The organism is Acidimicrobiales bacterium (genome assembly GCA_035536915.1).
Taxonomy (GTDB): Bacteria; Actinomycetota; Acidimicrobiia; order Acidimicrobiales; family JAHWLA01; genus JAHWLA01.
Genome location: DATLNE010000001.1, coordinates 1 through 111611 on the forward strand (window position 1 = coordinate 1; position 111611 = coordinate 111611).

General features: G+C 70.7%; 121 protein-coding genes and 1 tRNA gene (1 of these 122 running past the window's edge). 43 read left to right on the forward strand and 79 right to left on the reverse strand.

The window, feature by feature from the left end:
- The 4 genes from VM938_00005 to VM938_00020 all read left to right on the forward strand — a co-directional run.
- A partial coding sequence (locus tag VM938_00005) for a hypothetical protein (GenBank protein ID HVF73398.1) occupies positions 1–217 on the forward strand: 217 nt, incomplete at its 5' end.
- Between the two features lie 473 nt (positions 218–690).
- Positions 691–1605 (forward strand): ATP-binding cassette domain-containing protein, encoded by a 915-nt coding sequence (locus VM938_00010; GenBank protein HVF73399.1) that lies wholly within the window; start codon positions 691–693, stop codon positions 1603–1605.
- Positions 1589–2332 carry a hypothetical protein gene (locus VM938_00015; GenBank protein HVF73400.1) on the forward strand — a complete coding sequence of 248 codons (744 nt, stop codon included), beginning with the start codon at positions 1589–1591 and terminating at the stop codon, positions 2330–2332. The genes VM938_00010 and VM938_00015 overlap by 17 nt, the downstream gene beginning before the upstream one ends.
- A gap of 26 nt (positions 2333–2358) precedes the next feature.
- Complete coding sequence (locus VM938_00020) at positions 2359–3123, forward strand: hypothetical protein (GenBank protein ID HVF73401.1); 765 nt, start codon at positions 2359–2361, stop codon at positions 3121–3123.
- A 137-nt stretch (positions 3124–3260) separates the two neighbouring features.
- Here VM938_00020 and VM938_00025 read toward each other — a convergent pair whose 3' ends face one another.
- Positions 3261–3530, reverse strand: a complete 270-nt coding sequence (locus VM938_00025; GenBank protein HVF73402.1) for a hypothetical protein — start codon at positions 3528–3530, stop codon at positions 3261–3263.
- Between the two features lie 111 nt (positions 3531–3641).
- Here VM938_00025 and VM938_00030 point away from each other — a divergent pair, with 111 nt between their 5' ends.
- Complete coding sequence (locus VM938_00030) at positions 3642–3983, forward strand: cupin domain-containing protein (GenBank protein ID HVF73403.1); 342 nt, start codon at positions 3642–3644, stop codon at positions 3981–3983.
- Between the two features lie 573 nt (positions 3984–4556).
- Positions 4557–5765 (forward strand): tyrosine-type recombinase/integrase, encoded by a 1209-nt coding sequence (locus VM938_00035; GenBank protein ID HVF73404.1) that lies wholly within the window; start codon positions 4557–4559, stop codon positions 5763–5765.
- Positions 5766–5831: 66 nt separating this feature from the next.
- Here VM938_00035 and VM938_00040 read toward each other — a convergent pair.
- A tRNA-Met gene (locus VM938_00040) sits at positions 5832–5905 on the reverse strand.
- Positions 5906–6026: 121 nt separating this feature from the next.
- On the opposite strand from VM938_00040, the gene VM938_00045 reads away from it, so the two are divergent.
- A complete protein-coding gene (locus VM938_00045; protein HVF73405.1) occupies positions 6027–7163 on the forward strand; it encodes a DUF222 domain-containing protein in 1137 nt (378 codons plus the stop codon).
- Positions 7164–7210: 47 nt separating this feature from the next.
- Here VM938_00045 and VM938_00050 read toward each other — a convergent pair whose 3' ends face one another.
- The 6 genes from VM938_00050 to VM938_00075 form a co-directional block, all read right to left on the reverse strand.
- Positions 7211–10105: a UPF0182 family protein gene (locus VM938_00050; protein ID HVF73406.1), complete on the reverse strand. Its 2895-nt coding sequence runs from the start codon at positions 10103–10105 to the stop codon at positions 7211–7213.
- 9 nt (positions 10106–10114) lie between these two features.
- Positions 10115–12103: a DivIVA domain-containing protein gene (locus VM938_00055; protein HVF73407.1), complete on the reverse strand. Its 1989-nt coding sequence runs from the start codon at positions 12101–12103 to the stop codon at positions 10115–10117.
- A gap of 38 nt (positions 12104–12141) precedes the next feature.
- On the reverse strand, positions 12142–13323 hold the full coding sequence (locus tag VM938_00060; GenBank protein HVF73408.1) for a hypothetical protein: 1182 nt from the start codon (positions 13321–13323) through the stop codon (positions 12142–12144).
- Positions 13320–15875: an ATP-binding protein gene (locus VM938_00065; GenBank protein ID HVF73409.1), complete on the reverse strand. Its 2556-nt coding sequence runs from the start codon at positions 15873–15875 to the stop codon at positions 13320–13322. Before VM938_00065 ends, VM938_00060 begins: the two co-directional genes overlap by 4 nt.
- A 45-nt stretch (positions 15876–15920) precedes the next feature.
- Positions 15921–17015, reverse strand: coding sequence for a PDZ domain-containing protein (locus tag VM938_00070; protein ID HVF73410.1), 1095 nt, complete (start codon positions 17013–17015; stop codon positions 15921–15923).
- Positions 17016–17344: 329 nt separating this feature from the next.
- Positions 17345–17587: a hypothetical protein gene (locus tag VM938_00075; protein HVF73411.1), complete on the reverse strand. Its 243-nt coding sequence runs from the start codon at positions 17585–17587 to the stop codon at positions 17345–17347.
- 514 nt (positions 17588–18101) lie between these two features.
- On the opposite strand from VM938_00075, the gene VM938_00080 reads away from it, so the two are divergent.
- On the forward strand, positions 18102–18365 hold the full coding sequence (locus tag VM938_00080; GenBank protein ID HVF73412.1) for a hypothetical protein: 264 nt from the start codon (positions 18102–18104) through the stop codon (positions 18363–18365).
- 39 nt (positions 18366–18404) lie between these two features.
- Here VM938_00080 and VM938_00085 read toward each other — a convergent pair whose 3' ends face one another.
- A complete protein-coding gene (locus VM938_00085) occupies positions 18405–18722 on the reverse strand; it encodes a hypothetical protein (protein ID HVF73413.1) in 318 nt (105 codons plus the stop codon).
- 108 nt (positions 18723–18830) lie between these two features.
- Between VM938_00085 and VM938_00090 the strand changes: the two genes are divergently transcribed.
- Both VM938_00090 and VM938_00095 read left to right on the forward strand, forming a co-directional pair.
- On the forward strand, positions 18831–19070 hold the full coding sequence (locus VM938_00090; protein HVF73414.1) for a hypothetical protein: 240 nt from the start codon (positions 18831–18833) through the stop codon (positions 19068–19070).
- Positions 19067–19405 (forward strand): type II toxin-antitoxin system PemK/MazF family toxin, encoded by a 339-nt coding sequence (locus tag VM938_00095; GenBank protein ID HVF73415.1) that lies wholly within the window; start codon positions 19067–19069, stop codon positions 19403–19405. Before VM938_00090 ends, VM938_00095 begins: the two co-directional genes overlap by 4 nt.
- Positions 19406–19410: 5 nt before the next feature.
- Here the strand turns inward: VM938_00095 and VM938_00100 are convergent, their stop codons facing one another.
- Together VM938_00100 and VM938_00105 are read right to left on the reverse strand one after the other, a co-directional pair.
- Positions 19411–20031, reverse strand: coding sequence for a class E sortase (locus VM938_00100; protein HVF73416.1), 621 nt, complete (start codon positions 20029–20031; stop codon positions 19411–19413).
- Positions 20004–20615 carry a TetR/AcrR family transcriptional regulator gene (locus tag VM938_00105; GenBank protein ID HVF73417.1) on the reverse strand — a complete coding sequence of 204 codons (612 nt, stop codon included), beginning with the start codon at positions 20613–20615 and terminating at the stop codon, positions 20004–20006. Before VM938_00105 ends, VM938_00100 begins: the two co-directional genes overlap by 28 nt.
- Positions 20616–20641: 26 nt before the next feature.
- On the opposite strand from VM938_00105, the gene VM938_00110 reads away from it, so the two are divergent.
- Entirely contained in the window at positions 20642–21250 is a 609-nt protein-coding gene (locus VM938_00110) for a HEAT repeat domain-containing protein (GenBank protein HVF73418.1), read from the forward strand.
- Between the two features lie 50 nt (positions 21251–21300).
- Here VM938_00110 and VM938_00115 read toward each other — a convergent pair whose 3' ends face one another.
- From VM938_00115 to VM938_00155, 9 genes are all read right to left on the reverse strand, one after another.
- On the reverse strand, positions 21301–22584 hold the full coding sequence (locus VM938_00115; GenBank protein ID HVF73419.1) for an ABC transporter substrate-binding protein: 1284 nt from the start codon (positions 22582–22584) through the stop codon (positions 21301–21303).
- 37 nt (positions 22585–22621) lie between these two features.
- Positions 22622–23716, reverse strand: coding sequence for a branched-chain amino acid ABC transporter permease (locus VM938_00120; protein ID HVF73420.1), 1095 nt, complete (start codon positions 23714–23716; stop codon positions 22622–22624).
- Positions 23716–24612: a branched-chain amino acid ABC transporter permease gene (locus tag VM938_00125; protein ID HVF73421.1), complete on the reverse strand. Its 897-nt coding sequence runs from the start codon at positions 24610–24612 to the stop codon at positions 23716–23718. The genes VM938_00120 and VM938_00125 overlap by 1 nt, the downstream gene beginning before the upstream one ends.
- Positions 24609–26432: an AMP-binding protein gene (locus tag VM938_00130; protein ID HVF73422.1), complete on the reverse strand. Its 1824-nt coding sequence runs from the start codon at positions 26430–26432 to the stop codon at positions 24609–24611. Before VM938_00130 ends, VM938_00125 begins: the two co-directional genes overlap by 4 nt.
- Positions 26429–27214: an ABC transporter ATP-binding protein gene (locus VM938_00135; GenBank protein HVF73423.1), complete on the reverse strand. Its 786-nt coding sequence runs from the start codon at positions 27212–27214 to the stop codon at positions 26429–26431. The genes VM938_00130 and VM938_00135 overlap by 4 nt, the downstream gene beginning before the upstream one ends.
- On the reverse strand, positions 27214–28002 hold the full coding sequence (locus tag VM938_00140; GenBank protein ID HVF73424.1) for an ABC transporter ATP-binding protein: 789 nt from the start codon (positions 28000–28002) through the stop codon (positions 27214–27216). The genes VM938_00135 and VM938_00140 overlap by 1 nt, the downstream gene beginning before the upstream one ends.
- Before the next feature lie 88 nt (positions 28003–28090).
- Positions 28091–29095, reverse strand: a complete 1005-nt coding sequence (locus tag VM938_00145) for a rod shape-determining protein (GenBank protein HVF73425.1) — start codon at positions 29093–29095, stop codon at positions 28091–28093.
- Positions 29088–29258 (reverse strand): hypothetical protein, encoded by a 171-nt coding sequence (locus VM938_00150; GenBank protein HVF73426.1) that lies wholly within the window; start codon positions 29256–29258, stop codon positions 29088–29090. The genes VM938_00145 and VM938_00150 overlap by 8 nt, the downstream gene beginning before the upstream one ends.
- The gene (locus VM938_00155; GenBank protein ID HVF73427.1) at positions 29255–29722 is read right to left on the reverse strand and encodes a molybdenum cofactor biosynthesis protein MoaE; all 468 of its coding nucleotides are present in this window, start codon (positions 29720–29722) and stop codon (positions 29255–29257) included. The genes VM938_00150 and VM938_00155 overlap by 4 nt, the downstream gene beginning before the upstream one ends.
- Before the next feature lie 65 nt (positions 29723–29787).
- Between VM938_00155 and VM938_00160 the strand changes: the two genes are divergently transcribed.
- The gene (locus tag VM938_00160; GenBank protein HVF73428.1) at positions 29788–30924 is read left to right on the forward strand and encodes a trypsin-like peptidase domain-containing protein; all 1137 of its coding nucleotides are present in this window, start codon (positions 29788–29790) and stop codon (positions 30922–30924) included.
- On the opposite strand, the gene VM938_00165 is transcribed toward VM938_00160, so the two are convergent.
- On the reverse strand, positions 30921–31859 hold the full coding sequence (locus VM938_00165) for an NAD-dependent epimerase/dehydratase family protein (protein ID HVF73429.1): 939 nt from the start codon (positions 31857–31859) through the stop codon (positions 30921–30923). The two genes, VM938_00160 and VM938_00165, sit on opposite strands and share 4 nt — an antisense overlap.
- Before the next feature lie 18 nt (positions 31860–31877).
- On the opposite strand from VM938_00165, the gene VM938_00170 reads away from it, so the two are divergent.
- The gene (locus VM938_00170; protein ID HVF73430.1) at positions 31878–33038 is read left to right on the forward strand and encodes a zinc-dependent metalloprotease; all 1161 of its coding nucleotides are present in this window, start codon (positions 31878–31880) and stop codon (positions 33036–33038) included.
- Here the strand turns inward: VM938_00170 and VM938_00175 are convergent.
- A complete protein-coding gene (locus tag VM938_00175) occupies positions 33019–33525 on the reverse strand; it encodes a metallophosphoesterase family protein (protein ID HVF73431.1) in 507 nt (168 codons plus the stop codon). The genes VM938_00170 and VM938_00175 overlap by 20 nt on opposite strands.
- Positions 33522–34721, reverse strand: a complete 1200-nt coding sequence (locus VM938_00180) for an MFS transporter (GenBank protein ID HVF73432.1) — start codon at positions 34719–34721, stop codon at positions 33522–33524. The genes VM938_00175 and VM938_00180 overlap by 4 nt, the downstream gene beginning before the upstream one ends.
- A 51-nt stretch (positions 34722–34772) precedes the next feature.
- On the opposite strand from VM938_00180, the gene VM938_00185 reads away from it, so the two are divergent.
- The gene (locus VM938_00185) at positions 34773–35174 is read left to right on the forward strand and encodes a hypothetical protein (GenBank protein HVF73433.1); all 402 of its coding nucleotides are present in this window, start codon (positions 34773–34775) and stop codon (positions 35172–35174) included.
- Positions 35175–35177: 3 nt separating this feature from the next.
- On the opposite strand, the gene VM938_00190 is transcribed toward VM938_00185, so the two are convergent.
- The 3 genes from VM938_00190 to VM938_00200 are packed head-to-tail and all read right to left on the reverse strand — an operon-like array spanning position 35178 to position 38094.
- The gene (locus tag VM938_00190; GenBank protein ID HVF73434.1) at positions 35178–36449 is read right to left on the reverse strand and encodes an ATP-binding protein; all 1272 of its coding nucleotides are present in this window, start codon (positions 36447–36449) and stop codon (positions 35178–35180) included.
- Between the two features lie 51 nt (positions 36450–36500).
- Positions 36501–36782, reverse strand: a complete 282-nt coding sequence (locus VM938_00195; GenBank protein ID HVF73435.1) for a hypothetical protein — start codon at positions 36780–36782, stop codon at positions 36501–36503.
- A gap of 10 nt (positions 36783–36792) precedes the next feature.
- Positions 36793–38094: a trypsin-like peptidase domain-containing protein gene (locus VM938_00200; protein ID HVF73436.1), complete on the reverse strand. Its 1302-nt coding sequence runs from the start codon at positions 38092–38094 to the stop codon at positions 36793–36795.
- Positions 38095–38189: 95 nt separating this feature from the next.
- Between VM938_00200 and VM938_00205 the strand changes: the two genes are divergently transcribed.
- On the forward strand, positions 38190–38423 hold the full coding sequence (locus VM938_00205) for a WhiB family transcriptional regulator (protein HVF73437.1): 234 nt from the start codon (positions 38190–38192) through the stop codon (positions 38421–38423).
- Here VM938_00205 and VM938_00210 read toward each other — a convergent pair.
- From VM938_00210 to VM938_00230, 5 genes are read right to left on the reverse strand one after another with little or no spacing between them, the layout of a single operon-like run.
- Positions 38415–39317, reverse strand: coding sequence for a hypothetical protein (locus tag VM938_00210; protein ID HVF73438.1), 903 nt, complete (start codon positions 39315–39317; stop codon positions 38415–38417). The genes VM938_00205 and VM938_00210 overlap by 9 nt on opposite strands.
- A complete protein-coding gene (locus tag VM938_00215; GenBank protein ID HVF73439.1) occupies positions 39314–39727 on the reverse strand; it encodes a zf-HC2 domain-containing protein in 414 nt (137 codons plus the stop codon). The genes VM938_00210 and VM938_00215 overlap by 4 nt, the downstream gene beginning before the upstream one ends.
- On the reverse strand, positions 39724–40236 hold the full coding sequence (locus tag VM938_00220) for a sigma-70 family RNA polymerase sigma factor (GenBank protein HVF73440.1): 513 nt from the start codon (positions 40234–40236) through the stop codon (positions 39724–39726). Before VM938_00220 ends, VM938_00215 begins: the two co-directional genes overlap by 4 nt.
- Before the next feature lie 39 nt (positions 40237–40275).
- Positions 40276–40452, reverse strand: a complete 177-nt coding sequence (locus VM938_00225; protein ID HVF73441.1) for a twin-arginine translocase TatA/TatE family subunit — start codon at positions 40450–40452, stop codon at positions 40276–40278.
- 1 nt (position 40453) lies between these two features.
- The gene (locus VM938_00230) at positions 40454–41416 is read right to left on the reverse strand and encodes an LLM class flavin-dependent oxidoreductase (protein ID HVF73442.1); all 963 of its coding nucleotides are present in this window, start codon (positions 41414–41416) and stop codon (positions 40454–40456) included.
- A 20-nt stretch (positions 41417–41436) separates the two neighbouring features.
- On the opposite strand from VM938_00230, the gene VM938_00235 reads away from it, so the two are divergent.
- Entirely contained in the window at positions 41437–42243 is an 807-nt protein-coding gene (locus VM938_00235; protein HVF73443.1) for a hypothetical protein, read from the forward strand.
- A 34-nt stretch (positions 42244–42277) separates the two neighbouring features.
- On the opposite strand, the gene VM938_00240 is transcribed toward VM938_00235, so the two are convergent.
- Positions 42278–42568: a WhiB family transcriptional regulator gene (locus VM938_00240; GenBank protein ID HVF73444.1), complete on the reverse strand. Its 291-nt coding sequence runs from the start codon at positions 42566–42568 to the stop codon at positions 42278–42280.
- A 122-nt stretch (positions 42569–42690) separates the two neighbouring features.
- On the opposite strand from VM938_00240, the gene VM938_00245 reads away from it, so the two are divergent.
- Together VM938_00245 and VM938_00250 are read left to right on the forward strand one after the other, a co-directional pair.
- On the forward strand, positions 42691–43503 hold the full coding sequence (locus VM938_00245) for a hypothetical protein (GenBank protein HVF73445.1): 813 nt from the start codon (positions 42691–42693) through the stop codon (positions 43501–43503).
- 125 nt (positions 43504–43628) lie between these two features.
- Positions 43629–44300, forward strand: coding sequence for a hypothetical protein (locus VM938_00250; GenBank protein HVF73446.1), 672 nt, complete (start codon positions 43629–43631; stop codon positions 44298–44300).
- Between the two features lie 30 nt (positions 44301–44330).
- Here the strand turns inward: VM938_00250 and VM938_00255 are convergent, their stop codons facing one another.
- Positions 44331–46352, reverse strand: a complete 2022-nt coding sequence (locus VM938_00255) for a hypothetical protein (protein HVF73447.1) — start codon at positions 46350–46352, stop codon at positions 44331–44333.
- A 98-nt stretch (positions 46353–46450) separates the two neighbouring features.
- Here VM938_00255 and VM938_00260 point away from each other — a divergent pair, with 98 nt between their 5' ends.
- From VM938_00260 to VM938_00275, 4 genes are read left to right on the forward strand one after another with little or no spacing between them, the layout of a single operon-like run.
- The gene (locus VM938_00260) at positions 46451–47116 is read left to right on the forward strand and encodes a hypothetical protein (GenBank protein HVF73448.1); all 666 of its coding nucleotides are present in this window, start codon (positions 46451–46453) and stop codon (positions 47114–47116) included.
- Between the two features lie 52 nt (positions 47117–47168).
- Entirely contained in the window at positions 47169–47702 is a 534-nt protein-coding gene (locus tag VM938_00265) for a sigma-70 family RNA polymerase sigma factor (protein HVF73449.1), read from the forward strand.
- Positions 47680–48555: a hypothetical protein gene (locus VM938_00270; protein HVF73450.1), complete on the forward strand. Its 876-nt coding sequence runs from the start codon at positions 47680–47682 to the stop codon at positions 48553–48555. Before VM938_00265 ends, VM938_00270 begins: the two co-directional genes overlap by 23 nt.
- A complete protein-coding gene (locus VM938_00275; GenBank protein ID HVF73451.1) occupies positions 48555–49271 on the forward strand; it encodes a helix-turn-helix domain-containing protein in 717 nt (238 codons plus the stop codon). Before VM938_00270 ends, VM938_00275 begins: the two co-directional genes overlap by 1 nt.
- Before the next feature lies 1 nt (position 49272).
- Here VM938_00275 and VM938_00280 read toward each other — a convergent pair whose 3' ends face one another.
- Positions 49273–50673: a sigma 54-interacting transcriptional regulator gene (locus tag VM938_00280; GenBank protein HVF73452.1), complete on the reverse strand. Its 1401-nt coding sequence runs from the start codon at positions 50671–50673 to the stop codon at positions 49273–49275.
- Positions 50670–50849, reverse strand: a complete 180-nt coding sequence (locus tag VM938_00285; GenBank protein ID HVF73453.1) for a hypothetical protein — start codon at positions 50847–50849, stop codon at positions 50670–50672. The genes VM938_00280 and VM938_00285 overlap by 4 nt, the downstream gene beginning before the upstream one ends.
- A gap of 48 nt (positions 50850–50897) precedes the next feature.
- Between VM938_00285 and VM938_00290 the strand changes: the two genes are divergently transcribed.
- Complete coding sequence (locus tag VM938_00290) at positions 50898–53027, forward strand: hypothetical protein (protein HVF73454.1); 2130 nt, start codon at positions 50898–50900, stop codon at positions 53025–53027.
- A gap of 53 nt (positions 53028–53080) precedes the next feature.
- On the opposite strand, the gene VM938_00295 is transcribed toward VM938_00290, so the two are convergent.
- Entirely contained in the window at positions 53081–53908 is an 828-nt protein-coding gene (locus VM938_00295) for a methyltransferase domain-containing protein (GenBank protein ID HVF73455.1), read from the reverse strand.
- Between the two features lie 59 nt (positions 53909–53967).
- Here VM938_00295 and sdhA point away from each other — a divergent pair, with 59 nt between their 5' ends.
- From sdhA to VM938_00325, 6 genes are all read left to right on the forward strand, one after another.
- Complete coding sequence (sdhA, locus tag VM938_00300; GenBank protein ID HVF73456.1) at positions 53968–55707, forward strand: succinate dehydrogenase flavoprotein subunit; 1740 nt, start codon at positions 53968–53970, stop codon at positions 55705–55707.
- Positions 55707–56435, forward strand: a complete 729-nt coding sequence (locus VM938_00305) for a succinate dehydrogenase iron-sulfur subunit (GenBank protein ID HVF73457.1) — start codon at positions 55707–55709, stop codon at positions 56433–56435. Before sdhA ends, VM938_00305 begins: the two co-directional genes overlap by 1 nt.
- Before the next feature lie 183 nt (positions 56436–56618).
- Positions 56619–58193 (forward strand): peptidoglycan-binding domain-containing protein, encoded by a 1575-nt coding sequence (locus VM938_00310; protein HVF73458.1) that lies wholly within the window; start codon positions 56619–56621, stop codon positions 58191–58193.
- Positions 58194–58206: 13 nt separating this feature from the next.
- Complete coding sequence (locus VM938_00315; protein HVF73459.1) at positions 58207–58884, forward strand: substrate-binding domain-containing protein; 678 nt, start codon at positions 58207–58209, stop codon at positions 58882–58884.
- Entirely contained in the window at positions 58881–59636 is a 756-nt protein-coding gene (locus tag VM938_00320; protein ID HVF73460.1) for an ABC transporter permease subunit, read from the forward strand. Before VM938_00315 ends, VM938_00320 begins: the two co-directional genes overlap by 4 nt.
- Positions 59633–60526, forward strand: coding sequence for an ABC transporter ATP-binding protein (locus VM938_00325; protein ID HVF73461.1), 894 nt, complete (start codon positions 59633–59635; stop codon positions 60524–60526). The genes VM938_00320 and VM938_00325 overlap by 4 nt, the downstream gene beginning before the upstream one ends.
- 8 nt (positions 60527–60534) lie before the next feature.
- Here VM938_00325 and VM938_00330 read toward each other — a convergent pair whose 3' ends face one another.
- Together VM938_00330 and VM938_00335 are read right to left on the reverse strand one after the other, a co-directional pair.
- A complete protein-coding gene (locus VM938_00330) occupies positions 60535–61236 on the reverse strand; it encodes a hypothetical protein (GenBank protein HVF73462.1) in 702 nt (233 codons plus the stop codon).
- Positions 61229–61558 carry a PEP-utilizing enzyme gene (locus tag VM938_00335; GenBank protein ID HVF73463.1) on the reverse strand — a complete coding sequence of 110 codons (330 nt, stop codon included), beginning with the start codon at positions 61556–61558 and terminating at the stop codon, positions 61229–61231. Before VM938_00335 ends, VM938_00330 begins: the two co-directional genes overlap by 8 nt.
- A gap of 66 nt (positions 61559–61624) precedes the next feature.
- On the opposite strand from VM938_00335, the gene VM938_00340 reads away from it, so the two are divergent.
- The 3 genes from VM938_00340 to VM938_00350 are packed head-to-tail and all read left to right on the forward strand — an operon-like array spanning position 61625 to position 63101.
- Complete coding sequence (locus VM938_00340) at positions 61625–62014, forward strand: SCP2 sterol-binding domain-containing protein (protein ID HVF73464.1); 390 nt, start codon at positions 61625–61627, stop codon at positions 62012–62014.
- Positions 62014–62688, forward strand: coding sequence for a DUF2510 domain-containing protein (locus tag VM938_00345; protein ID HVF73465.1), 675 nt, complete (start codon positions 62014–62016; stop codon positions 62686–62688). Before VM938_00340 ends, VM938_00345 begins: the two co-directional genes overlap by 1 nt.
- A gap of 5 nt (positions 62689–62693) precedes the next feature.
- Positions 62694–63101: a VOC family protein gene (locus VM938_00350; GenBank protein HVF73466.1), complete on the forward strand. Its 408-nt coding sequence runs from the start codon at positions 62694–62696 to the stop codon at positions 63099–63101.
- On the opposite strand, the gene VM938_00355 is transcribed toward VM938_00350, so the two are convergent.
- From VM938_00355 to VM938_00370, 4 genes are read right to left on the reverse strand one after another with little or no spacing between them, the layout of a single operon-like run.
- Positions 63073–63783 (reverse strand): hypothetical protein, encoded by a 711-nt coding sequence (locus tag VM938_00355; GenBank protein ID HVF73467.1) that lies wholly within the window; start codon positions 63781–63783, stop codon positions 63073–63075. The genes VM938_00350 and VM938_00355 overlap by 29 nt on opposite strands.
- A complete protein-coding gene (locus VM938_00360) occupies positions 63780–64238 on the reverse strand; it encodes a sigma-70 family RNA polymerase sigma factor (GenBank protein HVF73468.1) in 459 nt (152 codons plus the stop codon). The genes VM938_00355 and VM938_00360 overlap by 4 nt, the downstream gene beginning before the upstream one ends.
- 45 nt (positions 64239–64283) lie before the next feature.
- On the reverse strand, positions 64284–64838 hold the full coding sequence (locus tag VM938_00365) for a DUF2087 domain-containing protein (GenBank protein ID HVF73469.1): 555 nt from the start codon (positions 64836–64838) through the stop codon (positions 64284–64286).
- Between the two features lie 4 nt (positions 64839–64842).
- Positions 64843–65091 (reverse strand): hypothetical protein, encoded by a 249-nt coding sequence (locus VM938_00370; GenBank protein HVF73470.1) that lies wholly within the window; start codon positions 65089–65091, stop codon positions 64843–64845.
- A 56-nt stretch (positions 65092–65147) separates the two neighbouring features.
- Here VM938_00370 and VM938_00375 point away from each other — a divergent pair, with 56 nt between their 5' ends.
- Positions 65148–65366: a hypothetical protein gene (locus tag VM938_00375; protein ID HVF73471.1), complete on the forward strand. Its 219-nt coding sequence runs from the start codon at positions 65148–65150 to the stop codon at positions 65364–65366.
- Between the two features lie 59 nt (positions 65367–65425).
- Here the strand turns inward: VM938_00375 and VM938_00380 are convergent, their stop codons facing one another.
- Complete coding sequence (locus VM938_00380) at positions 65426–66421, reverse strand: malate dehydrogenase (GenBank protein ID HVF73472.1); 996 nt, start codon at positions 66419–66421, stop codon at positions 65426–65428.
- Positions 66422–66447: 26 nt separating this feature from the next.
- Here VM938_00380 and VM938_00385 point away from each other — a divergent pair, with 26 nt between their 5' ends.
- Entirely contained in the window at positions 66448–66873 is a 426-nt protein-coding gene (locus VM938_00385; GenBank protein HVF73473.1) for an SRPBCC family protein, read from the forward strand.
- 3 nt (positions 66874–66876) lie between these two features.
- Here the strand turns inward: VM938_00385 and icd are convergent, their stop codons facing one another.
- The gene (gene icd / locus VM938_00390; protein HVF73474.1) at positions 66877–68073 is read right to left on the reverse strand and encodes an NADP-dependent isocitrate dehydrogenase; all 1197 of its coding nucleotides are present in this window, start codon (positions 68071–68073) and stop codon (positions 66877–66879) included.
- A gap of 37 nt (positions 68074–68110) precedes the next feature.
- Here icd and VM938_00395 point away from each other — a divergent pair, with 37 nt between their 5' ends.
- Positions 68111–68665 (forward strand): hypothetical protein, encoded by a 555-nt coding sequence (locus VM938_00395; protein HVF73475.1) that lies wholly within the window; start codon positions 68111–68113, stop codon positions 68663–68665.
- Here VM938_00395 and metF read toward each other — a convergent pair.
- From metF to purN, 5 genes are read right to left on the reverse strand one after another with little or no spacing between them, the layout of a single operon-like run.
- Positions 68662–69537 carry a methylenetetrahydrofolate reductase [NAD(P)H] gene (metF, locus tag VM938_00400; GenBank protein ID HVF73476.1) on the reverse strand — a complete coding sequence of 292 codons (876 nt, stop codon included), beginning with the start codon at positions 69535–69537 and terminating at the stop codon, positions 68662–68664. The two genes, VM938_00395 and metF, sit on opposite strands and share 4 nt — an antisense overlap.
- A gap of 4 nt (positions 69538–69541) precedes the next feature.
- Complete coding sequence (locus tag VM938_00405; GenBank protein ID HVF73477.1) at positions 69542–70507, reverse strand: winged helix DNA-binding domain-containing protein; 966 nt, start codon at positions 70505–70507, stop codon at positions 69542–69544.
- 11 nt (positions 70508–70518) lie between these two features.
- A complete protein-coding gene (locus VM938_00410) occupies positions 70519–71364 on the reverse strand; it encodes a tetrahydrofolate dehydrogenase/cyclohydrolase catalytic domain-containing protein (protein ID HVF73478.1) in 846 nt (281 codons plus the stop codon).
- Entirely contained in the window at positions 71364–72860 is a 1497-nt protein-coding gene (gene purH / locus VM938_00415; GenBank protein ID HVF73479.1) for a bifunctional phosphoribosylaminoimidazolecarboxamide formyltransferase/IMP cyclohydrolase, read from the reverse strand. The genes VM938_00410 and purH overlap by 1 nt, the downstream gene beginning before the upstream one ends.
- On the reverse strand, positions 72860–73408 hold the full coding sequence (purN, locus tag VM938_00420; GenBank protein HVF73480.1) for a phosphoribosylglycinamide formyltransferase: 549 nt from the start codon (positions 73406–73408) through the stop codon (positions 72860–72862). The genes purH and purN overlap by 1 nt, the downstream gene beginning before the upstream one ends.
- A 26-nt stretch (positions 73409–73434) precedes the next feature.
- Between purN and VM938_00425 the strand changes: the two genes are divergently transcribed.
- Positions 73435–73989: a VOC family protein gene (locus VM938_00425; GenBank protein HVF73481.1), complete on the forward strand. Its 555-nt coding sequence runs from the start codon at positions 73435–73437 to the stop codon at positions 73987–73989.
- A 5-nt stretch (positions 73990–73994) separates the two neighbouring features.
- Here VM938_00425 and VM938_00430 read toward each other — a convergent pair whose 3' ends face one another.
- The 4 genes from VM938_00430 to VM938_00445 all read right to left on the reverse strand — a co-directional run bounded on the left by VM938_00430 (position 73995) and on the right by VM938_00445 (position 77521).
- Positions 73995–75014: an N-acetylmuramoyl-L-alanine amidase gene (locus VM938_00430; protein ID HVF73482.1), complete on the reverse strand. Its 1020-nt coding sequence runs from the start codon at positions 75012–75014 to the stop codon at positions 73995–73997.
- A gap of 66 nt (positions 75015–75080) precedes the next feature.
- The gene (sucD, locus tag VM938_00435; protein HVF73483.1) at positions 75081–75965 is read right to left on the reverse strand and encodes a succinate--CoA ligase subunit alpha; all 885 of its coding nucleotides are present in this window, start codon (positions 75963–75965) and stop codon (positions 75081–75083) included.
- On the reverse strand, positions 75962–77113 hold the full coding sequence (sucC, locus tag VM938_00440; GenBank protein ID HVF73484.1) for an ADP-forming succinate--CoA ligase subunit beta: 1152 nt from the start codon (positions 77111–77113) through the stop codon (positions 75962–75964). Before sucC ends, sucD begins: the two co-directional genes overlap by 4 nt.
- Entirely contained in the window at positions 77114–77521 is a 408-nt protein-coding gene (locus tag VM938_00445; GenBank protein ID HVF73485.1) for a cobalamin B12-binding domain-containing protein, read from the reverse strand.
- Positions 77522–77540: 19 nt separating this feature from the next.
- Between VM938_00445 and VM938_00450 the strand changes: the two genes are divergently transcribed.
- From VM938_00450 to VM938_00460, 3 genes are all read left to right on the forward strand, one after another.
- Positions 77541–78893, forward strand: a complete 1353-nt coding sequence (locus VM938_00450) for a carboxyl transferase domain-containing protein (GenBank protein ID HVF73486.1) — start codon at positions 77541–77543, stop codon at positions 78891–78893.
- Positions 78890–79330, forward strand: a complete 441-nt coding sequence (locus VM938_00455; protein ID HVF73487.1) for a hypothetical protein — start codon at positions 78890–78892, stop codon at positions 79328–79330. Before VM938_00450 ends, VM938_00455 begins: the two co-directional genes overlap by 4 nt.
- A 73-nt stretch (positions 79331–79403) precedes the next feature.
- Positions 79404–80201, forward strand: a complete 798-nt coding sequence (locus VM938_00460) for an alpha/beta fold hydrolase (GenBank protein HVF73488.1) — start codon at positions 79404–79406, stop codon at positions 80199–80201.
- A 5-nt stretch (positions 80202–80206) separates the two neighbouring features.
- Here VM938_00460 and VM938_00465 read toward each other — a convergent pair whose 3' ends face one another.
- From VM938_00465 to VM938_00515, 11 genes are all read right to left on the reverse strand, one after another.
- Entirely contained in the window at positions 80207–83263 is a 3057-nt protein-coding gene (locus VM938_00465) for a PQQ-dependent sugar dehydrogenase (protein ID HVF73489.1), read from the reverse strand.
- A 50-nt stretch (positions 83264–83313) separates the two neighbouring features.
- Entirely contained in the window at positions 83314–84000 is a 687-nt protein-coding gene (locus VM938_00470; protein HVF73490.1) for an MgtC/SapB family protein, read from the reverse strand.
- Positions 84001–84006: 6 nt separating this feature from the next.
- Entirely contained in the window at positions 84007–86196 is a 2190-nt protein-coding gene (gene pcrA / locus VM938_00475) for a DNA helicase PcrA (protein ID HVF73491.1), read from the reverse strand.
- Between the two features lie 12 nt (positions 86197–86208).
- Positions 86209–87075 (reverse strand): sucrase ferredoxin, encoded by an 867-nt coding sequence (locus tag VM938_00480; GenBank protein HVF73492.1) that lies wholly within the window; start codon positions 87073–87075, stop codon positions 86209–86211.
- Positions 87072–88058, reverse strand: coding sequence for a cell division protein ZapE (gene zapE / locus VM938_00485; protein ID HVF73493.1), 987 nt, complete (start codon positions 88056–88058; stop codon positions 87072–87074). Before zapE ends, VM938_00480 begins: the two co-directional genes overlap by 4 nt.
- Before the next feature lie 11 nt (positions 88059–88069).
- Entirely contained in the window at positions 88070–89623 is a 1554-nt protein-coding gene (gene guaA / locus VM938_00490; protein ID HVF73494.1) for a glutamine-hydrolyzing GMP synthase, read from the reverse strand.
- Positions 89620–90783, reverse strand: coding sequence for a GuaB3 family IMP dehydrogenase-related protein (locus VM938_00495; GenBank protein ID HVF73495.1), 1164 nt, complete (start codon positions 90781–90783; stop codon positions 89620–89622). The genes guaA and VM938_00495 overlap by 4 nt, the downstream gene beginning before the upstream one ends.
- A gap of 76 nt (positions 90784–90859) precedes the next feature.
- Entirely contained in the window at positions 90860–91384 is a 525-nt protein-coding gene (locus VM938_00500; GenBank protein ID HVF73496.1) for a hypothetical protein, read from the reverse strand.
- A 69-nt stretch (positions 91385–91453) separates the two neighbouring features.
- Positions 91454–92290, reverse strand: coding sequence for a thioesterase family protein (locus tag VM938_00505; GenBank protein HVF73497.1), 837 nt, complete (start codon positions 92288–92290; stop codon positions 91454–91456).
- 102 nt (positions 92291–92392) lie between these two features.
- Positions 92393–92824 (reverse strand): hypothetical protein, encoded by a 432-nt coding sequence (locus VM938_00510; protein ID HVF73498.1) that lies wholly within the window; start codon positions 92822–92824, stop codon positions 92393–92395.
- A gap of 3 nt (positions 92825–92827) precedes the next feature.
- Positions 92828–93289 (reverse strand): hypothetical protein, encoded by a 462-nt coding sequence (locus tag VM938_00515; protein HVF73499.1) that lies wholly within the window; start codon positions 93287–93289, stop codon positions 92828–92830.
- 93 nt (positions 93290–93382) lie between these two features.
- Between VM938_00515 and VM938_00520 the strand changes: the two genes are divergently transcribed.
- A complete protein-coding gene (locus VM938_00520) occupies positions 93383–94072 on the forward strand; it encodes a DUF554 domain-containing protein (GenBank protein ID HVF73500.1) in 690 nt (229 codons plus the stop codon).
- Here the strand turns inward: VM938_00520 and VM938_00525 are convergent.
- The 8 genes from VM938_00525 to VM938_00560 form a co-directional block, all read right to left on the reverse strand.
- Positions 94035–94631: a CoA pyrophosphatase gene (locus tag VM938_00525; protein ID HVF73501.1), complete on the reverse strand. Its 597-nt coding sequence runs from the start codon at positions 94629–94631 to the stop codon at positions 94035–94037. The two genes, VM938_00520 and VM938_00525, sit on opposite strands and share 38 nt — an antisense overlap.
- A 110-nt stretch (positions 94632–94741) precedes the next feature.
- Positions 94742–94918, reverse strand: coding sequence for a hypothetical protein (locus VM938_00530; protein HVF73502.1), 177 nt, complete (start codon positions 94916–94918; stop codon positions 94742–94744).
- Positions 94919–94996: 78 nt separating this feature from the next.
- Positions 94997–96028: a tRNA (adenosine(37)-N6)-threonylcarbamoyltransferase complex transferase subunit TsaD gene (tsaD, locus tag VM938_00535; GenBank protein ID HVF73503.1), complete on the reverse strand. Its 1032-nt coding sequence runs from the start codon at positions 96026–96028 to the stop codon at positions 94997–94999.
- 19 nt (positions 96029–96047) lie between these two features.
- Entirely contained in the window at positions 96048–96626 is a 579-nt protein-coding gene (gene rimI / locus VM938_00540; protein ID HVF73504.1) for a ribosomal protein S18-alanine N-acetyltransferase, read from the reverse strand.
- Between the two features lies 1 nt (position 96627).
- A complete protein-coding gene (gene tsaB, locus VM938_00545; GenBank protein HVF73505.1) occupies positions 96628–97326 on the reverse strand; it encodes a tRNA (adenosine(37)-N6)-threonylcarbamoyltransferase complex dimerization subunit type 1 TsaB in 699 nt (232 codons plus the stop codon).
- Positions 97311–97799, reverse strand: a complete 489-nt coding sequence (gene tsaE, locus VM938_00550; GenBank protein ID HVF73506.1) for a tRNA (adenosine(37)-N6)-threonylcarbamoyltransferase complex ATPase subunit type 1 TsaE — start codon at positions 97797–97799, stop codon at positions 97311–97313. The genes tsaB and tsaE overlap by 16 nt, the downstream gene beginning before the upstream one ends.
- Positions 97796–98353, reverse strand: a complete 558-nt coding sequence (locus tag VM938_00555; protein HVF73507.1) for a uracil-DNA glycosylase — start codon at positions 98351–98353, stop codon at positions 97796–97798. The genes tsaE and VM938_00555 overlap by 4 nt, the downstream gene beginning before the upstream one ends.
- A 27-nt stretch (positions 98354–98380) precedes the next feature.
- A complete protein-coding gene (locus VM938_00560) occupies positions 98381–99325 on the reverse strand; it encodes a fatty acid desaturase (protein ID HVF73508.1) in 945 nt (314 codons plus the stop codon).
- Between the two features lie 69 nt (positions 99326–99394).
- On the opposite strand from VM938_00560, the gene VM938_00565 reads away from it, so the two are divergent.
- Together VM938_00565 and VM938_00570 are read left to right on the forward strand one after the other, a co-directional pair.
- A complete protein-coding gene (locus tag VM938_00565) occupies positions 99395–100138 on the forward strand; it encodes a PaaX family transcriptional regulator C-terminal domain-containing protein (protein ID HVF73509.1) in 744 nt (247 codons plus the stop codon).
- Positions 100126–101640: an FAD-dependent oxidoreductase gene (locus VM938_00570; GenBank protein HVF73510.1), complete on the forward strand. Its 1515-nt coding sequence runs from the start codon at positions 100126–100128 to the stop codon at positions 101638–101640. The genes VM938_00565 and VM938_00570 overlap by 13 nt, the downstream gene beginning before the upstream one ends.
- Here the strand turns inward: VM938_00570 and VM938_00575 are convergent.
- The 7 genes from VM938_00575 to rplM are packed head-to-tail and all read right to left on the reverse strand — an operon-like array spanning position 101621 to position 110374.
- Positions 101621–102439: a P1 family peptidase gene (locus tag VM938_00575; protein ID HVF73511.1), complete on the reverse strand. Its 819-nt coding sequence runs from the start codon at positions 102437–102439 to the stop codon at positions 101621–101623. The two genes, VM938_00570 and VM938_00575, sit on opposite strands and share 20 nt — an antisense overlap.
- Positions 102436–103548, reverse strand: a complete 1113-nt coding sequence (gene alr / locus VM938_00580) for an alanine racemase (GenBank protein HVF73512.1) — start codon at positions 103546–103548, stop codon at positions 102436–102438. Before alr ends, VM938_00575 begins: the two co-directional genes overlap by 4 nt.
- Positions 103541–104836 (reverse strand): NAD(P)H-hydrate dehydratase, encoded by a 1296-nt coding sequence (locus VM938_00585; protein ID HVF73513.1) that lies wholly within the window; start codon positions 104834–104836, stop codon positions 103541–103543. The genes alr and VM938_00585 overlap by 8 nt, the downstream gene beginning before the upstream one ends.
- Complete coding sequence (locus VM938_00590; GenBank protein HVF73514.1) at positions 104833–108186, reverse strand: SIS domain-containing protein; 3354 nt, start codon at positions 108184–108186, stop codon at positions 104833–104835. Before VM938_00590 ends, VM938_00585 begins: the two co-directional genes overlap by 4 nt.
- A 9-nt stretch (positions 108187–108195) precedes the next feature.
- Positions 108196–109518, reverse strand: a complete 1323-nt coding sequence (gene glmM, locus VM938_00595) for a phosphoglucosamine mutase (GenBank protein HVF73515.1) — start codon at positions 109516–109518, stop codon at positions 108196–108198.
- Entirely contained in the window at positions 109518–109910 is a 393-nt protein-coding gene (gene rpsI / locus VM938_00600; GenBank protein HVF73516.1) for a 30S ribosomal protein S9, read from the reverse strand. Before rpsI ends, glmM begins: the two co-directional genes overlap by 1 nt.
- Positions 109911–109918: 8 nt before the next feature.
- Positions 109919–110374, reverse strand: a complete 456-nt coding sequence (gene rplM / locus VM938_00605; GenBank protein ID HVF73517.1) for a 50S ribosomal protein L13 — start codon at positions 110372–110374, stop codon at positions 109919–109921.
- Between the two features lie 71 nt (positions 110375–110445).
- Here rplM and ilvA point away from each other — a divergent pair, with 71 nt between their 5' ends.
- Positions 110446–111611, forward strand: partial view of a threonine ammonia-lyase gene (gene ilvA / locus VM938_00610; protein ID HVF73518.1) — the 5' portion only. It continues 28 nt past the right edge of the window; only the first 1166 of its 1194 coding nucleotides appear in the window; the start codon lies at positions 110446–110448; the stop codon falls past the right edge of the window.

Consider the following 111611-nt stretch of genomic DNA (forward strand, 5'->3'; position numbering starts at 1 on the left):
GGCCTCAGACCTTGCCTACCTCCACGTGCATCCTCTGGAGGGTCGGGTGGGCCCGGGCCAGGTGCCCTTCGCAGTCGAGGCTCCCTCGGCGGGCACCTACCGTCTGTTCTTCGATTTCAGCCACCAGGGAACGGTGCGGACGGCGGCTTTCACGGTCGAGGTCGCTGACGGCCAGGACGGCACGTCGAGGACCGCCGGCCACGGCGGGGGCCACTGACGTGGCCGTGGACCGCGGGCAGCTGGGCCACCCGCTCGAGCAGGGTGAGCTGGACGCGCCGGCCGATGATGGGGGCCACGGGTGAGCACGGTGGCGGTCTGGGGGGCAGGCGCTCGAGGCGGCGCCGGCCTCAGCCAGCTCGCCCCCGGCCGCCTCGGGGCTCGCCCCGGTGGTGAGGATGAAGCCGGGAAGCGTCGGCAGACCGGCGGCGCCGGCGCGGACCAGGGCGACGGCTTGGCCCCGGTGGGAGCCGGGTTGAGGGTGTCCAGTTGGTCGAGGGCGATCAGGGCGGGCCGTACATCGCTCTGCTGGCTTGGCGTTGCTCGCACCAGCGTCGTTCGGGTCATGACCCGCATCTTCAGCCCTGCGACTTGCCCTCGGCTTCCAGATGACGACCGGCGCCCTGCAAGCGGGCGGCAAGAGTCCGGCAAGTGCGCCCCCGTACCGTCCCCACCAGAAAGGAGGTGGGCACGATGGACAAAGCAGTGATCGAGGCCCGGGGGCTGAGGAAGGCGTTCGGGCGGCACCTGGCGGTAGAGGATCTCAGCTTCGAGGTCCGAGGTGGCGGGGTGACGGGGTTCCTCGGCCCGAACGGGGCCGGGAAGACCACGACCTTGCGGATGCTGCTCGGGCTGGCCGCCCCGACATCGGGCACCGCCACGGTGTGGGGGCGGCCCTACGGCGAGCTTGAGAATCCCTCTCGCATGGTCGGCGTCATGCTCGACGCCGCGTCGTTCCACCCCCGGCGGAGTGCTCGTGACCACCTGCGTTGGATGGCGGCCGCCGCCGACATCTCGAGCCATCGCATCGACGACGTCCTCGCCGCCGTCGACCTCACCGGAGCCGCCGACCGCCGGGTGGGGGAGTTCTCCCTCGGCATGCGCCAGCGCCTGGGGCTGGCCGCAGCTCTGCTGGGCGACCCCAAGCTGCTCGTCCTCGACGAGCCGGCCAACGGGCTGGACCCCGCCGGTATCCGCTGGCTGCGCGAATCGCTGCGCTCCTTCGCGAAAAGCGGAGGGACGGTGTTCGTCTCCAGCCATCAGCTGGGTGAGGTGACCCACATGGCCGACGAGGTCGTCGTCCTCCGGGCCGGACGCCTCGTCGCCCACACAAGCGTGGCGGACCTCACCGGCGGTTCCACCGCCGCTGCCCGGGTCCGTTCGCAAGAGCCGGAGCGGCTGGCGGAGGTGCTCATTGGTGCGGGAGCGGAGGTGCGAAGCGGAGAGCGGGGTGCGATGCACGTGCGGGGGCTGCGGCCCGAGCAGGTCGGCGAGCTGGCCGCCGCCGCGGGCGTGGTGCTGCACGAGCTGGTGGGAGAGATCAACAGCCTCGAGGACGTTTTCTTCGAGCTGACAGAGAAGGAGGAAAGCCATGCCGGGATTGGTTAGGGCCGAGCTCATAAAGCTGACGACGACCAAGACGGCGCTAGGTCTGGTCGTGGGGGGGAGCGCGGTGGCCGCCCTCGGCGCCTTCTCCACCATCATGAGCGCCAGTACCGAGGACCTGGCGCGGCCCGTTCACGACCAGCACTTCTTCATGCTGGCCTCGATCAACCTGGCGCTGTTCGCCCTGGTGCTCGGGATCCGGTCCGTCACCGACGAGTTCCGCCACGGCTCGATCGTGCCCACCCTGCTCGTGGCACCCAAACGGTCGCGGGTGGTCGTGGCCAAGGTGGCGATGTCTGGCGCCGCCGGCGCTGCCATGTCCGCCGTGGCCCAGACGGCGATGCTGGCCCTCGCCGTTCCCCTTATCGCCGCCAAGGGGAGCGGCCCCTCCTTCGAGGCGGCAGACCTCGCCGCCGTTGGCGGCCTCGTCGTGGCCGGAGCGCTGTGGGCGGCAATTGGCGCGGCCGTCGGCGCCATCGTGCGCTACCAGGTGGCCGCCGTGGTGGGGGCGTTGGTGTGGGTCCTGGTGTTGGAGAACCTGGGATCGGTCTTCCTCGGCGATGCCGGCAGATTCCTCCCCGGGCAGGCGGCGCACGCCGTGGCTCAGGCCACACAAGCCGGGTCGCTCCTCGCCCCGGCGACCGGTGCGGTCGTCCGCGTCGCCTACGTCCTGGCCGCCAGCGCCGCGGCCGCGCTGCGAACCACCCGGTCCGACATCGCCTTGACCTGACCAGCACTGGAGAAAGCAGAGAACAGATGAGACGACTCCTTGTCCTCGTGTCCGTGGTCCTCGTCCTCGCCGGTGCCTGCGGCACCAGCACCGACGACGAGCGGGCCTCGAACGGCGCCGGCGACGACGTTGGGGGTCCGGCGACGACCGTCACGACGGCCCTCTCGGGCTCGACCACCACCACGCCGCCCAGCTCCCACCTACCCCCTCGTCCCGGTCCGACCACGGTCGCCACGACCACCACCGCCCCACCGAGCGCGGCGCCGGCGCTGGACTGGAGGACCCGACGAGCGGTGGCGGCAGGCGCGGGATGGGACGTCAGGGCCTGCGAGGGCGATGCCCCCCTCTACTGCGCCTACGACCGGGCCGTCCTCGTAGGCGCCGTCGAGTTGGTGTCCTTCCCGCTCGACAGCTTCGAGTCCTTGCGAGGGCTGTCAAGATCCGACGCCCTGGGCCGGCTGGCTGCCGACGCCGACCGCTCGGCCCGCGAGGACCGGGAGAAGGGCTGCCCCCCCGGCTCGCGTTACGCCTCGATCCCGGCCCGGCGCCTTCCTGTAGCCGGGGACCAAGGCATCCGCTATGGCTTCACCATCACCTCACCACGGGGCGCTGCCGCCGAGCGCTCCGTCACCTACGCCACCATTGCCGGCGACACCATCTTCCTGACCGTCGCCGCTGCCTTCGGCGAGGGCAGCTGCGTCGGCGTGGAGGGCACGCAGTTCCAGCCGGCCACGCTCGAGCGCTTCGAGCCCGTCCTCGACCGGCTCGTTGCCCGCATGGTGCTGCCGTGAGCGCCGCCCGCCTGACCGCACGCCCGCAACACGTCGCTCCAGTCTCTGCCCGGAGATCACAGGAGGTGAATTCACCATGATCATCGACGACCGCATGCTCATCGCCTGGTCGCCGGGCGGGCCTGGCCATCATCGATTCAGGTATCGACACGGTCGATGGCGGGGTCGGGGGCCTCGCCGAGGAACTCGACCCAGGCGCGCTTGACGCACGGGTAGTGGGTCGATGCCTCGACCAGGACCAAGAAGTTGGCGATCGTGTCGTCGAAGCGGCCGCGGAGCCGTTTGTCGGCGATGTCGCCAGTGTCGTCGAGCGGGGGCTTGGGCGAAGGAGAACATGTCGGGATAGATGCGGGCGCCGAGGTGCTCGAGCGGGACCCGTAGCGACCACAGGCCCCGATTGCGCCCACCATCGACGGAGACGCGGCTAAGGAGCGTCGACGACTTCTTCCCGCAGGTACCACTGGACGATGGCCAGGCCTCCTGACAGCCTTTTCCCAGAGTCGACAAGGGGGTGGCAGGTGGCTGGTGTCGAAGTTCGATCGTCCGATGCGTCTGATGAGGAATTCACGGCCGAGAAGGCCCGTGCGCACCGCGTCGACGTGGGCAGCCACAGCGTCTGGAGGTGCACCTTCGAGCCCGGCTGGCGGTACACGGAGCACTTCGAGCCGGAACTGTGTAAGGCACCCCATCTCGCCTTCGTGGCATCGGGCAGGCTGCACATCGTGATGAAGGATGGGACAGAAGCCGAGGCCGGCCCGGGATCGGTCGTCGTGATCGAGCCAGGGCACGACGCGTGGACGGTCGGCGACGAGCCCTGCGTGTTCATCGACTTCGGAGAGAGCCTCGCCGCGGCCGAATGAAAGAGCCTTGAGCATGCAGGTAGCCGCTGGCCGGTGAGTGCACGGCTCGGTCGATGGGGCCGGACCAGGCGGCGGCCGGCGTCGCGCCCCGCTCGTGGATGCTGCTACTACCACCACGAACCGCCCAAGCCGCCACCATCGCCGAGTAGCGAACCGGCGATCACGCGGTGCGCCGACCGTCCCATAACCACGACGCCGGCGAGCTGCGAGAGCATCCTCGATGTGCCGTTCAGGGACGCTACATATCATTCGCTCGATATCGCGGTTGCCCGCCCGTCCCTGACGCTCTGGTCGGCGCGTAGCCGAGCGGGACGGCGCCACCTATCGCTCGGGGCGCAGCGGGGCTGACCCCACCGCCGCCTACGCCACACCGTGTGTCGTCGAACCGCCGAGGAAAGAAGGCGTCCCCCGTGCTCATGGCTGGGGACTGCGCCGCCCGCGTTCCCCCGAGTCGGCTTCCGCGTGCCCGACCCCCGGCTACCTGGACATTTGCTCCTCGGCCACTCGACAAGCGTCTGGCGACTTGCGTGGTCTACCGATTGTTCCCCCGGGTTTCGACGAGCGGGACCCGCGATGAAGGAGGACACGATGAAGGGGCACGTCAAGAAGCGAGGGGACCGCTACTACGCAGTGATCTACGAAGGTCGAGACCCCGTGACCGGCAAGGAGCGCCGCAGCTGGCACCCGGCAGGCACCGTCCGGGCCGAGGCCGAGCGCCTCGCCGCCAAGCTCGCCGCGACCGAGACGAGCCGGGTCGACTCGGTGCGGTCGCTGACCTTCGGCGCGTACCTGACCAGCCAGTGGCTACCAGCAAAGAAACTGCACCTGGCCATCAGCACTTACCACGGCTACGAACGAAACGTACAAATCCACATCCTGCCTGTGTTGGGCAGGGTTGGCATCCGGCGCTTGCGCTACCAGCAGATCGAGGCGCTCTACGACACGCTGCTCCACCCCACCGAGGGCAAGGGCCTATCACCGAAGACCGTCTATGAGGTCCATCTCATCATCAAGGGTGCGCTCGCTGACGCTCTGCGGCGCGGCCTGGTATCCCGCAACGTCGCCGTGGTCGCGCGAGCCCCCAAACAGCGGTCGCTCCAGCGGATCGAGGGCGCCTCGCTCACCGAGGACGAGCTGCGCCAGCTCATGCGTAGCGCGGTCGGCCACCGGCTCTTCCCGCTCTACTGGTTGACGGCAATGACCGGGATGCGCCGCAACGAGGTACTCGGCCTCAAGTGGCCCGACATCGACTTCACCAAGCGGTGTCTGCACCTCAACAGGGGGCTCGTCGCCGTCGGCTACGAAATCCACCAGACACGCGGCAAGACCAAGAACGCTCGCCGCGCCATCGCCCTCGACGACACCACCCTCACCATCCTCGCCGGCTGGCGGGACTTCCAGGCCGCCGAGTTCGCCGCGGTCGGCATCACCAACGACGACCGATGGGTTTTCACCGACGGCGCCGGCAAGCCCGTACATCCCCACTCGGTCTACGAGGCATTCCGCCGAATCGTTCACAACGCCGGCGTGTCGACCATCCGCTTTCATGATCTCCGGCACACCCACGGCAGCCTGCTCATCCAGGACGGGATCCCCGTGAAGGTCGTCAGCGAACGTCTCGGCCAGGCCAACATCGGGTTCACGATGCAGACCTACCAGCACGTCCTGCCCGGTATGCAGGCCGACGCAGCCCGATCGGCCGAGCGGCTCGCCAAGCCCACTCCCCCGACCGCGAGAAGGACGGGGGAACGTCGGGGGAACGGCCGGAGGAAGAGCGCCTGAACCGGGGGACACCAGCGCAACGAGCAAGGCTCAGGTCGCTGACCTGGGCCTTCTCACTGCTTTTCGTGGCGGGGGTGGGATTTGAACCCACGACCTTCGGGTTATGAGCCCGACGAGCTACCAGACTGCTCCACCCCGCGGCGAGACCGGTCACGATAGCACCCGCAACCAGACGCGCAAAAGTGAGCGCCGGAGGCCCGTTTCAGTGCATTCCAGTGATTTTTAATTGACTCCATGATCGAACATGTGTACGGTCGGAGCGTGATCGGAGCACTGCGGAAAGCCATCGAGGACCTGGAGGTGCCGCTCGACGGCGACGCCTTGGCGGAAGTCCTGAAGGTGGTCGACCTGCTGAACGCCAAGGTGGCGGCGGCGATCGGTGCCTTCGACGCCGAGGCCCTGTGGGAGCTCGACGGAGCCACGTCGATGACGGCGTGGCTGCGACATCACGCACGCATGACGGCGAGCACTGCCAAGTCGACGGCTTCGACCGCGAAGAAGCTGCGCGGCTTGCCGCTGACCGAGGACTACTGGCTGTCCGGAAGGCTGTCCGGCGGCCAGGTGCAGGCCATCGTGCGCAACGCCACGGCGGAGTTCCCCGAGCACGAGGCGGCGGTAGTGCCCGCGTTGGTCGACCTGTCGGTGGCCGGCACGGCCTTGGCCATGCAGCAGTGGAAGGCCATGCTCGACATCGAGCCCACGTTCCAACGAGGCGTCCACCTGTCCCAGACGCTGGAGGGCCAGTGGGATCTGACCGGCTCGCTCGACCCGCTGGGCGGCGAGACGGTGGCCACTGCGTTGCGCCTGGCCATGGTCGACGAGCCCGAGGTGCCGCCTGCCCGCAGGCGGGCCGACGCGCTGATCGACGTGTGCAGGTTCTTCCTCGACCACCATGCAGGTAGCTTGGGTGGACGGCACCGCCCGCACCTCAACGTGGTGGTCGACTACGAAGCCTTGCGCGCCGGCCGCGGCGGCAGCTTCGTGGGCGGTGGGCTGATCGACGGTGCGTCGATGCAGGCGCTGGCCTGCGACGCGGCCATTCACCGAGTCGTGACCGACGGACGCAGCACGATCCTCGACTACGGCACCTCGACGCGCACGATCCCGGCGCCCTTGTGGTCGGCGCTGGTGCTGCGCGACCGGCACTGCCGCTTCGATGGATGCGACCGGCCGTCGCACTGGTGCGAGGCCCATCACGTGGTCCCGTGGCAAAACGGCGGGAGGACGAGCCTCGCCAACCTGGTCCTCAAGTGCAGCCGGCACCACCACTTGGGGCACCAACCGGGCTGGTCCGAGAAGCTCCAGCCCGACGGCACGCTGGTCATCACCGATCCAAGGGGCCGCACCCGCACGACCCGACCACCGGGCTCGCTCAGCGACCTGCAGCGCGCGAGTTGATACCCGGTTGAGAGTTACTCGTGGGCGCTGCTCGTTGAGCTGGCGCCCTACGCGGTGCCGCCGGCTGACCGGTTGGCTTCGTTGGCCCGGCGCACGAGCTCGCCGACCTCGTTGACCCGGCGTTGGTACTCGGCCAGGTCGCCGCGCCGCAGCGCCTCTTGGGCAGCGTCGTACGCTGTCTGAGCCTGGGCCAGCAGCGCCTGCACGTCGGCTGAAGGCGGTTGCCCGCCGGGCTGCGTCGGCGTGGTGGGCGGGGCGGGCGCGCCTTGCGGCCCCCGTTCCAGGGTGGCGGGCGCCGAGCCGAAGATCTTGGTCAGCGCCTGCTGCAGGGTGGTGCCCATCTCGGCCCGCTCGCCGAACACCACAATGACCCGCTTGAGCTCGGGCACTGGGTTGTTCTGCGACTGCACGTACAGGGGCCGTACGTAGACAATCGAGTTCTCGATGGGCAGCACCACCAGGTTCCCTTGCAACGCCTGCGAGCCCTGCTGGTTCAACAGGGTTATCTCGCTGGTGATCGTGGTGTTGGCCTTGATGCGGGCATCGACCAAAGCGGGCCCGTCGACCTGGCGGCCACGGGGCATCTCGAACACCTCAAGCTTCCCGTACGACCCCGGGTCGCTCTTGGCCGTCATGAAGGCGGTCAGGTTCTGCTGCTTGTCGGCCTGCGAGGCGGCCACGAAGGGTCGCAGGATCAGGAACGACTCACGGGGGTCGCCGGGCAGCCGCAGCAACAGGTACGTCGGGTCCATGCGCTTGGTCTTGCGCCGCACCAGGTTGCCCTCGGCGTCGAGCACCTGGACCTCCTGGGCGGGCGCCGACGGGTTGCCCGAGCCGGGGTCCTGCGACACGTTCCAGGCGTCGGTGGCCCGGTAGAACTCCACCGGATCGGTGATGTGATAGCGCCCGTACATGTTCGTCTGCACCCGGAAGATGTCCTCGGCGTAGCGCAGGTGCTCGACCATCTCGGGGTCCATGGCCGAGAACGGCGTGAACAGCTTGGGGAAGGCCTTGGCGTAGGCCTGCACGATCCGGTCATCGGGGTCGACGATGTAGAACGTCATCGTGCCGTCGTAGGCATCGGTGACGACCTTGACCGAGTTGCGCACGTAGTTGAACGAGGTGTTGAGCCCGCTGCCCGGCGGCAGCTCCTCCACGTTGGCGTGCTGTGCGTACGGGTACCGCGACGTTGTCGTGTAGGCGTCTTGCACCCACTGGATGCGGCCCTTGACAATCACGGGATAGGGGTCGGCGTCGTAGCGGAGGAACGGCGCCGCCTGCTTCACCCGGCTCTCGATGTCGCGGTAGAAGACAGCTCGGGACTGCGGCGTCACCTGGTCGGAGATCAACACGTTCTGGTCGCCGAAGCGAATGGCGAACGCCAGCCGCCGCAGGAACGACCCCATGGGCACGCCGCCCTTGCCTGCGTACGTGCTCTCCTCGGTCTCGCCCGACTCCGTCTGGAAGTCGATCTCCTTCTGCTTGCTGTTGACGATGGCGTAGCTGCTCAGGTTTTCGCCGAAGTAGATGCGCGGCTCGGTGATGGCCGGTGTGCCCGCCGGTGGCACGTCCTTGACCAGGAACTCAGGCTTGCCGTCACTGCTCACCGCGTTGGCGGGCGACACCACGGCGCCGTAGCCGTGGGTGTACTGCAACCGCTGGTTCACCCACGACTGCGACGGCAGGTCGCCGCTGTTGAGCTCACGAGCCGACACGATCGTCTGCAACAGCTCGCCGCCGATGGTGTAGCGGTCGATGTCGACGTCGTTGAACCGGTAGTACTGCCGGATCTCCTGCAGCCGCTGGTAGGTGCCCTTGACGTAGGTGGGGTCCCACAGCCGGACGTTGCGCACCGTGGTGGCGTTCTCGCTCAGGTCCTGGGCGGTGAGGCTCTCGTCGTAGTCGAAGGAACGCTCCTGCACGTCGCTGATGTTCATCGCCACGCGGGTCGCCTTGATGTTGCGGTCGATGTACTTGCTCTCCCGCTGGAGCTCGGACGGCTCCACGCGGAACTTCTGGATGAAGGCGGGGTAGGCGGCGCCCACGATCACCGAGATGAACGCCCACAGGCCGACGCCGATGACGGGCAGCACCCAGCCCTGCCAGCGGATGTTGAGCAGGAACAGCACGCACGCCGCCAACGAGATGACCACCAGCAGTTGCAGGGCGGGCAACTGGGCGTTCACGTCGGTGTAGGTGGCGCCGTGCACCGCGCCCCGGGTGGAAAAGTTCAGCTCGTAGCGCGACAGGTAGTAGCCCGCCGCCTTGAGCAGGGCGAGCACGGCCAGCAGCACCGAGATGTGCGCCTTCACGTGGCGGGTGACCCGCGGGGCGGGCGGCTGCACCCGGATGCCGCCGTTGAGGTAGTGGGCCACCAGCGAGACCACGGCCACGATGAACACGGCGAGGAAGAGCCAGTCGACGACGAACGACATGAACGGCAGTCGGAACACGTAAAAGCTGACGTCTTCGCCGAACTGAGGGTCGTTCACGCCGAAGTCAACGCTGTTGCGGAACAACAGCCAGTTGTTCCACTGGCTCGCCGTGTTGCCCCCCGCCATCAGGGCGAACAGGGCGGCGATGACGAGGCGGACCTTGCCGGCGTGGCGGCCTACGGCGTCGCGGTAACGCTGCACCAGCTCGTCGTCGGGGCCGGGCGTGCGGAACTTGGGCGCCAGCCGGTCGGCGATGAGCAGGTTGAGGTACAGCAGGACGAAGAAGCCCGCCGTGAAGCCCGCGACGAGCGCCAGCTTGGTGCCCAGCACCCCCTGCCACACGTCGCCGAAGCCCAGTTCGTCGAACCACAAGTACGTCGTGTAGAAGCCCGCGATCCCCCGCAGCGACGTGAGGCCGAAGAACAGCACGACACCCGCGGCGATCAGGATCGTGCGGCCGCGGTTGCCGCGACGAGCCGGCCGGGGGAGGTCGGTGGGAGCACGCATGGGCGGAGCCTAGGGCGCGGCAGGGACGAGCAAGCAGCGGCACCCGGCGTGCGCGGGCGGATGCAGCCTGCCGGTGGGGTACTCCTCGCCGCGAGGGGTGGGGCCGGCCAGGGCGTTGTCGTCGCAGTCGGGGCAGGGGCCGCCTACGTCGTCGACGATCCAGCGCAGCGGCGCCCCTTCGGGGGTGGCGCTGAACGTGCCCCGGGAGAAGGCGGCGATCACGTGGTCGGTGGCCAGTTGCTCGATGCGCTTGCCCTTGGTCTCGCGGTAGGCGGCGCCGATGCGCTCGACCACCAACGACGCCTCTTCTTCGGCGCCTTCCTCCAGGCCTCGCTCGAGCCGCTTGCGCAGGGGGCCGACGAGGTCGGCGGCCAGGCTTTCGGCCAGGTCGTCGACGTCGACGGCCGTGTCGCCGCCGTCGACGAAGGACACCCCTGCCGTTGACGCCTCGGCCAGCAGTTCGGCAGCCACGGCCCGATAGCGGGCGGGGTGGTCGTCCGCGCTGGGCAGGACGGCATCCGCCGTCGGGCGGCCGCGGTGGCTGCGGAACCGGTCGAGCACGTCGTTCTGCTCGTCCTGCAAGGCCCGCTTCAGCCGGCGCGAGAGGCGGTGCTCGATGTCTTCCACCGCGCCGTCACGCCGCTGGAGCAGGGCTTCGTCCTCGTCGGAGAGAGGTGCTTCTTCGGCCGGCTCCGATGCAGGCGCTGCGGCGGCGGGTTCGGGCGCGGCGTCGCCCTCGGCGTCAGCGTCGGCCCCGCTGTCGAGCACCTCGCGGGCGCGGGCCACGGCTTGGGCGCGGTCGGCACGTATGCGGGCGAACAGGTCGTCGACGGCGTCGGGGGCTTCGTCGCCTGTCGTGGGCACTTCTTCGGCGTTGCCGCTCGACGCTTCCTCGGGCAGCGGCGGGTCGGCTGGGCGCGAGGCTGCCTTCGCTGCTTCTTCTTCGGGCAGCAGCGGGTCGACGGGACGCGGAGGCTCCTCGACTGCCCGCGGCGGCTTGGGCTCGGGCTCGGGCGGCGCCTCCTGGCTCGGCTCCGGCTTGATGATGCGCACGCCTTCGCCTGCCATGGGTGGGGCGACGGGCGTGAACGCCGCGGCCCGCTCCGCCTCGGCTGCCTCTTCGTCCTTGGGGCGGCGCAGGATGCGCACCGACGACCGACGCCGTTCCTCGGGCTCGGGCTCAGGTTCCGGTGCAGGTGCAGGTGCGGGCTCCGGCTCCGGCTCCGGCTCGGCCGCAGGTTCGGCGGCGGGCTCTGCGACCTCGTCAAGCTGCTCCTCGGGCACCCGGCGTGCGGCCGCCTCCGCTGCCGACCGCGCCTCGGCTTCGGCCTTGACCAGTTCCTCGGTGACCTCGTCGAGTGTGGTGCGCACCATGCGGTACGCCTCCAGCAGCCGGTCGCGCCCGGCCCGCAACTGCTCGACCTGGGTGTGCGCCAGCTTGCGCCGCCGGGCCAGGTCACCGAGCACCTTGGCCCGGCGGCCTTCGGCCTCTTCGACCATGGCGCGGGCCTTGCCCTCCACGTCCTCCAGCAGGCGTTCGGCCTCCTGCCGCGCCCGCCCGAGGGCAGCCTCGGCGTCGGCTTCGGCCGCCGTGCGGATCTCGGCGGCGGCCGCTTCGGCCTCTTCGGTCTCTCGGGCCAACAAGCCTTCGGCCTCGGCCCGCATCCGGCCCGCCTCTTCGTAGGCCTCCCGCAGCAGCTGGGCCACGTTGTCTTCGGCCTTGCCCCGGATGTCGGCCGCTGCGTCCTGGGCCGAGCGCAGGATGCGGGCCGTCTCCTCACCGAGCGCGCTGGTCAGCGTGTCGACGTCCATCTGGGGGTGCGCCGCCCGTTCCTCGGCCTCGGCCAAGCGGCGGCGCAGCGCCTCCGCTTCGTCCTGCGCGGCGCGCAGCTGCTCGGCCACGCGGGCCAGGAACCTCTTGACCTCGGTGGGGTCGAGGCCGCGGAACGACGTCGGGAACGCGTGCGCGGCCACCTCGTCCGGCGACAACTCGGGCATGGCCGAAGCCTACGAGCCGCAGCCCGGGATTTGGCGGACTACGGCAGCGGGTCGAGCAGGCCGTTCAAGGTGTCGACGACGGGGGCCACCAGCGGGTCGATCGGCGTCTGGGTTGTCACCGGCGGGACGGGCTCGTCGGGGTCGTCGGGCTGCGTCGTCGGGGTGGTGCCGCCGTTGCGAGGCCGGGTCGTGGTCGTCGTCGACCCGCCGGAGCCGCCAGGACCGGGCCGCGTCGGCGTCGGCGTGGTCGGGGAAGGTCCGGCCGCCACCGTCGCAGGGCCGGAAAAGCCCAGTGGCGCCCGTCCGATGGCGAGGTCGAGGTCACGTACCAACGCAGGGGCGTCGGCTACTGCCTGGTCGAGGGCCACGAGCCCCCATGCCGCACCTTCGTCGCGGAACCGGAAGACCGACTGCCACCGTTCGCCGAACGACGACTGCTTGCCTGCCACGGTGATCACGGCGCCGACCAGCGTCTCGCCGGGCGGGCGGGCGCCGTCGAGCAACGAGGCCGCGAACGACGGCTCGTTGTCGAGCGCGGGCAGCACCTGCTTGTAGAACCCGGGGGTGCGGCCTTCGCCGGCGCGCACGTTGGGGCCGAAGGCGCGGCTGCGTGCCTCCAGTTCGCGGCCGAAGGCCATGGCGGCGCCGAGGTGGCGGCGGTCCCACTCGTCGGTGTCGTTGTAGGCCACGGGCGCCGCCGAGGTGGGCAGCACGCCGATCGCAGGGATCGATGCCTGGCGCAAGGCGGGCACGGTGAAGGCCGGGCCGCCGGAGCGGAGCACGACGTGGCCGCGGTAGGCGGCGGCGGAGACGGCCAGCGACCGCGACACTCGCGCCGCGCCCGTGACTTCCACTTCGGAGCCCGCCGTGCGCACCACGACGGGGGCGCCTTCGGTGGCGACCAACAGGTCGCCGGTCATCAGGTTGGGGCTGGCCGCCAGCTCGAACTCGGTACAGGAGTCGGCCGCGCAGCGCAGGTCGTAGCTGCGGCCGTCGCCGGACACGACCCGAGCCGTGCCCTGCTCCAGCTTCACCCGGTCGCCGAAGTGGAGCCGTTGCGAGCGCTCCACGACCTTGGCCGCCTTGCCCGCCACGCTGACCAGCGCCCGTCCTTCGACGTCGAGGCGCGCCTCACCGGAGCGCAGCTTGTCGCGGCTGCACCCAGCGGCGCCGACGGCCAGGAGGCCGGCGACCAAGACCATCGAAAGCGAACGCTTCATCGCCTTCCTTGTATCGGCGTAGCGGGCAGGAAGATGGAGAAACGGGAGCCTTTGCCCGGTTCGGACAAAAGCGACACCGAGCCGCCGTGGGCCTCGGCCACCCGCTGCACGAGCGAGAGTCCGAGCCCCAAGCCGCCGAAGCTCCGGGTGTCAGAGGTATCACCTTGCACGAAGTCAGCGAACGCCAGTTCCTGCTCCTGCGGCGTCATCCCCTTGCCTCGGTCGACCACGCTTACCTCGAGGCCGCCGTCGACGGGCGCAGCGGTCACCGTGATCTTGCCCCCGTCGCCCGAGAACTTCACGGCGTTGTCGACCAGCTCGTCGAGGCTCAGGGTCAGCCACCGCCGGTCGACCTGCACCTTGGGCACGCCGCGGCTCACCCGGCGCACGATCGACCGGGTGCCGTTAACCCGTTCGTCCCACCGCTTCACCACTTCGTCGACCAGGGCTCGCACCTCGACCACCTCGGGGCGGAGGATGACGCGACCGGCGCCCGCCGAGGCGAAGAACTCCAGCATCTGCACGATGCGGAACAACGCCTTGGACTGCTTGAGGATCTCGCCGTGCCACTGGCGGGCCCGCTCGGGCGGCACGTCCTTGCGGGTAAGCAGGTCGGCGTAGCCCATGATCCCGGTCAGCGGGGTGCGCAACTCGTGGCCGATGCGCGAGAGAAACTCCGTCTTCATCTGCTCGACCTCGCGCTCGCGGCGCAGGTCGCGCAGCACGAACACCGCACCGGCCAGCTCCCCCGCCAAGTCGCGCAGCGGACCGCCCAGGACCGACACGGGGATGCGGCTGCCGTCCTGGTGGTCGACCCAGCCTTCGGCGTGCCAGCGGGTGGGCGACAGCCGGGTGAGGCGGCCGCCGATGTCGGTGCCGTCGTCGGCGCTGAGGCTGACCACTTCGTCGGCCCGTTGCTCACGCGCCGAGGCGGCGCCGATGCCGAGCAACTCCTCAGCGGCCTGGTTGAAGTCGGTGATGCGGCCGGTGGCGTCGACGGCGATGAGCGCCTCGCCCATGCCCGCCACGACCGCTTCCAAGCGGCTGCGCAGGCGGCTTTCCGCTTCGGTCTTCTCCTGGATCGACAAGGCCATCGAGTCGAAGGCGCTGCCCAACACGCCGACCTCGTCGTCGCTGGCGATCTCGGCCCGCACGTTGAGCTCGCCGCGCTGGATGCCCTCGGCCACTCGGGTCAGGCGGCGCAGGCCTGCGCCGATGCGCTCGCCCACGATCGACGCCAGCAGCAGGGCGAGCAGGGTGCCACCCAGGGCGATGACGAACAGGGTGCGGAACAAGCGATCGCGCGAGTCGCCCACGATGGCGGTCGGGGTGGAAGCGGCCATGGCGAGGATGGGGCGCTCGTCCTCCATGCGCACCGGGCGGATGGCCACGAAACGGGTAGGCGTGATGGTCGACTCGGCCCGGCCGGTGTCGATCACCGTCTTGGCCAACGACAGCACGGTGCCCGCAGGCGGGCGGGGGCCGAACGACGCCACGAAGCGGTCACGATCCGCCAAGGCCAGCGAGAGCGACTCGTCGTCGCTGGAGCGCACGTTGAGGTAGTCGTCGTTGAGCCGGGAGACGGCGATGGCCACGCCGAGCAGGACGGGCGAGGCCCCTTGCTGCTGCATGCGCGCCGGTGAGGCGGCCACCGCGAAGGCCTGGCCCGCCAGCACGTCGACCGAGTTGCGGGCCGACAGCGTCTGGATCGACTGGCGCACGATCTCCGAGCCGGCCAAGGCCACGGCTGTGGCGTTGTCGATGCCGGTGACGCCGAGGACCTCGCCGGTCGGGGCCACAAAGGCCAGGGGCGTGCCGAGGAAGTAGGTCGACGACAACGCCGCCAGTTCGGGGTTGAGGTTGCCCTCGCCCGGGCCGGTGAAGTCGAGGATGGCCTGGGCCCGCTGGCTGCCGAGGTTGGCGGCCACGATCTTGGCTTCGGCCAGGCGGGCCGCCCCTTCCCGGCGGGCGAAGGTCGCTTCCGAGCGGGCACGGGCGTCGAGGCGGGTGAGCTCCTGGTCCTCCACGGTGTTGGCCAGGACTGCCGACAGCGCCACCGACAGCACGAGCACGACCAGCAGGAGGGCGCCCGCCGCGCTGGCCGCCACCCGGGCGGCGATGGACCGGCGGCTGGCGGTGAGCACCGACGAGCCGATGCCCGCGGCACCGATGACGAGCAAGGCGGCGGGGACGTTGCTGGTCGTGGTCGTGGCCGCCGCCACGGTGGCTGCCGCGGTGCCGGCCATGCCCACCCACATGAGGCGGCGCGATGTGCGCCCGCCGCACCACGGGACGGAGCCGAACAACAAGGCGGCCACGCCCGCGCCGCGCAGGCTGAGCAGGAGGGGGTCGTCGCCGCTTTCGATGAGGCTGGAGCCGTGGAAGAAGGCGGCGGCGGAGAGGGAGAGGAAGCCGACGGCCAACAGGGCACGGGAGCCGAGCGGGCGCGCCACCAGCTCCCCGCGCAGGACGACGAGGGCCAGCCCCGCTGCCGAGGCGAGGAACAGCACGAATTCGGCGGCGAACTGGAACTGGGCGGCCGAAGCGGACATACGTCTACTTATCGGCGGGAAGCGGGGCGATCCCAGGAATTCGGGTCACCGGCTCCCCCCTGCTGTGGCCGCCGTGATGTCGCCGCCGAGACGGCCCAACGCCTGGATGGCCTCCTCCAAGGTGGCCACCTTCACGATCTGCAGCTTGCTGCCCGCGTGCGACAGCGCCACCTCGTACTCGCCCGGCGGCACGAGGAAGACGTCTGCTCCTTGGTTGCGGACGGCCGCCGTCTTCTGGGCGACCCCGCCGACTTCGCCGACTTCGCCGTTCATGTCGATGGTGCCGGTGACCGCCACCTTCTTGCCCCCGGTGAGCTCGCCCGCCGAGAGCTGCTCGATGAGGCCGAGGGCGAAGGCCAGGCCCGCCGAGGGGCCGCCGATGCGACCGCTGTCGATGTTCACCTCGAAGGGCTTGTCGAAGCGGCGGTCCTTGGTCTGCATGACCACGCCGAGGAAGGCGTTGCCCTCTCGCTCGCCCAGGGTAACCTCTTCGATGCGGGTGGTGCCGTTGCTGTCGGTCACCTCGATGCGGGCGACTTCGCCGGGCCGGTGAGAGCGGATGCGGTCGACGGCGGCCTGCGACACGGTCGTCGGAACGCCGTCGACGGCGGTGATGGCGTCGCCCGGGGCGAGGCGCCCGGAGGCCGGTGAGCCGTCGCTGACCTGGACGACGAGGGCGCCCTTGCCGGTCTCGGGCACGTTGTGGCCGAGCTGGCGCAGGGCGACGACGATGGCCGTCTCCTTGGAGTCGTCCATGAGCTGGAGGTTCTGCTGGCGGTACTGCGCCGGCGGGGTGCGGCCCAGGATCTGCTCTTCGGGCACGACGTCGACCTCGTCGTCGAGCCAGCCCTGCACGGCGCCCAGCGCCTTGACCCGCTGGAGGGAGACGGTGGCCAGGTAGACCTCGCCGCGGCTCGGGTAGAGGCGACCCTCGGGCGCCCGGATGAGCTCGTCGACCTCACGGGCGTCGCCGGGTGCGATGGCGTAGTACGGGAGATCGGTGTTGAGAGAGACGGCGAGGGTGAGAAGGCCGATGACCACGTGCGGCACCCACCAGAAGTGCAGCCACAGGGGGCGTTCGGGCGCCGGTTGGAGGCCGCTCCCCGATGGCACACCCGTCCCGGAGTCGGGCACTACCATCGGGTCGATCGTGTCCACGTCCGTGACTTGCCTCTTCGGGATGCCGGCGGGTGGGCCGGGCGGCCGCAATAAGTGTGCGGGACAGCCTGCCATGGAACCGGCCGCTATCGGCGCCGTCCTGGTCGGCGCGCCATGACGGAGCCCGAGGAGGGACCGGAGGCGCCCAAGGCGCCCGACCTGAGCACCAAGCCGGTGCTCGAGTGGACGGCCGACGAATGGCGGGCGTGGATCGAGACCACGCGCGTGCCCGAGCAGTCGGCCGCCTCGCCCGCGGCAGAGGCGGCGCCGACCAAGGACTGGTGGGACCGCTTGGCCGGCGACCAGCCCCGTCAGGCGCCCGCTCCGGGCCCGTCGACCGCTCCCCCGCGGCCTGAGCCGGGGTCCGCGCCACCGAATGTGCCTGCGCGTCCGGAGGCGACCGATGCGCCGTCGCCGCCCGAGCCGGCTTCATGGCCGCGGCCTGCGCCCGCCGCGGCGGCGCCGACTTCGCCCGCCGCACCTCCGCGGCCTGAGGCCCCCTCTGCGACGCCGGGCTCGCCGCCCGCTCCGTCGCGGCCCGAGGTTGCTACCACGGGTTCGACGGGTTCGCCGGTGAATCCTCAGCGGCCCGAGCCGTCGCCCGCAGGTGCGCCTCCTGCACCGCTGCGGCCCGAGCCCACGGCCCCGGCACCGGCTCCACCCGCCGCTTCCCCGCGACCCGAGGCCACCTCCGGGTTCCCGGGTTCACCCGCTCCGTCGCCACGGCCTGAGACCGCATCTGCGGCGACGGGTACGCCGACTGCTTCTCCGCGTCCCGAATCAGGTTCTGCGTCGCCGAGTCCGACACGGCCCGAGCCGACGTCGCCGGCATCGACTTCCCCGCCTGGGCCCGCACCCGGTCCTCCGTCGGCCCCGCCGCGACCGCCCTCGTTCTCGCCGCCGCCCGGTGCGCCCGCGCCCCCCCGTCCCGAGACGGCGGTGCCACCGAGCCCGACGACGCACGCCCCCGCGGCCGCCGGTCCGCAATCGGCTGGGCCGTCGACCGTCCCGCGTCCGGTCCCGCCGTTGCCCGGTGCGCCCGGTGCGCCCGGTGCGCCCGGTGCGCCGATGCCCACGCCGGCCCCGCCGCTTCCCCGACCGGTGGACGCGCCGCCCACGGCCACAACGCCGGCCCCGCCTGGTCGGGCCACGCCGCCGGGCCCACCGGCGGAACAGCGTCGCCAACGTGCCATCGCCGACCCCGCCCAGCATCGCGTGCGCTCAGGCGTGGCCCTGCTGATCGTGTCGGTCGTGGTCGGAGTACTCAGCGCGGGCTTGGTGGCCGTGGCCATCGCTTTGGCGCTGGTCGCGCTGAAGCGCGCCGTCGGCTGACCGACGACGCGCTTCTAGACGACCTGCACTACAGAGCGATCAGCGGTTGAAGCGGTTGAACCGGCCCGCGGCGGCGCCGTTGCCCGACATGGGCTCGACGACGACCGGGTCGTCCATCATGCCAACGGCGCGCTCGGCCTCTTCGACCACAGGCGCAGCGTCGGCCGAGGCAGCAACCTCGACGCGGTAGTAGGTGCGGACTTCAAGCGGGATCTCCTGCATGTGGAACAGCCGGGTGTCGGTGACACCCTCCTGGTTCCGCAGGTGCTCCACGAACCGAACCGCTTCATCGAGGGATTCGGCTTGGTGGTAGCCCGGCTTCCCGTCAGCGCTCCGGAAGACGACCATGTGCGACATGACCACTCCTTTCCGGGACTAGCCATCGACCCCCGCTGGCCGGCACTTGAGCAACGTTCCTCCGAACGGAGGTCTACGAAAAAGTAGACGAAGCAGTAGACTGTTGGTGTGAGCACGACGATCAGAGTCCCGATACGAACGCGTGACCGGCTCGCCGCGCTGGCCAACGCCACCGGCCGGCCCATGACGGCTGTGGTCGAGGACGCGCTCGACGCGCTCGAGCGGCGCATCTTCTTCGAGAGCCTCAACGCCCGCTACGAGGACCTGCGGAACGACGGGGCCGCGTGGGCCGCCGTCGAGGCTGAACGGGCGGCGGAAGAAGGCGCCACCCGCGACCACTCGAAGTGAGGCCACGCAGGGGTGAACTGTGGTTGGTCGACTTCGGGGAGCCCGTCGGGCGTGAACAGGCTGGGCGCCGTCCTGCGCTCGTCGTCTCCGCCGATGCGCTGAACGAAGGCCCCGCCGGCGTGGTGGTCGTCGTCCCTCTCACCACCGCACGCCGGGGACTGCCGTCGCACATCGAGATAGAGCCACGCGACTCCGGCTTGTCGGAAGTGAGCTACGCCAAGTGCGAAGACGTGAAGTCGATCTCGGACCGGCGCCTGGTGGCGCGACTGGGGAGCACGGACCCCGGCGTCATGTTCTCGGTCGGCCGCACCCTGACCTATCTGCTCGACCTCTGACCGACCTACGGCCGGAGCGCCAGGCGCACCACGTAGCGCTGCTTGGCCGAGCCGGGCGGATGGCAGGCGAACAACGTTGCCGTCGGCGTGGGCGTGGGATCGGCGATGTCGACCCGCCGCGGTGTGACCACGAACGACTCGGTCACCAGGTACACGGTGCGCACGCCACCTAGGTCGAAGACGACCTCGTCGCCGGCGACCAGCTTGTCGATGTTGCGGAACGGGCGCGAGTGGGTCACCCGGTGCCCGGCGATGACGACGTTGCCGTTCTCTCCCGGCATGGCCGTGCCCGGCCAGTGGCTCGGGCCCTTGTCGATGTTGCGCAGGCTGATGCCGTGGTAGAGCCGGTGCACCAACCCGATCTTGGGGATCTCGATGGTGCCGATCTCCACGATGGGCTCGGCCGCGTAGGGGTCGGCGGGTGGCGTGACCGGCCCGCGCACGGTGGTGGTGGTCGACGACCCGGCCGGCGCCGCCACCGTCGTCGACACCGGCACCTCGGCCACCGGGTTGTCGACGGCGACCGCAGGCGCCTCGGTCGTCCGCTCCACCACGACGGCGCCGAGGCCCGACAGCAGCAGGCCGACGACGAGGACCGTCAGGAGGCGGCGGGTGTCGGGACGCATCCCGCCAGTGTGGCGCCGCCGTACACCGCGTGCAGCCACAGGTCGGCCAACGTCTCGGCCAGCGCCTCGCCCGAGGGCGGTTCGCCGAACTCCACGTGGGCGATGGCCGACCACTCGACCATGGCCACAAGCGCGTAGGCGGTCGACGAGGGGTCGAGCGCCCGCACCTCTCCGCGCTCCACCAACAGCGCCAACAGCCGCTCCACCCGCTGGATGAAGGGGCGGCGCAAGTCGGTCCACATGCGCTCCAGCGCCGCGCTCGAGTGCATGCCTTCGAGCAGGCACCGCCACAGCCCCTTGTGGGCGGCGAACACGCCGAAGGCGCCGGTCACCGCTCGCCGCACCGTCGAGGCCAGGTCGCCGCTCCACGGCTCCTCCGCCTGCCGGTGGATGTCGCCCGCCACGTCGGCCATGACGTTGGCGAAGGCGTCCTCCTTGTTGCGGAAGTACAGGTAGAACGTGCCGTGCGACATGTTCGCCGCTTCGGTGATGGCACCGACCGACGCGCCTTGGTAGCCGCGTTCTTCGAAGACCTGACGGGCGGCAACCAGCAGCTGCTCACCCGTCCTCTGGCGTTTGCTCACAAGCTCGGCCAACCTCTCGTTCACCGATGACCGGGGACGACCACGTTACCGAGCACGCCCGCCGCCGACGCCAGGTGGCCCTTGCGGGCCACGCAGGCGACGAACGCAGCGCCCGCGCCGGCTTGGGCGACGGCCACCCCGGCACCCGGGCCACCGCCCTCGGTGCCCTGGCCCGCGCCGATGCCCTCACCGACGACGACCTGCGGGCGGGCCTGGCCGACCCCGACCCCGCGGTGCGCCGCCGCGCCTGCGAACTGGCCGCCATTCACCCCGGCGTCGAGCTCGTCGACTCGCTGGCCGACGGCGACACCACCGTGGTGGAAGCGGCGGCGTGGGCGCTGGGTGAACAAGGCCACGACGACGACGGCACCGTCGCCGCCCTCAGTGCCATCGCCCTCCACCACAAGGACCCGCTGTGCCGCGAGGCGGCGGTGGCCGCACTGGGCGCCATCGGCGCCGAGGGCGGGTTGGCCGCCATCCTCGTCGCCACCGAGGACAAGCCCGCCGTGCGCCGACGCGCCGTGCTCGCCCTTGCCCCCTTCGAGGGCCCCGAGGTCGACGCCGCCCTGCAACGAGCACTCGTCGACCGCGACTGGCAGGTCCGCCAAGCAGCCGAGGACCTGCTCCGAGAATGAGAAAGGCCCGCCCCCAGTGGGGGCGGGCCTTTCTCGACAACGTTCGGTGCTTACTTCGCCTCGGCGAATGTGTACTTCTTGGCGGCGTCCGAGGTGTAGTCGTACTTCACCCGCTCGATGCCGATGGGCTTGTCCGGGTTGATCTTGAAGAGGGTGCTCGTGCGGGGCGGCTCGCGCTCGGCGGCCGGGCCGTACTTGTAGTCACCGCTCAACCCGTCGAATGTCAGCGTGCCCACCTGCTCCATGGCCCGCTTGATGCCCTCCCGGCCCAGGTCGCCGAGCTCGACGGCCTTCTCCAGCACCTGGGTCACGGCCCGGGCCTGGTTGTAGCCGAAGGCGAAGTAGTAGTCGGGCTGCTGGCTCGGCTGGTAGTCGCGCAGGCGGTCGAGCATGGGCTTCATGCCGGGCACCGCGGGATCGCCCCACTCGGAGCCCTCACCGGCCAGGTAGAAGGTGCGGGCCAGGTAGTCCTTCAGCGCCGACTGGGCCAACGCTCCGATGTAGCTGGGCGACTGGCCGATCCACTGCGGCGCGAAGCCCTGCTGGGCCGCTGTGCCCAAGGCCTTGCCGGTGTCGGTCGGGGTCGACACGAGGAACACGACCTGGCACCCGGCGCCCTTGAGCTGCTGGACCTGGGCGGTGAAGTCGGGGGCCGACCCCTTGAACTTGGCCTGCGTCTTCACGGTGAAGTTGAGCTCCTTCGCCGCGAAGTCGACGCCCTGCTGGCCTGCCTGGCCGTAGACGTCGTCCTGGGTCATGGTGCAGATGGTCTTACCCTGGCCCCCGCCTTCCTTCATGAGCCAGTCGGCGGCGTTGATCATCTGGATCTGGTACGGCCCGCCGATGGGCAGGAGGTTGGGCTGACGCACCCACTCGGCGTCGAGCGACGCAGGAGACGCCACGATGTTGTCGGTCTTGAGCTGCGGCAGCACCGCGTTCGTCGACGGCGTGCCCAGAAGCTGGGCGAACATCACGACGTTGTTCTTGATCTCGTTGTAGCGCTGGATGGCGTTCTGGGGGATGTACTGGCTGTCCTTGGCGTCAAGCTCGATCTTGTACTTGCCGGCGATGCCGCCCTGGGCGTTGATGTGGTCGAACCACACCCGGTTGCCCGCCGTCAGGGGCACGCCGATAGCCGCCACCGGCCCCGTGAGCGGGCTGATGACACCGAGACGGATGACGCCTGCGGCCGGGTCGAAGCCCGGGGCCGCCTGCAACGTCTTGTTGCCGTTGTCGCCGCCGGCATCGTCGTCGTCGGACCCGCCACACGCGGCGCCCAGCAGCGCCACGACCGACAGGACCGCCGACAGCCACCGCAGGTTCTTTCGTTTCATCAGCTCTCCTTTTGCTTGGTCAATACGAGTTGCATGGTCAATACGAGAATGGCCAGGCCCGAAAGTAGGCCTTGATGCGAAGCCACACGGCGGCCAACCCGCGCGGCTCGAGGATCAGGAACAGGATGATGAGCACCCCGAAGGCGATCTGGTTGACCTGGAACACGGTCAACCCACCCGCTCCTGGTTGTTGCTCAATGAAGGGGATGCTGCCGCCGTACTTGCTCACCAACGCGGGGAGCAGGCCTGCGAACAGGGCGCCGATCACCGAGCCGAAGACGGTGCCGATGCCCCCGACGATGATCATGAACACGAACTGGATCGACAGGAAGAGGTTGAACGAGTCGGGTGCGATGAACTGCTGGTACGTGGCGAACAAGGCGCCGGCCATGGCCGCAAGCGCGCTCGACACCACGAACGCACCGACCTTGTAGCGCCCCAGGCTCACGCCGATCACCTGGGCGGCGACGTCACGATCGCGGATAGCCTGCATGGCCCGCCCCGGTCGGCTGCGCACGATGTTCTTGGCGATCAGCAGCGACAGGAACACGAGCGCCCACACCAGCCAGAAGAAGCTCTGGTTGCGGGTGTAGGCCCGTCCGCCCACCGCCAGGGCGTTGAAGTCGAGGAACCCGAGCGACAGCGGTGCGGTGGAGCCGTTGCCGCCGGGGCCGCCGGTCAGCGACTCCCAGTTCTCGAAGACGTGCTGGCCGAGGAACACGAGGCCCAGCGAGATGACGGCGAGGTAGTTGCCGCGCAGCCGCAAGGCGAAGGGCCCGACGATGCCGCCGACGAGCCCGCCCACCACGGCCGATGCCAGCAGCCATACCGGGAGGGGAAGCTCGTGCCTGGTGCCGAGCATCATCGTGGTGTACGCCCCGCACGCCATGAAGAAGGCGTGCCCGAGCGACACCTGTCCCGTGTAACCGCTCAGCAGGTTGAGGCCGATGGCACCGATGGCGAAGATCCCGGCGTAGACCAGCACGCTCAGCCAGAAGTCGTCGGGCAACAGCACCGGCAGTAACAGCGCCAAGGCGAGCACGGCGACGATCGACGCCTTCGACTGGCGCGTGCGGAACAGCTTGAGGTCGTCTGCGTAGTCGCGGGTCATGTTGAGGTTGCGCAGGCGCATCAGACCCTCCGAACCTCAGGCGTACCGAACAACCCGTAGGGCCGCACCATCAGGATCACGATCATCACCAGGTAGGGCATGACGCCGTTGAAGCCGTTGCCCAGCCACGGCGCGTACTCGGGCTGGTAGCCCGCCGTGAGCGTCTGCGTAAGGCCGATGATGATGCCGCCGACCACGGCGCCCGCGGGCGAGTCGAGGCCGCCGAGGATGATGGCCGGAAAGGCGATCAGGGCGATGTACTGGATGTCGGGACGCACGCCGCCGGCGCCGGCGGCCAGCATCACGCCCGCCAGCGTCGCCACTGCGCCGGCGATGGCCCACGACAGGGCGAACACCCGCCGGGCCGAGATCCCCTGGGCGATGGCCGCCTCTTGGTCGAAGGCGGTTGCTCGCATGGCCACGCCCATGCTGGAGTACCGGAAGAACAGGAAGAAGGCGAGCAGGACGACGGCCGCCAGCACGATGGTCCAGATGTCCTTCACGGCGAAGACCACCTCGCCCGACTTGAGCACCTCGATCCCCCACGGGTCACCGAGGTTCAGGCGGTCGAAGCCCCACACCGCGGTGACCGCCGGGTCGATGATCGACAGCAGGCCGATGGTGAGCATGAGCACGGCGAAGGTGGGCTGGCCCACCATCCACCGCAGCACGAAACGTTCGATGGCGGCGCCGAACAAGGCGCACGCCACCATGGCCAGCAGGATGCTGAGGTAGAAGGGCACGCCCCAGGTCTGATGGATGTTGTAGGTGAGGTAGCACCCCAGCAGCACCAGACCGCCCTGGGCGAAGTTGATGACGCCGGTGGCCTTGTAGATGACCACGAACCCCAGCGCCACCAACGCGTACAGCGCACCGATGGCGACGCCCGCGAAACAGAGCTGGAGGAAGTTCGTCACCGGTACATGGCCTCGATGAGGTCGTCGAACTCCTTGGCGATGGCGGAGCGCTTGACCTTCTGCGTCGCCGTCAGCTCGCCTTCTTCGTGGTCGAGCTCCTTGGGGATGAGCTCGAAGCGCTTGATCGTCTCGACCTGCGCCAGCTCCTTGTTCACCTCGTCGACCACCTCCTGCACCAGCGCCCGCACCTCGGGCTTGGTGGTGAGGTCGCGATAGGTCGTGAACGACAAGCGGCGGCGGGTGGCCCAGTCGCCCACGGTGTCGGGCTCCACGCCGATGAGCGCGGTGAGGTACTTGCGCCGGTCGCCGATGACGACGGCCTCGCGGATGTAGGGCGACACCTTCAGCCGGTTCTCGATCTCCGACGGCGAGATGTTCTTGCCGCCCGCGGTGATGATGATGTCCTTCTTGCGGTCGGTGATCTTGAGGAAGCCGTCGTCGTCGAGCACGCCCACGTCGCCGGTGTGGAGCCAGCCTTCGGCATCGACGGTCTCGCGGGTGGCGGCCTCGTTCTTGAAGTAGCCGATGAAGACGCCCGCACCCCGCACCAGGATCTCGCCGTCGTCCGCGATCTTGAGCTCGACGCCGGGAAGGGCCTTGCCCACGGTGCCGATCTTCACCCGGTCGTCGGGGGTGTAGGTGGCGAGCGCCGTGCCCTCGGTCTGGCCGTAGCCCTCGCGCACGGGAACGCCGAGGGCCCAGAAGAACTCCAGCACCTGCGGCGCGATCGGCGCCGCACCCGACAGCGCCACGCGCACCCGGCCCAGCCCGAGCTTCTGGCGCAACGACCGGAACAGCAGCAGCCACCCCAGCCCGTAGACGAGCTTGTCGAGCGGGTTGAGCTTGCCGTTCATGCGCTTGCGGGCCAGGCGCGACCCTTGCTTGATCCAGAACCTGTAGTTGGCCCGCTTGAGCCAACTGGCGTCGTTCATGCGGATCTGGATGCCGGCCAGCATCTTCTCCCACACCCGGGGCACGCCCAGGAAGAACGTGGGCTGCACCTCTTGCAGGTCGCTCATGAACGACTCGCCGCCCTCGCCGAAGTTCACGATGTAGCCCGCAGCCAAGGCGTCGATGGCCGACGTGAGGCGCTCGGCGATGTGGCACAGCGGCAGGTACGACAGCACTTCGTCGTCGGTTCGAGGCTCGTAGACCTTCGAGACCACCTCGGCCGCGGCCATGAGGTTGGCGTGCGAGATCAATGCGCCCTTGGGCGGGCCGGTGGTGCCCGAGGTGTAGACGATGACGGCAGGCTCGGTGGGGTCGAGGGCGCTGACCCGGTCGAGCCATTCGCTCGTCTCGCGCCGGCCCCCCAACTGCTCGACCTCGGCGAACGTCATGAGCATGGGGTCGTCGAGCTCGCGCACGCCGCGGGTGTCGATCACCACGATCTTGCGGAGGTCGGGCAGGTTCTTGCGGACCGCCAGCGCCTTGTCGAGCTGCTCTTCGTCCTCGGCGATGAGCACCACCGACTCGGAATGGCTCAGCAGGTACTCCACCTCGGCGGCCGGGCTGGTGGGGTACACGCCGACGGTGACGGCGCCGATGCCTTGGATGCCCATGTCGGCCAGCATCCAGGCCGGGCGGTTCTCACTGTGGATGGCCACCCGGTCGCCGGGCTGCACGCCGAGCTCCAGCAGGCCGAGGCCGACGCGGGCGGCGCGGGTGAGGTACTCGTCCCACGTGTACTCCCGCCAGCGGCCCAGGTCCTTCTTGCGCAAGGCAACGGCGGTGGGCCGTTCGCCCGCCCGCTGCACGAGGAGGCCGGGCAGCGACGTGGCGGTGGCGAGCGTGCGGGGCGTGTCGACGGTCGCAGTCAATTGAGGTCCGCTCCTTCCGCACCGGCGCCGAGGTAGGCCTCGATGACCCGGGGGTCGGCCTGTACTTCGGCGGGCGAGCCCGAGGCGATGACGAGGCCGAAGTCGAGCACCATCACCCGGTCGGCGATGTCCATGACCATGTGCATGTCGTGCTCGACCAGGACCATGGAGGTGCCCAGCTCCTCTTTCACCTCGAGGATGTAGCGGGCCATGTCCTCGGTCTCTTCCAGGTTCATGCCCGCCACCGGCTCGTCGAGCAGCAGCAGCTTGGGGTCCATGGCCAGTGCCCGGCCCAGCTCGATGCGCTTCTGGATGCCGTAGGGCAGCGACCCCACGTGGCTGCGCCGATAGGGCGCCAACTCCAGCAGGTCGATGATCTCCTCCACCCGGCGGCGGTGGGCGACCTCTTCCCGTCTCGCCCGGCCCAGCCACAACGCGCCGGAGAAGAAGCCGGTGCGCATGAGGATGTGGCGGCCCAGCATGAGGTTGTCGACCACGTCGAGGTTCACGAACAGGCCGAGGTTCTGGAAGGTGCGGGCGATGCCGAGGGCGGCGGTGGCGGCGGGCCGCTTGCCCATGAGCTCGGTGCCCTCCAGCCGAATGGAGCCCTCCTGCGGGCGGTACACCTGGTTGAGGCAGTTGAAGATCGACGTCTTGCCTGCGCCGTTGGGGCCGATGACGGCGAAGAGCTCGCCGGGGTCGACGGTGAAGCTCACGTCGGCCAAGGCGGTGACGCCGCCGAAGCGCAGGGTGAGGTGCTCGACCTCCAGCAGCGGAGTCACTACGCGCTCCACTTCTTCTTGCGGCGGTAGCTCTTGACGTCGCGGAACGACTTGCGGCCTGCCTCGCCGACGCCCAGGTAGAACTCCTGGATGTCCTTGTCGGCCAACAGTTCCTCGGCGCGCCCGTCCTTGACGACCTTGCCGTGTTCCATGACGTAGCCGTAGTCGGCGATGTTGAGAGCCATGGTGGCGTTCTGCTCGACGAGCAGCACGCTCGTGCCCGAGGCGTTGATGTCGCGGATGATGCCGCTGATCTGCTCCACGATCCGGGGAGCCAAGCCGAGCGACGGCTCGTCGAAGAGGATGAGGCGGGGCGACGCCATCAGGGCTCGGCCGATGGCCAGCATCTGCTGCTCGCCGCCCGACAAGTAGCCCGCCGTCGACTTCCGCCGCTGCGCCAGCACCGGGAACAACTCCATGACCCGCTCGTACGAGGCCTTCAGTTCGCTCTTGTCGCGCCGGGTGAAGCCACCCGCTTTGAGGTTCTCGTCGACGGTGAGCTCGGCGAAGATGCGCCGCCCCTCCATCACCTGGCTCACGCCCTTGCGCACGATGGTGGCGGGGTCGAGGTCGCGGATGTCGGCGCCGTCGAGCTCGATGCTTCCTTTGGTGACCACGCCCCGGTGCACCTTGAGCAAGCCCGAGATCGAGCGCAACAAGGTGGTCTTGCCCGCACCGTTGGCGCCCAGCAGCGCCACGATCGAACCGTGGGGCACCTCCAGGCTGACGCCCCGCAACACGAGGATCACGTCGTTGTAGACGACCTCGACGTTGCTGACTCGGAGGATGGGGGGACTGCCCTCAGCCGGCGTCATCCAATGGGCATCCTTGCACGCGTCGAGCGATTTCTTGTGTCGCCCGTCACACTTTCTTACCTCAGCGGTGCGCCCCCATGAACATCACCTTCAGGGACTCGAACGCCTCGAGGCATTTGCCCGCTCCGAGCACCACGCACTCCAGCGGGGCGTCGACCAAGTGGACGGGGATGGCCGTCTCCTGCGCCAACCGACGATCGAGGCCTCGCAGCATGCCGCCACCCCCGACCAGGTGGATGCCCTGCACGATCAAGTCCTGGGCCAGCTCCGGCGGGGCTTGGCCGAGGCACTGGATGACCGAGTCGACGATGGCGCCCACTTGTTCCTCGATGGCCAGGCGCACTTCCTCGGGCGACAGGATCACGTTCTTGGGCAGGCCGGTCATGAGGTCGCGGCCCCGCACCTCGGCCTTCACCTCGTCCTCGGTCGGGTAGGCGCTGCCGATGGCGACCTTGATCTCCTCGGCCGTGCGCTCGCCGATGGCGATGCCGTACTCGCGGCGCACGTATGTCTGGATCGACGCATCGATGTCGAAGCTGCCCACCCGGATGGCCTGCAGGGCCACGATGCCGCCGAGGGAGATGACCGCGGTCTCGCTGGTGCCGCCGCCGATGTCGACGACCATGTTGCCGAGCGGCTCGTGGATGGGCAGGCCCGCGCCGATGGCGGCCGCCATGGGCTGGCCGATGAGCTGGGCGTCGGCCGCGCCCGCCCGCCGCGCTGCTTCCTCGACGGCGCGGCGCTCCACCTCGGTGATGGCCGACGGCACGCAGATGACGACGCGGGGCCGGTTGAACCGGTTGACGCCGCTGCGCTTGAGCAGCAGGCGGATCATGCGCTGCGTGATGTCGAAGTCGGTGATAGCGCCCTTGCGCAAGGGGCGGACGGCCTGGATGTAGCCCGGCGTGCGGCCGATCATCTGCCAGGCCTCGTGGCCCATGGCCAGCACGTCCTGGGTCTTGGTGTTGAGGGCGATGACGGTGGGCTCGTTGAGCACGATGCCCTGCCCGCGCGCGTACACGAGCGTGTTGGCGGTGCCCAGGTCGATGGCGAGGTCCCTAGCCAGGCTTCGACTCCCGTTCCCCCTCGGGCGCCAGCGCCCGTAGTTCGCGGCTGAACTCGGTGATGCCCGACTCGAGCGAGCGGGGCTTGCTGTGGCGGTACCACAGGATCACCGAGCCCAAGATGCTGAGCCCCAGGGCGATGAGCAGGTAGAGCAGGTTGCTCATCGGGTCGAGACCTCTTCGACGTCGTTGGCGCCGGTCCCCCAGTCGGCGCCGCCTTCCCACGTTTCCTTCTTCCAGATGGGGACGGTGTGCTTGAGCGTGTCGATGCACCAGCGGCCTGCCTCGAACGCCTCCCCCCGATGGGGGGTGCTGACGGCGACCACGACCGACACGTCGGTCAGGTGGAGGAGGCCGGTGCGGTGCAACAGGGCGATGCGGCCCACGTCGGGCCAGCGGGTGCGGGCCTCCGCGGCGATGGCCTGCATGCGGGCTTCGGCCTCCTCCGCGTAGGCCTCGTACTCCAGCGACGTGACCCCTGAGCGGCCCTCGGCGTGGTCGCGCACGGTGCCTGCGAACACGACGTAGGCGCCGCAGTAAGGCTTGGGCACCCAGGCCGCGACGGCGGCGACGGGAAGTTCGTGGGCCGTCAGCCCGATCCAGTCGTCCGCCTGCCGAGGTGCATCCACACCCCTCATGGTACGAGGGTTGCCCGACCCTTCGTGGGAGGAAGCGGTCGGTATCCTTCGTCGCCATGGAGCTCGACGACGGACTCGGCGACGACGAGCCCGTACCCCCGCTGCTCCCGCCCGACGACCGGCTGTGGCGGCACCCCTCGGAGATTGCCTCCCATCCGCCCGTTCGGCGGCGGTCTCGACGGGAGGCCCGCATGTGGCCGTCCACCCTGTTGGCCGGGGTCATCGGGGCGTTGTTGGCCACCGGCGTGCTGACCGTGACGGGCTTGCTGGGCGCTCGCACGTCGACCATCCGCACCGTCGTGCAGCGGGAGTCGACGCAGGTGCTGGGAGTCACGCCCGGCGCCGGGATCGTGGAGATCGCCGATCGCACCCGCCCCGCGGTGGTCGAGCTGCGCAAGGTGGGCGAGGCGGCTGTCCTCGGCGCAGGTGTCGTGTACCGCAGCGACGGGTGGGTGGTCACCAACCACCAAGTGGTCGAAGGGCTGCCCGAGGTGGCGGTGGTACTGGGCGACGGGCAGGTGCAGACCTCGCCGGTCGTCGGCCGCGACCCCGAGACCAACATCGCCGTGATCAAGGTGCCGCGCACGGGCATGGCCACGGCGACGATGGGCTCGGTGGCCACGCTGAAGCCCGGGCAGGTGACCGTGGTCGTCGGCAACTCGCTGTCGGTGGGGGTCATCTCGGCGCTGGGACGAGAGGTGCGGGTACCCAACGGCGCCTTGCTGCTCGACATGATCCAGACCGACGTGCGGGTCGACCCCGCCTCTGCGGGCGGGCCGCTGGTCGACTCCTCGGGCGCGGTGATCGGCGTGACCGCTCGCCTCGACGGCGGTTATGCCACGCCCGTCGACGTTGCCCGCGACGTGGCCGAGCAACTTATGTCGACAGGCCGGGTCGTACACGCCTGGCTCGGGGTCGACGGTGACGACATGTCGGCGGGCGACGCGGCCAAGGTCGGCATCGACGGCGGCGCGCTGGTGCGGCGAGTGCGGGCGGGCAGTCCCGCCGCCGCCGTGGGGTTGCGGCCTGGCGACGTGATCGTGTCGGTCGACGGCACCACCATCGAGTCGATGAGCGCCTTGAAGGTGCTGCTGCGCTCACGCCGGCCGGGACAAGCCGTCGACATCACCTACATCCGCGACAAGTCCCACCACCGGGCCGTCGCCACCCTCACGCCGCGGCCGACTGCTTAACGGCGGCGAGCCTTGCGGCGCAGCAGGGCGACGACGCCGGCCACCAAGCCGACGCCGGCGGCGGCCGTCACGCCCAACGCCACCTCTTGGCGACGGCGGGGGCTGATCTCCAGCTTCGACCCTTCGCCCGTCAGGACGTAGGCCTCCTCGTTGGTGTGCTCGGCCTTCCAGCCTGCGGCCACCAACCGGTCGTTGGCCACCACCCACGGGTGGCGTGTGTAGGGCTCCACGCCCGGCACCGGCCGGGCCGCCGACAATGCTCGCCACGCCGCGTGCAGCGGCCGCGACACCCGTTCGGGCAACGCCAGCCGGGCCGTCCCGCCCGCCAGCGCCCGCGCCGTCTCGTCGGGCACCCACCCGTCGGGCGCCACGTTGTAGGCGCCGTCGAGCCCGGTGCGCAGGGCGAACAGCACGGCGGAGCACAGGTCGTCGATGTGCAGGAACTGCACCGGACGCGCTGCTTCGGCGGGCCGGAACCCGACGGTGCCCGCCAACGCCCGCGACAGCGACAGGTCGGCGCCCGGGCCCACGCACACGGTCGGCCGCAGCACGCAGACGACGGTGCCGGGATGGTCGTCCTTCCACTCGGCCGCCAGCCGCTCGGCCTCGGCCGTTGTCACCGCGGGCTCGAAGCCGGGATTGGGCCGCAACGGCGCGTCCTCCGACAACGGCACCGGGTTGTCGGGCCAGGCTCCGTAGACGGTGGCGCTCGACAGGAAGACCAGCACCCGCACCGATGCGTCGCCTGCCGCGTCGAGCACGGGCCGCAGGTCGCCCGACAGGTGGACGACCGCATCGACGCCGTGGAGGCGCTGTTTCAAGTCGTCGGCCTCGTCGATCGACACCACGGCGCTCACGCCGGGGTCGTCCTGCAGCTCGGCGGCCACTCGCCGCCCCAATCCGGTGCCCGCCCCCGTGACGGCAATCGTGCGCATGCGACCTACCATGCCCCTGTGAGCACCCCCGGTCCACTCGGCGGCGGCAATCCGTTCGAGGGCCTTCCCATCTTCGGCGACCTGGCCAGGCTCTTCATCAGCTCCGGGCCCGTGCACTGGGAGATCGCCCGGCAGATGGCGCAGTACCTCGCCGTGGGCACCGAGCCCGAGGCCAACGTCGAGCCACTCCAGCGCATTCGGCTGGAAGAACTGGTGCGGGTGGCCGACCTGCACGTGGCCACCACCACGGGGCTGACCGACGGCATCCTCAAGGCCGAGGTGGTGGGCAAGGCCGAGTGGGCCTCTCGCACGCTGCGCGACTACACCACGCTGCTGGAACGGCTGGCCTCCGGCTTGGCGGCGGTGCCCGACGGCGAGCCGACCGACGCCACGCCCGACTTCCTCGGCAACCTGGGCCAGGTGCTCGGCCCGGTGATGATGGGCTTCCAGGCGGGCTCCATGGTGGGCCACCTGGCCCAACGAGCCTTCGGCCAATACGACCTGCCCATCCCCCGCCCGGCGTCGGCCACCATCGTGTTGGTGCCCGCCAACATCGACGCCTTCGCGGCCGACTGGAGCCTGCCCGTCGACGACTTGCGGCTGTGGGTCTGCCTCAACGAGGTGGCCCACCACGCCGTGCTCAACCGCCCCCACGTGCGGGCTCGGCTGGAAGAGCTGCTGACCGCCTACGTATCGGGCTTCCGCCCCGAGGCCGCCGCTTTCGACGACCGCTTCGGCGCCTTCGACCCCACCGACCCGAGCTCGTTCCAAGCGGCCATGGCCGACCCGGAATCGGTGCTCGGCGCCATCCAGAGCGACGAGCAGCGCCGGCTCCTGCCCCGCATCGAGGCGGTGACTGCAGCCGTCGAGGGCTACGTCGACCACGTCATGGACAGCGTCGGCCGTGGCCTGGTGGGGTCCTACGGATCGCTCAGCGAAGCGCTCAAACGACGGCGGGTGGAACGGGGCGAAGGCGACCGCTTCGTCGAGCACCTCTTCGGCCTGGAGTTGGGCCAGCCCCAGTACGACCGGGGCGCGGCCTTCGTGCGCGGCGTGCTGGAACGGGCGGGCGACGAGGGGCTCTCGCGCTTGTGGGAGTCGGAGCGCACGCTGCCCACCCCGGCCGAGGTCGACGCCCCCGGCCTGTGGCTGGAGCGGATCAGCTTCCCCGAGGAATGACCACGATGCGATGGGCGGCCACCCGGCCGTCGTCGAGCTCCAACACCCCGTAGGTGTGGTCGGGCTGGGCCCGCCGCTCGGTGGCCGAACCCGGGTTGAACAGCAACTGCCCGTCGATGCCGGGCCGGTCCCACGGGATGTGGCTGTGGCCGAACACGACGACGTCGGCGTCCGGGAACAGCCGCCGCATGCGGCCCTCACGGCCGGTGGACGGCCCGCTGTCGTGCACCATCGCCACCCGCACGTCGTCGAGGTCGAGCACCGTGCGCTCGGGCAGGTGCGACAAGGCGGGGTCGAGGTCGTTGTTGCCGAGCACGGCGTGCACGGGCGCGAACCCCGACAACTCGTGCACCAGGTCGGCCGTGACGATGTCGCCTGCGTGCAGCACGGCGTCGGCCCGCGCCAACTCGTCGTAGACCTCGTCGGGCAGCCGCTTGCGCAGGCCGGGGCGCAGGTGGGTGTCGGACAGGACGAGGACGCGCATCATCGTTGCTGCATCCCGTACCCACCGGCACACACCAGGCCAACCGCGGCCAGCACGTAGAAGCCGCCGGTCAAGGGGATGGGGAGCACCACCGGCAGCAAGGCGCCGCCGACCCATGCCAGTTGGAACAACGCTTCGAAGCGGGCGAACGACCGCCCCCGCACGGCGTGCGGGGCGTCGCGCTGCACCAGGGAGTCGAAGGCCAGCTTGCCTCCGCCTGCCGCCAGCCCGACGACGGCGGCCAGCAGCGCCGCACCCACCCGGTCCGACACGAACGTCGCCACCAGGCCGCCCACCCCGAGCACCCCCAAGGCGGCGGTCAGCAACCGCTCCTCGCTCATCGCTCGCCGCAGCGGCCCGGCCGTGACCGAGCCCACGAACGAACCCACCATGCTGGCCAACAAGGCGGCGCCGAACACCCACGACGGCGCGCCGTCACGGCGCAGGGCGAAGGCCAAGAGGAACGTCAGGAACCCCACCGACGCTCGCAGCGCACCCATGGCCACGCCGGCGGTGGCGATGCCTGCGTCGCTCACCGGCACCGCCGGCGCCTCCCCGCTCTCACGTCCGTCGGCGCGCACGGTCACGATCCGGGTGGCAGCCACGGCGGCGAGCAGGAACACCACGCCCGCCACCCGCACCACCCATTCCGCACCGGCCAGCTTGAGGATGGCCACGCCCGGCGCCGCAGCCAGCAGCCCCACCACCACGCCGGACAGGGCGAGCTTGGCGTTGGCCTCGACCAGTCCCTCCTCCGAGGAGACCACGCTGGGCACCAGCGAGCTCTTGGTCACCGAGTGCGTCTTGCCCAGCACCAAGGCAGCGAAGGCGGCGGGGAACAACCACAACTGGTTGAGCACCCCCGCCATGAACAGGCAGGTGACGGCCCGGGCCAAGGCGACCGCCGCCATCATGAACCGCCGCCCGCCTCGCACCCGGTCGACGGCGGGGCCGAGGAAGGGCGCCACCACGGCGAAGGGCGCCATCGACAGCACCAACGACAGCGTGACCCGGCCCCGTGCTGCGTTGGGCGAGATGTCGAAGAACAGCGACCCGGCCAAGGCGATGGTGATCAGGGCGTCGCCCGCCACGGTCAGGGCGTGGGCCACTGCCAAGCGGCCGAACGGGGAGGCGCCGAGGTTGACCGGATGCCCCTGCGCCGGCCCGGAAAGAGGCCGCCACCCGTCGTCGCCGCGCACGCCGGCCATCGTAGGGTCAAGCCCGGCGGCTCAAAGGCCGACATACATGGCATGGATCTCTCGAAGGTGCTCGGTGACGTGTACGCCGGCAGTGCCCCCGCTCCCGCTCCCACCACCACGCCCGAATGGGCCGACGAGGCCCATCTCGACCAGGCGTTCGCCAACTGGACCCCCGGTCCCCCCGCCGACGCCCCCGCCGCTGAGCGGGAGATGGCGGCGCACGTCGACCCCACGTCACGGCGGCGCATCGACGACGACCTCGCCTCCGCCCTGACCGAGGCGCTGTCGGCCGCCCCGGCCGAGCCGGAGCCCGACTTGGCCGAACTGATCGCCGAGATCCCCGCTGCGCCCGTGGCACCCGAGCCGGTGCGCTCGTGGAGCCGAGGCGACGACGACGTACTGCCCAGCCGCGCCGGTACCCCCGGCCGCAAGTCGCGCTTCAGCCGCCGCTGAGCTTCAGCCCGCGCGGGCGCTGATCGTCACCGCTCGCGGCCCGGCAGGCAGCCGCAGGGTGAACTTCGAGCCCTGTCCCTCCGTCGACTTCACCGACACATGCCCGCCGTGGTGCCCGGCAACGTGGCGCACGATGGCCAAGCCCAACCCGGTCCCCGGCACCTCGCGCCCCTTGGGCCGCTCCACCCGGTAGAACCGCTCGAAGATCCGTTCCAGGTCACGCGCCGGAATCCCCGGGCCGCGGTCGCGCACGGCGATCTCCAGGTCGGGCCCGTCGGTCGTCACCGTTACGTCGATCACCCCGCCCGCCTCGGAGAACTTCACTGCGTTCTCCACCAAGTGGTGCACGGCGGTCAGCAGTTGGCGCCGGTCGCCCAACACGGTGAGGCGCCGGGGCGGGTCGTCGACCTCCAACCGCACGTTGCGTTCGGTGGCCGTGCCCCGCACCCGTTCGACAGCTTGGGCCACCACCAGGTGTACCGGCACGGCCTCGCGCACCGGCGACTCCTGGGCCTCGACCCGGCTCAGCTCCAGCAGGTCGTCGATGAGCCGGCTGACCCGCCCGGCCTCGGTGCGCAGCCGGTCGCACAAGCGGGCGAACACCGCAGGGTCGCGCTCGGGTGCCAGCGTTTCCACCAGCACGGCCAAGGCGCTGACGGGGGCCTTGAGCTCCTGGCCCACGTTGGCCACGAAGTCACGGCGCACCGACTCCAAGCGACGGCGGTCGGAGACGTCTTCCACCACCAGCACCGCCCCGATGCTGCGGGCGCCGTCGTCGAGCGGCTCGGCCCGGAGCACGAAGCTCTGCCGGGGCGGCCCGAACAGGTCGAGGGTGCGGACCTCGCCGCGGCCTGCGAGGGCGCCCTCGATCAGGTTGCGCACCAGTTCTTCGGCTTGGGGCTCGCGGTCGCGCACCGCTTCGAAACGCGACGCCGCCTCGTTGACGAACACCGGCTCGGCGTGCTCGTCCCACACCATCACGCCCTCGGGCACTCGCCCCAGGGCGATGCCCAGGCGGACCGCGGCGGCCTCGGCTTCGGTGACGGCACCTACGCGCCCTTCGGCGGCCTGCTCCAAGCGGGCGAGCATGCGCTCGACGCCGCCCTTGGTGTCGACGCCCACGCCGGGACCTGTTTCCAGGCGGGTGGCGACCGAGGCCAGGCGCCGAGCCAGCGCCCGCCGACGTGCCCATGCCCGCCACAGCAGGAGGAGCACCAGCAGGACCAGCACGCCGGCCCCCGCCAGCACGGCCTGGTCGACCTCCGACAGCTCCATTGCCCCCAACGCTAGGCCACCCCCGCCCGCAGGCGAGGGACTGGCCCGTTCCTAGACTTCGTCTTCCTCTTCCGGGATGCCCAGGTCCCACTCCAGGATCAGGTTCTCGCGCTCGGCGTCACGGGCGACGCGCTCGCGGTTGCGGCGGAACTGGGGGTCGTGCGGCGGCAGCAGTACCAAGCGGGCCAGCGCCCGCTGGCGGAACTCCTCGATCAGGGCACGGTCGCCGAACTGCGACTGGATGTCCCAGTGGGGGGCGACGGGGCCCATGTAGACGACGCGAACATGCCCCTTGGGCGGTTCCTGGGCGAGTTCCTCGGGGGCTTGCGACATGGCTTCCACCCTAGCGGCCGACCTGTCGGGACCCCAGGGTGACAGTGACCCGCCGTTCCTGGCTGCCACGGTGGAACACCATCTCCACCTGGTCGCCGGGCTTCTTGGCCCGCACTGCTGTCACCAGTTCTTCGGCCGTCGTGATCTTCTTGCCGTCGAACGAGGTGATGACGTCGGACCGACGCAGCCCCACGTTCTCGGCGGGCGAGCCCGGCGTCACGGTGGCCACGACCGCGCCTTCGTCGACCTCGAAGCCCGACTGCTCTTTGAACTCCGGCGTCAGGGTGGCGGTCGACACGCCGAGGAACGCAGTGCTGCTGATGCCGCCGCCGCCTTGCTTCAACGTCTCCAGCATGGGCTTCACCGTGTTGATGGCGATGGCGAAGCCGATGTTCTGGGCGTCGCCCCGGATGGCGGTGTTCATGCCGATGACCTCGCCGTCGGAGTTGACCAGCGGCCCCCCCGAGTTGCCGGGGTTGATGGCCGCGTCGGTCTGGATGAGGCTCTCCAACTGCACGTCGTCGGCTTCCAGCACACGGTCCTTGGCCGACACGATGCCGAGGGTGACCGAGGGCCCGCCGGGCAGGGCCAAGGCGTTGCCGATGGCCACCACCTGGTCGCCCACCTGGATGCGGCTGGAGTCGCCCAGCGTCACCGCGGGCAGGCCCGAGGCGTTGCGGATCTTGAGCACGGCCACGTCGGAGGCCGGGTTGCTGCCCAGCAGGTCGGCGTCGCGGGCTTCGGCCTCGCCGCCGATGGTGACCTTGATCGACGTGGCCCCGTTGACCACGTGAGCGTTGGTGAGCACGTCGCCGTCGGCGCTGATGATCATGCCCGTGCCCGCCCCGCGCACCGGCTGCAGCCCGAAGAGGTCGCCGCCCTGGAAGGTGGAGGTGCGGATGGAGACCACGCCCGGCTGCACCTTGGCGAGGATCCCTTGGATGTCGCGGGGCTGGGTGATGGGGGCGCTGTTGTTCTCGTAGCGGACGGTCGTGGTGGCGCCGTCCTCGTCGAGCAGCACGGCTGCGCCGCCGCCGGCCAAGGCGCCTACGAGAGCGGCGACCAGGGCCACGACCGGCCATGCCGGGCTGCGCCGAGGGGCCGCCCCCGCAGCCGCGGGCGGCGGGGGCAACGGCCCGTCGACCGGGGGTTCGTCGGCGAGGGGCTGGGGCGGTTCGTCGGTGACGACGGTTTCCGTGGGCGGCTCGTCGGGCACGACGTCAGTGGTGGGCGGCGCGTCATCGGCCGCCTGCTCGTCAGTCGTACCCCATGACCACCTGCCTTGCGGGGTGGAATCGTCCGTATCGTCCACGTTGGCCTCCTACAGCCTTACAGTGCAGTAACCGGGAACCAACACCAGTCGTCGCTCGTTCCAAGAGGACGGAGGTGTCGATGGACACTCAATGGATGGCCGAGGGCAACTGTCGCACAGAGCCGCCCTCCACCTTTTTCCCGAGCGACGGCGTAGGCGTTGAGGTAGCTCGGCGCATCTGTGCCACCTGCCCTGTGCAGGCGCCGTGCCTGGAGTATGCCCTTTTGCACCGAATTGATCACGGTGTGTGGGGCGGTGCTTCCGAACGGGAGCGCCGGCGCATCGCCCGCCAGCGACGGCTGGCCCGCGCCACCGCCCGCTCACGCTGACCCCCCGAGCACCGTCTCGGCCAAGGCCCGGGCGCGCTGGCGCACGCGCGTGCCCACCGACGGCGGGGCGGGCGCAGGCATCGAGGCGGCGGCGCTGAGCACGTCGTCGACGGTGCCGTCGCCCACCGCGGTGTAGACGACCCCGCCTGCCTCCCACGTCACCGTCACGCCGCCGGGCCACGTATGGACGGCCGCCGTGCGCGTGCCCAGCGCCACCCACATGACGTTGCCGGGCATGGCGTCGATGTCGAGGCGGCCGGCCTGGAGGAACACCGACAGCCCGTGGAGGCCGTCGCTGTAGACCGCTTGGACGACATCGCCGCGGCGGTAGGCCGCCACCCGCTGGTAGCCGGCCGCCAACGCCTGCGGCGCCCGGTACCGGGAGGGCAGGTCGGTCGGAGCGTCGGCCGGGCCGGGCACCACCACGTCGTCGGGCGGCAACAGCAACAACGACTCGATGCGTACCACCCGCACCGGCCGGCCCGTGCCGTCGAACTGGGCCCGCTCGAGCACCAGGCTGGTCTCGGCGTCGAGGGCGAGGCGCTCGCGCAGCCTGCCGCTCACGAAGACGTCGACCGCGGTGGTGGAGCGGCCTGCCACGACCGTGCCCGGACGGGTGCGCAGGTCGTACTTGGGGCCGGGGGCAGGCGGCTGGAGCAGCGCCCCGTTCGACCATTGGAGGCCGCCCACCCGCACGGTGCCCTGGTCGGAGTGGACCTCGACGAGCTCGTCGTGCACGCCGTCGGCGTCGGCCCACTGCACCGAGACGGCAGCCCGGAAACGCAGGGTGGTGGCGGCGTCGCGGGCGCCCTGGAGCGGGTCGTCGGCGGCCGCGGCGGGGACCACGAGGGTCGTGGCCACGGCCAGCACGGCGACGAGGGTGCGACGCATCACTCGCCGAACCTCACGGGCACGGCGGCGGGGGTGAGCACCGACACCGGGTCCGTGCCTGGACCCGAGGTGGCGTGCACGTCGACCAGTTGCGCCACCCGGGGCCGCACGGGACGAGGGTCGGGCGTCGCCACGGCGAACAACATGGCCGCGGCAGCAGCCAGCACCGCGCCCGCAGCCGCCGCCCCCCTCGTTCTGGTGGGGGAATCCCGCGCCCCAGCGCTGGATTCCCCCACCAGAACGGCGGGAGGGTCGAGCCAAGGCAGGTCGCGGACTGCACGGCGCACCCGTTGGAGGTCGGCCAGTTCGGCGGCGCAGTCGGCGCAGCCCGCCAGATGGGCCAGCACCTCGGACTCCTCGGCGGGCGACAGCTCGCCGTCGGCCAGCGCGCTCAGCAGTTCGCCGTCGATCATCCCAGCGCCTCACGCAACAGGGCGCGGCCCCGGTGGATGCGGCTGCGCACGGTCCCCACCGGCACGTCGAGGGCCTCGCTGATCTCGGCGTACGACAGGCCCGCCACGTCGCACAGCACGACGGCCGCCCGGTAGTCGTCGGGCAGGCGCAGCAGAGCGGCCTGCACATGGTCGGACAGCCGAGCGGCATCGAGCGCCTCGTCGGGCGCGGGCGCAGCAGGCAGCACCCGGTCGGGATCGTCCGGGAGCGCGTCGGCAGGTCGCCGCTTGCGGCGCCGCACGTCGTCGAGGAACACGTTCGTCGTGATCCTGCTCAACCACCCTTCCATCGACCCCGGCCGGTAACTCGCGAGCCCGCGTCGGACCCGGAGGAGCACGTCCTGCACCAGGTCCTGCGCGTCGTCCTGGTTGCCGGTCAGTCGATAGGCGACCGTGAAGAGGAACCGACCGTAACGCCGGGCCACCTCTTCCCAGTCGGGGACCGACTGCTCGTCCTCCGTCTCCGTCATGCGGAACGACGGCGGGGAGCGGTCGGTTCCAGGTACCGCCTACTTCTTCTTGGTGGCGTCGTCGTCGGCGTCGTCCTGGGCACCCTCGGCCACGCCGTGCTTGAACTCCTTGGAGGCCTGGCCAAGCGACCGGGCGACCTTGGGCAGCCGGCTGCCGAACAGCAACAGCACGATGGCCAGCACGATGATCAGCTCGACCGGTCCGATGTTCGGCATATCAGGCTCCTTTGCGAACGGCTGCCAACAGCGACAGGTCGTCGACGTCCGTCACTGCAAACGGTAGCGCTCCCAAGCACGCGATCAGATGTGCCACCCCGACCTCCGCCCAGGCGCCCAGTTGTTCGCGCACCTGCTCGACGGTGCCGACCAGGGCGCCTTTGCGCCATTCCTCCAGCGGGGTGGCGTCGATCACGCCGGGCGGCGTGAGGGCCTGGAGGCGCTCGTACCGGCGGCGCACGTCGGCTTCGTCCTCCCCCACCAGCGTGTAGAGGTTGAGGCTGCGCTCGACGGTGGCCGGGTCGCGCCCGGCCCGTTCGCAAGCGGCGTCGAGGACGGCGGCGCGGACGCGGTAGCTCTCGGGGGTGTGGCGCCAGCCGGTGTTCCAGCCGTCGGCGTGACGGGCGACGACGTTGAGCAGGCGGTCGCCGCGTCCGCCAACGAAAACCGGGGGCCGAGGCTCCTGCACCGGGCGCGGCCGGCAGGGAGCGTCGTTCCAGCCGCCGGTGAACATGGCCTTGTAGACCTCGACCGCCTCGGCCAACTGCTGCAGCCGCACGCCGGGCCGTTCGAACGGCACCCCTGCCGCTTCGAACTCGGGCTCGTACCAGCCCGCCCCGAGGCCGACGGAGAGGCGCCCGCCGGAGAGCACGTCGACGGTGACGAGCGCCTTGGCGGCAACGGTGGGGGGGCGCAGTTGCGCGCACAGGACGAGGGTGCCGAGGCCCACGGTGGTGGTGGCGCGGGCCAGGCCGGCGAGGGCCGCAATGGGGTCGAGGGCGCTGGAGCGGCCGGGCGGGCCGCCGTACTTCTCGATCGACCAGAACAGGTGGTCGGCCAGCCACACCGAGTCGAGGCCGGAGGCCTCAGCGGCCGTGGCCCACTCCACCACGGCGTCCCACGGCAGCGGCGAGCGGCCGGGGACGGAGAAGTCGAACTGCGGGAGCGCGAGGCCGACGTCCATCGCTGTGCGAGCGTAGGCGGGTGCTCGAATGCGTGGTGAACGTGAGCGAGGGGCGGCGGCCCGAGGTGATCGAGGCCGTCGGGGCGGCGGCGGGCGCCGCCTTGCTCGACGTGCACTCCGACGTGTCGCACCACCGCTCGGTGTTCACGCTGGCGGGGACCGACGTGGAGGACGCGACGAGGGCGCTCGCCCGGGAGGCGGTGGCCCGCATCGACCTGCGGGCGCACGAGGGGGTGCACCCCCGGCTGGGAGTGGTCGACGTGGTGCCGTTCGTCCCACTGGACGACGACGACGCCGTGGGGGCACGGGACCGTTTCGCGGCGTGGGCGGCCGCTGAGTTGGACGTCCCGTGCTTCCTCTACGGGTCGGAGCGGTCGCTGCCCGAGGTGCGGCGGCGGGCGTTCGTCGACCTGGTGCCCGATGTCGGGGCGTCAGTGCCGCACCCGACCGCGGGCGCGGTGGCCGTGGGGGCCAGGCCGGTGCTGGTGGCCTACAACCTGTGGCTGGCGTCGGCCGACGTGGCCGTGGCCCGAGCGATCGCCCGGTCGTTGCGCAGCGAGCACGTGCGGGCGCTGGGGCTCGACGTGGACGGGCAGGCGCAGGTGTCGTGCAACCTCATCGCGCCACTCGTCGTGGGCCCCGATGTTGTCTACGACGCGGTGGCGGCGACCACCGAGGTCGCACGGGCGGAACTCGTCGGGCTGGCGCCCCACGCCGTGGTGGACGCCATCCCCCGCCACCGGTGGCCCGAGCTCGACCTGGACTCATCGAGAACGATCGAGGCCCGCCTGGAGCAGGCGGGCCTCGACGGGGGAAGGTTTTCTTGACGTGCCGGTCGTGGGAGGCACGTTTCTCAACGGGTCAGGAGGCGGATGCCGCCCCGTTGGCCCGGCGGGCCAAGGCCCTTGCTCGGCGGATGCGGCGGCGTTCGCGTTCGCTCATGCCGCCCCAGATGCCGAACTTCTCGCCGTTGGCGAGGGCGTACTCGAGGCAGTCCTCACGGACGACGCAGCCCCGGCACACCTCCTTCGCCTCTCGCGTCGATGCACCACGCTCGGGGAAGAACAGGTCTGGGTCAACGCCCATGCAGTTGGCTTGGTCCTGCCAGCTCCGCTCTTCGCTGTCGGTCAACACGTGCAGCAATCCATCCATCGGACAACCTCCCCTCTGACTGCCGTAACCCGCCGGGTGATGCCCTCGTAGCATCCCACCGATGTAATTACAACAATGTCATCATCCCCCGTTCGCTCGCGATGCGCAAGGGGGGATTTGGAATGGCCGAGAAGGAGCAGGTCGGGTCGGCCGCGCTGCAGGAAGCCGCCAAGCTGCTGCTGCCTCTCGGTGCTGTCGTCGTCGGCGCCGTCTTCCTGGTCGCAGGGGCGGCCAACCTCGGCTTCTACGACGCCTTCGGCATCCAGGACCTCCGCGTGGTCGGCATCGACAAGTCGGCCATCGTCGACCATGCCATCCTTCCGAGCGTCATCCTCACGCCGATGGTGGGAGGCCTCGTCGGGTACGCGTTGTGGGCCGCCCGGGTGAGCACCAAGGAGGTACCACCGCCTCCCGAGCTGCCCTCCCCCTCCCGCAAGCGACGGCACCTCGTGTTCGGCGTGGCAGTGGTCGTCTGCGGACTCGCCGCCATGGCTTGGCAGATCAAAGCCCGCCCCGGGATAGGCGTCGCGGGGTTCATCCTCGCGGGGTTCGCTCTCGCGGTGGTGAAGAACGCCCCCCGCACCGTGCGGTGGACCGTGACGCATCCTTGGCAGTTCATCGGCGCATGCGTGGCCGTCACTGCGCTGGTTGCCTTCATGGCCTTCTTGCAAGGTGCGGCCTGGGGGAAGGCGGTGGCGGAGCGGCGGAGAGCCGACCCACCCGCGCTGGCGTACGTGGTCCTCGTGCAGTGGCCCAGAGGCGCCGTGCTGGACGAGCGCGCCGACCTGTGCACCAGCGACATCCTGCTCGGGCGCGCCGGTGGCACCTACGTGCTCTTCAACGTGCGCACCCGCTTGGTTCACGAAGTTCCGGCGAACCAACCGCTCACGCGCATCTCGCTCAGAGCCGTCATGCCCACCGGCTGCCCATCCTGAGGGGCCCATCAGTACAGCTTTCGTGCGAACTGGACCGCGGACGGGGAAAAGGAGGGGCGCGCTCGCTGGTGGCGGGGCATGATCCAGCGATGGAAGGTGCGGGACTCGCTGAGCTTGTCGCGGCCATGGAAGAGATCGACGAGGACGAGCTCTTCCTTGACCTCGTTGAAGCACGTCGGATCGTCGATGACCGTTCGGAACTTCACTTCACTGTGCGCAGGCGCACAGTGGTCCATAGCGAATGGGTCGTCGTTGCGCATGGCGTCCGCGAGACCCGCCTGACGCTGGGGCCGCACGGCTGGCTCAGCTTGGAGTCGAGCCACCCACTGCTCCTGGATCACACGGACACGATGGGTGAGCTCTACCTGAAGGAACGAGCAACTGAGGCCGGCGAGGTGCTTGCGGCGATCTGGCTCGCCCATCGGGAGATCGTCGGCGAGTGGCGGCCACTCGCTCGCTACCTCAACTCGCTCGTCGACCCTCTGGACCTGCTTCGGGGAGGTATGGGCGTACTCGCATGCGGGCCGCAAACGCTGCTGAACGGCTACCGGGACGCGATCACCCCGCTCGTAGAGACGGGATCCCTCCTTCCCACCGGACCTGCCAAGCGTTGGGTTGTAGGGGGGATGTGGGATGAAGAGGGGATGTGGGTCGAAGAGGGGATGTGGGTCGAGGAGAACGAGCCGCTCGTCGCCCTGGTTCTCCCGTATAGCGATGGCTTGTCCGTCGGACAGAACCAGTCGCGGTCATCGTGGCTCGTCGCGCAGTCAGTCGACGCGCGCAGATTGGACGGATAGCCGCCCGACTCAGAGAGAAGTGACTCCTCCTCAGGCACTGCGGTTGCCCCGGCCCCGCATGGCCCGCTTCTGCTCGATGAAATCGACGAGCACGTAGTCGCCGAGGGTCTCGGGCGTGGTAAAGAAGGCCCGGCCCCGATTGAGCTCGGTGAGCTTCTCCACGAACTGCCGGAGGTACGACGTGGCGTCGAGCATGAAGGTGTTGATGCGGATGCCCTCACGGGTGCAGCGCATGACCTCGGCCAGCGTGGCGTCGACCGTCTCCTGCACCGGCGGGTAGCTGAAGAACGGCACGTCGGAGCCGGGCGGGAAGTGGGCGGTGGGCTCGCCGTCGGTGATCATGATGATCTGCTTCGTCCCCGACTGGCGGGCCAGCATCCGGCGGCTCAGCAGGAACCCGTGCTGCATGTTGGTGCCGTACACGAAGTCCCACGACACCTCGGGCAGGTGCTCGGGCTTGAGCTCCCGGGCCACCTCGCTGAACCCGACGATGCCCAGGAAGTCGCGCGGGTACTGGGTGGCGATCAGCGAGTGCAGCGCCATGGCCACCTTCTTGGCCGCCAGGAAGTTGTCGCGCATGGGCATCGACAACGACAGGTCGACCATCAACACCGTGGAGGTGCGCGTCAGCGTCTCGGTGCGTTCCACCTCGAAGTCGTCGGGCGACAGCCGCACCGGCTTGCCTCCCCCGGTCCGCTGCACGGCGTTGCGCACGGTGCGCTCGATCGACAGGTTGAAAGGGTCACCGAACTCGTAGGGCTTCGTCTCGTACGCCCGCTCGTGGCCGATGCCCACGGAGTCGGCCGAATGCCGGCCGAGCCGGTCCTTGGCCAAGTTGTCGAACAGGTCCGACAGCGCGTTCGCGCCGACCTTGCGCAGGCCTCGCGGCGTGAGCTCGAGGCGTCCCTCGCGCTGCTCGATGAGCCCGGCCTGCTCCAGCATCCGGGTCAGCTCGGCCATGCGTTCCAAGGAGCGAGCCCCGTCCTCGCCCAACAACGACCGCGCCCGGTCGAGGTCGACCTCGGCCAACGCACCCGGCGAGCCCGCCGAACGCAGCAGGTTCTCCAGTTGGTCGATGTCGCCGAGCTCGTCCATCAAGCCCGCCGCGTCGGCAAAGCCGAGGGGGTCCTGGCCGCTGAAGTCGTACGACCGGTTCCACCCGGCGGCGGGGAAGGCGTTGCGCAGGTTGTCGCTCAGCCGCGACACCTGCCAGCGCAGGTCCATGTCCTCCAGCAGCGACTCGGCCAAGCCCTGCAACTGCGCCCGCTGGTCAGGCGTCATCGAGTTGAGCATCGACTGCATGGCCGCCATCTGGCGGGCCATGTTCTCCAGCAGCTCGTCGAGGCTCTGCGGGTCGCCGGGCACCATGTCGCCGAACTGCTCCATGAAGCGCTCGAAGGCGGCGTCTGTGTCGGCGCCTGCCTCGCGCATCTCCAGCAGCTCGTTCAGCGCGTTGAACATGTCCTTGGTGCGCTGGAGCTGTTCGGGCGAGATGTCGGACATGGCGCCCGCCATCTGGTTGAACATGCTCTGCATGAGCTCGCGGCGCAGCTGGTCGAGCAGCTCGTCGAACTTCTCCCGAGCCTCGGTCGAGGTGAACTCGTACTCCTGCAGCCCGCGCACCATGCCCGACAGGTCGGGCGGCACGAGGTCGAGTTGCATCCGCCGTTCGGCTGCCACTTCCTCGGTGATCTCCCGGCGCCGCTCGTCGCCCGACGCCCGCGCTTCCTCGACGAGCTTGTCGAGGCCTTCCCGTTCGATGTCCATGACGTCGCGCAGCCGCTGGGCGATGTCGTCGTACACGCCGCCGAGGTCGTAGCGCTCCAACTCGTCGCGCCGCCGGCGCTTGAGGCGCTCCAGCAGTTCGCGCATGCCCGCCACCCGTTCGTCGTTGCGGTCGCGGAAGCCCTGTTGCATCAGCCGGCGCAGGGCGGCGTTAAGGTCGCCGTGGTAGAGCAGGTCGTCGGTGAGCTGCTCCAGCACGTCGTCGGCACTCACCTCGAAGCCGACCTGCGTGCCGTCCCAACGTGAATAACCAAACCGATTGGGCATCAATGCCAGCCTAGGGGTCTTTACGAATTGCGCAGGCTTCCGTAGCCTGGCCGCAGAAGTAGCACTCAACTGGGGTCGGCGGGTTGGGGGTCAGCATCATGAAGCGGCTCGCAGTGGTCACCATCGGGGCCATCGTCGTCACCGGCATCGGTCCTGCAACCGCGGGCATCGGCGGCGGCGAAAACGGCTCGTGGTGCGCGGACCGCTCCTCCCTCGACGCTCGTGTTGACGGGCCCGCCGACGTGGTCGTCGTCGTCGGTGCAGGCAGCCGGCCCGACAAGCCCGTGAAGAGCGCCTTCGCATGTGTCGACGGCAACGTCGGCCGCCGCTACAGCGTCGATGCCCTCGTCACCACGTGGATCGACACGGAGTACGGCCGGGCCGGCTACTCCTGCCCGCGCCAGCCCGTGCAAGCGGTCCAGTGCAGGCGCACCAGCTTCCAGCTGCCCGCCCAGTCGTCGAACCAGCTCGAATCGGCAGACAACGCCTGGACAATCGAGCTGCTCGGCGCGGGCGTCGCCTACGACCTCGACCTGTCGAGGAGCCGGACCGCCGCCCACACACCCGGCGCGTGTGCCCGCGAGGTGTGCCACGAACCCGGCGCATACGGCGCCTGGGCCGACACCGGTCCCGCCGATGCCCCGCCTCCCGATCCCGACTGCGGCGAGCAGTGCGTCACCGCCGCCGAGCGGCGTTCGAGCGAGAGCCCGGGCGTCGGCGTCGGCGTCGAAGGCGTCCCCGCCGAGCCGGCGCCCGGCGACTGAAGGATTTCTGCGAACGCGGTAACCCTGGCGGGGGCCTCCGTTCGTTAGGACGATGATGCGCACCCGCTGCCGGCGCGACGCCGAGTTCGAGGAGTTCTTCCGCTCGAACTACCCGCGGGCTTTTGGGGTCGCGGTGCGGATGCTGGGCGGGGCCGCCGAGGCCGAGGACGCTGCCGCCGAGGCGTTCTCTCGTGCCCTCGTCCGCTGGCCGCGGGTGCGCGGGCTCGACTACCGCGACGCGTGGGTGATGCGGGTCACTGCCAACGTCGCCATCGACATGTTGCGCCGCCGTCGGGCCATGCCCGACGTGCGCACCGAAGTCGACGACCCGCAGGGCTCCACCGTCGAACGCATGTGGCTGCTGGGGGCGCTCGACAAGCTCCCCGACCGCCAGCGTGAAGTGTTGCTGCTGCGCTACTTCGGCGACCTCGCCGATGACGACATCGCCCAATGCCTGTCGATGGCGAACGGCACGGTGAAGTCGCATGTCCACCGCGGGCTCGTCCGACTGCGCGAGCGGTTCGGGGTCGACATCGAGCCGCCTGACGGGAAGGAGGTGCAGGTTGCCGTCGACCTTCACCACTGATCCGATCGGGCCGCGCTCGGTCGACGAGATGCTCGACGTGGTCTACGGCCGCGCCGACGCCTTGCAACGCCGTCGCACCGTCCAGCGAATGGGCGGAGGAATTGCCGCGGTGGTTCTGGCCCTGGTGGCGACCCTGACAGTGCAGGGAAGCAACGAGGGGGCAAGCGTGCGATCGGTCGACGACCCGAACGGCAAGCAGGAGGAACAGGCCCCCGACAACGGCGAAGGCGGCGGCTCCCCCTCGGGCGGTGAGGCTCCAGGGTCGGCGCCCCCCGGCGATGCCGCCGGCACGGCTGCTCGGTCGACGCCGTCGAGCGTGCCTGCCAAAGCGGTCGCCACCACCGTCCCCCCCGTGATGACGCCGCCCGCTGCGGCCATCGAGACATGGAAGACGGTCGGCGACGCAAAGGGCGACGCCACACCCGACCGGTGGTACTACGACATCACCACTGCGGCCATGGAGTACGACCCCAACCGCAGCACGGTCATTTTCACCACCTCCTACCGGGCCCCCACCGGCTCTACCAGCGGCCGCCAGGAACGCGAGATGGAGTCCGAGTTCACCTTCGACGACACAACCCACAGCGTCAACGTGCGGGAATCGGGAGACCAGTTGGGCGAGGTGCACATCGACGACGTACACCCGTGCCCCGGGTGCACGGCGACGTTCGACGCCGCCGCCGGCCGCTTGGTGGTGACGGTGCCGATGTCGGTGATGAACGACGTGATGGCTCGGGAGAGCGACGCCCGGCTCCAGGCAGGCGCCCGCATCGACACGTTGGTCGCCACCTCGGCCACCGTGGGGGCGGGCAACGCCACAGTCCAAGCCGACACGGCGAGGGAGGACGGCTGATGGTCTCCGTCGACACGCCCACGTTGGCACTGGTGGTGGCCCGCGACCTCGGCGCCGTCTCCGAAGCGCTCGGCCGCTCCGGACTGAACGAAGCGGCCGCGATGGCCGGCGGCGCGCCGAGCATCCCGCACCGCACGGTCGTCATCGACAACGTCGACGGCCGCCACGCCCTGTGCCGTCTGGCGGCGGCTAATGGCTGGATGGTGCTCCTGGCACCCGCAGTGGCCTACCGCCGGGCCACCACATTGCTGATCCTCGCCACACGGCTGCCCACGTCGCGGCGGGTCCTCCACGTGGACGAACTGCTCATGTACCAAGTGCTGGCCGCTTCCACCAACGAGGAGCAGGAAGCGCTCGTCAACGCCGTGCTGGCGCCGGTACTCGCCTTGCCCCCTGCGTTGGGCAACCGCCTGCTCACAACCCTCGAAGCACTGCACTGGAACGACGGCTCGGCCAAGAGCACGGCCCGCGCCCTCGGCCTGCACAGCAAGACCGTCCTCAACCGGGTCCGCCGGTTCGAGGCACTGACGGGGCTCAGCCTCGACCGCCCGCCCGACCGACTGCGCGCCGACGTCGCCCTCTACGTCCTCCGGATGCGCGGTCGGTTGGCGCGGGTGGAAATCGAACGGGGTGCGACGCCTGCCGACGCCCCGCGGGGTAACGGCAACGGGATCCTGCGGGCGTCGCGCGTCGGCCTGGCCGCCGCCCCCTCGTAGCTCAGCGGCCCCGGTAGGTGGCCCGGCCGGGGACGGCTTCCTTGTTGAGCCGCTTCGACAGGTGCAGCCCTTCCAGCACGAACTCGGCCGCACTGGCGACCGCAGCGGGCGTCTCGCTGCCCGCCAGTTCCATGACCGGCGCTTTGAGCACGGGCATGGTGGCCAACGTCTCCACGTAGGTGGCCGAGGGGACGTCGTCGCCCGCGTGCACGACCGTGCCCTCGTCGAAGGCCACGACGACGTCGCGGAACAGGTCCATGGGGCAGCGGTCCTTGAACACGGTGAGCACGGCCGACTTCACCAGCCGCTCGACGATCTGCTCGTCGCGCCCTTCCTCCAACGTCTCGATCTCGACCTTGCCCGCGGTCGACGAGGCGAGGGCATCGAGGTCGCTGACGCGAGGCACGACGTCCTTCTCGCCCAGGCGCAGCGCCCGCCGGGCGGCGTTGGCCACGAGGGTCTCGTAGTTGGCGATGCTGAGGCGCACCGACACGCCCGAGCGCTGGTTGATGTGGGCGCTGGCCCGGGCCAGGTGGGTGAGCGTGGCCACGATCTCGGCCATGAACGACGGCACCTGCACCCGCAGCCCGAGGGCGTCGAGGGTGTCGGCCTCCTGGCGCACCACCTCCATCTCGGTGGCCGTGTCGAGGGGGTAGTGGGTGCGGATCTGGGCGCCGAAACGGTCCTTGAGGGGCGTGATGATGCGGCCCCGGTTGGTGTAGTCCTCGGGGTTGGCCGAGGCGACGAGCATGACGTCGAGCGGAAGGCGGATCTTGTAGCCGCGCACCTGCACGTCGCGCTCTTCGAGCACGTTGAGCAGGCCCACCTGGATGCGCTCGGCCAAGTCGGGGAGCTCGTTGATGGCGAAGACGCCGCGGTTGGTGCGCGGCACGAGCCCGTAGTGCAGCGTGAGCTCGTCGGAGAGGTACCGGCCCTCGGCCACCTTGATGGGGTCGACCTCGCCGATGAGGTCGGCGATGGAGGTGTCGGGGGTGGCCAGCTTCTCGCCGAAGCGGGTGCTGCGGTGGATCCACTCGACCGGCGTGTCGTCGCCTTTGTCGGCGATGAGGTCGCGGGCGTGCTTGCTGACCGGGTTGTAGGGGTCGTCGTTGATCTCGCTGCCCGACACGATCGGGAGCCACTCGTCGAGCAGGTTGGTGAGGCTGCGGATCATGCGGGTCTTGGCCTGGCCCCGCTCGCCCAGGAAGATGATGTCGTGGCCCGCCAGGAGGGCGTTCTCCAGTTGCGGCAGGACGGTGTCCTCGTAGCCGAGCACGCCTTCGACCAACGGCTTGCCCTCGGCGATGCGCGCCGCGGCGTTGCGCCGCACCTCTTCCTTGACGGGCACCGACTGCCAGCCGGATTCCTTCAGTTGGCCGAGCGTCGCCGGTCGAGACGTCATTGCCCGAATCTACGGCGGTTCGACCACATACGTGTCCGGGCCTCGCGTCGGGCTTGGTGGACGGCGTGCCAGTAGTCGGTGGCGGCCCGTTGGGGGCGGCCGGTGCGGCGAGCCCGCCAGTCGGAGACGGCGGCCACGACCAGCAGCAGCACCACGACGGCCGGGATCACCCACACGCCACCATCTTGGCGGACGGTACGGCGTTCGGGGGTAGCGTTCGCGGGATGGAGTTGGCCGCGGGCTGGCGGGCGATCGAAGCCGACGAAGGCCTGCGCCGTGCGTACCCCGACCCCGACTTCGACGACAGCGGCTGGGCCGACCTCCGCGTGCCGGGCCACTGGCGGTCGTCCGCCGCCTTCGCCGGCTCCGAGGGGCCGCTGCTCCACCGCCATCGCTTCGAGGCACCGCAACCCGGGGAAGGGCGCCGGTCGTGGCTCACCTTCGAAGGCCTCTTCTACCAAGGCGACGTGTGGCTCGACGGCTCCTACGTGGGCGACACCGAGGGCTACTTCTTCCCCCACACCTTCGAGGTCACCGACGCCCTGCGCGCCCAAGCCGAGCACGTCCTCGCCCTGGAACTGACCTGCGCACCGCAGCGCGACAAGACGGCCAAGCGCAACATCACCGGCGTCTTCCAGCACTGGGACTGCCTCGACCCCGACTGGAACCCGGGCGGCATCTGGCGTCCCGTCCACCTCAGCGAGACGGGCCCGGTGCGCATGCACCACCTGCGCACGCTGTGCGCCGAGGCCACGCCCGAACGAGCGGTCGTCCGCTTCCGGGCGGTGCTCGACGCCGCCGAGGCGGGCAGCGCCTGCATCCGTACGACGATCGGCGGCACCGACCACGAGCACGAGCAGCCGTTGGCGGCGGGCGAGAACCGGGTGCTGTGGACCGTGGTGGTCGACAAGCCCGACCTGTGGTGGCCGCATGCCCTCGGCGACCAGCCCCTCCACGAGGTGACCGTCGAAGTCCGCCTGCCCGAGCGGGGCAACGAGGTCAGCGACCGGCGCACCTTTGCCACCGGGCTGCGCCAGGTGCGCATGAAGAACTGGGTGACGTCGGTCAACGGCGAGCGCCTGTTCCTCAAAGGCACCAACCAGGGCCCCACACGCATGCGACTGGCCGACGCCACGGCCGAGGACTTCGAGCGCGATGTCGTGCTGGCCAAAGAAGCGGGCCTCGACCTGGTGCGGGTGCACGGCCACGTCAGCCGCCCCGACCTTTACGACGCCGCCGACCGCCACGGCCTCCTCCTGTGGCAGGACATGCCGCTGCAGTGGGGCTACGCCCGCGGCATCCGCAAGCAGGCCGCTCGCCAGGCGCGCGAGGCGGTCGACCTCCTGGGCCACCACCCCTCGATCGCCCTGTGGTGCGGCCACAACGAGCCCATGGCCCTCGACGTGGAGCCGGGCACAAAGGTCGACGCCGCCCGCCTGCGCCTCAAGTACCTGGCCCTCCAGCAGGTGCCGACGTGGAACAAGACGATCCTCGACTCGTCGGTGAAGCGGGCGTTCGACAAGGCCGACGGCACCCGTCCCGCCATCGCCCACTCCGGCGTCATGCCTCATGTCGGCGCCGACGGCACCGACGCCCACCTCTACTTTGGCTGGTACCACGGCGACGAGCGTGACCTGCCCGGCTACCTCGCTGCCTGGCCCCGCCAGGCCCGGTTCGTCAGCGAGTTCGGCGCCCAAGCGGTGCCGGAGACGGCCGACTTCCTCGACCCCGCTGCGTGGCCCGCCCTCGACTGGCGCCGCCTCGTGCGCACCCACGCCCTGCAGTTGGGGATCTTCAAGCGCCACGGCCTCGACCCCGCCGACTTCGCCACCTTCGACGAGTGGCGCCAGGCCACGCAGGCGTACCAGGCCACCGTCGTGCGCCATCACGTCGAGCACCTGCGCCGGCTCAAGTACCGGCCCACGGGCGGGTTCTGCCAGTTCTCCTTCGCCGACGGCCACCCGGCGGTGACGTGGTCGGTACTCGACCACGAACGGGTGCCGAAGCTCGGCTACGAAGCGTTGGCCGCCGCCTGCGCGCCCGTCATCGTGACCGCCGACCGCCCCGCCGCCGTCTACGCCCCGGGCGACACCCTCGCCCTCGACGTGCACGTGGTCAGCGACCTGCGCACGCCGGTGACGGGGTGCACGGTCACAGCCACCCTGCGGTGGGAAGGCGGAAGCGCATCGTGGTCGTGGGGCGGGGACGTGCCGCCCGACTCATGCCAGCGCGTGGGGATGGTGCGCGCCGTGGTGCCCGATGCGCCCGGCCCGCTGGTGCTCGACCTCTCTCTCGACGCCGACGAGGTCAAGGCCGCCAACCGCTACGACGCCCTCATCGCCGAAGTTGCGTAGAAAACGCGCCGGAAAACGGCGCGATTCCTACGCAACTTCGGGGGACGGCGGGGTCAGGAGCGGGCGGTGACCAGCCAGGCGGCGCCGGTCAGCGACACGCCGTCGGGGCCTGCATAAGGCGCCAAAGCCTCTCGCACGGCCTCCCACGCCCGCCCCACCGTCTCCTCGTCGACGTCCTTGAGCAGCGTCCGGGCCATCTCCGTGTTGCGGAGGAACGCCACCGCCTCCTCGACGGACTCGCCGTAGCGCATGGGCTCCTCGACGGGCTCCAGTTCCACGTCGGCGAAGCCCGCGCCGTCGAGCAGCGAGCGCACCCGGTCGGCGTCGCCCAGCGCGAAGGGGCCGGGGGCGCCCGGCTCCCCCATCGGCGGCAGGGGCACGTGGGCCAGCACCGCGCCTGCGGGCACCATGATCCAGGCGTTGGAGAACATCGGCTGCCAGCAGGCGAACACCAACCGCCCGCCGGGCCGCAGCATGCGGGCGATGTTGGCGAAGGCGGCGGCCGGGTCCTCGAAGAACATGACGCCGAACCGGCTCACGGCGGCGTCGAACGACGCATCGGGCAGGGCGTGGAGCTGGGCGTCGCCCTTCTCGAAGGTGGCGTTGGACAGGCCCGCAGCGGCGGCCCGCTCGGCGGCCGTGGCCAGCATGGGCCCGGAGATGTCGAGCCCGACCACCTCCCCGACGTGCGGCGCGATCCCCAGCGCCAGCGCGCCGTTGCCGCAGCCGATGTCGAGGACCCGCTCCCCCGGCTGCGGGTCGAGGCGCGCCATGATCCGGTCGGCGTAGCGGCGGAGCAGGGCGTCGTAGAAGTCGGCGTGCTCAGCCCAGTGCTCGCCCCCTTCGCCGTCCCAGTGCTCGATCTGCTCGGTGTTCGGCATGGGGCCACGCTACGGGTGGATTCCACCCTCTGCACGTGCGGATGGAAGGATGAGCCACCGTGAACGTGCACCAGCACAGCTACGACGCGGTCATCGTGGGCGCCGGGGGAGCGGGCCTGCGAGCCGCCATCGAAACGGCCGGGAAATGCCGCACCGCGGTGATCACCAAGCTCTACCCCACCCGTTCCCACACGGGAGCGGCGCAAGGGGGCATGTGCGCGGCGCTCGCCAACGTCGAGGAGGACTCGTGGGAGTGGCACCTCTTCGACACGGTGAAGGGCGGCGACTACCTCGTCGACCAGCCCGCTGCGGAGATCATGTGCCGCGAGGCGATCGACGCGGTCATCGAGCTCGAGCACTTCGGCCTCCCCTTCAACCGCACGCCTGAAGGTCGCATCGACCAGCGGCGCTTCGGCGGCCACACCCGCAACCACGGCGAGGCCCCCGTCCGGCGGGCCTGCTACAGCGCCGACCGCACCGGCCACATGATCCTGCAGACCCTGTTCCAGCAGTGCGTGGCCCGCGACGTGAACTTCTTCAACGAGTTCCAGGTCCTCGACATCGCCTTCTCCGAGGGCCGCGTGGCGGGCGTCGTGGCCTACGAGCAGTCGACCGGCGACCTCCACGTGTTCAACACCAAGGCGGTGCTCTTCGCCACCGGCGGGTTCGGCAAGGTGTTCAAGGTCAGCTCCAACGCCCACACCCTGACCGGCGACGGCCCCGGCCTCCTGTACCGCCGCAACATCCCGTTGCAGGACATGGAGTTCTTCCAGTTCCACCCGACGGGCATCTACAAGCTCGGCATCCTGCTGTCGGAAGCCGCCCGCGGCGAGGGCGGCATCCTGCGCAACGACTCCAACGAGCGGTTCATGGAGCGCTACGCCCCCACCGTCAAGGACCTGGCGCCTCGCGACATGGTGGCCCGCGCCATCCAGACCGAGATCCTCGAAGGGCGCGGCATCGGCCCCGACAAGGACGCCGTCTACCTCGACCTCACCCACCTCCCGCCGGAGCAGATCGACGAGAAGCTGCCCGACATCACCGACTTCGTGCGCACGTACCTGGGCATCGAGCCCAAGACCAGCCCCATCCCGATCCAGCCCACGGCTCACTACGCCATGGGCGGCATCCCCACCAACATCGACGGTGAAGTCGTCATCGACGCCGACGACACGGTGTTTCCCGGCCTCTACGCGGCGGGCGAGTGCGCCTGCGTCAGCGTGCACGGCTCCAACCGCCTGGGCACCAACTCGCTCCTCGACATCGTGGTGTTCGGCAAGCGAGGCGGCCGGGCCATGGCCGAGTACGTCAAGACAGTCGACCTGCCCGAGATGCCCAAGGGCGCCGAGGACGACGTGCGGGGCCGCATCGAGAAGATGAAGGCGGGCTCGGGTACCGAGAAGGTGGGCGCCATCCGCACCCAGCTCCAGAACGAGATGACCGAGAAGGCCTTCGTCTTCCGCACCGAGGAGACCCTGTCGTCGATGGAGGCCACCATCGGCCAGCTCAAGGCCCGCTACGAGAACGTGTCGATCGACGACAAGGGCGCCACGTTCAACTACGACCTGACCGAGGCGCTCGAGCTCGGCTACCTGCTCGACCTGGCCGAGGCCCTGGTGGTCAGCGCCCGGGCCCGCAAGGAGAGCCGGGGGGCGCAGTTCCGCAACGACTACCCCACCCGCGACGACGTCAACTGGATGAAGCACACCCTCGCCGCCCGTCGGGAAGACGGCACCGTCGAGCTGTCCTACAAGCCGGTCGTCGGCGGCAAGTACGAGCCCATGGAACGGAAGTACTGATGACCGCCACCCTGAACGACAACGCCAAGGTCAAGGTCCACCTCAAGGTCAAGCGCTACAACCCCGAGCAGGACAAGAAGCCCTACTGGCAGGAGTTCGAGGTCGAGGCCGAGCCCACCGACCGCGTGCTCGACGCCCTGCACACGGCCAAGTGGGAGTACGACGGCACCCTCACCTTCCGCCGCTCCTGCGCCCACGGCGTGTGCGGGTCCGACGCCATGGTCATCAACGGCGCCAACGCCTTGGCCTGCCTGAAGCTGATCCAAGACGTCGGCACCGACATCACCGTCGAGGCCATCCGGGGGCTGCCGGTCATCAAGGACCTGGTGGTCGACATGGAGCCGTTCTTCGCCCAGTACCGCTCGGTGCTCCCCTACCTGATCGCCAGCGACGACCCCGGCTACAAGGAGCGGCACCAGTCGACAGAGGACCGGGAGCGCTTCGACGACACCACCAAGTGCATCCTGTGCGCGGCCTGCACCACCTCGTGCCCCGTCTACTGGGGCAACACCGAGTACGTGGGGCCGGCGGCGATCGTCAACGCCCACCGCTTCATCTTCGACTCGCGTGACGAGGCGTCGGACCAGCGGCTCGACATCTTGAACCAGCGCTCGGGCGTGTGGAAGTGCCGCACGGCGTTCAACTGCTCCGAGGCGTGTCCCCGCGGCATCAAGGTCACCCAGGCCATCGAAGAGGTCAAGCGAGCCATCCTCTACGACCGCGTGTGAGGACTAGTCCTCAGGGATGATGTTCGTGATCCCTCAACTGCGCGCGTACCCTGTCGATACAAGCCTTTAGGGAAGGAGATCCCGTTCCCGGAGGCGAAGTTGAACAGCCACCGGGGGCAGGACATCGGACCGAGCGGTCCGTAGCTCACGCCTCCACGTGGGCCTTCGAACCGGACCGCTTCCATGGAACTCACGCCCGCCGCCCCCCGCCGCAGCCTCGCCGCCCGCCGCCAGGCGGCCCTCCTGGCCTGGGCCGAGTTGCTGGAGCGCAAGGCCACCGGCGGCCCCCGCCTCCTACGCCCCCTGTTCGCCGCCGAACTGGCCTTCGAGGCCTGGTGCGGAGCCCGCTGGCGTCGAGTGCGGCCGCTGTTGGTCGCCGCCGTGCAGGCCTTCCTCATGGTGCTGGCCGCCGAGGTCGCCGACGCCGTCGAGCGCCTTGACGCCTACCGCACCCGGCTCGACGGCTGGACCCGTCGCCACGGCGAGCGCCGGCTGGCCCAGACCGCCATCGCCGTCACCCTGGTCACAGCCACGCTGGCCCTCGCTGCCGCCGACGCCATGCACCCCACCGTGCGGGGCTTCGTGGTCGACCGCATGGCGGACGGGCGGCCTGCCCCCGACGAAGCCCTCGGCACCGACCAGGCAGCCGCCGTCGACCCCACCGCAGGCGCCGTGGCCTCTCCTGGCCCGACCGACGCCCTCGCCGGCCTGGCCCTGCCGACGCCGCCGCCCCTCACCCCGGCCATCCCCACCCAGCGGGGCCCCCTCCCGGTGGGCAAGGGCATGTGGATCTACGTGGAGCAGCGGGCCGAAGGCGGCAACCCCGATGCCATCGTGGCCCGGGCCAAGGCCACCGGCCTCACCCACCTCTACGTGCGCACCGGCACCCTCAAGGAAGGGTTCATGGGGGCGCCGTTCCTCGACGCCCTGCTGCCCAAGGCGCACGCTGCCGGACTGCGCGTCTACGCCTGGGACTTCCCGTACCTCAACGACGCCGCAGGCGACGTGAACCGGGCGGTGGCGGCCATCAACCACCGCACCCCCGACGGGCACCGGGTCGACGGCTACGTGGCCGACATCGAACTGCGGAGCATGGGCGTCAACGTGAACCCGCAGACGGCCACCACATTCGGCTCGCTCCTGCGCAAGGCCGTCGGCCCCAACTTCCCGCTCATCGCCTGCGTGCCCCGGCCCTCCCCCGCGCTGATCACCTATCCGTTCGCCGAGGTCACCGGCTCGTTCGATGCGATCGCGCCGATGGTCTACTGGATGGGGCGTGACCCCGCCGCCGACATCGCAGGGGCCATCCGAGACCTGTCGCACCTGGGCAAGCCGATCATCCCGGTGGGCCAGGCCTACGACGGCTTCACCGAGGGCGGGCCTCCCGGCGTGCCGCCTCGCGACCAGTTGCTGAAGTTCATGGCCACGGCCGAGCAGCACGGCGCCATCGGCGTGTCGTGGTGGTCGTGGCAGCACGCCGACCAGCAGGCGTGGGACGCCATCCGCGACGCCCCGCAGTTCACCCTGCCGGTGGGCGACGGCGCCGCCTTCACGACCGGCCAGGTGCGGTCGTACCAGATGCTGCTGCACTCGCTCGGCTTCCCCATGCCGATCACCGCTGTGTGGGACGGGCCGACGGTGGCCGCCGTCCAGGCCTACCAGCGGGCTGCCCGCCTGCCGGTGACCGGCGTGATCGACGAGGCCACCCGCACCGTGCTGCTCAGCCCCTTCGGGCCCCCCATCCAGCCCCAGCCGTAGTAACCAGGAGCCCGTGCTCCGCCCGCTGGCCCCTGTCCTCGCCCTGCTGCTCCTGCCCGCCTGCGCCGACGACGGCGGCGACCGGTTGACGGTGCTGGCGGCCTCGTCGTTGCAAGGCGTGGTGCCGTCGTTGGTGGACGGGTTCCAGGGGGATGTCGACGTGGCCTACGGCTCGTCGTCGCGACTGGTGGCGCAGGTGCGTTCCGGGGCGCCGGGCGACGTGATCCTGGCCGCCGACGACGTGTCGCTGGCGCCGTTGGGCGTGCCGACCGAGCCCTTTGCCACCACGTCAATGGTGGTGGCGGTGGCGCCGGGCAACCCCGGAGGCGTTCGGTCGGTGGCCGACTTAACCCGGGTACGCACGGTGCTGGCCGCCCCTGAGGTGCCCGCCGGCCGGTACGCCGCGCAGGTGCTGACGCGGGCGGGGGTGACGGTGCGGCCGCTGTCGCACGAGCTCGACGCCCGGGCGGTGGTGGCCAAGGTGGCCTCGGGCGAGGTCGACGCCGCCTTGGTGTACGCCGTCGACGTCGGTGGCCTGGCGACGGTGCCCCTCGCCGCCGAGCACGATGTGCAGGTGACGTACACGTTGGCGGTGGTGAAGCGGACGGCCGCAGCCCTCGCCTTCGTCGACTTCCTGCGCACGACGCAGGGCCGGCAGGTGCTCGACGCCGCCGGCCTGGGCACCCCGTGACCCGCCCCCGGCCCCCCGGGGGGGTCGTGGCGGTCGCCGTCGTCGGGGTGGGGGTGCTGGCGTTGCCGTTGGCCGCCCTGCTGGCCCGGGCGCCGTGGAGCGACGCCCGGCGGGTGCTGGCCTCCTCCGCCACGGCCGACGCCCTGCGCATCTCCCTGCTGGCGGCCACGGCGGCGGCGAGCTTGGCCGTCGTCCTCGGGGTGCCGCTGGCCTACGTCATCGCCCGCCGGGGGTGGCGGGTGGTGCGCACGTTGGCCATGGTCCCGCTCGTGCTGCCGCCGGTCGTCGGCGGCGTTGCCCTCCTGTCGGCCTTCGGCCGCCGCGGGTTGGTGCCCACCGACCTGCCGTTCTCGTTCGCAGGCGTCGTGGCTGCGGAGCTGTTCGTGGCCCTCCCGTTCGTGGTCGTCACCGTGGAAGCGGGCCTGCGCGGCCTCGACGACCGCTACGAGCAGGTGGCGGCGGAACTGGGCGCCGGCCCGTGGCGGGCCTTCCGCACCATCACCCTGCCGCTGGCGCTGCCCTCGATCGCCGCCGGGGCGGCGCTCGCGTGGGCGAGGGCGCTCGGCGAGTTCGGCGCCACCGTCACCTTCGCGGGCACCTTCCCCGGCCGCACCGAAACGCTTCCGTCGTCGGTCTACCTGGCCATGGAGCGCGAGCCGGGAGCGGCCGTGCTGTTGAGCGTGCTGCTGCTGGCCATCTCCGTCCTCGTCCTCGTGGCCCTGCGGGGCCGCTGGCTGCGGGTGCTCCGATGATCGAGCTCGTCCCCGGCCGCACCATCGCCCTCGTCGGCCCCAACGGGGCGGGCAAGACCACCCTGCTCCGGTCGCTCGTCGCCGGCTTCGAGCCGCCCGTCGGCGTGGTGCACCAGCCCGCGCTGCTGTTCCCCCACCTGTCCGCCCTCGACAACGTGGCCTACGGCTCCAGCCGCGACGAGGCCCGCCGGTGGCTGGAACGGGTGGGCGTGGCCGCCCGCTCCGACGCCAAGCCACACGAGCTGTCGGGCGGCGAAGCCCAACGGGTCGCCCTGGCCCGGGCCCTGGCGCCCGCACCCCGGGCGCTGTTCCTCGACGAGCCCCTCTCGGCCGTCGACGCCTCGGCCCGGCCTGCCTTGCGGGCGCTGCTGCGCGAGCACCTGGCCGCCTTCGAGGGGCCCCGCTTGCTCGTCACCCACGACCCCCTCGACGCCGTCCTCGCCGACACCGTGGTCGTGCTGGAGGCGCACCGGATCGTGCAGCAGGGCACCCTCGACGAGCTGCGGGCGCGCCCCCGGTCGAGGTTCGTGGCCGACCTGCTGGGCGTGAACCTGCTGTCGGGCGTGGGCCGGGCCGGCCGGGTCGACGTGAACGGCACCGAGCTCGTCGCCCCCGACGTGCCCGACGGCGACGTGCTCGTCGTCGTGCATCCTCGGGCCGTCGCCCTGCACGCCGAACGGCCCACGGGCTCGCCCCGCAACGTGCTGCGCTGCGTCGTGCAAGCCGTGCACGCCGACGGCGAACGCGTGCGGGTGGAACTGGGCGGCCCTGTGGCGCTGGTGGCCGAGGTGACGGCGGCCGCAGCCGCCGACCTTCACCTCGAAGCGGGCGCCGAGGTGTGGGCTGCGGTCAAGGCCACCGACCTCACCGTCGAACGTTCTGGTCCGTAGATCCGGCGCTACCGCGCCGGATCTACGGACCAGAACCACTGCCCCCAGCCCACCTCGCCGTTGAGGCGGGCCAGCCGCCGGTCGAGATAGCCGCCGGGCACGGCCACGGGCGCTTCCAGCAACGTCTCGACCTCGCCGACCGCAACGCCGGCCCGGCGGTCGGCGCCTAGCCACCACGAGGCATCGGACGGGCCACCCCACTCGTGCCGGCGCCAGCCCACCCCGTCGAAGTCGATCGTCTCCGGCGTGCCGCCCACCCCCACCAGGATCTCGCCGTGCACCACGCCCCGCTGGGCGTACGAGCCGTCGCCGCCGTCGACCGGCCCCGAGGCCTCCCACTCGATGTCGAGCCCCAGCCCGACCCGGTCGCCCCGTTCGCCGCGCAGCGCCTCGGCCGGGTCGTCGAGCGCCACGCCGAAGGCCTCCAGCCCGTATGACCAGTGGTCGAACGGCGTCTCGCAGTTCATGTCGGCCCACAGCGCCTCGGCCCGCACCTCGGCCGACGACGACGAGCGCGGCAGCGGCACGTCGAGCTCACGCACCAACAAGTAGGGACGGCCTGCGCCGACCAGGCCCGCCCAGTACCACGCCGTCCGGGCGTGGAAGGCGTAGGCCACGAACCCGCCGAGCGACCCGTCGGCGGCCCAGAAGTCGAGCCCCCACACGTCGGGCACGTCGGCCTGGCGGCGCTCCCAGGCCAGGTCAGCCACGGACGAGGCCGTCGTCACCGGAGCAGTCGACCTCGACCTGGCGCCCATCCTCGGGCACCTCGGCCATGGCCGCCGCCACCACGCAGGGCACGCCGAGGTTGGCAGCCATGATCCCCACGTGGCTGCGGGGCGTCCCTGTGGTGCACACCACCGCTACCAACGACTCCCCCAGCGAGGCCAGCCACACGGCGCCCGGGTCACGCACCACGGCCACCACGGGCCCCTCCACCCCGGCCAGGTCGGCGGACGTGCGGAACGTGCGCCACGCCCCCCGGACCGGGGGATGGTCGAACACCTTCATGCCGCGGCCGAGTTCCTGCACGCCGCCGATGCTAGAGAGTGCCCGCCGCCTGTCCTGCATGCGGGGCGTCCCTGCTAGACCTTGGACGTGGCCCGCTTCCTGAGCCGTGAGTGGTTCGACGACGTGAACGCCGCCGCCGCGAGCGACGACGTGGCCGCCGCCGTTACGCCCGGCCTGCGCCTGGTGGTGCAGCAGGTGGTGACCGACGGCCCCGAGGGCGACGTGCGTTACGCCGTGCGCATCGAGGACGGCGCGGTGGCCGTCGTGCCCGGTGACGCCCCCGACCCCGACGTCACCGTGACCGAGGACCATGCCACCGCCACGGCCGTGGCCCAAGGCGAGCTGGCCGCCCCCGTCGCCTTCATGACCGGGCGCATCCGGGTCTCGGGCGACACCCGGGCGCTGCTCACCGCCCAGCCCGCCCTCCACCGCCTCGATGCCGTGTTCGCCTCGGTGCGCGAGCGCACGACCTACTGATGACGAACGACCAGTCGACCAAGGCGCCGGGCTGGTACCGCGACCCCGAGGACCCTGCCTTCATCCGCTATTGGGACGGTGCCCACTGGACCGACCAGCGCCGCGACCGGCCCGCGTGGGCGCCCGCCATGACCGCCGAGGAGGAGGCCGCCCACCGGGCTGCGCTCCGGCGCCGCAAGTGGTGGATGCGCGGCGCCGGGTCCCTCCTGATGGTCGCCCTGCTGGTGGCCACGCTGTTCGCCATCCGCTCCGACGTGCCCTCGATCCCCGCCCGCACGGTCGAGGACACAGCCTTCACCGACGCCGCCCAGCAGGTGTGCGCCCGACGCATGCCCGCCATCCTCAAGCAGCCGCCCGAGCCCGGCGGCGAGGACAAGCCGAACGCCGACGAGCAGTTGGCCCAGCGAGTGGAGCGCACCGCCACCGACCTGTCGGGCGTGATGACCGAACTGCGGGCCATCCCGGTGGCCGAGCCCGACCGGGTCGAAGTCGAGGGCTGGTTCCGTGACTGGGCCACGTTCATCGACGTGGGCCACCGCTACGCCGGCGCCCTGCGTCGGGGCAAGCCCGCCGAGTTCCGCAAGGTGGGCGACGAAGGCACCGCACCCAGCCGCCGCATCTACGTGTTCGCCAAGGCGAACGGGATGCCCGACTGCGTCTTCTCGGCCACCTGATCGCCATGGAGATCCTGTCGAGCCGCATCCTGCTCCACCCCGTCGACCTGGAGGCGTCGCGGGAGTTCTATCGGGACACCCTGGGCCTGGCCATCTTCCGGGAGTTCGGCGAGGGGCCGACCCGAGGGACGGTGTTCTTCATGGGCGGCGGGTTCCTCGAGGTCTCGCACGGGTCGTGGGAGCGGCCCGGCCGCAACATCGCCTTCTGGCTCCAGGTGCGTGACTGCGCGGCGGCCCACGAGGAGCTGGTGGCCAAGGGCGTCGAGATCCTGCGCCCGCCCCTGCAGGAGCCGTGGGGCTTGGTGGAGATGTGGATCGAGGACCCCGACGGCGTGCGCATCGTGCTCATCGAGGTCCCCGCCGACCATCCCCTCCGGGGCGGGCTCAGCCGCCCACTGCGCCGTCGACCCTGATGTCCTGCACGTCGACGACTCGGCCGTCGGCTGCCTGCATGCGCACCTGCACTGTCCGCTCGGCCCGAGGGACGGCGACGGCCAGGTAACGAGCGCCGTCGGGGTGCGCCGGGTCGACGACCGGGACCACCCGATGCTGTTGCTTGGTGCCCTGCCACTCCACGATCACGTGGTCGACCTCGGCGTCGAGCACGCCGAACACCAGGACGTCGCCGCCGCCTGCCAGGACGGGGCCGAGTTGGCTGAACCCGAAGGAGTCGCCTGCCCGTCCGCCGTCGAAGCCGCAGCCGCGGGGTGTGTGCTCGCGGCGCCCGTCCGTGGGCAGGGCGAAGCACGGCGTGTCGTCGCCGGGCGGTGCCGCCTCGAAGCCGGGCAGGCGTTCGGCCCCGTAGAGCGCCCATCGCTCGGTGCCGATCGTGCCTTCGAGGAGCAGCCGTCCCCCCTCGGGGCCTGCGACTGCCGAGGCAGGCGGTGCCGCGGGCCGTACCGCCTGCTCGCCGCTGGGGCGGAGGGCGACCGCCGCGCCGACCACGGCCACCGCCGCAGCGGCGGTGGCCAGGAGGGCAAAGGGGCGGTGCGACCGCGGCGCCGGCGCCTCGACGTAGGCGGAGATCTGCTCGGTCCCCGTCGCCTCGGCGACGGCATGGAGGGTGGCCCGCAGGCGGGTCTCGACGTCGTTCATCGCATTGTCTCCTTCAGATGGGCCAAGCCTCGGTGGATGAGTGACTTCACCGTGCCGGGACGGCAGTCGAGGGCGGAGGCGATGTCGGCTTCCGACATGTCCTCGTAGAAACGCAGGACGAGGGCCGCCCGTTGGCGGTACGGCAGGCGCCGCAGCGCCGTCCACGTCTCGTCGAACTCCGGGTTGTGGGTGACGGTGACGACGCTGGTGCGCCGGCCCCGTTCCCGTGACAGCCGCCGGTGTGTGGTGCGCGACAGGTTGACGACGGAGACCCGCAGGTAGCCGTCAGGGTTGGTCACGTGGCCTGCGTTGCGCTGGTAGCCGACGAAGGCGTCCTGCACCACGTCCTCGGCCGCCGTCTCCGACCCCGTCAGCAGGTTGGCCAGGCGCAGCAGGGCAGGACGCAGCCGCCGGTACACCTCGTCGGTGGCTTCGCGCTCCTCGATGTCGATCACACCCCCATGACGCCGCACCCCCGGATGAGGTTGCACTCAGCTCAGTCAGTCGACGTCGACGGTCCCGCCTGCCCGCCAGTAGAAGCCGTCGCGGCGCTCCAGGAACCCTTCGTCGACCAGCGCCCGGCGCAGGGCGGCGTAGTCGCGGTGCCACTTGCCCAACTCGACGTTGACCTCGCCTTCGGGGTAGATGCGGCCCGGGTCGAAGCGGCCCGCCAGGAAGTCGAGCACCACGACGCGCTTGGCCCGGGAGGCGGGCAGGTGGGTGAGGCGGGTGCCGTCGAGGAAGTTGCGCAGCACGTCGGCCTGCTCGGGGGTGGCGCCCAACTCCTCGGGGGCGGGGGGCTGCGGGCGGCCTTCGGCGGCGGTGCGCGCCAGGGCGCGAAGGCGGTCGACGGCCACTCGGAACCCGTCGCCACCCGCCTCCACCAAGCCCGCAGCGACCAGCCGTTCCAGGGCCTTGTGGACGGCCTTCAGGTCGAGCGCCGTCTGCTCGGCGATGGCGTCGACGGAGCGGGCGCCGAGAGCCACGGCCGCGGTCACCCGCAGCCGGTCGTCGTCGGCCAGCAGCCCGACGATGGTGGCGGCATCGGTTTCCATGGCGTCAGATGCCGGGGTCCTCCCCCAGCTCCCGCAGGGCGGCGGCGAGGGAGTTGCGCAGGCGGCGGGCGTTCTGCGGCGCCAAGTGGGCGATGACGCCCGCGCCGGCCTGGCCGATTTCCTCCAGCGTCAGCACCACCCGCAGGTCGCCGCAGGAGTCGCAGTCGTCGGACAAGCCGACCATCCAACTGGTGCGCCCACGGTCCTCGTCGGGAGGGTGGTCGTCGGCGGCATCGTCGATCGAACGTCGCATCGGGCAAGACGGTACGCTTCGGGCAGAACGTCCGTCGAAGCAGCAAGGAGGCCCTGGTGACCCTGGCCGAGGTGATCGACGACCACTTCCTCCGTCGGTATCGAGAGATGCTCGATGCCGAGGACTCCGCTTTCGACGCGTTGGAGCACGCGTACGAAGACGGCGACCGTGCCCACTTCGAGGCCGACCTCGAAGCCTGGAAGACGGCGATCAACCGCAAGCTGGAGTTCCTCCAGCGTTGCGGCGTGCAGCTGTCGGTGTCGCTGGGCGTCTGAGCCGTTCTGGCACCCGTATTGCGGCGCAGGCGCCGCAATACGGGTGCCAGAAGCGAGGGTCAGCCCAGCAGGCCCATCTGCTGCACGGCGTCGCGCTCCTCGCCGAGTTCGGCCACGGTGGCGTCGATGCGCGCCCGGGAGAACTCGTCGATGTCGAGGCCCTGCACGATCGACCACTGGCCGTCCGCCGTCGTGCACGGGAACGAGGAGATGAGCCCCTCGGGCACGCCGTAGGAACCGTCGGACGGCACCGCCATCGACACCCAGTCGCCCTCGGCCGTGCCCAGCGCCCAGTCGTGCACGTGGTCGATGGCCGCGTTGGCCGCCGACGCCGCCGACGACGCGCCCCGGGCCTCGATGATCGCCGCCCCACGCTGCTGCACGGTGGGGATGAAGTCGGACTCCAGCCACTTCTGGTCGTTGACCAACTCCGCCGCGTTCTTGCCGTCGACCTCGGCGTGGAACACGTCGGGGTACTGGGTAGCCGAGTGGTTGCCCCAGATCGTCATGCGGGTGATGGCCGTTGTGTGCACGTCGAGCCGCTTGGCCAGTTGCGCCTTGGCCCGGTTGTGGTCGAGGCGGGTCATGGCCGTGAACCGCTCGCGGGGGATGCCCGGGGCGTTGTTCATGGCGATGAGGCAGTTGGTGTTGGCCGGGTTGCCGACCACCAGGATGCGCACGTCGTCGGCTGCGTTGGCGGACAGGGCCTTGCCCTGCACGGTGAAGATGGCGCCGTTGGCCTCCAGCAGGTCGGCCCGCTCCATGCCCTTGCTGCGGGGGCGGGAGCCCACGAGGAGGGCGTAGTTCACGCCTGCGAACGCCTGGTTGGCGTCGTCGGTGCGCACGATGTCGTGCAGCAGCGGAAAGGCGCAGTCGTCGAGCTCCATGGCCACGCCTTCGAGGGCACCGAGGGCGGGGGTGATCTCCAACAGGTGGAGGATGACGGGCTGGTCGGGCCCCAGCATGGCGCCACTGGCGATGCGGAACAGGAGGCTGTAGCCGATCTGGCCGGCAGCCCCGGTGACGGCGACGCGTACGGGGGTCTTCTCAGGCATAGGCCGAACACTATTCTCCCGACTCGATGACAGGCGAAGCCCGAACCCGCATCGCAGCACCGCCCGAGGCCGTCTACGACCTGGTGGCCGACGTGCCCCGCATGGGCGAGTGGAGCCCGGAGACGACGGCGTGCCAGTGGCTCGACGGCGCCACCGGCCCCGCCGTCGGCGTGCGCTTCAAGGGCACAAATCGTGTCGGGCCGGTGAAGTGGTCGACCAAGCCGCGCATCACCGCGGCCGACCGGGGCAAGGAGTTCGCCTTCGACACCGGCAGCACCCGCTGGCGCTACCGGTTCGAGGCCGTCGAGGGCGGCACCGAGGTGACCGAGTCGTACGAGTCCCACAAGCCGGTCACAAGCCTGTTGTCGACGCTGACGCTGCGCGCCCCCGTGCTCCAGCGCGGCTTGGAGCACACGCTGGAGCGACTGAAGGCGGCCGCAGAGGGGGCGTAAGTTTTAGAGGCGGTCGACGATGGCCGAGGCGAACTCCGAGCACTTGACCTCGGTGGCGCCTTCCATCAGGCGGGCGAAGTCGTAGGTGACGATCTTGTCGGCGATGGTGGCTTCCAGCGCTCGCACGATGTCGTCGGCCGCGCCCTGCCAGCCCAGGTGCTCGAACATCATCACGCCCGACAGCAGCACGGAGCCGGGGTTCACCTTGTCCTGGCCCGCGTACTTGGGAGCGGTGCCGTGGGTGGCCTCGAAGATGCCGTGGCCGCTGACGTAGTTGATGTTGCCGCCCGGTGCGATGCCGATGCCGCCGACCTGGGCAGCCAGCGCGTCGGACAGGTAGTCGCCGTTGAGGTTCAAGGTGGCGATCACGTCGAACTCGTCGGGGCGGGTCAGCACCTGCTGCAAGGTGATGTCGGCGATGGCGTCCTTGACCAGGATGCGGTCGCCGGGCTTGCCGTCGCAGTCGTCCCACCCGACGGCTACGTCACCGAACTCGTCGCGGGTCAGGTCGTAGCCCCAGTTGCGGAAGGCGCCCTCGGTGTACTTCATGATGTTGCCCTTGTGCACGAGCGTCACGCTCTTGCGGCCGCGGCGCACGGCGTAGTTGAGGGCGGCGCGGATGAGGCGCTTGGAGCCTGTCTCCGACACCGGCTTGATGCCGATGCCCGAGTCGGGGCGGATCTCCCACTTGAAGGCATCGCGCAGCAGGTCGATGAGCTTCTTGGCCTCGGGGCTGTACGCCTCGACTTCGAGGCCCGCGTAGATGTCCTCGGTGTTCTCCCGGAAGATCACCATGTCGACCTTCTCGGGCGTCTTCACCGGCGAGGGGACGCCCTGGAACCAGCGCACCGGGCGGAGGCACACGTAGAGGTCGAGGATCTGGCGCAGGGCGACGTTGAGCGAGCGGATGCCGCCGCCGACCGGCGTGGTCAGCGGGCCTTTGATCCCGATGAGGTACTCACGGAAGGTCGAGACCGTCTCCTCGGGAAGCCAGTCGCCCGTCTCGTTGTAGGCCTTCTCGCCGGCCAGGACTTCCTTCCAGGCGATTGTCTTGCCGTGCTTGCGGGCCGCGGCGTCGAGCACCAGCTGCGCGGCGGGCCAGATGTCGACGCCGGTGCCGTCGCCTTCGATGAAGGGGATGACGGGCTCGTCGGGAACGGTGAGGGTGCCGTCCGCACCCATGGTGATCTTCTCGGCCATGGGCGGGAGCCTACCGGCCGCTGCTACCGTCTTTTTCATGCTCCCCCGGCTCTTCGCCGTGGGCCTTGCGGCCCTGGCGCTGGCCGGTTGCGGGAGGGACGATCCGGCGGCAGTCCCGTCCACGACCGCCGCCGATCTCACCGACCAACCCGTCGTGGCCGCCGTGCCCCTGCCGCCCTCGTCGACGCTGGTCCCCAAGCCCCACCTCGAGCCGGACGCCGACATAGCGGGCTTGGCCGACGGGCGCCACGCCGCCTACGTGAAGTCGGTCGACGTGGGCGCTCGCACGGTGACGGTCGACGTCATCGAGTTCCTCACCGGCGAAGAAGCGGTGCTGGCGTCGGTGGGCGACGGCAAGGGCTCCGAGGTGCCGGACGACTACTACATCCGCAACCACAACGCCCGGCTGCGGACGCTTCCGTTGGCGCCCGGCGCCGAGGTGCGGGTGCTCGACGTGCTCGACCCGGCGCGATCGGTCGCTGCCGATGCCGACGCCTTGGTGCAACTGGTGGCTACGGGCTCGCCGACGCCGTACTGGCTGACCGTGGCAGGCGGCCGGGTAGCCAAGGTCGAGCAGCAGTACCTGCCTTAGCTCGCCGCCAGGCCCAAGTTGGCGTAGATCTCCCGCGTCGCCGTCGAGCGGTTGAGCGTGTAGAAGTGCAGGCCCGGAACGCCGCCGTCGAGCAGCTCTTGGCACAGCTCGGTGGCGACCTCGACGCCGACCCGGCGCACGGCGGCGGCGTCGTCGGCCACCGCCTCGATGCGGGCGGCCAGGTCGGCAGGGAACTCGGCGCCCGCCATCTCGGCGAAGCGCTTGATCTGCCCGGGGTTGGTGACCGGCATGATGCCCGGCAGCACCGGCTTGGTGACGCCCCGAGCGGCGAGGTCGTCGACCATCTCGAAGTACGACGACGACCGGAAGAAGAACTGGGTGACGCCGAAGTCGGCGGCGTCGAGCTTGGCCGCCAAGTGATCTCGGTCGTGGGCTCGGTCGCCCGCCGAACGGGGGTGCAGTTCGGGGTGGGCAGCCACGCCCACCGAGGCCTGCGGGCTGACCGAACGCACCAGTTCCACGAGCTCCATGGCGTAGGTGAAGTCACTGGCCGGGACGGGCTCGCCCTCGGCCACGATGGGCGGGTCGCCCGCCAACGCCAGGATGTTCTCAACCCCGTCGTCGCGGTAGCCCGCCACGATCTCGGTGATCTGCGCCCGGGTGTGGCCTGCGCAGGTGAGGTGCGCCATCGCCGTCATCGACGTCTCACGGTTGATGCGCACCACGATGTCGTGGGTGCGGTCGCGCGTGGAGCCGCCGGCGCCGTAGGTGACCGACACGAACGACGGCCCCAGGGGCTCCAGTTCCAACAGCGCCTTTTCCAGTGTGCGCTCGGCCTCGTCGGTCTTGGGCGGGAAGAACTCGAAGGAGAACGTGCGGCCCTGCGCGAGGAGATCGGCGACTCGGGTCATGGGTTCAGGGTAGGCGTGCGACCGTGAGCGACGCCTGTCCACCGAGGAAGGAACCGAGGCGCTCGACCTCGGCTTCCAACAGCGGCTCGTCGATGTCGACGAAAGGTTCGACGGTGACCTTCAGCCCCTTGCGCGCCCACATGCCGGCGACCACACCGTCGACCAAGACCAACGGCAGGGCCGCGGGCCCTTCCCACTTCCCCTTGCCGTATGTGGAGATGCGGGGCTTGGCCTCGGGCGGCACCACCTTGTCGCGGGGGAACGCACCGAGGATGTAGGCGTCGTACTGCGGCAGCAGCCGCACCGCGGTCGGTCCCTTGGGCGGCGGTGCGTCGCCGTCGCCATCCAGGCCGTCGAACGCCGCCTTGGCCTCGGCGGGATCGATGTGCATCCACCGGGCGAAGTCCTTGGGCGCGGCCGGGCCGTAGGCGTCCAGGTAGCGGCGCGCCGCCTCCCGTTGCGCGGTGGCCCGGGCGTGGCGCTTCCACGGCACCCCCCAGTCCTTGCGGTGGACGAACGTCACCTTGCTGCCCTGCGGCTTCCCGAAGCACAACACGCCGCGGGTGGCGGCGGGCGAGACGAAGTCGCCCCACTGCGACAACAGGCGCTCGTCGCCCACCGCGTCGGCCAGTTCGGCGCGGGTCAGGCACCGGCCTCGCAAGGCGCGATCGATGGCGTCGACCAGTTCGTCGCTGTCGTCGAGGGGCTGCGTCGCCGCGGCCCACAGGGCCGCCTCGTCACTGGGCACCAAGTGCAGCGTGCCCCGCAACGTGTACATCTTCAGCAACCGTTTGCGTTCCCACAGCTCGGCCCGCACGTCCTCGGCGGTGATGCCGTCGACCCGGGCGCCGATCGACCACTCGGCGGCCGACGACAGCTGCGCCTGCACGCCGCCGATGTCGCGCACCGCTTGCACGATGTCGTCGGTGCGCTCCAGCAGGTGGTGCCGCGCCAGCCGCCGCCGGCACACCTCGGGCCAGGTCAGCCCCGGCGTTCTGCCGCCTCCACCGTGTTGCGCAGCAGCAGCGCCACCGTGGTGGGGCCGACGCCGCCGAGGCGGGGCGTGATCCACGACGCCACCTGGCCCACCGACTCGTCGACGTCGGGCAGCAGCTTCTTGCCCTCCCACGTGATGCCGCCGCTGACCACGACAGCGCCGGGCCTCACCATGTCGGGTGTGACGAAGCTGGGCACGCCGACGGCGGCCACCACGATGTCGGCCCGCCGGGTGTAGTCGGCCAGGTTGGGCACGCCGGTGTGCACCACCGTCACCGCGGCGTTGGCGCCGGGTTGTTTCAGGGTGAGCAGCAGCGACAGCGGCCGGCCCAGCGTGGGGCCGCGGCCGACGACCACCACCTCCTTGCCTGCCACCTCGATGCCGTAGTGCACGAACATGGCCTGGATGCCTGCGGGCGTGCACGGCACCGGCCCGTCCTCTTGGAGCACGAGCTTGCCCAGGCTGACCGGGTGCAGGCCGTCGGCGTCCTTGGCCGGGTCCATGGCACCGAGGGCGGCGTTGAAGTCGAAGCCCTTGGGCACCGGGTGCTGGATGAGGTAGCCGTGTACGGCCGGGTCGTCGTTGAACTGCCGCACGGCGTCGAGCAAGGCGTCCTGCCCGGCGTCGGCGGGGACGGAGACGTGGTGCGAGGAGATGCCGACCGCTTCGCACGTCTCGTGCTTCTTGCGGACGTAGCCGGCCGATGCCGGATCGTCGCCGACCAGGATGGTGCCCAGACCGACGGGTCGGTCGAGCTTGGCGACCCGGTCCTTGACCTCGGCCAGGATGGCCTCGGCCACCGGGCCACCTGCGAGCAGTTCGGCCGCCATCAGTGGAAGAAGTGCCGTTCGCCGGTGAAGACCATGGCGAGGCCGTGTTCGTCGGCCGCGGCGATGGTCTCGTCGTCGCGCAGCGAGCCGCCCGGTTGCACGACGGCGGCCACGCCCGCCGCGGCGGCGGCGTCGACCCCGTCGCGGAAGGGGTAGAAGGCGTCGCTGGCGCACACGCCGCCCTTGGCCCGTCCGTCGGCCTTGGTCGCGGCGATCATGCCCGACTCCACCCGGTTCTGTTGGCCCGCGCCGATGCCCACGGCTTGGCCGTTGGCCACCAGCACGATGGCGTTCGACTTCACGTGGCCGACGATGCGCCACGCCAACTCGATGTCGCGCCACAGGTCGTCGGTGGGCTGCGCCTTGGTGACGACCCGCCAGTCGGCGCGGGTGGTTTCGAAGCGGTGCGGCGACTGCACGAGGAAGCCGCCGCCGATCTGGCGGAAGTCGAGCTTGGTGGGCTCGGGCGGCCGGGCCGTGAGCACCCGCATGTTCTTCTTCGACAGCAGCAACTCCAGGGCGTCGTCGTCGTAGGCGGGAGCGACGACCACCTCGGTGAACACCGGTGCCAGCGCTTCGGCCAGCGACAGCGGCACCCGCTGGTTGATTGCCACGATGCCGCCGAAGGCCGAGCGGGGGTCGCACTCGTGCGCCAGCTTGTAGGCGGTGGTGATGTCGTCGCTCACGGCCACGCCGCAGGGGTTGGCGTGCTTGATGATGGTCACGGCGGGCTGCTCGCCCAGGTCGTGCACCAGCCGCCATGCGGCTTCGGTGTCGTAGAGGTTCAGGTACGACAGCTCCTTGCCGCCGTGCTGCACCACGTCGTCCCACCACCCGCTCTCGCCCACCGTGCGATAGCGGGCGCCCACTTGGTAGGGGTTCTCGCCGTAGCGCAGGTCTTGCGCCCGCTCCAGAGCCAGGTGGACGGTGGGCGGCAGCGCGTCGTCGTCGTTGCTGTCGAACCACCCGACGATGGCGGCGTCGTAGGCCGCCGTGTGGGCGAAGGCGGCCCGGGCCAGGCGCCTGCGGGTGGCGTCGGACAGTTCGCCCTCGCGACGCAACTCGTCGAGCACCGGCTGGTAGTCGGCCGGGTCGACGAGCACGGCGACGGAGTCGTGGTTCTTGGCCGCGGCACGCACCATGGTCGGCCCGCCCACGTCGATCATCTCGATGGAGGGGTCGGAGCGGAACGGGTAGAGGTTGCAGGCCACCAGGTCGATGGTGTCGATGCCCTGGCGTTCCAGGTCGGCCAGGTGCTCGGGCTTGGAGCGGTCGGCCAGGATGCCACCGTGGATCTTGGGGTGCAGGGTCTTGACCCGGCCACCCAACATCTCAGGGGCACCCGTCACCGTCTCCACCTCGACGTGCGGGATGCCCGCCTCGGCCAGGGCGCGCGAGGTGCCGCCGCTCGAGACCAGTTCGAAGCCCAGCGAGACGAGCCCGCGGGCGAAGGCCTCCAACCCGGTCTTGTCGTAGACGGACAGCAATGCACGCACTAGGAAATGAACTCCTTGATCGTCTTGGGGTACAGGCGGCGCTCGACGTCCTTGATGCGCTCGTGCAACGTGGCAGGCGTGTCGTCGGGCAGGACGGGGACGGCCTCTTGGGCCAGGATCGGCCCGGCGTCGACTTCGAGGGTGGCGATGTGCACGGTGCAGCCCGTGACCTTCACGCCGTAGGCGAGGGCCTCGTCCACGGCGTGCCAGCCAGGGAAGGCGGGCAGCAGGGCCGGGTGCGTGTTGAGGACGCGGCCCTCGAAGGCGTCGAACAGCGGCTTGTCGTTGATGGTGCCCCAACCCGCCATGACCACGGTGTCGACGTCGTGGCGGCGCAGGGCGTCGACGACCTGGTGGGTGTAGGCGACCCGGTCGAAGTCGGGGCCGAAGCTGGGGCGCTCGACGAGCTCGGCGGGAATGGCGGCGGCGGCGGCTACCTCGGTGGCCCGGCACGGGCGGTCGACCAAGACCACGGCGACGGGGATGCCTTCTTCGAGGATGGCTCCGAGGATCGTCCCGCTGCCCGACGCCAGAACCCCGACTGCCACGGAGGGCACGCTACCGTGCCTGGTCGATGCCCCGCGTCGACCACGTCATCTACGGGGCCAGGGACCTCGACACGGCGGCCGAGCACTTGGCCACCGCCTTCGGGCTGGAGTCGGTGGAGGGTGGCGTCCACCCGCAGTGGGGGACGGCGAACCGGCTCGTGGGCCTGGGGGACAGCTACCTGGAAGTGCTGGCCGGTCCGCCGGTAGCCGACCTGCTGGGCGACGGGCCCGACCGGTTGCTGGGCTGGATGGTGCGCACCGACGACATCGACGCCGACGCCACCCGCCTCGGGCTCGACGTCGTCGCCATGACGCGCACCCGCCCCGACGGGATCGTGTTGTCGTGGCGGTTGGCGGGTTGGGGGCTCGGCGGTGCCCTGCCTGTGTTCATCCAGTGGGACACGCCGTGGGAGCCCGGCGGCGGCGCCCGCCTCGACTGGATCGAGCTTTCGGTCAGCCCCTCGTCGTTGGGCGACTGGGTGGGCGACCACGACCTGCCGTTGCGCTATACGGCCGGCGACCCCGGCGTCCACGCCGTCGGCGTCAGGCTGCCCGACGGGCGCGAGGTCGTCGTCCGCTAGGTCCGCTAGAAGACCGGGTCTTCGCAGTTCCGGGCGGTGCCGTCGGTGCTGTTGCTGGCCGGCGAGTTGCGCGGGTAGGGGGTGACGTAGCCCGAGCCCGGGTCCTTGGTGGTGAGGTAGCGGATGATGCCCCGGGCCACCGCTTCGCCTTCCACCTTCTGCACGTCGGGCCGTGTGAGCAATTCGGCCTCGGGCGGGTTGGAGATGAAGGCCAGCTCGACCAGCGACGCGGGGATGCCTTGCGTGCGGCGGAGGATTCCGTAGTAGTCGTTGCCTCGGTCGTTCTGCCGGTACTTGGCGCCCGCGTCGGTGTCGGCCACCCAGGCCACGGGATAGGCGGACAACGCCTTGACGATCTCTTCGTAGAGGATGCCCGACAGCCGCTTCGAGTCCGACGACGCCACCTGGTAGTAGGTCTCGGAGCCCGGCCCTTGGGGGCGAGGGCCGTCGGGCTCGGCGTTGTGGTGGATCGACACGAAGGCCTTGGGCGCCAGCGCGGCGGCCACCCGGCCTCGGGCTTCCAGCGTCATGCGGTAGTCGGCGGTGCGGGTGAGCACGACCGTGTACCCCGCCGCTTCCAACGCCGCCTTGGCGTGGTTGGTGACGTTGAGGTTGAGGCCCTTCTCCTGCAGGCCGTTGGGGCCGACGGCGCCTGGCTCCTTGCCGCCGTGGCCCGCGTCGAGCACCACGGCCGCGCCGCCGATCGGCGTGCCGCCTTGCACGGTCGCCTTCGCACCGCACGGCGTTGTCACCTGGAAGGTGTCACCGTTGCGGCTGAGCACGGGAAGCACCACGCCGCTGGGCGACACGACGACCTTGGCCACCACGGGGGCAGGGGGAGGCGCGGGCACAACCGTCGTCACGGTAGGAGGCGGGAGCGGCTCGCTGGTGGTGGTGCTGGGCACCACCGTGCTGGTCACCGCTTCGGGCGGCAGCGTGGGCGGGGCCGAGCCCTCGTCGCCCGCCACCAGGGCGGCCGTCAGGGTCGAGGCAAGGAAAAGGGCAGCAACGGCAAGGCGCAACATCGCTAGCCCACGGTACCCCGAGTACATAGCGCTTCAGAACGAAGCGCCATGTACTCGGAGCGGGGGTTACAGGGTGGCGACGACTTGGGCCATCAGTTCGCCGGCCTCGGTGGGGTTGAGGCCCACCTTCACGCCGGCGGCCCGGAGGGCGTCCATCTTGGCCTGGGCCGTGCCCTTGGAGCCGGAGATGATGGCGCCCGCGTGGCCCATCTTCTTGCCGGGGGGCGCGGTCACGCCGGCCACGTAGGCCACGACGGGCTTGCTCATCTCCTTGGCGATGAACTCGGCCGCCTCTTCCTCGGCCGAGCCGCCGATCTCGCCGAACATGATCACGGCCTTGGTCTCGGGGTCGGCCTCGAAGGCCGACAGGCAGTCGATGAACGACGTGCCGGGCACGGGGTCGCCGCCAATGCCCACGCAGGTGGTGACGCCGATCCCCTTCTGCTTGAGCTCGTACAGCGCTTGATAGGTCAGGGTGCCCGACCGGGACACGATGCCGACCGGCCCGCCCGCCTCGGCGATCTCGCCCGGCGTGATCCCGATGTTGCACTTGCCGGGGCTGATGATGCCGGGGCAGTTGGGGCCGAGCAGGCGGGTGCCGGGGAACTCACGGCGCAACCGGTTGAACACCAGCGCCTCGTCCTGCGCGGGGATGCCCTCGGTGATGCAGACCACGAACGGCACGCCTGCCTCGGCCGACTGCATGATGGCGCCGGGCGCCGCCTTGGGCGGCACCGCGACGAACGAGGCGTTGGCGCCGGTGGCGTCGACCGCCTCCTGCACCGAGTCGAACACGGGGATGCCCTCGACGTCCTGGCCGCCCTTGCCCGGGGTCACGCCCGCCACCACCTGGGTGCCGTACGCCTTGTTGCGCAGGCCGTGGAACTTGCCCTGGCTGCCGGTCAGGCCCTGCACGAGCACCTTGGTCGTCTCGTCCACGAAGATGCTCATCGAAGGGTGCCTCCAGACAGCGTGACGGCTTCACGAGCCGCTTCCAGCATGGTCGGCTTCGAACGCAGCCGATCGGACAGATGGGGTTGCAGGATCTCCCGGCCCTGCTCGGCATTGGTGCCGTCGAGGCGGATGACGATGGGCGCCTTGATGTCGACCCGCTCCAGGGCCTGCACGATGCCGTTGGCCACCTCTTCGCCGCGGGTGATGCCGCCGAAGATGTTGATGAAGATGGCCTTGACCTTCTCGTCGGAGTTGATGACCTCGAGCGCGTTGGCCATGACCTCGGCCGAGGCGCCGCCGCCGATGTCGAGGAAGTTGGCGGGCGTGCCGCCCACCTGGTTCACCACGTCGCACGTCGACATGGCCAGGCCCGCGCCGTTGGCGATGATGCCGACCTCGCCGTCGAGGCCGACGTACTGCAGCCCCTTCTCGGCGGCCAGCTCCTCGCGGGCGTCGAGCACTTGCAACCCGCGGAACTCGTCCCACTCGGGGTGCCGGAAGGCGGCGTTGTCGTCGAGGGTCACCTTGGCGTCGAGGGCGTGGACCTTGCCCTCGGGCGTGAGGATCAGCGGGTTGATCTCGGCCAGGTCGGTGTCGCCCTCGACGTAGCAGCGGTACAGCTTCTGCAAGATCTCGATGGCGCCGTCGCGGGCCTCGGGGTCGAGGTTGGCGGCGTCGACCCACTCGGCCGCCTTCTCGGGGGTGAGCCCGTCGACCGGGTCGATGTGGATCTTGGCGATGGCTTCGGGGTTCTCCTCGGCCACCTGCTCGATCTCCACGCCGCCCTCGGCCGACAGCATGCCGAGGTGCAGCTTGGCGGCCCGGTCCAAGGTGAACGACGCGTAGTACTCCTTGGCGATGTCGGAGGCGTGCTCGATCCAAAGCCGCTTCACCACATGGCCCTTGATGTCCATGCCCAAGATGTTGGAGGCGTGCGTGCGCACTTCCTCGGCGTCGTTGGCCAGCTTGATGCCGCCCGCCTTGCCTCGGCCGCCCACCTGCACCTGCGCCTTCACCACCACGGGGTAGCCGGCCGCTTCCGCTTGGGTAACGGCGTCATCGACGGTGTCGGCCACGCCGCCCGCCGAGACGGGGATGCCGAAACGGGCGAAGTACTGCTTGCCCTGGTACTCGAACAGGTCCACTTAGCTTCCTTCCCGCGCCGTGAGCGCAGATTGCAACCACTCGGCAATGCGAGGCAGCGGCGTGCCCGGGGTGAAGACCTCGGCCACGCCCGCCTCCTTCAACGTGGCGATGTCGTCCTCGGGGATGATGCCGCCGCACATGACGATGACGTCGTCGGCGCCGCGCTCCCGCAGCAGGTCGACGACCCGGGGCACCAGCGTGAGGTGGGCACCGGAGAGGAGCGACAGCCCCACGGCGTCGGCGTCCTCCTGGATGGCGGTCTCGACCACCTGCTCGGGCGTCTGGTGGAGCCCGGTGTAGATGACCTCGAACCCGGCGTCACGCAGGGCTCGGGCGATCACTTTGGCGCCGCGATCGTGGCCGTCGAGACCGGGCTTGGCCACGACGACCCGGTAGGGATGTGTCACGGGGCGCAATAGTAGGCAGGTGCCCCTTCACCGCCTCCAGACGGAGTGGGACGCCGGCCTGCGCGGCGGCGACCCACTCGGCTTCCCCGGCTACGGCGGCGCGCCCGACCGCGAGTCGGTGCTGACGGGGCGCACCGAGCACTACGCACTGATCGAATCGCGCTTCGAGGTGCTGGGCGGCTCGATGGGCGCGGTGCACGGGGAACGGGTGGTGCGGGCCTATCGGCGGGCGGCCGACGAAGGCCTGCCGGTGGTCGTGCTGACGCAATCGGGCGGCGCCCGCATGCAAGAGGGCATGGTGTCGCTCATCCAGATGCCGCGCTGTGCAGCGGCCGCTCGGGCCCACGGCGCAGCCGGCCTGCTGAGCGTCGGCGTCTACCGCTCCCCCACCACCGGCGGCGTGTTCGCGTCGTACGGCTCGTTGGTCGACGTGCGCGCCGCGGTGGCGGGCGCCACCGTCGGCTTCGCCGGGCCGCGGGTGGTCGAGCTCACGCTGGGGCGGCGCTTGCCCGCCGACTCGCACACGGCGGAGTCGGCGTACGCCGCGGGGCTCGCCGACGCCCTGCTCGACGACGACGAGCAGGCGGGCTGGGTGGAGGCGGCACTGGGCTTGCGGGCCACGCCCTTGTCGCCCCGCTTCGAGCCCGCGCCCGGCGCTGTCGAACCGTCCTCCGCATGGGACGAGGTCGGCCGTTCCCGCGCCCCGGGCCGACCCAGCGGCTTCGACTGGGCGGCGCTGCTCACCGACTCGTGGATCGACTTGCACGGTACCGATCCCACCGTGCGCGCCGGGCTGGCCCGCCTCGACGGCGACCGGGTCGTGGTGGTTGCCCTCGACCGGTACGCAGCCGACGGTCGCCCCACCCCCGCCGGCTTCCGGCTGGCGCAGCGGGCGGGGGCGTTGGCAGGCCGGCTCGGGCTCCCGCTGCTGTCGCTGATCGACACGCCCGGGGCTGCGCCCGGGGCCGAGTCGGAGGCCGACGGCATCGCCGGTGAGATCGCCCGCACCATGGTGGCCTTCGACGCCTGCCCGACGACGACGGTGGCCGTGTGTGTCGGCGAAGGCGGCAGCGGTGGTGCGCTGGCCGTCGGCCACGCCGACCGGTTGCTCGTGCTGGAGCACGGCATCTTCTCCGTCATCGCGCCCGAGGGCGCCGCCGCCATCCTCGAACGCGACGCCACCAAAGCGCCCACCGTGGCCGAGCACTTGCGGCTGGCCTCACGCGATCTGCTCGACTTGGGCATCGTGGACGAGGTGGTGCCCGAGACGGTCGACCAGGTGCGTGCCGCAGTTCGGCGGGCGGTCGGCGAAGCGCGGCCGGGCGACCGCCACCGACGGCTCGACGCAGCAACGCAGCGGTGGGTGCAATGAGCCCGCGCCAGAAGCTCGCGCCCCGCACAGTCGTGGTGCTGTCGTTGACCGCGGTCGCCTTCGCCGGCGTGCTGCTGTTCATGGTGGTGAACTACGCCTCGCAAAACCCCGGTGACGCCAACCTCGGTTCCGACGTGGTCACAGCCAATGCCGAGGTCATGGCCAAGCGCATTGCCGAGACGGGGCCGCGGGCCTACCAGGACCCGCGCGGCGAGCGGCACGTGTACCTCCAGCACACCGGCGACGACCCGCAGCGAGGGTGGGTGCTCATCCTGGCCCAGGCGCCCGACGGGTGCGCCGTCTTGTGGGACGTGAAGCGCGACGTGTTCGAGGCGCCGTGCACCAAACGCACCTACCCCGCCGACGGGACCGGCCTCACCACATACCCGGCGCCGGTCGAAAACGGGCGGGTCGTCATCGACCTACGAGGTGGCTAGCCTGCCCGGGTGATTTTGAAAATGGCCCCCTTGGGCAATACAGATGTCAGTGTTGTCATTCGATACTGCATCTGTGGGAGCAGTCGGAAAGGCATTGTGCCGCCCGGGTACCTACCTGGGCCACGCTCGTGAGGCGATCGACATCGCCCGGGCCGTCGCTCATTACCCCGCGGGCCTGCTCGACGCCGCCATCCGCTGCGGGGACGCCACCGGCGACGTCTGCCACGACACTCCGGTCGTGCTCGTGCACGGCTACGGCCACAACCGCTCCGGCTGGTTCGTGGTCGAGCGGGCGCTGCGCACGGCCGGGTTTTCGCGGATCACCTCGCTCAACTACAACCCGCTGCGCCACGGCGTGCCCGAGATCGCCGAGCAGTTGAAGGCCCACGTCGACCTGGTTCGTTCGGTGACGGGCGCCGAGCGAGTGCACGTCATCGGCCACAGCCTCGGTGGGCTCGTGCTCAGGTGGTACGTGCAGGAGCTGGGTGGGGATGCCACCGTGGCCACCGCCGTGACCGTGGCCAGCCCCCATCACGGGACGGTGGCCGCAATGCTCGTGAGGCCCTTGGGCGAGACGGCCAAGCAGTTGTTGCCTGGGTCACCGGTCATCGAGCGGCTGCAACGAGGGGCTCGCTCGACGTCGGTGCGCTGGGTCTCCTACTACTCCAACATCGACCTGTTGGTGCAGCCCAGTCGGTCGGCCGTGCTCGAGGACGCCGAGAACGTGCTCATCAAGGACCACGGCCACCTGTCGATCCTGTTGTCGGGCCGCATGGCTGCGTCGGTGGTCGAGCAGTTGGAGGCGTGGTCGCCTGCGCCCGCCGCAGCGGCGCCGAGCCACGTCGGTGGGCCCGCCCGCGCCGCCCGCTGACCTGGCTACGGCGCCAGCGTCCCCGCCACCCCGAGCACGGCCCGGTTCAACGGCGTCCCACCCATCGAGCCGAGGAACCCGGCATCTCCGAAGGTGAAGATCCCGCCGTCGGAGGCGACCAGCCGGTAGCCCTTGCCGGACGGCGTGGGCGCCATGCCGACGACCGGCTGGTTCAAGGCCTGGCCACCGGTGGAGCCGAGGAACGCAGCGGCACCGAAGGCGAAGATGCCGCCGTCCGAGGCCACCAGCCAGTACCCGTTGCCCCACGGCGTCGGTGCCATGCCGAGGATCGGCTTGTTGAGCCGCTGGCCACCGGTTGAGCCGAGGAATTCGGCGTCTCCGAAGGTGAAGACGCCGCCGTCGGAGGCCACCAGCCAATACCCGTTGCCCGTCGGGGTGGGCGACATCCCGACGATGGGCTGGTTGAGCCGCTGTCCGCCGGTGGAGCCGAGGAACGGCGCGTCACCGAAGGTGAAGATGCCGCCGTCGGAGGCCACCAGCCAGTACCCGTTCCCCGAGGGCGTCGGTGCCATGCCGACAATCGGCTTGTTCAGAGGCCGGCCTCCCATCGACCCGAAGAACGGCGCGTTGAAGGCAAAGATGCCGCCGTCGGCGGCCACCATCCAGTAGCCGGACGTAGCCGTCGCCATGCCGACCACGGGCGCGTTCAAGGCCCAGCCACCCGTCGAGCCGAAGAACGGCGCGTTGCCGAACGAGAAGATGCCGCCGTCGGAGGCGACCATCCGGTAGCCGGGGTTCAACCACAGGGCCTCCGACTTGGTCGACGGCTCCGAGTCCTGCGGGCCGACCATCACGACATCGGCGACAAACGGACCGGGATACGTGCCCGCCACGACCGTGCACGGGATTGTCCACGTCTCGCCGAACGACAACACGCCGTCACCGTCGTCGTTGACCGGCGGGTTCATGCGACAGTCACCGCTCCACGGACTGTGGAACTGGTCGCCTGGACGACCGCGGGGTGAGACGGTCAGGTTGATGCGGCCGTCTGTGCCCGTCGAATCAGCCGTGGCGTCAAGGCCCACGGTGCGGTACGTCGCATGGAGGGACGAGTTCGCAGGAGGCATCGTGAACATTCGCTGCCGGTCGGTGCTTGCGTCGCTCCAGACGTCGAAGGCGTACTGCGCGATTGCGCCCGGGGCCACGACGACGTTCCGCGAATTGGCGACGACGGTCACCGTCCCGCCCGTCGGGAGCTCTGTTCCGTTGACGGTGACGGGCCCGTTGATCGAAGACGTGACCGTCAATTCGTGGAGTTGCGGCAGAGCGGCATACGACCATGTCGTGACGTGGCCCACCGTGTCGCGCACCGCCGCGCGTACGACAAGGTGGGTGTCGCCACCGTGATCGGGGTACACGAGTTGGAACTCTGGACCCGTTGACGTCCGTCCCGGATGCGTATGGCATTCGTCGACGCCCGTGCAGTGAATGAGGTCGACTCGCCACGCGACATCAGTCGCATTGATGTCGCTGTCCTCTGCATCACTGGCAGTGGCGGCGAAGGCGAGCGGCTCGTCGACGGCGAAGCGATGGCCCTCCGGGGGCCCGACGACGGTCAGCGACGGGGGGTGGTTGTCGATGGGAGCGAGCACGGTGGCCGTCGTGCGCGCGCCGTGCGGGTCGGTCACCACGAGCGTGGCGGTGTACGTCTGGGCCGTTGGGTATGTGTGGACGGGGTTGGCTTGCGACGAGTGCGCAGAGCCGTCGCCGAAGTCCCAGTCGTAGGTGAGGACGTCTCCGTCGGGGTCGTACGACTCGCCACCGGAGAACGACACGGTGGTGTTTCCGTACGTCGTCTGCGCCGACGCCTTGGCAACGGGAGCGCGATTGCCCGTGGCGTAGCGCAGGGCGACGACGTTGCCGGTGTAGATGTCGGCGTAGTGGACCTCGCCAGTGGGTGACAGCCGGAACGACACCGGGCCGCCGATCTCGGAACCGAAGGCCGACGACGCGTCGACTGCCATCTCGGGCGCCTGCGCCAGCTCGTGGGAGCCCGTGGTCTCCAGTGTCCAGATCTTGCTTGCCGTGTAGTCGCCGAAGAACCACGCGTTGCGATACGGCTCGGGGTACGCGTCGCCGTATGCGTGGATGCCGCCGGTGATCGACCGTCCGATCGTGTGGGAGTACTCGTAGAGCGAGAAGGTGGCGTCGTTCCGCGCGTACAGCCCCTGGCAGACCGGCGCCGTGGTAAAGCCGGACTTCTGCGCACGTCCCTCGTAACACGGCCAGCCGTAGTTCGCCCCCTTGCGGCCGATGTTGACCTCCTCGATCTTGTTGGCTCCGACGTCACCGATGTACGGCGTGCCGTCGGCCGCCAGCGAGAAGCGGAAGGGATTTCGCAGTCCTGACGCCCAGATGCGGCTTCGCCAGCTGAGGGGATTCGTAGCGTCGTAAAAGGGGTTGTCGGGGACGCCGCTGCCGTTGGCGTTGATGTGGAAGAGCTTGCCGTAAGGCTCGTTGAGGTCCTGGGTTCGAAGCGATTCCGGGCTGTTGTACGAGAACGGCGAGGCGTCGCCCATGGCGAACCAGATCGTCCCGTCGCTGTCGACGATCACACGGCCCATGCCGTGCACGACCTCGAAATGTTCGATGCCGTCGAGGATGACTGACTCGCTGGCCAACGCCGTCGGTGTAGCCGGATTGTCGACCGTGAACTGCGAAAGCCGGGAGAATGTCTTCCCCATCCGCTGGTACTCGTAGGTGGCGTACAAATAGCCGGTATGCGGGAAGTCGACGCCGATGCCGATCCCCAACAGGCCGAGGTCGCCGACATTGTCGACCGCCACTTGGCCGACGACGTTGATCGCGCCGTTGGGTGCGACGTAGGTGACCCGGCCGTTCTTGCCCGCCGTCAGCATCCCCCCGCCGGGCAGGAACGTGAAGTCGGTGAGGTTGAACTCGCCCTGCCCGGTAGCGATCGGCGCCGTGGTGAAACCCGGTGGCAGGAGAGGCGCCGCCACCGCTTTCTCAGGGGTCGCTATGTGCAGGGGCACAAAGACGAGCAGCAGCGCGACGAAGTAGGCCCGACCCCGCGTGTTCATTCGCACAGTTTAGGCGGACAATGCCAATAATCGACCACCCCCTCGCAACGTCAGGAGACGTCGAGGCTTTCGACCTCTTCGCGGTCGGCGAGGGGCGCCAGCAGGGCCTCGAGCTCTTGGCCTGAGCTGCCGGTGACGTCGGCCGTGACAAGCCAACCGCCCTCTTGCTCTTTGACGCTGAGGGAGCGGATGCCGATGTCTTCCATCTCGTTGAGGGCGGCCACCACCGCGGAGGACTCGTGGCCTGGCGCCACCCGGATGACGACGGTCTCGCGGCTCTTGGCATAGCGGCGCACCAGCCACGATCGCGGCGCCCGGAAGCCCACCAGGGCCACCAGCAGGGCCACGGTGGTGACGATCGTCGACAGGTAGGCCCCCACGCCTGCGGCCATGCCGATGGCGGCGGTGACCCACAGGCTCGCCGCCGTAGTCAGCCCCTTCACGGTGGCGCCGTACTTGAGGATGGCGCCACCGCCCAGGAAGCCCACGCCGGTGACGATGTTGGACGCCACCCGCTCCACGCCGATGTTGACGTTGGTGTTGTTGCGAGCGTCGACGAAGGGCTCGAAGCCGTACGACCCGGCGATGGTGAACAGGGCGGCGCCCAAGGCCACGCTCATGTGGGTGCGCAGGCCCGCGGGGTGGTCGTTGAGCTCCCGCTCCATGCCGATGAGCCCGCCCAGCAGCATGGCCAGCACCAGCCGCCCGACGATCTCCCAGTCACCCGGGTGCGGCATGGCTCGTCAGACCTTCTTCAGCGGGGCCCACGCCAGCAGCAGGTGCTTCTCGCCCACCGCCGGGAACCGCACCACCGCTTCGGCCTTGTCGCCGCTGCCGACGACCTCCAAGATCACGCCCTCGCCCCACTTGCTGTGCACCACGTCGTCGCCCGCCCGCAGTCCGATGTCCTCGGCTCCGGTGGTGCGAACGGGCGAGGCGCTGCGCCCCCGGATAGCCGCGTCGACCACGTCACGGCGGTGCTGGCCGGGGTCGCTCGACCGCAGGCGCGAGCGGCCGCCTTCGGCCACCCCGGTGAGGTCTTCGGGGATCTCCTTGAGGAACCGGCTGGGCGGGTTGTACTGCGTCGACCCCCACAGGGTGCGGCACCACGCATGGGTGAGGTACAGCCGCTCGCGTGCCCGGGTGATGCCCACGTAACAGAGGCGGCGCTCCTCCTCCAGCTCGTCGGGCTCCCCCAGCGACCGCAGGTGGGGAAAGATGCCGTCCTCCAGGCCGACCATGAACACCACCGGGTACTCCAACCCCTTGGCCGTGTGCAGGGTCATGAGCACGGCCTTCGACTCGTCGTCGTCGATCTCGTCGGAGTCGGCCACCAGGCTGACCGCTTCGAGGAACTGGTCGAGCTCCTCGTACTCCCGGGCGTGGCCCACGACCTCGGCCAGGTTCTCCAGCCGGCCCGCCGCTTCGACCGTGCGCTCGGCCTCCAGCTCGGCGGCGTAGCCGGTGCGGCTCAGTACCGCTTCCAGCAGGTCGGCAGGCCCTTGCCGCTCGCCGGTGCGCAACTCGTCGAGCAGGCCGAGCAGGTCCTTGATGCCGCCCAGCGCCTTGCCCGTCACGCCTGCCTGCTCGGCGCTGGCCATGGCGGTGGCGAAGGGCACGCCGTGGCTCGCCGCCCACGCATCGAGGCGGCCGATGCTGGTGTCGCCCACGCCGCGCTTGGGCACGTTGACGATCCGTTTGAGCGACACCTCATCGGCCGGGTTGGCGATGGCCCGCAGGTAGGCGAGCACGTCCTTGACCTCGCGCCGGTCGTAGAACTTGGTGCCGCCCACCACCTTGTAGGGCACGCCGATGCGCACGAGCTGTTCCTCGAAGACCCGGCTCATGGCGTTGGTGCGGTAGAAGATCGCCATGTCGCCCCAGCGCAGGCGGCCGGAGTCGTGCAGGCGGGCCATCTCGTGCACCACCCACGCCGCTTCGTCGTGCTCGTCCTCGGCGTGGTAGCGGGTGATGAGCTCGCCCGCCACCTGCTCGGTCCACAGCGCCTTGGGCTTGCGCATGGCGTTGTTGGCGATGACCGCATTGGCGGCGTCGAGGATGGTCTGGGTGGAGCGGTAGTTCTGCTCCAAGACGATGGTCCTGGCGTCGGGGTAGGCGTCCTCGAACTCCAAGATGTTGCGGATGTCGGCGCCTCGAAAGCGGTACACGCTCTGGTCGGAGTCGCCCACCACGCACACGTTGCGATGGGCCTTGCCCAGCAGGAGGACGAGCTCGTTCTGGGCCCGGTTGGTGTCCTGGTACTCGTCGACCATGAGGTGCTTGAACCGCTCCTGGTAGTGGGCCAGCACCTCGGGCCGGGCCTGGAGCAGGTTGACGGTGACCATGAGCAGGTCGTCGAAGTCCATGGCGCCCGCGGCCAACAGCCGGCGCTGGTACTCGGCGTAGACGTCGGCGATGCGGCGGTCGAACACGGTGCGGGCGTTGGTGCGGAACGTCTCGAAATCGATGAGCTCGTTCTTGGCCGTGCTGATGGTGTTCTGCACGGTGCGCGGCGGCATCTTCTTGGCGTCGAGGTTGAGGTCGCGCAGCACGTACGACACCAGGCGGACGGCGTCGGCCTGGTCGTAGATGGTGAAGCTGGACGGGTAGCCGAGCAGCTTGGCGTCGCGCCGCAGGATGCGCACGCAGGCGGAGTGGAAGGTGGCCACCCACATCTTCTGGGCGACGGGGCCGACGAGGCGGGCCACCCGCTGCTTCATCTCGTCGGCCGCCTTGTTGGTGAAGGTGATGGCCAGGATCTCGAAGGGCGACACGCCTTCGCGCACGAGGTGCGCGATGCGGTGGGTGAGGACTCGGGTCTTGCCCGAGCCGGCCCCGGCCACGATGAGCAGGGGGCCGCTTTCGTGGAGGACGGCCTCGCGCTGGACCGGGTTCAGGCCGTCGAGAAGGTCGTCTGCGGGGGCGTCAAGCATGGATGCCCCAGGCTACCGGGGGGATGAGACAACGAAGCGGGACACGCGAAGCTCTGGCTGGCGTTTCTCGTCCCCGGTCGGCTCCACGCCGCAGTCGAGGACCGGTACCCGGCGGGCCACCTCCGTCGAGGCCCAGATGATGCGGGCCTCGCTGCGCAGTTCCACGTGGTCGCCTGTCGTGACCGCGGTGCGGGGCGTGCCCAGCCAGTCCCACCCGAAGCGAGCGAATGCCTCCCGGTCGACGGCTTGGGCGGCGGGCGAGTCGAGGCCACTGCAGCCCCGGAAGTTGCGGCTCACGTCGCCCTCCCGACGGAGCACGCGGTCGAGGCCGCCGTCGTCGAGGTAGCCCCAGAACACGCCGTCGGGGAAGGTCACGCCCGTCGGTGCGAAGCGGTGGCCGCCGGTGTGGCTGGTGCGCCACAGCCGCACGTCGGGGGGCACGTCGCCCAGCGCGTCGAGGAGGAGTATGCCAAGGCGGCCGCAGCACCGGTCGCGGTTGCCGTGGGTGCAGACGAGCACGTCGCGCACCGGGACCGCTGCCGGAGGAACGGTGCCCGCCAGCAACTCGTCGCACGCCGCCCGCACGTCGTCGGGGTCGACGGCCACTTCGCTGCGCCGGAAGCCGCCGAAGGGCTGTGCCGGGACGCGCGACCAATGGACGACCCGGCGCAGGGGCGCCATGTCGCCGTCGGGTGCGACCACCAGTTGCAGCCGGACGTCACGGCCCTTGGGCGCCCGCACCTTGACGACCTCCTTGGCATCGCGGGGCCACGGCAACGGGTGCTCGACCAGGAGGAAGTCGGTGTAGGAGCCCGCGGTGCCGACGAGGTCGAGCCCATCCTCCCGGGCGGCGGCGGAGCAGCGGAACGTCGAGGTCATGCCACCCGGGCGGCGGCGTCGGCCAGCAGGGCGGCGAGGCGGCTCTCGCAGCGGCCGTACTTCTTGCGGTACCCGCCGTTGCGGTACGACGGGGGGAACAGGTCGTGTACGGCGCAGCCCGACGCCGCCACGGTGATCTCGGCGTCGTAAAGCTCGTCGACCAAGGCCACGAACAGGAGGGCGTCGCCCTGGTTGGCGATGGGGTGCAGGCCCCGGATGACCACGGCGTCGAGGCCGTCGAGCAGGGCGCCGAACTGCACGGGGTGGACCTGGCGCAGGTGGCCAAGCAACGAGTCGAAGTCGTCCTCACTGACGGCGCCGTCGACGTCGAGGCGGTCGAGGTCGGCGTCGTCGAGAGGCTCGGCTTCGGTGCGGGCCGAAGCCCGGTAGTCGGGGCCGTCGATGCGCAGGACGTCGAACCACGAGGCGATGGCCGCGATCTCCCGGGCGAAGTCGGCGGCGTGGAAGCGGCCCTCGCCCAGCCGGTCGGGCAGCGAGTTCGAGGTGGTCGCCACCCGGGTGCCGGTGGGCACGACCGAGCGCAGGAAGGTGACGGTCATCAACGTGTTGGCCACGTCGTCGAGCTCGAACTCGTCGATGCACAGCAGCTTGTGACCGGCAAAGGTCTCCACGGCCTTGTCCATGCCCAGAAAGCCGATGACCGACGTCAGTTCGCCGAAGGTGAGGTACGCCTTGGGCCCGGGCGAGACGTGCCACAACGAGGCCAGCAGGTGGGTCTTGCCCACGCCGAACCCGCCGTCGAGGTAGCGCCCCGGCTTGCCCTGGTCGGGCTGCTTGCGGAACCAACGCTTGGTCGGCTCGGGCGGGGCAGCGAACCGTTCCAACTCGGCCCTGGCCGCGGCCTGCGACGGGTGGGCCGGGTTGGGCACGTAGGTCTCGAAGCGCACGCCGGCGAAGCGCTTGGGTGGGTGGAACCGGGCCACCAAGTCGGCCGCCGTCAGCGCCGGCCTGCGGTCGACCAACCGTTCTGGCGTTACTCCCACTCGATGGTGCCGGGGGGCTTCGACGTGATGTCGAGCGCCACTCGGTTCACGCCGGGCACCTCGTTGATGATCCGGCTGCTGAGCCGCTCGAGCACGTCGTAGGGCAGCCGGGCCCAGTCGGCGGTCATGGCGTCGTCGGACGTAACCGCCCGGATCACGATGGGGTAGGCGTAGGTGCGTTCGTCGCCCATCACGCCGACGGTGCGCACCGCGGGCAGCACGGCGAAGCTCTGCCACAGCTCCCGGTACAGCCCGGCCCGCTTGATCTCCTCGGTCACGATGGCGTCGGCCGCCTGCAGGATGGCCACCCGCTCGGGGGTGACCGTGCCCACGATGCGTACGGCCAAGCCGGGGCCGGGGAACGGCTGGCGCCACACGATCTCCTCGGGCAGGCCCAGCTCCTCGCCCACCGTGCGCACCTCGTCCTTGAACAGGTTGCGCAGGGGCTCGACGAGCTCGAAGTCCATGTCGTCGGGCAGGCCGCCCACGTTGTGGTGCGACTTGATCTTGGCCGCGTCCTTGGTGCCCGACTCGATGATGTCGGGGTACAGGGTGCCCTGCACCAGGAAGCGGGCGTCGGAGTGGTCGCGGGCCACTTCCTCGAACACCCGGATGAACGTCTCGCCGATGATCTTGCGCTTGCGTTCCGGGTCCTGGATGTCGTCGAGCGCTTCGAGGAAGCGGTCGGCCGCCTTCACGTGCACGAGGTCGACGTGAAACTGGCGGCGGAAGGTCTCCTCCACCTGCTCCGACTCCCCCGCCCGCATGAGGCCGGTGTCGACGTAGACGCACGTGAGCTGGTCGCCGATGGCCTTGTGCACGATGGCTGCGGCGACGGCCGAGTCGACCCCGCCCGACAGCCCGCAGATGACCTTCTCGTCGCCCACCTGGGCGCGGATGGCGGCCACCGACTGCTCGATGACCGAGGTCATCGTCCACGTCGGCCGGCAGCCCGCCACGTCGTAGAGGAAGTGCTTGAGCACCTCTTGGCCTCGCGCCGTGTGGCCCACCTCAGGGTGGAACTGCACGCCGTAGATGCGCCGGACGGGGTCCTCCAGCGCGGCGACCGGAGCCTCGGGGGTGGAGGCGGTGACCCGGAAGCCCTCGGGGGCGGCGACGATCGAGTCGAAGTGGCTCATCCACACGTCCTGCTCCAGCGGCAGGTCGTTGAACAAGCGCGACTCGGCGCCGAGCACCGACAACGGCGTGCGGCCGTACTCGCCGCGACCGGTGCGGGCCACCTCGCCGCCCAACTGCTGGGCCAGCAACTGGGCGCCGTAACAGATGCCCAACACCGCGGCCCCGCCGTCGTAGACCGCAGGGTCGATGGTGGGCGCGCCCTCCACGTGGACCGACTTGGGGCCACCGCTGAAGATGATGGCCTTGGGGTCCTTGGCCAGCATCTCCGCCACGGGCATGTCGTGGGGGACGATCTCGCTGTAGACGTGGGCCTCGCGCACCCGCCGGGCGATGAGCTGTGCGTACTGCGCGCCGAAGTCGACGACGAGGACGGTGTCGAACGGGGCTTGGTCGGCGGGGCTCAATGCCCCATGCCGACCATCTGCGACCGCTGGAGCGCCTTGCCCTCGGTCTGCAGCGCGGGGGCGATCATGACCTCCGCCTTCTGGAACTCCTTGACCGTCTCGTAGCCGCACGTGGCCATCGACGTCTTGAGGGCGCCGAAGAGGTTGAGGCGGCCGTCGTTCTCATGGGCCGGCCCGATGATGATCTCCTTGAGGGAGCCCCGGATCTCGGTGCGCACCCGGGCGCCGCGAGGCAGCGTGGGGTGGAAGGTGGCCATGCCCCAGTGGTAGCCGCGGCCGGGCGCCTCGTGGGCCGAGGTCAGCGGCGAGCCGATCATCACGGCGTCGGCGCCGCAGGCGATGGCCTTGGCGATGTCGCCGCCGCGGCTCATGCCGCCGTCGGCGATGACCTGCACGTACACGCCGGTCTCGTCGAGGTGGCGCATGCGGGCGCCCGCGGCATCGGCGATGGCGGTGGCCTGGGGCACGCCCACGCCGAGCACGCCGCGGGTGGTGCAGGCGTTGCCGGGGCCGACCCCCACCAGCACGCCGACGGCGCCGGTGCGCATGAGGTGGAGGGCCGCCTGGTACGAGGCGCAGCCGCCCACGATCACCGGGATCTCGAACTCACGGATGAACTTCTTGAGGTTGAGCGGCTCGACGGTCTTGCTCACGTGCTCGGCGGACACGACCGTGCCCTGGATCACGAACAGGTCGAGCTCGGCCTCCAGGATGGCCTTGGCGAACAGCTCCACCCGCTGCGGGGTAAGCGAGGCGCACGAGGTGACGCCTGCGTCCTTGACCTCGCGGATGCGCTGGGTCACCAGCTCGGGCTTGATGGGCTCCGCGTAGATCTGCTGCATGCGGGCCGTGGCCTTGTCGTTGTCGAGTTGGCTGATCTCCTCGAACAGCGGCTCGGGGTCCTCGTAGCGGGTCCACAGGCCTTCGAGGTTCAGCACCCCGACGCCCCCCAGGCGCCCGATCTCGATGGCGGTGGACGGGCTGACCACGCCGTCCATGGCCGCGGCCATCAACGGCAGGTCGAACTTGAAGGCGTCGATCTCCCAGGAGACGTCGACGTCTTCGGGGTCCCTCGTCCTCCGACTGGGGACGATGGCGATGTCGTCGAACCCGTACGCCTGTCGCCCCGACTTGCCGATGCCGATCTCGACTTCAGCCACTCGTTTGTTCCCTCTCCGTGCCGCCCGAAAAGACAAGTCTACTGCGGGCCGCGCGGATGCCAGACGGACCGTCGGTTCAGTACAGGGCCACTGTGACGTGCGCCGCCGCCCGCGCCGTCTGCGTGCCGCTCGTCGCACACGCCACCGGGTCCGGCAGCCACTCGCCGTTGCCTGTGGCGTGCCCTGTCTCACCCGTGCTGGGCTTGTCGACCGACCACGCGAAACGCCACACCGGCCCTGTCACCACAAAGGTGACCTCGATCGGGTGCGGCTGGCCGAACGAGTCGACGTAGACGCCGTAACCGATGCCCCAGCCTGCGAAGCAGTGCCCCGTGTACAGGCCCTCGTACTGCACTGTGCAGTTGCCTACGGCCGTCGGCGGCTTGGACCCGGAGGCATGGACGACCACCTCCGCGCACATGCCCTGGTACACGAACGGCGTTGTCGGCAAGACCGGCGGTCCGACGGCGTTGATCGGCCACTGAAAGTGGTGGAGGCCGGACAGGACAATTGTGCCCCCCGACACGGCCTCGGCAGGCGGGACCGCCATGCCCAGCGACGCCACGACGATCACCAACAGCAACCGCAAACGCATACCCATGCCGCACCCCCAGCTCAGGACCCCTGCGATGATAAGCCGACGATCGCCGCGGTGCTCGGGAACGGTTGCTTACACCGAGGGCGGGCCGTCGGGGAAGACGAAGAACGCCACCTGCGTGCCGTAGGCCAACAGGCGGCCGTCGGGGCTCCACAGCTCCATGTCGAGCGAGGCGTAGCCGTCGCCCGCCCAACGGCAGTGGTTGCGGGTGAGCACCCAGTCGCTGGTGGTGTCGGCGAAGACGTGCACGGTGAGGTCGGCCGAAGGCGGCAGCCACACCGGCGTGTCGGACCCCACCCGCTGGGCGACGGCGCCCGGCATGGTGTCGGCCAAGGTCACGAGGGCGAGGGGGTCGAGGTTGCCGTCGTCGAGGAACGGGGGCTCGTCGAAGCGGTACCAGTAGACCCGTTCGGAGCTGTCGGACGGCGGAAAGTCGGTGTTGCGGGCGTGGCCCACGGCCAGGCGCCCGTCGACGTGGTCCCAGAAGTTGAAGTGGTACGGCCCGTCCGGGGCATCGCGGAAGCGCATGCACTCGTCGGGCGGGGGCGCGTCGGGCGCCACGAGGTCGGTGAACTCGAAGCCCGGCCGGTGCGCGCCGAACACGGCAAGGGCTGTGAGGCCGGCGTCGGAGCCCGGGTTGCGCAACGTGGCCGAGAGCTGAGAGATCGACCGCCCCCGGCGCACCACCGTCACCTCGACGTCGACGGGGCCGGGCTGCACCGCGCCGGCGAAGACCGAGGTGATGCTGCGCAGTCGTTGGTCGGGGTCGGCCAACTCGTCGGCCATGGCCTTGGCGGCGATCGCCGTGACGAGCCCGCCGTGGGGCACGATCGGGCAGTTCCACATGGCGTCGACCTCGACGCGGCCCCCGTCGAAGGCGAGCTGGCGGGCGAACGCTGAATCCCCCATGGCCGGAGCATCGCACGAGGCACGATCATCCGCATGCCGAATATCGAGCCCCTGACCGTGGGTTCGAGCCGTCCCACCAGGCTAAGCCCACCAGCCGCATCGTCATGCGTCGATCGGTGGGCGCCCCTGGCTGAGCCGGCGAGCGGCCGCTTCCACCATTTGCCCACTGCGGCGCCAGCCGACCGCCTTCAGTGTGTATGTGCCGTAGGCATCGAGCCGCGTGGCGTCGATCAACCAGGGCCGGCGCAGTGCGATGCGCACCACCACGCCGGAGACGACGAGCAGCACGAGCAACGTCAGCTCGATGAGGGCGATGAGCACCGGCATGACGAAGATGAAGAACAAGCCGATGAAGGCGACGACGAAGATCCCGACGAAGAGGTCGTCGAGGCCCGCGTCGAGGCACCCCTCGGCGCCTCCGTCGAGGTGAAGGGCCTCCTCGGCCCGGCCCGACCGCCATCGAAACCGCCACGGCAGCCAGCGGCGGCCGACGCGCCACCGTGCCCCGTCGGGCGCCCGCACCGTCTTGGCCATCGGCTAGGCCCTCTTCACGCCGGGCAGGTCGATGTCGAGGTCGCGTTGGCCCAATTGCAGGCGCCGGGCGATCACGTCGACCACCTCGCCGCTGCGTCGCCATCCCACCACCTTCCACGCCACCCGGCCGGGGTGGCCGACCCGGCTCGCCTGCACGATCCACGGCCGCCGGAAGACGAACCGGGCGGCCACGCCGAGCACCACGGCGACGACCAGCAACGCAGCCTCCACTGCGGCGACGACCACCGGCAGGATCACGACGAAGAAGAGCACGGTCGCCAGCAGAGCGAGGAACCCGCCCGCCAGGCACCCGATCACGTCGTCGGCCATGGCGACGGGGCTGTCCATCAACCACGGCCAGTCGGCCAGATCGAGCGAGCGGCGCCGGAACTGCCATGGCAGCCATCGGCGGCCCACCCGCCAGCGGGTGCCGTCCGGCGCCGTCACCACCTTGGCCAAGGCCATCAGCCCGACGTTGCGAAGGAAACGCGCCGGAAAACGGCGCGGTTCCTACGCAACTTCTCGGAGGGGCGGCGCGGGCCGGTACCGTCGCTCGTCATGCGCGGCCTCGGCACCGTCGTCAACATGGCCGCCATTGTGGCGGGCACGTTCGTCGGCCTTGTCGCGGGCCGCCGCGTGCCCGAGCGCATGCGCACAACCGTGCTGCACGGTCTCGGCCTGTCCATCCTCGCTGTCGGCATGCAGAACGCGCTGGCCACGGAGAACATCGTGTTCCCCATCGTGTCCCTGGCCGTCGGTGCACTGGCGGGCGAGGCACTGCGCATCGAGGACCGGTTGGAGCGTGTGGGCGATGCCATCCGCCGACGCCTCAAGCGCGACGAAGAGTCGACGTTCGTGGAGGGCTTCGTCTCTGCCAGCCTGGTGTTCTGCGTCGGGCCGCTCGCCATCCTCGGCGCCATCTCCGACGGGCTGGGGCGGGGCTCGCAGGAGCTCGTCGTCAAGAGCGCGCTCGACGGGTTCGTGTCGATCGTGTTCGCCTCGACACTGGGCATCGGCGTGGCCTTCAGCGCCATCAGTGTCGGCATCCTGCAAGGCACGGTCACCGTGCTGGCCGGGCTGGCCGATGCCGTGCTCACCGAACGCATGGTCACGGAGATGACGGCGACGGGCGGCATCGTCATCCTCGGCATCGGCGTGCGCCTGTTGGAACTGCGCAAGGTGCGGGTGGGCTCGTTCCTCCCCGCCTTGCTCATCGCCCCGCTGGCCGTGGCCCTGTTCGCCCGGTGAGCGCCACCAACTCCAGCAACTCGTAGAGGATGCGGGCCGTGGCGCCCCACACGATGTCGTGGGGCAGCGTGAAGAAGTGCATGGGCCGCTCGCCCATCCCGGGCATCTCCCACAGCTCTTCGCCGTAGACACTTTCGTCGAGCAGTTCGACCAAGGCGATGTCGAAGGCGTGCTCGACCTCGGCCGGGTTGGGGCGCAGCACCGGGCGACCTTCCAGCACGCCGACGAACGGCGTGATGTGGGCGCCTTTCGACAAGGTGGCCAACGGCGTGAGCTGGCCCAGGATCTCCACGTCGGCGGGGTCGAGCCCGACCTCCTCACTGGCCTCTCGCAAGGCGGCGGCCAACGGGCCTTCGTCCTCGTCGAGGCGGCCGCCGGGAAACGAGACCTGATGCGTGTGCGAGCGCAACGCGGGCGACCGCCTGGTGAGGACGACGCGGGTCTCGCCGTCCTCTTCGAACAGCGGGATGAGCACGGCGGCCGACGCCGCCCGATACGGCAACTGCTCCGTCGGTTCCGACGGACCGACTGTGCGCAACGCGGCGCGCACCCGCTCCACGCCGAACCCGCAACGTTCAACCGGCGCCAGCGCCGCCCACGGCGGCGGGCCGCCAGGGCGCGCGCCTTGGGGCCGCGGGATCTGCTGCGGCGGCCCCGACGCGCCGGCGCTCAGGCGCCCTCGATCTCGCGCCGCGCCTCGATCGTCGCTTCGAGCATCTCCCGCAGCCCGCCGAGCTTCAGGTTGCTGATGACGCGGCCGGGCGGGGTCTCGCCCTTCTCCCACTCCATCCAGTAGGCGAGGAGCTTCTCGGGATCGGGCGGTGGCCGGTCGTCGAACGTCGACATGCGGCGGACTCTAGACAAGGGGGCCGCCAATGACGATTGCCGAGCGGTCCGAGCGGCGGGTCCACCTACCCCTCGCCGTCAGCCCACGAGGGGTAGGTGGAGCCCCGGATCGGCGCCTGCGTCGAGCGGGGTGGGGCCGTCCTGCTGGTAGCGCCACCACGCCGCCGCCCCGATCATGGCGGCGTTGTCGGTGCACATGGCCCGGGTGGGCAGGAAGCCCCGCAAGCCGTCGGCGATGCAGGCGTCGAGCAGGCGCTCGCGCAACAACGAGTTGGCGGCCACGCCGCCGCCCAGGCAGATGCCGCCGGCGCCGATCTCCTTGGCCGCCCGGCGGGCCTTGGTGACGAGCACGTCGACCACGGCTTCTTGGAAGGAGGCGGCCACGTCGGCGGCCGAGACGTCAGGGTGCTTGCGCACGTAGGTGATGACCGACGTCTTCACCCCACTGAAGGAGAAGTCGTAGCCCTCGTCCTTCATGGCCCGGGGGAAGGCGATGGCGTGCGGGTCGCCCTCCATGGCCAGGCGGTCGATTGCCGGCCCGCCCGGGTAACCGAGGCCGAGGAAGCGGGCCACCTTGTCGTAGGCCTCGCCCGCGGCGTCGTCGATGGTGGACCCGAGGAGGCGGTACTGCCCTGGACCCTCCATGGCGATGAGCATGGTGTGGGCGCCCGACACGAGCAGGACGACCAGCGGCGGCTCCAGGTCGGGCTCTTCGAGGAACGACGCGTAGAGGTGGCCTTCCAGGTGGTTGACGCCGATGAAGGGGACGCCCCACACCAAGGCCAACGCCTTGGCCGCGCTGACGCCGACCAGCAGCGAGCCGATGAGGCCGGGGCCGACGGTGGCGGCCACGGCATGGAGGCCGTAGCCGTCGAGGCCCGCTTCCACGAGGGCTTCGGCCACCACCGGTGTGATGAGGTCGACGTGTGCCCGCGACGCCAGTTCAGGCACCACACCGCCGAAGCGGGCGTGCAGGTCGACCTGCGAGCTCACCACCGACGACAGCACGTCGCGCCCGTCGGCCACCACGGCGGCGGCCGTCTCGTCGCACGACGTCTCGATGGCCAGGATGCGGAACGGCGTCGGCAGGGTGGGGTCAAGCGGCCTCATGGGGTCTCCCGGGTATCGGTCACTTCAATTCCTCGATGACGGTGGTGCCAGGGACGGCGGCTTCCAGCGCGGCGAGGCGGTCGGCGTAGTCGGGCGAGTCGATGTCCTCCGCCCACATGACGAGGGCGTCCTCGTTGGTCTCGACGTAGTAGCCCTTGCGCACGCCCGCCGGGTGGAAGCCGAAGGCGCGGTACAGGGCTTGGGCCGGTGCGTTGGTGACCCGCACCTCGAGCGTCAGGTGCTTGGCGCTGCGGCCGACGGCGACGCGGGCGGCGTTGAGCAACAGGCGGGTGCCGATGCCGCGGCGGTGCCAGGCGGGGTCGACGGCGATGGTGGTGATGTGGGCGTCGTCGCCCGCCAGCATCACGCCGCAATAGCCGACGACGATGCCGCCCACGCGGGCGACGTAGTACGCCCGGGTGGAGCGCAGCGCCAGTTCGCTGACGAACAAGCTGAGCGACCACGGCCGCGGGTACACCTGTCCTTCGATGCGCAACACCGAGCGCAGGTGGCGCCGCCGCATGGGCACCAGTTGCACCTGCAGGTCGCCGTCGGGCACGGGCTCCGGCGGGCCCGGCTCGGGGATGCGCACTGCCACCTCAGCCGCTCCAGTTGATCTCGGCGTCGGACTTGCGCAGGTACAGCAGCTCCAACTCCCAGGGCTGCACGAACTCCTCGCGGATGGCGCGGGGGTGCGCCAGTTCCACCAGGGCGGCCGCCGACGGGTAGGCGAAACCGAGGTCGCCCACCTCCACGCCGCCCACCGTCTCCAGCGCGTCGCGGTAGCGAATGCCGCCGTCGCCCACCACCAAGCAGTCCTCGCCTCGGGCCATCAGTTCCGACGCCAGCTCCCGCGGTGTGCACACGCGGTACTGCGACAGCCGCTGCACCCCGCCGGGGACCTGGCGGTACAAGGCGGTGAACACCTCGCCCTTGCGGGCGTCGACCACGGCCGCGATGAGACGGCCGGTGTGGCGGACGGGAAAGGCCAGCAGGTCGAGGCTCGACAGGCCGATCATCGGCACCCGCAGTGCCTGCGCCATGGCCTTGCCGGTGGCCACCCCGACGCGCATGCCGGTGAACAAGCCGGGGCCGACGTCGACGGCCACCGCGCTGATCTCCTTCATCTCGATGCGGGCCTGCTTGCACACGAACTCGATGGCGGGCGCCAGCGTCTCGGCGTGGCGGCGGCCCCGGGTGGCATGGAACGAAGCCAGCACGCCTTCGTAGCCGCCTAAGGCGCAGCCGACCTGGTTGGTCGCCGTCTCGATGCCCAGGATGATCACGACACGCTCCAACGCGACAACGCCGTCTGCAGCGCCCGCTGGCGCGGCGCCCACGACGGGCCGACCACCCGATAGGCAAAGGTGCGCTCGTCGTCGCCCTCGCCGTAGTCGATGCGCACTTCGAGGAAGTCGGGGGGCAATGCGGGGGCTGCCATGTCGCCCCACTCGATCAGGGCCACGCCGCCTTCGTCCAACAACTCCGCCAGGCCGAGGTCGACCACCTCTTGCAGGTGGTCGAGGCGGTACACGTCGACGTGCACCATCGTCATGCGCCCCGGGTATGTGCGCACCAGTGTGAAGGTGGGGCTGACGATCGGCTCGTCGACGCCGAGGGCGCGGCCGAACCCTTGGGCGAAGGCGGTCTTGCCTGCCCCGAGGTCGCCCGCCAGCAACAGCACGTCGCCCGGCTTGGCCAGTGTCGCCACCTGCGAAGCCATCTCCCGGGTGTCGTCGGCCGACTTGGTCATCGTCACCAACCCGCTCACAGGTGCTCCTTGGCTCGCACGAGGTCGGCCCGCATGGCCGCCGCCACCTCGCCGGTGCCGCCGCTGCGCAGGGCCGCCGAGGGGTGGTAGGTCGGCACCAGCACAGCGTCGCCGTAGCGGTAGGTGCGGCCCCGCAGCTTGCTGATGCCTTCAGTCGTGTCGAGCAGCAGGCGGGTGGCGAAGTTGCCCAGCGTCACCACCACCTTGGGCTTGATGGTCGCCAGCTGCTGCTCCAGGTACGGCCTGCACGAGGCGATCTCCTGCGGCTCAGGGTCACGATTGCCCGGCGGGCGACACTTCACCACGTTGGCGATGTAGACCCCCCGGTCGCGGCTGATGCCCATCTCCTCCTGCATGACCTTGTCGAGGAACTGGCCGGAGCGGCCCACGAACGGCTCGCCCTTGAGGTCCTCGTCGCGGCCCGGCCCCTCGCCGACGAACATCAGGTCGGCCTCGGGGTCACCGACGCCGAACACGACGTTGGTGCGGCCCGCGGCCAACGGGCACCGGGTGCAACCGCTCGCTTCGCGCTCCAGTTCCAGGAGGGTGAGCACCGCCGCATCGTACCGCCGGGCAGGCCGTCAGCCCGCCGCCAGCGCCCGCCACAGAGCCCGGTAGCTGGGGTACTCCAGGTCGGGCACGATCCAGCCCGCGGCCACCAGCTCCTGGTGCAGCTTCGGCAGGAAGCGGAAGGGGATGCCCGAGTCGACGTGGTGGGCCAGGTGCCAGCCGGTGTTGTACGGCACCATCCAGAACCGGGCCGGCCTGCTCTGGCGCACGTGGTGGGTGGTCAGGCGCCGGTCGCCCGAGCGGGTCATGCCGCCGTGCTCGGCGATGGCCCGAAGCCGGTTGAGCACCTTCCACACCGTCATCCACGGCGCCAGCCACAACAGGAGGTACAGCTCGGGCCGCCCGAATGCGGTGAACACGCCGAGGATCGCCACCTGCACGGCGAGGATCTGAGCAGCGAGCTTGCGGCTGCTGGGCCGCAGCAGCGCTCGGCCCAGCGCCTTGAGGTTCTTGGTGCCCGAGACGAACAAGGCGTCGCGGGTGAGCTTGCGCCGGAACGAGTCGAAGGGAATGGGGTAGTTCGCGTAGAGCTGGCGGTCGGGTTCTTCCGGCCCCATCTCGTCTTTGTGATGGGCCATGTGGGCGCGGCGGTACAGGTCGAAGGCCGTGAACGAGGGGTACGACAGGAGCCAGCGCCCGACCCGGTCGTTGACCGCCTTCCTGGTGAACAGCAGCCGGTGGGCGGCCTCGTGCCCGAGGATGTTGAACAGGCAGTGGGCTCGGCCCATGAGCAAGAAGGCGGCCACGTACGCCCACCACGTGCCGACCGCCACGGCCGCGGCGATCACGCCGAACGACTGCATGTACACGCCCACCGCCGTGACGGCGTTGCGACCGTTGGGGATGCGCCGCAGTTCTTCGCGGATGGGCGGCACCGGCCGGCCCGTCGCCGTCAGGCGTTCGGTAGGCAGCACGTCGGGGAGCAACTGGGACGGCGGCAGCATGGTGGTCGCCACGCCCGCTATCTTACGATAATTCTACAGACGCAGCAATTTCGTAATAGGCCGTTCACCGCCCGTTCCGTCATCGGCAGCACCCTGCTGGGCGCTCACCCGCCTGTGTTGCCGGTTGGCGTGCTCGTGCGCTCCGGGGAGCTGTTCGGCATCCCCGAGGGGACCATCCGGGTGGCGCTCTCGCGAATGGTCGCCAAGCAAGAGCTGGTGCAGGAGCCTGACGGCCGCTACGCCCTGACGGGCCGGCTGCTGCTGCGGCAGGAACGGCAGGAGGCGGGGCGCCGCCCGCAGCTGGTGCCATGGCTCGGCCAGTGGACGACGGCGTTGGTGGTGACCACCCGCCGCTCGGCCAGTGAGCGCAGCGCCTTGCGGGGCCACATGCGGCGCATGCGCATGAGCGAGCTCCGCGAAGGCGTGTGGGTGCGCCCCGACAACCTGCGCATCGCCCGCATGACACAGTCCCCGGTCGACGACTGCCTGTGGGCCACGATGCGCCCCGATACCGACCCCGCCGAGTTGTCGGCCGGGTTGTGGGACCTCGACGAGTGGGCGAGCACTGCGAACGCCCTGCGCAAAGAACTGGCCCGGTGGCGTCGCCGGGCCCGTCGCACTGCAGCGGTGGAGACGCTGGCCCCTGGGTTCGTGCTGTCGGCTGCTGTCCTCCGCCATTTCAACGCCGACCCCCTGCTGCCGCCCGAGCTCCTGCCCTCCACGTGGCCCGGCGCACGCCTGCGGGAGGAGTACGAAGCCTTCGATGTCGAGTTTCTGGGGCTGTGGCGGTCGTTCATGGGTAGGGAGGGCGCGTGGGATCACTGAACGAGACCAATCCCTCGCTGTGGGTGGAGACCACCCGCGACGAGTCCATGCAGTTCCCCCGCCTGGCCGGGACGGTCGACGTAGACGTCGCCGTCATCGGTGCGGGCATCGCCGGGCTGCTGACGGCGACCGTGCTCAAGGAGGCCGGTGCGAGCGTCGCCGTGGTGGAGGCGGGGCGCATCTGTTCGGGCGTGACGGCCTACACCACGGCCAAGGTCACCTCCCAGCACGGGCTCGTCTACGCAGGGCTGGCGTCGAACCGCAGCGAGGACGTGGCCCGCGCCTACGGCGAGGCCAACCAAGCCGGGCTGGCGCTCATCGCCCGCCTGGTGGCCGAGCGCGACATCGCCTGCGACTTCAGCCGCCGGGCGGCCTACACCTACACCACCGACCCCGAGCAACTGTCGTCGGTGCAGGAGGAAGCGGAGGTGGCGACCCGGTTGGGGCTGCCTGCCACCTTCACCACCGAGACCGAACTGCCCTACCCGGTGCTGGGCGCCGTGCGCTTCGACAACCAGGCCCAGTTCCACCCCCGGCGCTTCTGCCTGGCGCTGGCCCAGGGCCTGGGCGAGCACGTCTACGAGTTGAGCCGAGTGCGCGACGTCGATGCCGAGAGCGACGAGTCGTCGGTACTCACCGAGGGCGGCACCGTGCGGGCACGGCACGTGGTGGTGGCCACGCACCTGCCGTTCCTCGACCGGGGCATGTTCTTCGCCAAGTGCCACCCCACCCGCTCCTACGCCATGACGATCGAGGTCGACGGCGAGGGGCCGACCGGCATGTACCTGAGCGCCGATTCACCCACCCGTTCATTGCGGGGGGCGGAGAGCGACCGCTACCTGATCGTGGGCGGGGAAAGCCACAAAGTGGGCCAGTCCGACGACACCCGGGCGCACTACCGGGCGCTCGAGGACTGGACGGCCGAGCACTTCCCCGGGCGGCCGATCGTGCACCGGTGGTCGGCACACGACCACGTCCCCGTCGACGGCACCCCGTTCGTGGGGCCGCTGCTGCCGGGCTCCAACGTCCTGGTGGCCACCGGGTTCAAGAAGTGGGGCATGACGAACGGCGCCGCTGCTGCGCTGCTGCTCACCGACCACATCGCCGGGCGCGAGAACCCGTGGGCCGACGCCTTCGACGCCACTCGACAGGGATCAGCCATCACGTCGAGCGAGCTGTGGAAGGAGAACGCCAACTCGGGCAAGCGCATGGTGGCCGACCGGCTGGCCGCACTACGGGCCGAGGACGCCGAGACACTGGCGCCGGGCGAGGGCGGCATCGTCGACCTCGACGGCGAACGGGTGGCCGCTTTCCGCGACGATGCGGGCGAACTGCACGCGGTGTCGTCGGTGTGCAAGCACCTGGGCTGCATCGTGTCGTTCAACACAGCCGAGCGCACGTGGGACTGCCCGTGCCACGGCTCCCGCTACGGGATCGACGGCCGGATCATCGAAGGGCCGTCGGTGGCCGACCTCGACCCCGTCACACCGCAGAACGGATAGCGCGCTCCACGGCGCGGGATGCCAGCAGGCGCACCGTCTCCAACGGGGCGTCGACCTCGCCCGTCGCCGCCGCCACCAGCGCGTCGCCGTCGCTGACGGCATGCGCAGGCTCCAACGCCCGGGCGAACCCGTCGTGGCCGGACTGGGCCACCAACAGGCACTGGGTCTTGTCGAGGCGGGCGTTGGTGGCGACCACGCCGATGGTGGTGTTGCCGAACGGCACCGCAGGCTGCGGCGGCGGGGCCACCGGCTCGCCGGTGCGCACGTCGCCCCAGGCGTTGACGGCGATCACCGCCGACACCCGCAGGTCGCCGTCCGACTCCTCGGCGGCGCCCAGCCCGCCCGGCTTGGGCTCGCCGCCCCGCCACTTGCCCACGGTGGCGCCGGTGCCCGCACCCACCCGTCCCACGTCGAACGACTCGGCCGCCGACTCGCACGCCGCGTAACCCGCGGCAGCGTCGGGCCGCACTGTCGGGTCGCCCACCATGAGGTCGAACAGCACGGCGCCCACCACGATCGGCACCGGCCCGGCGGGCGTGGGGAACCCGATGCCCCGCTCCTCGCACCACCGCACCACGCCGTCGCAGGCGGCCAGCCCGAAGGCGGAGCCGCCCGACAGCACCACGGCGTCGACCCGCGACACCAGCCGCTCGGGCGCCAACAACGCCCACTCGCGGGTGCCCGGCGCGCCGCCCCGCACCTCGCCGGAGGCGACCGTGCCCGCCGGGAGCAGCACCACCGTGCAGCCGGTCCGGGCCACCGGGTCGGTCCAGTGCCCGACCCGTACGCCAGAGATCACCCCACGTACCGCCGAGGGACCCGCGGGCCGATGCCGCACACGATCTCGTAGGAGATGGTGTCGAGCCGGCCGGCCCAGTCCTCCGCGGTGATTACCTCGTCGCCTTGGCGGCCGAGCAGCACGACCTCGTCGCCCACGGCCACCTCGGCGTCGGGTCCGCAGTCGACCATGAGCATGTCCATGGTGATGGTCCCGGCGATCGGGCACCGGCGCCCGCCGACCAGCACCTCGCCGCCGACCGCCGACAAGCGCCGGGGCACGCCGTCGGCGTAACCGAGCGGCACCACGGCGATGCGGGTGCGCTCGGGGCACACGTAACGGAGCCCGTACGACACGCCCTCGCCCGCCTCGACGTCGCGCACGAACGCCACTTCGGCGCTCAGCGACATGGCGGGGCGCACGTCGATCGAGGCGTAGCCGTATACGGCGATGCCGCAGCGCACCATGTCGTAACGCGCCGCCTCGAAAGCGACGGCGCCTGCCGAGTTCGCCGTGTGCAGCACGTCGGGCACGATGCCGTCGGCGGCCAGCGCATCGCGCACGGTCTCGAACCGTTCCAACTGCGCCTTGGTGTCGGCCTCGCGGTCGGGGTCGTCGGCCACCGCGAAGTGCGTCATCAGGCCTTCGAGGTGCAGGTGCCGCGACCCGTCGATGCGGCGGGCCAACGCCGGGGCATCGTCGACCGACGCCCCCGCCCGGTGCATGCCCGTGTCGACCTTGAGGTGGACGGCCACGCTCTCTCGCCCGTGCATGACGGCGGCGGTCTCCACCGCCTCGATTCCGGCCGGCGAATAGACGGCCATCGTCAGGTGCCGCGCCACCGCTTCGTCGACCGCCGTCAGCGGAGGCTCCGACAACAACAGGATCGGCGCCTCGATCCCCGCCTTGCGCAACTCGACCCCCTCGTCGACGTGCGCCACGGCCAGCCACTGCGCGCCTGCTTTGAGGATCGCCTCGGCCACCGGCACGGCGCCGTGCCCGTAGGCATCGGCCTTCACCGACGCACACACCGCCGCAGGCGCCACCAGTTCCACCAGGCACGCCACGTTGTGGCGGACGGCGGACAGGTCGACGGTCGCCCACGCCGGGCGGGTGCGGGCCTCAACCACCCGACAACCACTCCCCCACCAGTTCGGGCAGGTCGCCCGCCACCATGCCCGGCCTCGACGCCGCGCCGTGGGCGTGGGCGGCGAACGCCGCCGCCTCCAGGGCAGGCAATCCCTGAGCCAGGAAGGCGCCGATCATCCCGGCCAGCACGTCGCCCGTGCCCGCCGTGGCCAGCTGCGGCCCACCGGTGACCGACACGAGCACCCGCCCGTCCGGCGCCGCCACCACCGTGGTCGGCCCCTTGAGCAGCACGACAGCGCCCGTAGCCACCGCCAACGCTCGCGCTTCGCCGATGCGGTCGGCGCCCACCTGGTCGCCCGCCAGCCGAGCGAACTCGCCGTCGTGCGGGGTCAGCACGGTGGGCGCCCGCCGCCCCGACAGCACCTCGGCGGCGCCCCCGGCCAGTGCGTTCAAGCCGTCGGCATCGACCACCATCGGCTTGTCGACGGCGGCCACGAACTGCCGCACCTCGTCGCCCGCCTCGCGCCCCAGCCCCGGCCCGACCACCACGGCCCGACAGCGCTCCACATCCAACGCCGAGGCCCAACCGGTCGCAGGCCGAGGGACGACCACGGCCTCGTTGCCCGGCGGCACGTCGTCGGGCGCCGCCAATTGCACGTAGCCGGAGCCCGCCCGCATGGCGCCTCGGGCCACCAGCAACGGCGCGCCCATCATGCCGGGCGACCCGGCCACCACCAGCACGGCGGTGTCCCACTTGTGCGTCGAGCGCGAGCGAGCGGGCAGCACCACGTCGTCGTCCTCGACCACCGAGATGCGAGCCCCCGACACGTCGAGCCCGATGTCGACCACCTCGACCACGCCGGCCCGGTCGGTGAACAGCAGGCCCGGCTTCAGCGCCGCGAACGTCACCGTCGAATCGGCCCGCACGGCGAACGGCGACGCCTCCCCGGTCAGCCCGTCGACACCGGACGGGATGTCGACGGCCAACACGGGCGCGTCCCCCACCAACGGCGCCTTGTACTCGCCATGAAACCCGGTGCCGTAGGCGGCGTCGACCACCAGGTCGCACGCGGGCACCGACGACACATCGGGGTCGACCACCACGCACCGCACGCCACGAGCCGACAAGCGCCGGGCCGCACACCGGCCGTCGGCGCCGTTGTTGCCCTTGCCCGCGACCACCACCACCCGTCGCCCGTAGGTGCCGCCCAGCCGCCGCACCACGGCCCGGGCCACGGCCGCACCGGCTCGTTCGACGAGCACCTCGGTCGATTCGGGCGCGGCCTCGTCGATGCGCCGCATCTCCTCCGGGGTGACGACGGGGATCACGCGCGCCAGCGGTCGGCCAAGGGCTGGATGGGCTCCAGCAACAGGTCGACCACCGGGATGTCGGCCAGCCGCGACTCTTCGAAGGCGGGCTCGGTCTCGGTCACGGCGTCGACCAGCGCGGTGAACCGGCCCCGGTAGCCCGCCAGCAACTCGCGGGCGGCCTCGGGCGACAGCCGGTCGTGGAACTGCACGTGCAGCAAGGTGAGCCCGGTGGCCTGGTTGTCCTTGGTCTCCGGCACGATCACCACCGTGCGTCCGTCGCTGCGCCCCCGGGTGACGATGACCTCGCGTTCGACCGCCGCCTGGTGCTTGGTGCCTCGCAGCGCCGGGTTCTGCGCCGTGCGCGACGGCAGCCCCCGCGCCGCCCCGCCTTGGTCGACCACGTGCACGGTGGCTTCGTCCTCGATGCGGTAGCGGGTCCAGCCGGTGACCTCGGCCACCGCCGGGTCGAGCGTGGCCAGCACCCGCAGCGCCCGGTACGACAAGCGGTCGCGTGGCGCGCCCGCCGCCAGCGCCTGGGCCACCAGCGGCGTGGCGAACAGCGCCTCTTCCGACCGAGAGATGCCGACGGTCACCGTCTTGGCCTGGTGCTTGATGGCGTCGACGGGGCGGGTGAGTTCCTCCACGCCACGCGTCAAGGCGTCGGCCAGGTCGTCGAACAAGGCCCCCGGCGTGCCCACCTTGCCGTACTCCACCTCGTAGGCGTCGAGCGGCACCATCCCCATGGCGTAGCGCAGCAGGGACGCCACCCGCACCGCCGTGGCCGCTTCCAGGTGCCCGTTGTAGGCGCCCTCCCGGAGCCCGGCGAAGAAGGCCTCGGCCGGTTGCTCGACCAGCGAGGCCAGCCGCGACAGCAAGGCGTCGCCCTCCAGGCCCGACGACACCAACGACTCCACCGCACCACGCGCTTCGCGGAACGGCAACGCCTGCGCGTCGATCGACAGCGCCGCCTCGTAGCCGAACAGGTGGCCGACCATGGCCGACAGCACGAACGCCAACGCGGGGTGGACCTCGGGCACCCACACCGTGTGCACGGCGGCGCTGAACACGTCGGCCCCGTCGGTGGCCACCACCACGGGCGCCGCCTTGTGCGCCCGGTAGATGGCCACTTCCTTGGCCACGTCGTCGGCGTTGGCGCCGACCAGCCCCGCCGCACAGACGAAGATCAGCGGTTCCGACGACAGGTCGATGTGCTTCTTGTCCTCGGTGACGTCGCAGGCGATCGACTTGTAACAGAGCTCGGAGAGCTTGATCCGCACTTCCGAGGCGGCGATGCGGTTGGGGCCGTTGCCCACCACCGCCCAGTAGCGCCGCGACGGCGCGTGGCGGATCGCCGCGACAGCGATGTCGTCGCGCCGGCGCAGCACCTCGTCCATGGCGTCGGGCAGCGCCCGCAACCCGGCCAACAGCTCCGAAGCGCGGGCGTCGGTCACGCCCACTTCCGCGGCCAACGCCTCGGCCAACACAAAGCCGGCCGCCACCTGGGCGTAGAACGCCTTGGTCGACGCCACGCTCATCTCCACGTCGCGCCCGTCGGACGTGTAGAGCACGCCGTCGGACTTCTCCACCAGGTCGCTGTTGCGGCGGTTGACGATGCCGACGACGGCGGCGCCGCGGCCTCGCACCATGTCGACGGTGCGGTTGGTGTCGGTGGTCGTGCCCGACTGGCTGATGGCGACCACGAGCACGTCGCTCATGTCGTCCTCCAAGCGGAACCCCGACAGCTCGGTGGCGGGCAGCGCCTCGACGGGGAACGGCAAGGCCCGCTCGATGGCCACGGCCACGCTCTGGCCCGCCACCGCGGCGGTGCCCTGCCCGATGACCAGCACCCGGCGGATGCCCCCGTCGCGCAACCGTGCGCGCACCGACGGCGGCAGCGTCTCGTCGCCCACCCGCACCGACAACCGGCCCGCTTCGTCGTCGACGATGCGCCCCCGCAAGGTCTTGCGGAACGACTGCGGCGCCTCGGAGATCTCCTTGAGCAGGTAGTGGGTGAACCCGGCCCGGTCGATGTCGCGGGTGGTGATCTCGGCCACCTGCACGTCGTCGTCGTCCACCGGCAGTTCGCCGCCGTCGTACGACCAGCGCTGCACGCCCTCGAGCGACCCGGCCGTCGCCGTCGACAGCACCACCACCTGGCCCCGCGTCGACTCACCGTCCATGCGCACGTACCGCGGGGTCTCCTCCACCAAGCCGTACGGCTCCGACGCCACCACGTAGGCGTCTTCGGCCAAGCCGACGTACAACCCCTGGCCGCTGCCGTTGAGGGCCAGAAGCAGCCGGTCGGGCGCGGCGGCCGCTTGGGCGGCGATGGCCACCGAGCCCTCGAACGACGAAACGGTGGCCCGGAACGCCTCGACCAAGTCGGCACCTTCGTGCAGCCGGCGCGACACCAGGGCGGGGATGACCTTGGCGTCGGTGGTGACCTCGGGCGGCACTTGGAGGCCTTCGGTGGCCTTGAGCTCGGCGTAGTTGTCGACGTCGCCGTTGAGGGCGGCGACCACGTACGGGCCGTCGAGCCCCTCTTCCTCCTGGTTCACCGGGTGGGCGTTGGGCTGGGAGATGATGCCCACCGAGGCCCAGCGGGTGTGGCAGACCACCACAGCCTCGGCGCCGTCGGCCTCCAAGGCCCGGTGCAACAGGCGGTCGCCCTGCACGGCGTCGCGCAGCACCCGGCTGTTGTCGCCCAGTTCGCCGATCTCGGCCGCCGCCTTGTAGACGAAGGCGAGGTTGCCGTCGGGGGTGCGCACGGCCATGGAGGTGAACAGCCGGTCCTCGACCCGACCGTCGAGCAGGGCAGCCACCTCGGGCGACGACAGGTCGAGCCCGTGGTCGCGCACGAGGACGTGGAGCCCGGCCGAGTCGCGCCCCCGCACCTCGAGCCGGTCGAGCGACGACAGCGCCGTCTGGATCGACCAGAAGGCGTCGACCGCCGCCCGCCCCGTGTCGGCGCCCGCCAGTTCGGCGATGGCCGCCGCCGCCCGCAGACGGTCGCGGCGCACGGCCCACACGGCGTCCTTGAGGCGCACGATGGCGGCGTTGCGGGCTTCCAGTTCGCTGTCCGACAACGACGCCGCCCGCTCGTCGAGCCCCCGTTCGGCCTCGGACAAAGCCGCTTCGACGGCCACCGCCCGCTCGTCGACCTGGGCGGCCAGGCCCGGCGTGTCGAGCAACGTGCGCACGCCCGGCGTGCCCCGCAAGGCGGCGTCGACCGCCTCGACCGCTTCAGCCGCCGCCGTCAGCGCTGCGACATCGTCGGCCACGGTGATGTCGAGCCCGGCCAGCACCTCGGCCGCAGTGGCGGGGGTCCGTTGGGAGGGCCGACGGACGACGGCGATGATCCCGCACATGGGACCAGGCTACGCACCGCAGGCGCGAGCCACGGCGTCGGACAGCCGGCGTGCCGCCGCCTCCGCCTGCTCCGCCGTCGGCGCCTCGACCATGACCCGCACCACCGGCTCGGTACCGCTGGGCCGCAGCAGCACCCGCCCGTGATCGCCCAGCTCGGCCTCGACCTCGGCCACCTCGTCCCAGAGCTCGTGCGCCAGCGCCAAGCCGTCGCGATCGGCCACCCGCACGTTGCGCAGGACTTGGGGCAGCCGGGTCATCGCCGCGTCGGCCAACTCGGCCAGGCGGCGGCCCGATCGCAGCACCAGGTCGGCCACCTGCAAGCCGGTGAGGATGCCGTCGCCGGTGGTGGCCAGGTCGCGGAAGATCACGTGGCCCGACTGCTCGCCGCCCAGCGACCAGCCGTTGGCGTCGAGGGCTTCGAGCACGTAGCGGTCGCCCACCTGCGTCTCGTGCACCCGGATGCCGCGCTCGGCCATGGCCAGGCGGAAGCCCAAGTTGGTCATGACGGTGACGACGACGGTGTCGTCCTTGAGCCGTCCCCGTTCCTGCAGGTCGAGGGCGCACAGGGCGATGAGGTGGTCGCCGTCGACCAGGCGGCCCCGGTGGTCGACGGCCAGCACCCGGTCGGCGTCGCCGTCGAAGGCCAGCCCCAGGTCGGCCTCGTGCTCCACCACAGCCGCCTGCAGTGTCTCGGGGTGGGTCGACCCGCAGCCTTCGTTGATGTTGGTGCCGTCGGGGAGGAAGGCGATCGAGCGAACCGTTGCGCCCAGCCGGGAGAACACCTCGGCGGCCACGTCGGACGCCGCCCCGTTGGCGCAGTCGAGCACCACGGACAGGCCCTTGAGCGAGCGGCCCTCCAACACCTCCAGGAGGTGGTCGACGTACTGCTGTGCACCCCGGATCGGCTTGTAGATCTCGCCGACGTTGGCCGTCGTGGAGCGGGCGGCGGCGTCGAGCTCTGCCTCCAGCCGTTCCTCCTGCTCGTCGGTGAGCTTGCGCCCGCCCACGTTGAAGAACTTCACCCCGTTGTCGGTCCACGGGTTGTGCGAAGCCGAGATCATGGCCCCCGCCCACTCGTGGGCGGCCGCCATGTGGGCGACGCCGGGAGTGGGGACCACACCGAGGTCGACGACCTGCTCGATCCCTTCGGCAGTCAGCCCCGCCGACAGGGCGGCCTGGAGCATCTCCGAGGAGCAACGGGTGTCGCGGCCCACTGCGAATGTGTCGCCGCCGAGCACCCGGGCCGCGGCGCGGCCCAGGGCGAGAACCAGTTCAGGCGTCAGCTCGACGTTGGCGACACCGCGTATGCCGTCGGTGCCGAAGCGCAGCACTACCGCTTGGAGTACTGCGGCGCCTTGCGGGCCTTCTTGAGGCCGTACTTCTTGCTTTCCTTCTCCCGAGCGTCGCGGGTGAGGAAGCCCGCCCGCTTCAGCGCCGTGCGCTGCTCGGGGTCGAGCTCGACCAAGGCCCGGGCGATGCCGAGGCGCAGGGCGCCCGCCTGGCCCGACACGCCGCCGCCGTCCATGGTCACGTCGATGTCGTAGACGTCGGCGGTGTTGGTCACCCGCAGCGGCTCGGTGATGAGCATCTGGTGGGTGGCCGACGGGAAGTAGTCGGCGATCGGCCGCTTGTTCACGGTGATCACGCCGGCGCCTGCCCGGATGCGGACACGGGCGACGGCACGCTTGCGACGGCCGGTGGACTGGATGAGCGGCTTGGGCATGTCGTTCCTTACGAGGCGCGGCGGCCAGCGACGGCGCTCAGGTCGAGCGGCTGCGGGCCCTGCGCGGAGTGCGGATGGGTGGGACCGGCGTACACCTTCAGCTTCTTCAGCATCTGGCGGCCGAGCGGGCCCTTGGGAAGCATGCCCTTGACGGCCTTGCGGATCGCCTCTTCGGGCTTGGTGGCGAGGAGCTGGGTGTAGGTCTGCTTGCGCAGGCCGCCGGGGTAGCCGGAGTGGCGGTAGGCGATCTTCTTCTCCGCCTTGCCCGCCGTCATGACGATGTTGGCGGCGTTGACCACGATCACGTGGTCGCCGGTGTCGACGTGCGGTGCGAAGATGGGCTTGTGCTTTCCGCGCAGGACGCGGGCCACCTCGGACGCCAGGCGCCCGAGCACCAAGCCGTCGGCATCGACGACGTGCCAGGCGCGCTGGATGTCAGTGGGCTTCGGGGAGAACGTACGCACGGGTGGACTTCCTTCTGCTTCGTGCAGGCCGGAGGTCAAGGATAGCGGTACGGGGGTTAGCCTCGCCACCGATGATCGGCCTGCCCGAAGTCCAGGAGGCCCGCGCCCGGGTGGCGCCGGTGCTTCGTCCCACCCCGGTCGACCGGTCCGACTCGCTCTCCCGGCTGGCCGGGCGGGCCGTGCTGCTCAAGGCGGAGCACCTCCAGCGCACCGGTTCGTTCAAGATCCGGGGGGCCTACAACCGCATCGCCACACTGGGCGACTGCGAGGTGGTGGCGGCCTCGGCGGGCAACCACGCCCAAGGCGTGGCGCTGGCTGCCGCGCTCACCGGGCGGCGCTCCACCATCTTCATGCCGGTGCAGGCGCCGCTGCCCAAGGTGGAGGCCACCCGCTCCTACGGGGCCGAGGTGCGCTTCGTGGGAGGGGTGGTCGACGACTGCATCGCCGCGGCGGTGGCCTTCGCCGAGGAGACGGGCGCCGTCTACGTGCCGCCCTTCGACGACCCTGCGGTGATCGCAGGCCAGGGCACCATCGGGCTGGAGGTGGCCGAGGAGGCGCCCGAGGCCGAGGTCGTGGTGGTGCCGGTGGGCGGGGGCGGGCTCATCTCCGGCATCGCCGCTGCGCTGGCGCACACCCGGCGGGCGGTGCGTGTCATCGGGGTGGAAGCCGACGGGGCCGCCTCGGTACGGGCGTCGATGGACGCCGGCCACTGCGTCAGCCTCGACGGGGTGGCGACCATGGCCGACGGCATTGCCGTGAAGTCCCCGTCCGACCTCACGCTGGCCCACATCCGGGCCTTCGTCGACGACGTGGTCACCGTCACTGAGGAGGAGATCAGCCACGCCCTGCTGCTCCTGTTGGAGCGGGCCAAGGCCGTGGTGGAACCGGCAGGCGCCGCCGGGCTGGCCGCCATCCTGGCCGGGAAGATCCCGGGCACCGGGCCTGCGCTGGCCGTGCTGTCGGGCGGCAACGTCGACCCGTTGCTCTTGATCAAGCTCATCGACCACGGCCTGTCGGCCGCCGGGCGCTACCTGATACTGCGGGTGGTGGTGAACGACCGGCCCGGAGCGCTCGCCTCGCTCACCTCGGCGGTGGCCAAGCTCGGGCTCAACGTGCTGGAGGTCGAGCACCACCGGGCCGGCGTGGCCGTCGGGCTCGACGAGGTGGAGGTGCTGCTGACGGTCGAGACCCGCGACCCCGAGCACCGCGAGGAAGTGGTTGGCATGCTGCGCACCGC

Bases quoted from the DNA above. Each gene is read 5' to 3' on its own strand.
- VM938_00305 (HVF73457.1), top strand. From the start codon at position 55,707: ATGACCGCCACCCTGAACGACAACGCCAAGGTCAAGGTCCACCTCAAG.
- VM938_00430 (HVF73482.1), bottom strand. From the start codon at position 75,014: ATGTTGCGCCTTGCCGTTGCTGCCCTTTTCCTTGCCTCGACCCTGACG.
- VM938_00050 (HVF73406.1), bottom strand. From the start codon at position 10,105: ATGCGTGCTCCCACCGACCTCCCCCGGCCGGCTCGTCGCGGCAACCGC.
- VM938_00425 (HVF73481.1), top strand. From the start codon at position 73,435: ATGCCCCGCGTCGACCACGTCATCTACGGGGCCAGGGACCTCGACACG.
- VM938_00280 (HVF73452.1), bottom strand. From the start codon at position 50,673: ATGACGTCTCGACCGGCGACGCTCGGCCAACTGAAGGAATCCGGCTGG.
- VM938_00010 (HVF73399.1), top strand. From the start codon at position 691: ATGGACAAAGCAGTGATCGAGGCCCGGGGGCTGAGGAAGGCGTTCGGG.
- VM938_00110 (HVF73418.1), top strand. From the start codon at position 20,642: ATGACCGGGGACGACCACGTTACCGAGCACGCCCGCCGCCGACGCCAG.
- VM938_00020 (HVF73401.1), top strand. From the start codon at position 2,359: ATGAGACGACTCCTTGTCCTCGTGTCCGTGGTCCTCGTCCTCGCCGGT.
- VM938_00160 (HVF73428.1), top strand. From the start codon at position 29,788: ATGGAGCTCGACGACGGACTCGGCGACGACGAGCCCGTACCCCCGCTG.
- VM938_00255 (HVF73447.1), bottom strand. From the start codon at position 46,352: ATGCCCAATCGGTTTGGTTATTCACGTTGGGACGGCACGCAGGTCGGC.
- VM938_00385 (HVF73473.1), top strand. From the start codon at position 66,448: ATGACAGGCGAAGCCCGAACCCGCATCGCAGCACCGCCCGAGGCCGTC.
- VM938_00480 (HVF73492.1), bottom strand. From the start codon at position 87,075: ATGACCTCGACGTTCCGCTGCTCCGCCGCCGCCCGGGAGGATGGGCTC.
- VM938_00455 (HVF73487.1), top strand. From the start codon at position 78,890: ATGAGCCCGCGCCAGAAGCTCGCGCCCCGCACAGTCGTGGTGCTGTCG.
- VM938_00070 (HVF73410.1), bottom strand. From the start codon at position 17,015: ATGGTAGTGCCCGACTCCGGGACGGGTGTGCCATCGGGGAGCGGCCTC.
- VM938_00395 (HVF73475.1), top strand. From the start codon at position 68,111: ATGCTCCCCCGGCTCTTCGCCGTGGGCCTTGCGGCCCTGGCGCTGGCC.
- VM938_00265 (HVF73449.1), top strand. From the start codon at position 47,169: ATGATGCGCACCCGCTGCCGGCGCGACGCCGAGTTCGAGGAGTTCTTC.
- VM938_00015 (HVF73400.1), top strand. From the start codon at position 1,589: ATGCCGGGATTGGTTAGGGCCGAGCTCATAAAGCTGACGACGACCAAG.
- VM938_00195 (HVF73435.1), bottom strand. From the start codon at position 36,782: ATGTCGCAAGCCCCCGAGGAACTCGCCCAGGAACCGCCCAAGGGGCAT.
- sucD (HVF73483.1), bottom strand. From the start codon at position 75,965: ATGAGCATCTTCGTGGACGAGACGACCAAGGTGCTCGTGCAGGGCCTG.
- VM938_00190 (HVF73434.1), bottom strand. From the start codon at position 36,449: ATGGAGCTGTCGGAGGTCGACCAGGCCGTGCTGGCGGGGGCCGGCGTG.
- VM938_00510 (HVF73498.1), bottom strand. From the start codon at position 92,824: ATGGCCAAGACGGTGCGGGCGCCCGACGGGGCACGGTGGCGCGTCGGC.
- VM938_00350 (HVF73466.1), top strand. From the start codon at position 62,694: ATGGAGATCCTGTCGAGCCGCATCCTGCTCCACCCCGTCGACCTGGAG.
- VM938_00205 (HVF73437.1), top strand. From the start codon at position 38,190: ATGGCCGAGGGCAACTGTCGCACAGAGCCGCCCTCCACCTTTTTCCCG.
- VM938_00100 (HVF73416.1), bottom strand. From the start codon at position 20,031: ATGCGTCCCGACACCCGCCGCCTCCTGACGGTCCTCGTCGTCGGCCTG.
- VM938_00055 (HVF73407.1), bottom strand. From the start codon at position 12,103: ATGCCCGAGTTGTCGCCGGACGAGGTGGCCGCGCACGCGTTCCCGACG.
- VM938_00220 (HVF73440.1), bottom strand. From the start codon at position 40,236: ATGACGGAGACGGAGGACGAGCAGTCGGTCCCCGACTGGGAAGAGGTG.
- rpsI (HVF73516.1), bottom strand. From the start codon at position 109,910: ATGCCCAAGCCGCTCATCCAGTCCACCGGCCGTCGCAAGCGTGCCGTC.
- VM938_00530 (HVF73502.1), bottom strand. From the start codon at position 94,918: ATGTCGACGTTCGACGACCGGCCACCGCCCGATCCCGAGAAGCTCCTC.
- VM938_00240 (HVF73444.1), bottom strand. From the start codon at position 42,568: ATGGATGGATTGCTGCACGTGTTGACCGACAGCGAAGAGCGGAGCTGG.
- VM938_00520 (HVF73500.1), top strand. From the start codon at position 93,383: ATGCGCGGCCTCGGCACCGTCGTCAACATGGCCGCCATTGTGGCGGGC.
- VM938_00250 (HVF73446.1), top strand. From the start codon at position 43,629: ATGGAAGAGATCGACGAGGACGAGCTCTTCCTTGACCTCGTTGAAGCA.
- VM938_00230 (HVF73442.1), bottom strand. From the start codon at position 41,416: ATGGACGTCGGCCTCGCGCTCCCGCAGTTCGACTTCTCCGTCCCCGGC.
- VM938_00185 (HVF73433.1), top strand. From the start codon at position 34,773: ATGGATCTCTCGAAGGTGCTCGGTGACGTGTACGCCGGCAGTGCCCCC.
- VM938_00175 (HVF73431.1), bottom strand. From the start codon at position 33,525: ATGATGCGCGTCCTCGTCCTGTCCGACACCCACCTGCGCCCCGGCCTG.
- VM938_00120 (HVF73420.1), bottom strand. From the start codon at position 23,716: ATGCGCCTGCGCAACCTCAACATGACCCGCGACTACGCAGACGACCTC.
- VM938_00380 (HVF73472.1), bottom strand. From the start codon at position 66,421: ATGCCTGAGAAGACCCCCGTACGCGTCGCCGTCACCGGGGCTGCCGGC.
- VM938_00245 (HVF73445.1), top strand. From the start codon at position 42,691: ATGGCCGAGAAGGAGCAGGTCGGGTCGGCCGCGCTGCAGGAAGCCGCC.
- VM938_00590 (HVF73514.1), bottom strand. From the start codon at position 108,186: ATGTGCGGGATCATCGCCGTCGTCCGTCGGCCCTCCCAACGGACCCCC.
- VM938_00080 (HVF73412.1), top strand. From the start codon at position 18,102: ATGCCCACGCCGGCCCCGCCGCTTCCCCGACCGGTGGACGCGCCGCCC.
- VM938_00470 (HVF73490.1), bottom strand. From the start codon at position 84,000: ATGCCGCACCCGGGTGACTGGGAGATCGTCGGGCGGCTGGTGCTGGCC.
- VM938_00355 (HVF73467.1), bottom strand. From the start codon at position 63,783: ATGAACGACGTCGAGACCCGCCTGCGGGCCACCCTCCATGCCGTCGCC.
- VM938_00515 (HVF73499.1), bottom strand. From the start codon at position 93,289: ATGGCCTTGGCCAAGGTGGTGACGGCGCCGGACGGCACCCGCTGGCGG.
- VM938_00275 (HVF73451.1), top strand. From the start codon at position 48,555: ATGGTCTCCGTCGACACGCCCACGTTGGCACTGGTGGTGGCCCGCGAC.
- VM938_00035 (HVF73404.1), top strand. From the start codon at position 4,557: ATGAAGGAGGACACGATGAAGGGGCACGTCAAGAAGCGAGGGGACCGC.
- pcrA (HVF73491.1), bottom strand. From the start codon at position 86,196: ATGCTTGACGCCCCCGCAGACGACCTTCTCGACGGCCTGAACCCGGTC.
- icd (HVF73474.1), bottom strand. From the start codon at position 68,073: ATGGCCGAGAAGATCACCATGGGTGCGGACGGCACCCTCACCGTTCCC.
- VM938_00260 (HVF73448.1), top strand. From the start codon at position 46,451: ATGAAGCGGCTCGCAGTGGTCACCATCGGGGCCATCGTCGTCACCGGC.
- VM938_00505 (HVF73497.1), bottom strand. From the start codon at position 92,290: ATGGGGGATTCAGCGTTCGCCCGCCAGCTCGCCTTCGACGGGGGCCGC.
- VM938_00310 (HVF73458.1), top strand. From the start codon at position 56,619: ATGGAACTCACGCCCGCCGCCCCCCGCCGCAGCCTCGCCGCCCGCCGC.
- VM938_00085 (HVF73413.1), bottom strand. From the start codon at position 18,722: ATGTCGCACATGGTCGTCTTCCGGAGCGCTGACGGGAAGCCGGGCTAC.
- VM938_00325 (HVF73461.1), top strand. From the start codon at position 59,633: ATGATCGAGCTCGTCCCCGGCCGCACCATCGCCCTCGTCGGCCCCAAC.
- VM938_00370 (HVF73470.1), bottom strand. From the start codon at position 65,091: ATGCGACGTTCGATCGACGATGCCGCCGACGACCACCCTCCCGACGAG.
- VM938_00295 (HVF73455.1), bottom strand. From the start codon at position 53,908: ATGCCGAACACCGAGCAGATCGAGCACTGGGACGGCGAAGGGGGCGAG.
- VM938_00465 (HVF73489.1), bottom strand. From the start codon at position 83,263: ATGAACACGCGGGGTCGGGCCTACTTCGTCGCGCTGCTGCTCGTCTTT.
- VM938_00060 (HVF73408.1), bottom strand. From the start codon at position 13,323: ATGAAGCGTTCGCTTTCGATGGTCTTGGTCGCCGGCCTCCTGGCCGTC.
- tsaD (HVF73503.1), bottom strand. From the start codon at position 96,028: ATGAGGCCGCTTGACCCCACCCTGCCGACGCCGTTCCGCATCCTGGCC.
- VM938_00500 (HVF73496.1), bottom strand. From the start codon at position 91,384: ATGGGTATGCGTTTGCGGTTGCTGTTGGTGATCGTCGTGGCGTCGCTG.
- VM938_00065 (HVF73409.1), bottom strand. From the start codon at position 15,875: ATGTCCGCTTCGGCCGCCCAGTTCCAGTTCGCCGCCGAATTCGTGCTG.
- metF (HVF73476.1), bottom strand. From the start codon at position 69,537: ATGACCCGAGTCGCCGATCTCCTCGCGCAGGGCCGCACGTTCTCCTTC.
- VM938_00365 (HVF73469.1), bottom strand. From the start codon at position 64,838: ATGGAAACCGATGCCGCCACCATCGTCGGGCTGCTGGCCGACGACGAC.
- VM938_00345 (HVF73465.1), top strand. From the start codon at position 62,014: ATGACGAACGACCAGTCGACCAAGGCGCCGGGCTGGTACCGCGACCCC.
- VM938_00115 (HVF73419.1), bottom strand. From the start codon at position 22,584: ATGAAACGAAAGAACCTGCGGTGGCTGTCGGCGGTCCTGTCGGTCGTG.
- VM938_00150 (HVF73426.1), bottom strand. From the start codon at position 29,258: ATGAGCAACCTGCTCTACCTGCTCATCGCCCTGGGGCTCAGCATCTTG.
- VM938_00410 (HVF73478.1), bottom strand. From the start codon at position 71,364: ATGGCGGCCGAACTGCTCGCAGGTGGCCCGGTGGCCGAGGCCATCCTG.
- VM938_00215 (HVF73439.1), bottom strand. From the start codon at position 39,727: ATGATCGACGGCGAACTGCTGAGCGCGCTGGCCGACGGCGAGCTGTCG.
- VM938_00165 (HVF73429.1), bottom strand. From the start codon at position 31,859: ATGCGCACGATTGCCGTCACGGGGGCGGGCACCGGATTGGGGCGGCGA.
- VM938_00290 (HVF73454.1), top strand. From the start codon at position 50,898: ATGGAGTTGGCCGCGGGCTGGCGGGCGATCGAAGCCGACGAAGGCCTG.
- VM938_00225 (HVF73441.1), bottom strand. From the start codon at position 40,452: ATGCCGAACATCGGACCGGTCGAGCTGATCATCGTGCTGGCCATCGTG.